The sequence below is a fragment of the Streptomyces sp. NPDC048171 genome (assembly GCF_043202655.1).
In the GTDB taxonomy this organism is placed as follows: Bacteria; Actinomycetota; Actinomycetes; order Streptomycetales; family Streptomycetaceae; genus Streptomyces.
Genome location: NZ_JBIDAU010000005.1, coordinates 56,400 through 169,480, shown reverse-complemented (window position 1 = coordinate 169,480; position 113,081 = coordinate 56,400). Strand labels below are relative to the sequence as shown.

Sequence of the window (113,081 nt, the reverse complement as noted above, 5' to 3'; positions counted from 1 at the left end):
CGGCCACGCCCGGGACCAGCTTGGAGAACTTCTCGGTGTACTTGTTCTCGATCTCCGGGGCGATGGACCCCTGGAGGTCGTCGCTGTCCTTGGCGATCGAGTCGACGGACGAGCGGGTGTCCACCTCGGGGCCCACACGCAGGCCCACGTGGGCGTCGGTGACGGCCTGCTTGCCGTTGTTGGTGACGGTGCCGGACACGGTCACCGTGTCCCCGTCCGTGGGCGCCGATGGGGTGAGCGAGTCGACGGCGACGGCCACCGGGCCCGAATCGGCGTCGGCCCGGGCGGGCGGCTTGCCGTCGGCGTGTGCCGTGCCGGCGGCGGGCAGCTGGACCAGGCCGGCCAGCAGCGGCGCCCCGGCGAGCAGTGCCGCGGTGCGCCGGATCCACCGGCGGGCAGGTGAGGGACTGGTCCCCTGGAAGTCTGCCGCCTCGGCCACGCGCTCGCCCGTCCCTCGTCGTGATCAGTGGTCGTCGGAATGTGCGTCCACGCATGGTAACGATGTGCGCTGAGTGGAAGTGCCGCGGCGTACGCCACAAGATCGCCCGCGGGGGCGGGCCGCCCCGTATGTGCGCCTATAGAGGGAGCAGGGGCGAACTGGGGGTTTCGGGCCGCGATCAATGAAGGCGCCTGGCTCCGCCCGGGCCACGTACCCTGTTCTGTTGTGCCGAACGTCAACGAAGTCAGCCCCAGCGCCCTGAGCCCGGAGCCGTCCCCCGCGGTGCGCGAACCGCTGCGGGTCGCCCCCGTCGCCGACGATCTTGCTCGCCGTTTCCAGGAGGCCGGGTTCTCTCTCGCCCTGGTCGGTGGCTCGGTGCGGGACGCGTTGCTCGGCCGGCTCGGCAACGATCTGGACTTCACTACGGACGCCCGACCGCAGGACGTACTGAAGATCGTGCGCCCGTGGGCGGACGCCGTCTGGGAGGTCGGGATCGCCTTCGGCACGGTCGGGGCACAGAAGGACGGCTACCAGATCGAGGTGACCACCTACCGCTCCGAGGCGTACGACCGCACCTCGCGCAAGCCCGAGGTGTCGTACGGCGACTCCATCGAGCAGGATCTGGTCCGGCGTGACTTCACGGTGAACGCGATGGCGGTAGCCCTCCCGGAGAAGACGTTCATCGATCCGCACGGTGGGCTCGACGACCTCGCGGCCCGGGTGCTCCGTACTCCTGGCACTCCGGAGGAGTCCTTCTCGGACGATCCCTTGCGGATGATGCGGGCCGCGCGCTTCGCGGCGCAGCTCGACTTCGAGGTGGCCCCCGAGGTGGTGGCCGCCATGAAGGACATGGCAGGCAGGATCGACATCGTCTCCGCCGAGCGGGTCCGGGACGAGCTGAACAAGCTCATCCTCTCCGCACATCCCCGCAAGGGGCTGACCCTTCTGGTGGAGAGCGGCCTCGCCGACCGGGTTCTGCCCGAGCTGCCGGCACTGCGTCTCGAGCGTGACGAGCACCACCGGCACAAGGACGTCTACGACCACACGCTCATCGTCCTGGAGCAGGCGATGGCCCTGGAGACGGAGGGCCCCGACCTGACGCTCCGCCTGGCCGCCCTGCTGCACGACATCGGCAAGCCCCGCACGCGCCGTTTCGAGGGCGACGGCCGGGTCTCGTTCCACCACCACGAGGTGGTCGGAGCGAAGATGACCAAGAAGCGCATGACGGCGCTCAAGTACTCCAACGACCTGGTGAAGGACGTCTCCCGCCTGGTCGAGCTGCACCTGCGCTTCCACGGCTACGGCACGGGCGAGTGGACGGATTCCGCGGTCCGCCGGTACGTCCGCGACGCCGGCCCGCTGCTCGACCGGCTCCACAAGCTGACCCGGTCCGACTGCACGACCCGCAACAAGCGCAAGGCTTCGGCTCTTGCACGCGCGTATGACGGCCTGGAGGACCGGATCGCCCAGCTCCAGGAGCAGGAGGAACTGGACGCGATCCGCCCCGACCTGGACGGCAACCAGATCATGGAGACCCTCGGAGTTCCCCCCGGCCCGGCCGTCGGCCAGGCCTACAAGCACCTGCTGGAACTCCGTCTGGAGAACGGCCCGATGGAACACGACGCGGCGGTGGCCGCGCTCAAGGACTGGTGGGCGCAGCGCGCGGAATCCGCATGAGGAGAGGGCGCTACGTTTCACGTGAAACGTAGCGCCCTCTCCGACGCACTGCCGCTGTGCCGCCGCCGTACTGCTTCGGGGTCATGTTTCACGTGAAACATGACCCCGAAGCAGTAGTCGGGCCTAGCCCTGGGTTTCTCAGGCCTCGCCGAGGCAGAGCAGGAACTCTTCTCCGTCGCCGGTCTCGGCGTAGAAGCCAGTGGCTCCCTCGACCTTCCGGCACTCGGTCTCGGCGCTGATCGAGGTGAAGTGCCCCTTGACCTTCTCGAGGACCTTGCCCTCGGCCTCCGAGGAGGAGCAGTCCACGACCTCCATGCGGTCGGAGGACGACGACGCGGACTTCAGGCAGTCGCCCACGCCTGCCTGGTCGGCGTCGTCACGGCTGGCGATGTACCCGCCCACCGCGACACCCACGACGACCACGGCGATGACAATGTTCTTGATCATCTTGAAGCTCGGCTTGCGCCGGGCCGGCTGCGGCGGGACCGGCGCGTACGGCGCACCCTGCGGGGGGACGCCGGGCTGACCGGGCTGCTGCGGGAAGCCCTGCTGCCCCTGCGCGTAGGGGTTCTGTCCCTGGGGCTGCTGCGGAGCCTGCGGCTGGCCCTGGGCGAACGGGTTGCCCTGCGGCGGCGGCTGAGTGGTCACTGGGGGTCCCCCTGGAAAATAGGCACGTGTCGCGGACATGCCGCGAGATAAGACGCACGTAAGTTATCGGGTCCCACTGACAAGTCCGTACTCCGGTAGGGCTCTGTGTCACTGATGTGACACTTACTGGCTCTCAAAGCGGGCCATAGCCACAGCAACCGCTCCGTAAATCACGGCCACCGTCAACACCAGCGGCACCGACCGGCCGTCCGGCGGCAGCATCAACGCGGCGACCCCGGCGGCTCCGACGAAGGCGACGTTGAACAGCACGTCGTAGACGGAGAAGATCCGGCCGCGGAAGGAGTCGTCGACCGAGAACTGCACGACCGTGTCGGTCGCGATCTTCGCCCCCTGCGTCGTCAGGCCCAGCACGAACGCCGCCGCGAGCAGCGGCACCGTGGCGAACGGCAGGCCGAGGACCGGCACCAGCACCGTGGCCGTGGCCGCGCACACGGCCATCCAGCGGCCCGGCCCCAGCCGCCCCGCCGCCCAGGGAGTGACGACCGCGGCCGCGAAGAAGCCCGCTCCGGAGACACCGAGAGCCAGCCCCAGCAGGGCGAGCCCCTCCTCCGTGTCCGAGGTCAGGGAGTACCGGCACAGCATCAGCAGCATGACCAGCAGGGCGCCGTAGCAGAACCGCATGAGTGTCATGCCCGTGAGCGCCCAGGCCGCCTCCCGGCGAGCGGGTGCGGCGAGGTGGCGCACCCCTGCCACCAGGTCGCGGGCGGTGCCGGCGAGCGCGGAGGCGACCCGCGGCGGGATGCGCCCGGGGTCGGGGCCCAGCAGATCGACGGCGATGCGCAGCGAGGCGAGCGCCCCGCACAGGTACAGGGCCGCGCCGAGCAGCACCACGGCTGCGTCGGAGTCCGCGATCACCAGGCGTACGACGAAGGCCAGGCCACCGCCCGCCGTCGCGGCCAGCGTGCCGGCCGTCGGGGAGAGTGAGTTGGCGATCACCAGGCGCTCGGCGTCGACCACCCGGGGCAGCGAGGCGGACAGCCCCGCGAGAACGAAGCGGTTGACGGCGGTGACGCAGAGCGCGGAGACGTAGAAGAGCCAGTCCGGGACGGAGGCGATCATCAGTAGCGCCGTCACCGAGGCCAGCACGGCGCGCAGCAGATTGCCGTACAGGAAGACCTGGCGGCGGCGCCAGCGGTCCAGCAGGGCGCCGGCGAAGGGGCCCACCAGGGAGTAGGGGAGCAGCAGGACCGCCATCGCGGAGGCGACCGCGGCGGGCGAAGTCTGCTTCTCGGGCGAGAAGACGACGTAGGTGGCGAGCGCGACCTGGTAGACGCCGTCGGCGCCCTGGGAGAGCAGGCGCACGGCGAGCAGGCGCCGAAAGCCCTTCAGGCGCAGCAGGACGCGCAGGTCACGGACGACGGCCATGGGGCACAGCCTCACATACGGGAACGGTCCCCGGGTCACGCGACCCGGGGACCGTCTGCGGAGCTGAGCCCTCGCGCGTCAGCGCTCGACCTCGCCCGCGATGAACTTCTCGACGTTGGCGCGGGCCTCGTCGTCGAAGTACTGGACCGGCGGGGACTTCATGAAGTAGCTCGACGCCGACAGGATCGGGCCGCCGATGCCGCGGTCCTTGGCGATCTTCGCGGCGCGCAGGGCGTCGATGATGACACCCGCGGAGTTCGGGGAGTCCCAGACCTCGAGCTTGTACTCAAGGTTCAGCGGGACGTCGCCGAACGCGCGGCCCTCCAGGCGGACGTAGGCCCACTTGCGGTCGTCCAGCCACGCGACGTAGTCGGACGGGCCGATGTGCACGTTCTTCTCGCCGAGGTCCCGGTCGGGGATCTGCGAGGTGACGGCCTGCGTCTTGGAGATCTTCTTCGACTCGAGGCGGTCGCGCTCGAGCATGTTCTTGAAGTCCATGTTGCCGCCGACGTTCAGCTGCATCGTGCGGTCCAGGACGACGCCCCGGTCCTCGAACAGCTTCGCCATGACGCGGTGCGTGATGGTGGCGCCGACCTGCGACTTGATGTCGTCACCGACGATCGGGACACCGGCCTCGGTGAACTTGTCCGCCCACTCCTTGGTGCCGGCGATGAAGACTGGGAGGGCGTTGACGAAGGCGACCTTGGCGTCGATCGCGCACTGGGCGTAGTACTTCGCCGCGTCCTCGGAACCGACGGGCAGGTAGCAGACCAGGACGTCGACCTGCTTGTCCTTGAGGACCTTGACGATGTCGGCCGGCTCCTCGGCGGACTCCTCGATGGTCTCGCGGTAGTACTTGCCGAGACCATCGAGCGTGTGGCCGCGCTGGACCTGGACGCCGCTGTTCGGCACGTCGCAGATCTTGATGGTGTTGTTCTCGGAGGCGCCGATGGCGTCCGCGAGGTCCAGGCCGACCTTCTTGGCGTCCACGTCGAAGGCGGCGACGAACTCGATGTCACGGACGTGGTAGTCGCCGAACTGGACGTGCATCAGGCCCGGGACCTTGGACTCCGCATCGGCGTCCTTGTAGTACTCGACGCCCTGAACCAGCGATGCGGCGCAGTTGCCCACACCGACGATGGCTACGCGAACCGAACCCATTCCGGTTGCTCCCTGTGTGTACGAGTGAGGCCCTGACTGGGCGCTCACGTGGCGGTGTCGCCGGGCGTGTCCGGCCGGGGGTCGTCCCCCGGCCGGGGCAGGCTGCCCGTCGCTCCAGATGTCGTGTCCTGATGTGCGGTCCCCTCGGCGACGGGACCTCGCAGATCCCGCCCCGCCCGCTCGCTCTCGATGAGCTCGTTCAGCCAGCGCACCTCGCGCTCCACGGACTCCATGCCGTGGCGCTGCAGCTCAAGCGTGTAGTCGTCGAGCCGCTCCCGGGTGCGGGCCAGGGAGGCCCGCATCTTCTCCAGGCGCTCCTCCAGCCGGCTGCGCCGGCCCTCGAGCACGCGCATGCGCACGTCACGCGACGTCTGCCCGAAGAACGCGAAGCGAGCGGCGAACGTCTCGTCGTCGTACGCGTCCGGGCCCGTCTGCGAAAGGAGCTGCTCGAAATGTTCCTTACCGTCGGCCGTCAACCGGTAGACGATCTTGGCGCGACGTCCCGTGAGGGAGGCCGCGGCCTCGCCGATGTTCCCGGGTTCCTCGATCAACCAGCCGTTGGCGACCAGCGTCTTGAGGCAGGGATAGAGCGTCCCGTAGCTGAACGCCCGGAACACACCCAGTGATGTATTGAGCCGTTTACGCAGCTCATAGCCGTGCATGGGGGACTCGCGGAGCAGGCCGAGTACGGCGAACTCGAGGATGCCGGATCGCCGGCTCATCGTCGCTCCTCTCGCCCTTATGCCGCTCTGATGTATCGACTCGATACATCAGCACGATAGAACGAGGTTGCGCGTGCGACAAGAGCGGGCGTGGTGAACGGGATCACATCAGGGTTTCATCGTGAGCAAGTTGCCTGATTTGAGGTGAACTTCGGGACTCGGGGGTTTTGACGGTGCGTAGTCTGTGCGCCATGCAAACCACCGGGAACCGCGTGACGCCCGGGGGCGTCCCTGTCCCTGGTGCAGTACGGGTGAATGCGGGAGGGGCCGCATCCGTACTTCGGGGGGACCGGAAACCAGCCGCCTTTTCCAGGTGCGCAAAGGTGCGCCTGCCCGAGGAGTAGTCGTTCGATGAGCGAGCACCGTCGCAAAGCGCCGCAGCCGCAGGGAGGCGGACGTGCCGCGGCCCGACGCGGTCAGTCCGGCTCGTCCTCCGGCCGCCGTGCGGCGCCGCGAGGCGCCACAGGGTCTCCGTCCGGCTCGTACGGTCCGGAGAGCGAGGAACGTCAGTACGGCAGTCGCGCCGAAGCCCGGCGCGCGGCACAGCGGGGCGGTGGCCGCCGCAGAGCGGCCGAGCCGGGCCGCGGTGGCCGGCGTGCCGCCGCCGTGGCCGGTAAGAAGCGGATGATCGACTATCCGCGCTACGACCGGGACGGGTGGCGCCGCTGGGTGCCCTCCTGGAAGCTCGTCTCCGGGCTGTGCATCGGCTTCTTCGGCACCATGGTGGCCGCCGCGGGCATCGCCTACGCCATGGTGGGCGTCCCTGTCGTCGATGACTCCGCCACGGCGCAGAACAACGTCTACTACTGGGCCGACGGCAGCCGGATGGTCGCCACGGGTGGTGAGCGCAACCGGCAGAGCGTCGACCTCTCCCAGATCCCCAAGGAGATGCGCAACGCGATCATCTCCCAGGAGAACAAGACGTTCTACTCCGACAGCGGCATCGACCCCAAGGGCATCGCCCGCGCCGTGTTCAACATGGCCAAGGGCGGTGACACGCAGGGTGGCTCCACCATCACCCAGCAGTACGTCAAGAACGCGATGCTGAACGACCAGTCGCAGACGATCTCCCGCAAGGTGAAGGAGATCTTCGTCTCGATCAAGGTCGGCACCGATGTGTCCAAGGACGACATCCTCGAGGGCTACCTCAACTCCGCGTACTACGGCCGCGGCGCCTATGGCATCCAGGCCGCCTCACGGGCGTACTTCAACGTGGACGCCGTCGACCTGAACCCCGGACAGTGTGCCTTCCTGTCGGCGGTTCTCAAGGGCGCCACGTACTACGACCCGGCGGGGTCGACCTCGATCGACCCGACGGGTGCAACCCCGAAGGCCAACCAGGATCGCGCCAGGAATCAGATGCAGGACACCCTCGACAAGATGGTGGAGTACGGGCATCTGAGCCAGGCGGACCGGGCGAAGTACACCGATCTCCCCAAGTGGAAGAACCCGGAGTCGAACGCGCAGCTGGGCGGCCAGATCGGCTACCTCGTCAGGCTCGCGAAGTCCTCCGTGATCAAGAACACCGACGTGTCGGAGCAGCAACTGGAGAAGGGTGGCTACTCGATCTACACGACCTTCGACAAGAAGAAGGTCGACGAGCTCGAGAAGGCCGTCCAGAAGGTCTACAAGAAGAACATCGACCCCAAGAAGCGCCCCGAGAAGGACACCCACGTCCAGTTCGGCGGGGCTTCGGTGAACCCCGAGACGGGTGCCATCGAGGCCATCTACGGCGGCGAGGACGCCACCAAGCACTTCACCAACAACGCCGACGTCACCGGCGCCCAGGTCGGTTCGACCTTCAAGCCGTACGTGCTCGCGGCGGCGATGAAGTGGGGCGTGCGTGATCCCGACCTCGGTGAGACGCAGGCCCAGGACGAGCGCACGGTCGTCTCCCCGAAGAGCCTGTACAGCGGCAAGAACAACCTCAAGATCAAGAACTACGACGGGTCGATCTGGCAGAACGAGAAGGGCGAGCAGTGGCGCCAGGAGAACGACGGCAAGGATTCCGTCGGTGAGGCGCCCGACTACAAGATCGACCTTCGTGAGGCCATGCGGGAGTCGGTCAACTCCGCGTTCGTCCAGCTCGGCATGGACGTCGGACTGGACAAGGTCAAGGAGTCCGCGGTCGACGCGGGACTCCTTGAGGACAGCCTGGCGGGAGCGGGTTACCCCTCGTTCTCCATCGGTGTCTCGGACCCGAGTGCCATCCGTATGGCGGGCTCGTACGCCACCTTCGCGGACAGCGGCAAGCAGCGTGATCCGTTCTCGGTCACCAAGGTGACGAACAAGGACGGCACGCTCTTCTCGCACAAGGTGGAGACCAAGCAGGCGTTCACCGCGAAGGTCGCGGACAACGTCACGGACGTCCTCAAGACCGTCGTCGAGGACGGCACGGGCACCAACGCCCAGCTCCAGGGCCGTGAGGTGGCGGGCAAGACCGGTACGACGGACGGCAACAAGTCGGCCTGGTTCGTCGGCTACACCCCGCAACTGTCGACCGCGATCAGCATGTTCCGGTACCCGGACGACGAGACCATCAAGAACCGTTCGTTCCTGGAGATGTACGGAACGGGTGGCGAGGAGAAGATCCACGGTGCGTCCTTCCCGTCCGTGATCTGGCAGGACTACATGGAAGACGCGATGAAGGGCGAGAAGGTCGAGAAGTTCCCGAAGCCCGAGCCCATCGGCGAGGTCATCAACGACGCCCCGTCGCCGACCCCGACTCCCTCGCCCTCCGTGACGGAGGAGAAGCCGAGTCCGTCCCCGACGCCGTCGCCCAGCAAGACGGAGGTCACCCCCTCCCCCACGCCGACCGAGTCCTGCGGTCCCTTCGACTTCAACTGCGACGACGGGAACAACGGCGGCAACGACAACGGCGGCAACGACGCAGGGGGGACAGGGAACAGTCCATCGCCCTCGACATCACCCAGTGAAACGGGCGGCGAAGAGGACGGCGGCGGATTCATCCGGGGCCCGAACGGCTAGCCGCCAAAACGTCCGGCTTGACTGTTTCACGTGAAACACGGGGAACAGTCGCAAGTTTCACGTGAAACAGGGGCCGCCGCATCCATCAGGGTGCGGCGGCCCCCGCGTGTTCCCAGGTGCGTACGGCAGGATGTGCCCCATGCCCAGTGCAGAATCGACGCCAGCCAGCGTGCACGAGCCGGACCCGGTGCGGCCGACCAGGGAGGACACGGTCGCCGCGGCCGGCAGTGAGCTGATCGGCGGTCCCATGGGCCGACGCGCCCTGCTCGGCAGATCCTGGTGGACCCCTGTGCGTGTGATCGCACTCGTGGCGATCGGCATGTTCGCCCTCGGTCTGGTCCAGAAGGCACCCTGCTACAACGGGGCCTGGTTCTTCGGCGCCAGTTCCCAGTACACGCACGCGTGCTACTCGGACATTCCGCACCTCTACCAGGGGCGTGGCTTCGTCGACGGACTCGTGCCGTACTTCGACAAGCTCCCCGGCGACATGGAGTACCTGGAGTACCCCGTGCTGACCGGTGTGTTCATGGAGGTGGCGACCTGGCTCACGCCGGGCAGCGGCACCATCCAGGACCAGGAGCAGTGGTACTGGATGGTCAACGCCGGGATGCTCATGGTGTGCGCGGCCGTCATCGCGGTCTGTGTCACCCGCACGCACACCCGGCGCCCCTGGGACGGGCTGCTGGTCGCCCTGGCGCCCGCCTTCGCGCTGACCGCCACCGTCAACTGGGACCTGCTGGCAGTCGCCCTGACGGCCGCCGCGATGCTGATGTGGTCACGGGAGCGCCCCGTGGCCTTCGGCGTGCTGCTGGGCCTCGCTACGGCCGCCAAGCTCTACCCCTTCCTGATTCTCGGCCCCCTGCTCGTCCTGTGCTGGCGCGCGGGTAGATGGCGGGAGTTCGGAAAGGCCCTGGGCGGCGCGGCCGGCGCCTGGCTCGTGGTCAACCTGCCGGTGATGCTGTTCGCCTTCGACGGCTGGTCGAAGTTCTACACGTTCAGCCAGGAACGCGGCGTGGACTTCGGTTCCTTCTGGCTGATCCTGGTCCAGAACACCGACAGCCCGCCCAGCACCGAGACCGTCAACACCCTCGCCACGCTGCTGATGCTGCTGTGCTGCGGCGCCGTCGCGGCGCTCACACTGACCGCACCCCGGCGTCCGCGCTTCGCCCAGCTCGCCTTCCTGATCGTGGCGGCCTTCATCCTCACCAACAAGGTCTACTCACCGCAGTACGTGCTCTGGCTGGTGCCGCTGGCCGCGCTCGCCCGGCCGAAGTGGCGGGACTTCCTGATCTGGCAGGCGTGCGAGGTGGTCTACTTCCTCGGCATCTGGATGTACCTCGCGTACACGACCAGCGGCGACGCCCACAAGGGTCTGCCCACGGACGGCTACCACTGGGCCATCGCCGTGCACCTGCTGGGAACGCTGTTCCTCTGCGTGATGGTGGTGCGCGACATCCTGATGCCGGACCGGGACCCGGTCCGGCGGACGGGCGACGACGACCCGTCGGGCGGCGTCCTCGACGGTGCGGAGGACGTCTTCGTCCTGGGCCCCGCCGCTCAGACCGATCAGCACACGGCCCGTTTCGAGGGCCCACGGGTGAAGTGGGGCACGCGACGGCCGACCGGCAGTTCGCTCTGAGCGAACGCGTGCGGGACCGTAGATGGAGAAGGGCCGTACACGGAAACCCCGTGTACGGCCCTTTCTCGGCCGACGTGCCGGCTAGCGGTCGAGGATGCGGTCGAACTGCGTGGTGGTGTGCCGCAGATGGGCCACCAGCTCGTCGCCCACCGTGGGCTCCGCCGCGTCCGAGGGCACGAACAGGATCGACACCTGCATGTGCGGCGGCTCCGCGAACCAGCGCTGCTTGCCGCTCCAGACGAACGGCGAGAGATTGCGGTTGACCGTGGCGAGGCCGGCCCGGGCGACGCCCTTGGCACGCGGCATGACGCCGTGCAGCGCCTTCGGAGCCTCCAGGCCCACACCGTGCGACGTACCGCCCGCCACGACCACCAGGAAGCCGTCCGAGGCGGCCTTCTGCTGCCGGTAGCCGAAGCGCTCGCCCTTGGCGACCCGCGTGACGTCCAGGACCGCACCGCGGTACTCGGTCGCCTCGTGATCGCCGAGCCACAGCCGCGTGCCGATCCGGGCGCGGAAGCGGGTCTGCGGGAACTGCTGCTGGAGCCGGGCCAGTTCGTCGGCCTTGAGGTGGCTGACGAACATGGTGTGCAGCGGCAGCCGGGCCGCGCGCAGCCGGTCCATCCAGCCGATGACCTCCTCGACGGCGTCCGAGCCGTCGGTACGGTCGAGCGGCAGGTGGATGGCGAAGCCCTCCAGCCGGACGTTCTCTATGGCGGCGTGCAGCTGGGGCAGGTCCTGCTCGCTGATGCCGTGCCGCTTCATCGAGGACATCACCTCGATGACCACACGGGCGCCGACGAGGCCGTACACGCCGTCGATGGACGACACCGAGCGCACGACGCGGTCGGGCAGCGGAACGGGCTCCTCGCCGCGCCGGTAGGGCGTCAGGACCAGCAGGTCACCACCGAAGAAGTCCTTGATCCGGGCGGCCTCGTAGGTGGTGCCCACGGCCAGTACGTCCGAGCCGAGCCGGGTCGCCTCCTCCGCCAGCCGCTCGTGCCCGAAGCCGTAGCCGTTGCCCTTGCAGACCGGGACCAGCCCGGGGAACTGCTCCTGCACGTGCTTGTGATGCGCCCGCCAGCGCGCGGTGTCGACGTAGAGCGTGAGCGCCATGGCCGGACCTGGAACCTTTCTGGTGGCTGTCAGAGGTGCGGGATGAGGGGTGGGTGCGGGGTCAGCGGCGCGACATGTACATGTCGAGCGCCTTGTGGAGCAGCTTGTTCAGCGGGAAGTCCCACTCGCCGAGGTACTCGGCCGCCTGACCGCCCGTACCCACCTTGAACTGGATCAGACCGAAGAGGTGGTCGCTCTCGTCCAGGGAGTCGGAGATGCCGCGCAGGTCGTAGACGGTCGCACCGAGGGCGTAGGCGTCGCGGAGCATCGCCCACTGCATGGCGTTCGACGGCCGGACCTCGCGGCCGATGTTGTCGGAGGCGCCGTAGGAGTACCAGACGTGCCCGCCGACCACCAGCATCGTCGCCGCCGACAGGTTCACCCCGTTGTGCCGGGCGAAGTACAGCCGCATGCGGTTGGGGTCCTCGTTGTTGAGCGCCGCCCACATGCGCTGGAAGTACGACAGTGGACGCGGCCGGAAGTGGTCGCGCACGGCCGTGATCTCGTACAGGCGCTGCCACTCCTCCAGGTCGTGGTAGCCGCCCTGGACGACCTCGACGCCGGCCTTCTCGGCCTTCTTGATGTTGCGGCGCCAGAGCTGGTTGAAGTTCTTGTGGACCTCTTCCAGGGACCGGTTGGCCAGCGGCACCTGGAAGACGTAGCGGGGCTGTACGTCGCCGAAGCCGGCGCCGCCGTCCTCGCCCTGCTGCCAGCCCATGCGGCGCAGCTTGTCGGCCACCTCGAAGGCGCGCGGCTCGATGTGGTCGGCCTCTATGTCCCGCAGGCGCTTGACGTCGGGGTCCTGGATGCCCTTCTTGATGGACGTGGCGTCCCAGCGCCGGATGATCACCGGCGGGCCCATCTTCACCGAGAAGGCGCCCTGCTGCTTGAGGTGCGCCAGCATCGGCTCCATCCACTCCTGGAGGTTGGGCGCGAACCAGTTGATGACCGGGCCCTCGGGGAGGTACGCGAGGTAGCGCTTGATCTTGGGCAGCTGCCGGTACAGCACCAGACCCGCGCCGACCAGCTCACCGGTCCGGTCGTCGAACCAGCCGAGGTTCTCCGAGCGCCATTCGGCCTTGACGTCTGCCCATGCGGGGACCTGCATGTGACTAGCCGCCGGCAGGCTCTGGATGTAGGCCAGATGCTGCTCGCGGCTGATGGTCCTCAGGGTCAGGCTCATTCGGGGCGCTCCTCGGGCTGGTGTGTCCCCATGGGTACAGGGGCTCCGGCTCTCGCGCGAAGCCTACTGCGCCCTGTGAGCGCCCCGTCCGGCGTACGGCTGGAAGCCGTGGTCCGGCGGTCGGGCGACGACCGGCTCAGCCGATGAGTCCGCCGTGGTAGATGCCGAAGAAGAGTCCGGCCGCGGAGGCTCCCAGGCCCAGGATCAGACCGAAGCGCTCCCGCGTCGTCTCGGAGACGTACTGGCCGTATCCGCCGGTCAGGACACCGAGCAGTCCCGCCCAGGAGGTCAGGACGTGCAGACCCCGGAAGCTCGCCGTGGCGAGGGCGAGCACGCCGAGCACCACGGTCGCGGCGAGCAGCGCGTGCTGGAGGGGGTGCGGTTTGCCGTCGGTGGCCAGCAGCCCGGTCCGGGGCCTTGCCGGTCGCATGATCTGTGCCATGGGGAACCTCCTGCCGAAGGCAGTGCGTCGTCGCCCTATCACATCCGCTGGGTATCGATTGTGTCCCCTCAGGGGCGGATTTCAACCGCAAGCGCGCGGCCGGGTACTCTGTACCTTCTGCACTGGTGTCTGCTGCCTCCCACGGCCGGGCCGCCTTCCTGGAGGAGGCCCGATTGTCAGTGGGTCCTGGTTTACTCGCTGATGCCGGTGCCAACGCATCGCAACCCTCCTGCCACGGAACGACCGTGGCCGCTGAGTCCAAAGGAGGTGGGTTCCACATGCGTCACTACGAGGTGATGGTCATCCTCGACCCCGATCTCGAGGAGCGTTCTGTCTCCCCGCTGATCGAGAACTTCCTCTCTGTCGTCCGTGACGGCGGCGGAAAGGTCGAGAAGGTCGACACCTGGGGCCGTCGTCGTCTCTCGTACGAGATCAAGAAGAAGCCCGAGGGCATCTACTCGGTCATCGACCTGCAGGCCGAGCCTGCGGTCGTCAAGGAGCTCGACCGCCAGATGAACCTGAACGAGTCGGTCCTCCGGACCAAGGTCCTCCGTCCCGAGATGCACTGAGCTTCCGCTCAGCTGATCCCGGGATCCGAGTAGCAGCAACCAAGCAGCCAGAGCAGCAAACCCGCCGAGAGGTACCCCCATGGCAGGCGAGACCGTCATCACGGTCGTCGGCAATCTTGTCGACGACCCCGAGCTGCGCTTCACCCCGTCCGGTGCGGCCGTCGCGAAGTTCCGTGTCGCGTCGACCCCCCGCACCTTCGACCGCCAGACCAACGAGTGGAAGGACGGCGAGAGCCTCTTCCTCACCTGCTCGGTCTGGCGTCAGGCGGCGGAGAACGTCGCCGAGTCGCTCCAGCGAGGCATGCGCGTCATCGTGCAGGGCCGGCTGAAGCAGCGGTCCTACGAGGACCGTGAGGGCGTCAAGCGCACGGTCTACGAGCTGGACGTCGACGAGGTCGGCGCCAGCCTGCGCAGTGCCACGGCCAAGGTCACCAAGACCTCGGGCCAGGGCCGCGGCGGCCAGGGCGGTTACGGCGGCGGTGGCGGCCAGGGTGGCGGCGGCTGGGGCGGCGGCCCCGGTGGTGGCCAGCAGGGCGGCGGCGCTCCGGCCGACGACCCCTGGGCGACCGGCGCTCCCGCCGGTGGCCAGCAGGGCGGCGGCGGTCAGGGCGGCGGCTGGGGCGGTGGCTCCAGCGGCTCCGGCGGCGGTGGCGGCTACTCGGACGAGCCCCCCTTCTAGGGCGGGCTCCACCCCACACTTCTTGATCACACAGGAGAAACATCATGGCTAAGCCGCCTGTGCGCAAGCCGAAGAAGAAGGTCTGCGCGTTCTGCAAGGACAAGGTCACGTACGTGGACTACAAGGACACGAACATGCTGCGGAAGTTCATTTCCGACCGCGGCAAGATCCGTGCCCGCCGCGTGACCGGCAACTGCACCCAGCACCAGCGTGACGTCGCCACGGCCGTGAAGAACAGCCGTGAGATGGCGCTGCTGCCCTACACCTCCACCGCGCGATAAGGGAAGGGTGACCGAACAATGAAGATCATCCTCACCCACGAGGTCTCCGGCCTCGGTGCCGCGGGCGACGTCGTCGACGTCAAGGACGGTTACGCTCGCAACTACCTGATCCCGCGGAAGTTCGCGATCCGCTGGACCAAGGGTGGCGAGAAGGACGTCGAGCAGATTCGTCGCGCTCGCAAGATCCACGAGATCCAGACCATCGAGCAGGCCAACCAGGTGAAGGCCCAGCTCGAGGGTGTGAAGGTCCGTCTGGCCGTCCGCTCCGGCGACGCCGGTCGTCTCTTCGGTTCCGTTACCCCGGCCGACGTCGCTTCGGCGATCAAGGCTGCCGGTGGCCCCGAGGTCGACAAGCGCCGCATCGAGCTGGGCTCGCCGATCAAGACCCTGGGCGCTCACGAGACGTCCGTGCGTCTGCACCCCGAGGTTGACGCCAAGGTCAGCGTCGAGGTCGTCGCTGCCTGAGCGCTCTGCTCTCGCTGAAGCGATGTGAGAGGGGGCCGTATCTCCCGGCCGGGAGATACGGCCCCCTCTTCATGGTGTTTCACGTGAAACGGTCACCGCGTCGCGCCGGTGACGATCCAGCGACCCGACCTGGTACGCAGCCACAGCGTTACCAGCCGCATCGCCATCATCAGCGTCATGGCCGCCCACAGCACGGTGAGCCCTCCGCCGACGGCAGGGACGAGCAGGGCCGCGGGAGTGAAGACCGCCAGGGTCAGCAGCATCGCCCAGGCCAGGTACGGGCCGTCACCCGCACCCATCAGGACACCGTCCAGGACGTAGACCACTCCGCAGATGGGCTGCGCGACGGCCACGATCACCAGCGCCGGTAGCGCGGCGTCCTTGACCGCGGAGTCACCGGTGAACAAGGGCAGGAACGCTGGGCGGGAGAGCACCACGAGCAGTCCGAGTACGACGCCGACCGCGACACCCCACTCCACCATCCTGCGGCAGGCTTCGCGGGCCCCCTTGGCGTCCCCGGCGCCCAGGTACCGTCCGATGATGGCCTGACCGGCGATGGCGATGGCATCGAGGGCGAAGGCCATCAGGCTCCACAGGGACAGGATGATCTGGTGGGCTGCTATGTCGGCGTCACCGAGGCGGGCCGCCACGGCCGTCGCGATCATGAGAATCGCCCGCAGCGAGAGTGTGCGCACGAGCAGCGGCATACCGGCCTGAGCGGATGCCCGGATGCCGGCGGCGTCCGGACGCAGGGACGCCCCGTGGCGTCGCGCCCCTCGCACCACGACCCACAGGTACACCGCGGCCATGCCGTACTGAGCGATGACGGTGCCCCAGGCGGATCCCGCGATGCCGAGGCCGGCGCCGTAGACGAGCAGGACATTGAGGACGGCGTTGGCGACGAAGCCGCCTATGGCCACGTAGAGCGGGGTCCGTGTGTTCTGCAGTCCGCGCAGGACACCGGTCGCGGCGAGCACGACGAGCATGGCGGGGATGCCGAGAGAGGAGATGCGCAGATAGGTGATGGCGTACGGGGCCGCCGTGTCGGAGGCTCCGAAGAGTTCCACAAGTGACGGGGCCAGGGGCAGTACGACGGCGATGACGGCGGCTCCCAGCAGCAGCGCCAGCCAGATGCCGTCCATGCCTTGGCGGATCGCGGCTTGGAGGTCGCCCGCGCCCACGCGTCGGGACACGCCCGCCGTGGTGGCGTAGGCGAGGAAGACGAACACGCTGACGGCTGTGGTGAGCAGGGCCGAGGCGATCCCGAGTCCGGCTAGTTGCGCGGTGCCGAGATGGCCGACGATCGCACTGTCGGCCATCACGAAAAGGGGCTCGGCGACGAGCGCGCCGAAGGCCGGAACGGCCAGCGCGACGATCTCTCGGTCGTGCCGGCGCCGGACGGTTCGGGGACGCGCGGGGGCCTGTGTCATGAGCACCAATCTAATCGTCCACAGGTAAGAGATGCAAAGCTTTTGAGACCCTTACGGGTCGTCTCACCCCGTGCACTTCTGGGCACCGTTCGAAGTGATCTTGAGCTGACCGGGCAAGTTTTTCTTCTGCACAGGCCGTGGACGGTGAAGTCGCAGGTCAGGGTGGCTTCTGTGATCGGGGTGCGGGCTTGTTCACAGGGCTGTCCACCGGGTCGTGCACAGGTTTGGCGGAGTTCTCCACAGCATCTGGCCCGTCGTCCACATGGCCTGTGGATAACCAGATTGGCTGACGGTGCCGACGGGCCTACGGTAGTCCGGCGCCCGCTCCGTCCGTCGCCCTGTGAACCATCACAAAACCGACGCGCCAGAACCGGAGTTGGGCGTCTTATTTGTCAGTGCCGTGCCGTAGAAATGAGGGGCACGGCGAGGTCCGCTCGGCGGACGGGAGGAGGTGGCTCGGTGAGCATTTCCGAGCCCTTGGACGACCCGTGGGCCGACAGCGGTCCCAGTGATCGTCTGCCTGCTTCCCGTCGGCGCGGTGACGGGGGCCGGAGCCGCGACGAGCAGCACGAGCGCGGCTCGGACAACGGCTCGTGGGACGGCGGCGGACCGTCGTTCGAGCGAGTCCCCCCGCAGGATCTGGACGCCGAGCAGTCCGTCCTCGGCGGCATGCTCCTGTCCAAGGACGCCATCGCCGACGTCGTCGAGATCCTCAAGGGCCAGGACTTCTACAAGCCCGCCCACGAGACGGTCTACCAGGCCATCCTCGACGTCTACGCCAAGGGCGAGCCGGCCGACCCCATCACGATCGCGGCCGAACTCACCAAGCGCGGTGAGATCAACAAGGTCGGCGGCGCCTCGTATCTGCACACCCTCGTCCAGACCGTGCCGACGGCCGCGAACGCCGCCTACTACGCGGAGATCGTGCACGAGCGGGCCGTCCTGCGCCGCCTGGTGGAGGCCGGCACCCGGATCACGCAGATGGGGTACGCGGCCGACGACGACGTCGACGAGATCGTCAACCGCGCCCAGGCCGAGATCTACGCCGTCACCGAGCAGCGCACCAGCGAGGACTACCTGCCGCTCGGCGACATCATGGAGGGCGCGCTCGACGAGATCGAGGCGATCGGTTCGCGCAGCGGCGAGATGACCGGTGTGCCCACGGGGTTCACGGACTTCGACTCGCTGACCAACGGCCTCCACCCCGGTCAGATGATCGTCATCGCCGCCCGCCCCGCCATGGGCAAGTCGACGCTCGCGCTGGACTTCGCCCGCGCGGCGTCGATCAAGAACAATCTCCCGAGCGTCATCTTCTCGCTCGAAATGGGGCGCAACGAGATCGCGATGCGTCTGCTGTCCGCCGAGGCCCGCGTGGCGCTGCACCACATGCGGTCCGGCACGATGACGGACGACGACTGGACCCGCCTGGCTCGCCGGATGCCGGACGTCTCGGCAGCCCCGCTCTACATCGACGACTCCCCGAACCTGTCGATGATGGAGATCCGAGCCAAGTGCCGCCGTCTCAAGCAGCGCAACGACATCAGGCTCGTGGTCATCGACTATCTCCAGCTGATGCAGTCCGGTGGCTCCAAGCGCGCCGAGAGCCGTCAGCAGGAGGTCTCGGACATGTCCCGCAACCTCAAGCTCCTGGCCAAGGAGCTGGAGGTCCCGGTCATCGCGCTCTCCCAGCTGAACCGTGGTCCCGAGCAGCGAACCGACAAGAAGCCGATGGTCTCCGACCTGCGTGAGTCCGGTTCGATCGAGCAGGACGCCGACATGGTCATCCTGCTGCACCGCGAGGACGCCTACGAGAAGGAGTCCCCGCGCGCGGGCGAGGCCGACCTGATCGTGGCCAAGCACCGTAACGGCCCGACGGCGACGATCACGGTCGCCTTCCAGGGCCACTACTCGCGGTTCGTGGACATGGCGCAGACCTGAGCGCGGATCTGCCGGCCAAGCTGGAAGAACGCGAGCATCTTCTGGATGGCGTCCAGGTCAGCAGTGCGTGGATGCCGGCGGTCGTCCGGGCGGCGGGCGCGTCCTCGAGCGAGATCCCGCTGGGGGCGAACCAGTCCTCGACGCCTTCCGGATGGGCTCGGACGTCCTGCTCGACGGCACCGAAGTGCGCATCTCGAGGTGGCGCGGGCGCCCGAGCAGGTCACGGGCCCGGGCCGCGACGTAATCGGCTCGACGTGGGCCGCCCGGGAGGGTGGACTGGGGGTATGACGACACCTCAGGATGAGCTGCTTCCCGCCACCCGTCGGCAGTTGCTGCACCGGATCGCCGTGGCACAGGCCGAGGGGCGCACGCCCTCGCTCGTGGCGGCGGTCGTCCGGGGCGGGCGGACCGTGTGGCACGGTGCGCGGACCTCGGTCGACGGGCACGGCCCCGACGAGAACGTGCAGTACCGCATCGGCTCGATCACCAAGACGTTCACCGCTGTTCTCGTCCTGCGGCTGCGTGACGAGGGTCTGCTCGACCTCGGTGACCCGCTGGAGAAGCATCTGCCGGGTACCGGTGCGGGCGAGGCCACGATCGCCGAACTGCTGGCCCATTCGGGCGGACTGGCCGCCGAGTCGCCCGCGCCGTGGTGGGAGCGGACGCCGGGATCGCTGCGGCCCGAGCTCGCCGACGTGCTGGGAAAGCGGCCACTGCTGCACCCGGTGGGCCGCCGGCACCACTATTCCAACCCCGGCTACACCCTGCTCGGTGCGCTGGTGGAGCAGCTCCGCGGTGCCTCGTGGGAGGACGTGCTGCGGCGGGAGGTGCTGGAACCGCTGGGCCTGGAGCGCACGGCCACGCGCCCGAGCGCTCCGCACGCGGGTGGCTGGGCGGTGCATCCCTGGGCCGACGTGATGCTGCCCGAGCCGGCCGAGGATCTCGGCAGGATGGCCCCCGCCGGTCAACTCTGGTCCACCACTGGGGATCTGGCGCGGTTCGCCGTCTTTCTGGCTTCGGGGGACGACCGGGTCCTGAGCGCGGACACCGTCCGGGAGATGCGGGCCCCCGCCGCAGCGGTGGAGGCCGCGGACGTCGCCGACGGCGCGGCGTACGGCCTGGGGCTGCAGATCCAGCACCGGGACGGGCGGCTGCTCGTGGGGCACTCCGGCTCCCTGCCGGGCTTCCTGGCCAACCTCACCATCGCTGTGGAGGACGACGTCGCCGCAGTGGTGCTGACCAACTGCACCTCCGGACCGCTGCTCGGCGGCGTGGGTGCCGACCTCGTGCGCCTCGTCGCCGAGGCGGAACCCCGGATCCCCGAACCGTGGCGTCCGCTGCCGCAGGCGGACACCTCCGTACTGGAGTTGGCCGGTCAGTGGTACTGGGGGACGCACGCCTTCGCCCTGCGGCTGACCTCCGACGGGGGAGTGTCGCTGGAACCCCTGTCGGGTCAGGGCCGACGGTCGCGCTTCCGGGCCAACGGTGACGGGACCTGGACGGGCCTGGAGGGCTACTACGCCGGGGAGCTGCTGCAGGCGGTACGGCGTCCGGACGGACGTGTGAGCCATCTGGACCTGGGATCGTTCGTTTTCACGCGTCAGCCGTACGACGCGGGTTCCCCCGTGCCGGGCGGGGTGGATCCGGAGGGCTGGCGAGGCATCGGCTAGGCGTTGTCCAACGGCAGTGGGGTCCTGTTTCACGTGAAACAGGACCCCACTGCCGTTGGCGCTCCGGAGGGGAGCGCCTGCTCACAGCTGGAGCTTGAATCCCGCGTGCGAGGACGAGAAGCCCAGACGCTCATAGAAACGGTGGGCGTCGGTGCGGGTCTTGTCGGACGTGAGCTGCACCAGTTGGCATCCCTGCCGCCGGGACTCGTCGATCGCCCACTCGATGAGCTGCGTGCCCAGGCCGCTGCCGCGCTCGTCGGCGTGGACGCGTACCCCCTCGATGATCGACCGGGTGGCGCCGCGCCGGGACAGGCCGGGGACGATCGTCAGCTGGAGGGTGCCGACGACACGGCTGTCCCGGACGGCGACGACCACATGCTGGTTCGGGTCGGCGTCGAGCCGTTCGAGCGCGGCCAGATACGGGTCCAGGTCGTCCGGTGACTCCCGCTGGGCGCCCAAGGGGTCGTCGGCGAGCATCGCGACGACCGCCGGGATGTCCGCTGCGGTGGTCCGGCGTATTTCAAGATCTGCCATGACCGCACCCTATGTCCGTGGGCCGCGCGCCGAGTCGGGCTAGGCGGGCACCGGCGCCTTGAGGGTTTCCACGGCACGGACCAGCGGGGCCAGGTCGGGGTTGGCGGCCGCCTCGTCGAGGGCCTCGCGCAGCGCGGCGTCGTTGGTGGGCCGGGCCTCGTCCAGCAGCTTGAGGCCCGCCGCGGTGACGTTGGTGTAGATGCCGCGCCGGTCCGTGGGGCACAGGTAGCGCTCGAGCAGCGCGCGGTCCTCGAGCCGGGTGACCAGGCGGGTCGTCGCGCTCTGGCTGAGCACCACGGCGTCGGCGACCTGCTTCATCTGCAGGTGCCCTCCGTCGCCGTCGTGCTGCCGGCTGAGCACGTCGAGCAGGGAGTACTCGCGCACGCTCAGGTCGTGTCCGTCCTGCAGTGCGCGCTCGATGTGGGCCTCGATCCTCCCGTGCAGCAGGGAGAGTGCGCACCAGCCCTGGGAGAGGGCGGTGAGCGCGGGGTCCGTCGCTGTCATGTGATTCCTCCGTCCCGGAGCGGCTGAGACCAGGGTAGACCAAGCGTGCAATAGTCTGCGTTTGCATATAGCCCGCGTCTGCAACTATTGTGAACGCACGCAAAGCGCTCCTGCAATCTTCTGGGAAGGTGTACCCCTCCATGCCTCTCGCGCTTCTGGCCCTCGCGATCGGGGCCTTCGGTATCGGAACCACCGAATTCGTGATCATGGGCTTGCTGCCCGAGGTCGCGAGCGACTACGGGGTCTCCATCCCCACCGCCGGCTTCCTGGTGACCGGATACGCGCTCGGCGTGATGTTTGGCGCCCCGCTGATGACCGTCCTCGGCACCAAGGTGCCGCGCAAGCGGATGCTGATGCTGCTGATGGGCCTGTTCATCATCGGCAACCTGCTCTCCGCCCTCGCCCCCGCCTTCTCCGTCATGCTGATCGGCCGCGTGGTCGCGTCCCTCGCCCACGGTGCCTTCTTCGGCATCGGCTCGGTCGTCGCGGCCGACCTGGTCGCCCCGCACAAGAAGGCCGGTGCCATCGCGATGATGTTCACCGGTCTGACCGTCGCCAACGTCGTCGGCGTCCCACTGGGCACGCTCATCGGGCAGTCCGCCGGCTGGCGTGTCACCTTCGCCGTCGTCGCCGCGCTCGGCGTCGTGGGTCTGGCCGGTGTCGCCAAGCTGGTCCCCGACGTGCCCAAGCCCGAGGGGGTGCGGCTGCGGCACGAACTGGCCGCGTTCAAGAACGTCCAGGTCCTGCTGGCGATGGCCATGACCGTCCTCGGTTTCGGCGGCGTCTTCGCGGCCATCACCTACATCGCGCCGATGATGACCCACGTCGCGGGGTTCGCGGACGGCTCCGTCACCTGGCTGCTGGTCCTCTTCGGCCTCGGCATGGTCGGCGGCAACCTCGTCGGCGGCAAGTTCGCCGACCGCGCCCTGATGCCGATGCTGTACATCTCCCTGGGCGCCCTGGCCGTCGTACTGGCCCTCTTCACCCTCACCGCACACGACAAGATCGCGTCGGCCGTGACCGTCTTCCTCATCGGCGCCCTGGGCTTCGCCACCGTGCCGCCGCTGCAGAAGCGCGTCCTGGACCACGCGCACGGCGCCCCGACGCTGGCCTCGGCCGTGAACATCGGCGCCTTCAACCTCGGCAACGCGCTCTCCGCCTGGCTCGGGGGCGTGGTCATCGGCGCCGGCTTCGGCTACACCGCCCCGAACTGGGTCGGTGCCGTACTGGCCGCCGCCGCCCTGCTCCTCGCCGTCCTCTCGGCCGCGCTCGAACGGCGCGAGGACGCGCCTGCTGCGGTCGTCGCGGGCTCCGCGCCCGCTGAGCAGCGCACCGCAGCCGTTCACCACTGACCGACCCGGGCCGCGGGGTGCGGGGCCAGGGCCGTCCCCGCACCCCGCGGCTCACTCCGCCCCGGCGCTCCCCGAAGCACCGGTCCCGGCGCCACACCGCACCACGCGCCGCACCGTCGGCGCACTTCCGAACCAGCACCGCGCCACCCACCACCGCCCCCACCGGGCACCGATCAAGGAGAAACCCCATGAGCACCACCGCTGTCGCCCCGCTGACGATCGAGGACGCCGAATCCCTCGTGACCGCCGCCCACCGTGCCGCCGAGGCCGCCGGTGTGACCGTCAGCGTCACCGTCCTCGACGCGGGCGGTCACCTGCTCGCCTTCCGGCGCGACGACCGTGCGGTCCTGATCTCCGGTGAGACCAGCACCCGCAAGGCCTACACCGCGCTCCAGCTGAACGCCCCCACCGCCGACCTCGTCGACGCCGTTCAGCCCGGAGGGCTCTTCCACACCCTGCCCACGGCACTCGACCGGCCCCTGCTGTTCATCGCGGGCGGCGTGCCCGTGCACCGCGAGGGCCGGCTGATCGGCGCGATCGGAGTGGGCGGTGGCGCACCCGACCAGGATCACGGCTTCGCCTCCGCCGCCGTGCAGGCCCTCGCCTGACGGCAGGCGGTCAGGTCGCCCCGGTCAGCCCGCCGCCACCGTCAGCGGCGCGAACCGCCGGTTCCAGTCGCCGGGCAGCTCGGTGATGCCGTACGTCATCACGGCGTTCGGGGCGACCACCGCAAGGCCGCGCTCCTGCACCCAGGCAAGCAGCTCCTCGTGGCGCGCATCGATGTCCGTGCGCAGCGGCCGGTCGGTGCGGGCGGCCAGGGAACCGATCAGCGCCTTCGCCGTCTCGGTGTCCCGGGCGATCAGCGGGCCCACGACGTGGGTGTCCATGTTCGGCCAGGCCGCGGCGTATCCGATGATCCGGCCGTCCTCCTCGGCGACCCGCAGCTGGTCCGCGAAGGCGGGCAGGCGCGTGATGACAGGGGTGCGGTCGGCGCCGAACACCTCCTCGTCGAGCCGGACGATCGTGGTGAGGTCCTCGGCGGTGGCCGCCCGAGTGGCGATCCCGGGCTCGGGCCCCACCGGGGTGAAGCGCCCGCGGACCATCTCGGCCCGGCCGGTGACCTTGAAACCGAGCTCCTCGTAGAGCGGCCGGCCGTTCGGGGTCGCGTGCAGGGTCAGCGGGGTGGTGCCCAGTTCGGAGAGGACATGGCGCATCAGCCTGCGGCCGACGCCCCGGCGGGCGTGGCGCTCGGCCACCAGCACCATGCCGATGGCGGCCAGGGAGGGCCGGCCGTGCGGGCCGTACTGCGTGACGGTGCAGGCGGCGACGAGGCCGCCGCCGGGATCGTCGATGCCGTACCCCGTCCCGGCGGTGAGGAGGAACCCCCACTTGTGCTCCTCGCGCGGCCACCCCCGGTCCTCGGACAGGTCGGCGCAGGCGGTGAGATCGCGGAGCGTCAGACGGCGGATCGGAGCGGAGGCGGGGGAAGGTGTCGGCACGCAGGTCAGGCTGTCTGACAGTGGCCGCCCGCGTCCACCCGTTTCCGGGGGAACGTGCAAGCTTTTGGCCATGTCGTGCCTGAGCGGCTCAGCCGAGATCCGGGGCGTGCAGAGCCCGCACCCCTTCGATGTTGCCGTCCAGGTAGTGCCGCAGCGACAGCGGCACCAGGTGGACCGAGGCGATCCCGACCCGGGTGAACGGCACCCGGACGATCTCGTACTCGCCGGCGGGCTCGTCGACCTCCGGGCCGTGCCGCAGGGCCGGGTCCATGGACCCCAGATGGCAGACGAAGAAGTGCTGCACCTTCACGCCGGTCGCGCCGCCGTCCTCGCCGATGTGCTCCACCGTGTCCACGAAGCAGGGGACGACATCGGTGATCTTGGCGCCGAGTTCCTCGTACACCTCGCGGTGCAGCGCGTCCACCACGGTGGCGTCCTCGGGCTCGACCCCGCCCCCGGGCGTGACCCAATAGGGATCGACGCCGGGCTTGGTGCGCTTGATCAGGATCAAGTGCTCGCGGTCCAGGAGAACGGCGCGAGCGGTGCGCTTGACCACGGGTCGGACGGTCATGGGAGAAATGTGGCCCGGTTGGTTCCACGTGAAACATTGCCGCGCACCCACAGCTCGCGAGCCCGACGGCTCAGCTCCAGTCGGCCGCCGCGCGCAGCAGCCACTCATGGGCCCGGGCGATGTGCGGCATCGCCAACGTGCCGGTCCGCACCACCAGGAAGTACGTCCGCAGCGGCGGCACCGCCGGGTCGTGCAGTGCGACCACGTCGCCGCGCTCCAGCGCCGGTGCGCACAGATAGCGGGGAAGTACGGCGAGACCCGCACCGGCGACCGTGCAGGCGAGAACTGCCCGCAGGTCGGGGGCGACGACCGTGCCGGGGGCTGCCGGGCGGGCGTCGAAGACGGACGCCCAGTAGCGGGCGACGAAGGGCAGCGACTCGTGCACCTCGACCACGGGTACGCGCTCCAGCGCGGGCGCGTCGGTGCTGTGGGGCTTGTCGACGCCCGCTCGCTCCGCCCAGCCAGGCGCGGCGACCAGGACGTGTTCCTCGTCGCAGAGCGGAGTCGCCGTGAGCAGCACGCCCCGGGGACGCGCCGTGCCGATGGCCAGATCATGATGTCCGGCGGACAGCCCCTCCAGGGTCTCCTCCGCGTTCCCGAACGAGGCGCGCAGCGCGAACCCCTGTCCGTCCTCACCGGTGAGCTCGGTGAGTGCGGGCAGCGCCCGCTCGGCGGTGAACTCGGGCGGCCCGGCGAGATGCAGGGTCCGCAGGGCGGAGTCGTCCTGGACGCCGGTCTCGGCGATCTCCACGAGGGCGTCGAGATGAGGTGCGGCCTTGTGCGCGAGTTCGTCGCCGATGGTCGTCGGGGTCACGCCGCGGGCCTGGCGGAGGAACAGTGGACGGCCGAGCTGGCGCTCCAGCGTGCGGATCTGCGAGGTCACGGCGGGCTGTGAGAGGCCGAGCAGGGCTGCCGCACGCGTGAAGGAACCGGCCCGGTGCACGGTGACGAAGGTGCGCAGCAAGGCCAGATCCACGGCATGCCCCCTCTTGCGAACGTCTCCGGCCCCCGGCGTGGCCAACTATAAATATGTCGATAGGTCGCTGTCGCTACTGTGATTGGACACTGACACAGAGTCAACTAGCCTTGGTCGCGCGGTTCTTCGCGCGCGGAACCGGAGGACGGTCCGAGCCACGAGGGGGGAGGCTCGGACCGTCCGTCGTACGGCCGTCGTACGGCGGTTCAGTCCGCCGTTTCGTCCAGCGCGCGCAGCAGATCGGCCACCAGGTCCTCGGGGTCCTCCGCGCCGACCGAGAGCCGCACGAAGCCCTCCGGCACCGCGTCGCCGCCCCAGCGTCCCCGCCGCTCGGCCGTGGACCGCACCCCGCCGAAGCTCGTCGCACCCTCCACCAGCCGCAGCGCGTCGAGAAAACGATCGGCACGCGCCCGCGTGGCCAGCGTGAAGGAGACGACGCACCCGTAGCGCAGCATCTGCTGCGAGGCGGTCTTGTGCGAGGGGTCGTCGGCCAGCCCCGGGTACCGCAGACCGGTGACCTCGGGCCGCGCCCGGAGCGCCTCGGCGACCCTGAGCGCGGTGGCGTTCTGCCGGTCGACCCGCAACTGGAGGGTGGCGATCGAACGGTGCGCCAGCCAGGCCTCCATGGGTCCGGGGATCGCGCCGACGATCTTGCGCCAGCGCCGTACGGCGGCCATCGCCTCGGCGTCGCGGCCCGCCACGTATCCGAGGAGGACGTCTCCGTGGCCGGTGAGCTGCTTGGTGCCGCTGGCGACGGAGAAGTCGGCGCCGAGCTCCAGCGGGCGCTGTCCGAGCGGTGTGGCGAGGGTGTTGTCGACGGCGACCAGGGCGCCGCGCGCGTGGGCCGCCTCGGCCAGCCGCCGTACGTCGCACACGTCGAGACCGGGGTTGGACGGCGTCTCGATCCACAGCAGCTTCGCCCCGTCCAGGACGTCGAGCTGGGCGTCCCCGCCGGTCGGCGCGGTACGCACCTCGATGCCGTACGCCTCCAGCTGGGCGCGGACCAGCGGCAGCACCTGGTAGCCGTCGCCGGGCAGGACGACCACGTCCCCGGCGCGCAGCTGCGAGAAGAGCACGGACGAGATCGCGGCCATGCCGGAGGCGAACACGAGCGTCTCGACGCCAGCCCGCCCGGGAGACTCCAGCTCGCCGATGGCCCGTTCCAGGTGCGTCCAGGTCGGGTTCTCGTCGCGGCCGTAGGTGTACGGGCCGGTCGGCTCGCCGGGCAGATGGAAGTGGGCCGCGAACACCGGCCCGGGCAGGGTCGGCTCGTGCTTGACGGGCTCGGGCAGCCCGGCCCGCACCGCGCGCGTGCCGTCGCCGGTACCGATGGGCGTTCCCGGCCGGTGCCCGCCGCGCTCGTCGTTCGTAGCGGAATCACTCATGCCGCCCGTCCCTCCACTTGCTCGCGTACCGCGGCGAGCAGTCCTCCGCTCGCCGCCTCCACCATCTCAAGGCACTCCTCGAAGCCGTCCGTGCCCCCGTAGTACGGATCCGGAACATCCAGGTCACCGTCGTCGGCGGCGGGATCGTAGGAGCGCAGCAGGCGCACCTTGGCCGCGTCCTCCTCCGTGGGCGCCAGCCGGCGCAGGGCCCGCAGATGACCGGCGTCGAGGGCGATCACGAGATCGAGGCGGGAGAACCAGGACTGCTGGAACTGCCGGGCGGTGTGGCCGAGGTCGTACCCGTGCTCCGCGAGGACGGCCACGGTGCGCGGGTCGGCCCCGTCACCCTCGTGCCAGCCGCCGGTGCCGGCGCTGTCGACCGTCACCAGGTCGTCGAGCCCGGCGTCCGCCACGCGCGCGTGGAAGACGGCCTCGGCCATCGGGGAACGGCAGATGTTGCCCGTGCACACGAAGCAGACGCGATAGGTCATCGCGACCGGTCCCCGTCGGGCAGGAACGCGTTGAGGGCCCACGAGACGATCGAGATGATCAGTCCGCCCAGGACGGCGGTCCAGAAGCCGTCGACGTGGAAACTCACGTCGAGCTTGTCGGCCACCCACGAGGTGAGCAGCAGCATGAGCGCGTTGACGACCAGCGTGAACAGACCGAGGGTCAGGATGAACAGGGGGAAGGTGAGCACCTGCACGATCGGCTTCACCAGCATGTTCACCAGGCCGAACACCAGCGCCACCACGATCAGCGTGACGGCCTTCTCACCCGTGCTGCCCCCAGTCAGGGTGATCTTGTCGAGCAGCCATACGGCGACCGCGAGGGCGCCGGCGTTGGCGATCGTCTTGACTAGGAAATTCTTCATGTGTCTGATCGTGGCAGACGCGATCGGAAACGAACGGTGAGGTAGGGGCGGACGAGGCGATGAAGGCATTCCGGCTGGACGAACTGGAGGCGGAGCGCGCCGCCAACGACGGTGCCTACCTGCAGTTCCTGCGTGAGCGGAACATGTCGGTCGGCTTGTACGCCCTCGACGCGGGCACGTCCGATCCACAGAACCCGCACGCGCAGGACGAGGTGTACTTCGTGGTGAGCGGGCGGGCGGCGATCACCGTGGGCATGGAGACCACCCAGGTCGCCCGCGGCAGTGTGGTCTACGTCCCGGCCGGGGTCGCCCACAAGTTCCACCACATCAGCGAGGATCTGCGGGTTCTCGTGGTGTTCTCTCCGCCGGAGAGCTGACGTCCCACCCCGGGGTTCCCTAGGGGAACGGTCAGGGGGAGACAAGGGATGCGTGCGCCCTGCGGGGACCTTCGCGGCCCTAGCATCGGGTGCAGGACATCAGAGCATTCCCAGCGGGAGACCGGGCCCACACAGGGCCCGGTCCTCGAAAGGGTGGAAGGTAAGGACGAGGGCCATGCGAGAGATCTTCACGGGACTGCCGTGGTGGGTGAAGTGGATCGCGGTGCCGGTCATCGCCCTGGTCGTGTTCGGCGGGCTCATCGCCAGCGTGGTCGGGTTCGTGATCGGACTGCTGTTCAAGCTGCTGGTCTTCGTCGCGCTCGTCGGTGGACTGATCTACGTCGTGCGCAAGTTCATGTCGAGTTCGTCCTCGCGCAGCGACTGGTGAGAGCCGTGGGACACGGGTGGCGGTAACGGGAACCACCGGTTCCCTCGGGCGAGGGAAGTTTCCCGGACGGGCCGTCGGTGGGCGGTGACCGGCGATTAGAGTCCGGAACTCCACGCGGGGGCGACCTCGCGAACGGCGCCCACCCCCACCCGTGTTCCCCGCACGGACGGCCTCCTCGCGTTCCCGGGAGTGAACCTTGGCCACGGCTGACACCGCATTCGCACCGCTGCATGCCCTGCCCGTGCAGCCCTACTCGACGCCCCCACCCCCACCCCCACCCCCGCCCCCGCCCGCCGACCCGCCCACGGCGACGCTCATCGGCTCCGTGCAGCGGGCGATGCGTCTCCTGGAATGCGTCGCGGAACACGAGTACGGAGCCCCCGCCAAGCAGCTGGCCCGGGAGACCCGGCTGGCGCTCCCCACCGCCTACCACCTGCTGCGCACCCTGGTGCACGAGGGCTACCTGCGCCGGGAGAAGGGGCTGTTCTTCCTCGGCGACGCCGCCGAGCGGCTGGGCAGCAGCGGGGCCGCGCAGAAACGTCGCAGCACCGTGGTCGACGCGCTCGCGCAGGTGCGCGACGCGATCGGCGCCCCCGTGTACTACGCCATGTACCGCGACGGCGAGATCGAGGTCATGTGCGTCTCCGACACCCCGGGCAACCCGGCCGTCGAGGAGTGGGCGGACTTCCGCGAGACCGGGCACGCGCACGCCCTCGGGCAGTGTCTGCTGTCGCAACTGGACGAGGACGCCCGTCGGGACCACCTGAACCGCTACTCGGTGCAGTCGCTCACGCCGTACACGGTCCGTGATGGCAATGCCCTGCTGAGACGCCTGGAACGCATCCGGCGGACGTCTCCGGTGACCGAACGCCAGGCGTACGCCCTGGGGACGGTGTGCGCCGCGATCCCCATCACCGTCGGCACCACGGTGGCCACGATGGCCGTCTCCCTGCCCCTTCACCAGGCCGACCGGCTGCTGTCGGCCGCCGAGCGGCTGCAGGACGAAGTGGGTCGGCTCCTGGGGTCACTCGCGATCTCTATCAGTATCTGAAAACTCACTCCTTGTGATCTGGTGTGTACGTTGAGCAAGATGCCATCAGTGTTAGAGGTTTGATTCCCGGACAGTCGACGGCGAATGACGGGTGTGCGATGGGCGAGTCCGTACAGGCAGAGGTCATGATGAGCTTTCTCGTGTCCGAGGAGCTCTCGTTCCGCATCCCGGTGGAGCTGCGCTACGCGACCTGTGATCCCTATGCCGTGCGGTTGACCTTCCACCTTCCCGGGGACGCCCCGGTGACCTGGGCCTTCGGCCGGGAGCTACTGGTCGACGGTGTGGGCCGGCCGTGCGGTGACGGGGACGTGCGCATCGCACCGGTCGAGCCGGAGCCGCTGGCCGAGGTGCTGATCCGCCTCCAGGTCGGCGCCGACCAGGCACTGTTCCGTTCCTCGGCGGCGCCCCTGGTGGCGTTCCTCGACCGCACCGACAAGCTGGTGCCCCTGGGTCAGGAGGGCGCGCTCGCGGACTTCGACACCCACCTCGACGAGGCGCTGGACCGCATCCTGGCGGAGGAGCAGAGCGCGGGCTGAACCGTTACGGCAGGCGCGGAGCGGGCGTAATGCTTCGCCCTCGGGCGCGTCAGCGCTTGCGGCGACGGCCGCGTCCGCCGCGTACGGGGGCCGTGTCCCCGCCCGGCGTCGCCCCGGCGGACCGCTCGGCCGTCCGGTCGGCCGAGACGACAAGCGCGGCGAGGGCCGTGGTGACCGGCACGGACGCCACCAGGCCGATCGAGCCGACCAACGTGCGCACGATCTCCTCGGCGACCAACTCACTGTTGGCGACCGTCCCCACCCCGCTCTGCGCGATCGAGAACAGCAGGAGCAGGGGCAGCGCGGCGCCCGCGTAGGCGAGCACGAGCGTGTTGACGACCGAGGCGATGTGGTCGCGGCCGATGCGGATGCCCGCGCGGTACAGCCCGCGCCAGCCCATCGTCGGGTTGGCCTCGTGCAGTTCCCAGACCGCTGACGTCTGGGTGACCGTCACGTCGTCGAGGACACCGAGCGAACCGATGATGACGCCGGCGAGCAGCAGACCGCTCATGTCGATCGACGGATACAGGCCGTGGATGAGGCCGGTGTTGTCGTCCGTGTTCCCGGTCAGCGCCGCCCAGCCGATGAACAGCGACCCGAGAACGCCGATCAGCAACAGGGAGATCAGCGTGCCGAGCACCGCCACGGACGTGCGTGCGGAGAGGCCATGACACAGATACAGCGCGATCAGCATGATGGCGCTGGACCCGATCACCGCGACGAGCAGCGGGTTCGAACCCTGGAGGATCGCGGGGAGGATGAAGAAGTTCAGCAGCAGGAAACTGATGGCCAGGGAGATCAGCGCCATCAGGCCCCGCAGCCTTCCGACGACCACCACGGCCAGCGCGAAGATGCCGGCGAGCAGGGTGAGGGGGAGCCGGCGGTTGATGTCGGTCACCGAGTACTGCAGGTCCCGCGGTGCGGAGGGCTCGTAGGCGACCACGACCTCCTGGCCCTCGTGCAACTGCCGCGACTGGTCCGGCTGCACGACCTCCTCGAACGTGCGGCCCTTGTCCTTGCCGCTGTCCACGCGGATCGTCGCCCGCTTGCACTCGCCGTTCGCCTGCTGCAACGCGGAGGAGCCCTCGGCGGTGGAGGTGTCGCCGGTGGGGGTGGAGCCCGAGGCGTTGACGGACTGGCAGCTCAGTTCCACCACCTTGGTCACGGTGGCCTGCTGCGTCTGGCGGTCGAAGCCGACGCCGGTGCGCTCGTGCGCCGGCGCGCCGCCCGGCCACAGGACGGCGAGCCCGACCAGGACTGCCGCGGCGAACGGGATCAGGATCGCGGCGATGACCTTCCGCAGATGCCGGGAGACGGGTGCCGCGGGACCATGACTGTGAGAGTGCCCGTGGCCTCCTCCCTCCCCGTGCCCGTGACCCCCGCCCGCTCCGTGCCCGTGGCCCCCGCCCGCTCCGTGCCCGTGGCCGCCGCCACCGGGACCGCGTCCGTGGTCGGCGGCTCCACGGTCGACGCCCTCATCGGCGTGCGGTCCGCGGCGGGGATCGTGCGGCGGAAAGGGGGGATGCTGCGGTGTGGTCACCGACCGATCATCGCAAGAACAAGGGGGGCCCTCTGTTCACCGCGCCCGAATGGGCGTTAGCGTGGAGCCACCTTTGTACACGCGGGAGCTCGGAGCACCGGGCTGAGAGGGCGCTGACCTCCGTCCCAGCGATGTTTCACGGGAAACATCACCGAAGTCGAGTGATGTATCCCACGAAGCATCGGCGGACGGAATCCGCTGCGTCGACCGCCGAACCTGTTACCGGGTAATGCCGGCGTAGGGAGTAGGTCTCATGACCATCAAGGACGCACGCACGCCTGCCTCCACGCAGAACTCCTCCCAGGAGGAGACCGCGGAGGCCGGGAAGTCCATCGGCTGGCACAAGGCGTACGTCGAGGGCTCGCGCCCCGATCTGCGGGTGCCGGTCCGTCAGGTGCACCTCACCAACGGACAGTCGGTCACGCTGTACGACACCTCCGGCCCGTACACCGATCCGCTCGTCGACACCGACGTCCGCAGGGGACTGGCGCCGCTTCGGGAGAACTGGATCATCGCCCGCGGTGACACCGAGGAGTACGCGGGCCGTCCCGTCCGTCCCGAGGACGACGGCATCAAGCACACCTCGCCGCGCGGCGGGCTGCGCAACCTCGACGCCGTCTTCCCCGGAAGGCCGCGCCAGCCCCGCCGGGGCCGGGGCGGCACCGCGGTGACACAGCTCGCGTATGCCCGCCGGGGCGAGATCACGCCCGAGATGGAGTACGTGGCCGTCCGGGAGAACGTCGCGCCGGAGGTCGTCCGCGAGGAGATCGCGGCAGGCCGTGCCGTACTGCCGGCCAACGTCAACCACCCCGAGATCGAGCCGATGATCATCGGTAAGCGGTTCCTGGTGAAGGTCAACGCCAACATCGGCAACTCGGCGGTGACATCCTCCATCGAGGAGGAGGTCGACAAGATGACCTGGGCGACCCGGTGGGGCGCCGACACGGTCATGGACCTCTCCACCGGCCGCAACATCCACACCACCCGCGAGTGGGTTCTGCGCAACTCCCCCGTCCCCATCGGGACCGTGCCGCTCTACCAAGCCCTGGAGAAGGTCGACGGCCGGGCCGAGGAGCTGACCTGGGAGGTCTACAAGGACACCGTGATCGAACAGGCCGAGCAGGGCGTGGACTACATGACGGTCCACGCGGGCGTTCGCCTGGCGTACGTGCCGCTGACCGCCAACCGCAAGACCGGCATCGTCTCGCGCGGCGGCTCGATCATGGCGGCGTGGTGCCTGGCGCACCACCGGGAGTCGTTCCTGTACGAGAACTTCGAGGAACTCTGCGAGATCCTCGCCGCGTACGACGTCACGTACTCCCTCGGCGACGGACTGCGGCCGGGCTCCATCGCGGACGCCAACGACGAGGCGCAGTTCGCCGAGTTGCGCACCCTCGGGGAACTCAACCGGACCGCCAAGCGTTTGAACGTTCAGACCATGATCGAGGGCCCGGGACACGTCCCGATGCACAAGATCAAGGACAACATCGACCTTCAGCAGGAGATCTGCGATGAAGCTCCGTTCTATACGCTCGGCCCGCTGACCACGGACGTCGCGCCGGCGTACGACCACATCACCTCCGGCATCGGTGCCGCGATGATCGCCTGGTGGGGCACGGCAATGCTCTGCTACGTCACGCCCAAGGAGCACCTGGGCCTGCCCAACCGTGACGACGTCAAGACCGGCGTCATCACCTACAAGATCGCCGCCCATGCCGCCGACCTCGCCAAGGGTCACCCAGGTGCGCAGGAGTGGGACGACGCGCTGTCCGACGCGCGTTTCGAGTTCCGGTGGGAGGACCAGTTCAACCTGGCCCTCGACCCGGACACGGCACGGGAGTTCCACGACGAGACCCTGCCGGCCGAGCCCGCCAAGACGGCCCACTTCTGCTCGATGTGCGGGCCGAAGTTCTGCTCCATGAAGATCTCGCACGACATCCGACGCGAGCACGGAGGGAGCCAGGCCGAGATCGAGGAGGGCATGGTCCAGAAGTCGAAGGAGTTCGCGGCCGCCGGCAATCGCGTGTATCTGCCGATCGCGGACTGACGTCCCCGCATGCCGCTCCGTGCCGCGTAGTGCGGTGGGGAGGGGGCAGACCGTGGGTCCGTCCTCTCCCCGCCGAGGGGTCCGTCTCGGCAGACTGGGGGCATGACAGCCACCTCCCTGAGCAAGGGCGCCAACCTCGCCGTCGACTCCCCCGCGGTGCGGATCGAACTCGCCTGGGCCGCAGGGCCCGGGGTTCCCGAGATCGACGCCTCCGCGCTGCTGCTCACCTCGGCCGGACGGGTGCGGGACGACGGTGACTTCGTCTTCTACAACCAGCCCCGGCACGCGTCCGGCGCGGTGGGGCACCTGGGCAAGCGGGGCGGATCCGGCGCGCCCGCGGGTGTCACCACCGACTCGGTCGAGGTGGACCTGGTCTCGGTGGAGCCGGCCGTCGAACGCATCGTGCTGTGCGCCTCGGCGGACGGCGGGACGTTCGGCCGGGTACCGGGGCTGTCGATGCGGTTGCTGGACGCCGCTTCCGGCACCGAGCTGGCCCGGTTCGACATGACCGCCGGGACGGAGACCGCCCTGGTCGGCGGCGAGCTGTACCGGCGGCAGGGGAAGTGGAAGTTCCGCGCGGTCGGGCAGGGATACGCCGCCGGACTCGCGGGGCTCGCCACCGACTTCGGCATCACCGTGGACGACGACACTCCCCCGACGCCGACGCCGACGCCGACGCCGACGCCGACGCCGACGCCGACGCCGACGCCGCCCCCTCAGCCCCTGTCCCCACCGGTGACCGCATCCGCGGGGCGGAGCCGCCTCACCAAGGGCGAGGAGCAGCTGCCCGTGGACATGCGCAAGCGGCTGTCCCTCCGCAAGGAGCAGGTCGCCGTCAGCCTGCGCAAGCACGGCGCGGACAACGTCACCGCGCGCGTCATCCTCGTACTGGACGCCTCCGGTTCCATGTCGTTCCTCTACTCCAAGGGCGTCGTGGCGGACGTCGTGGAGCGGATGGCCGCCGTCGCCGCGCAGTTGGACGACGACGGCGAGATGCAGGCATGGACCTTCGCCTCGAACCCGGCGCGCCTTCCCGACCTGCGCCTGGGCGAACTGCCCGAGTGGCTGCGGCTGCACGTACGCGTGGGGGAGATCAGCCTCTTCCGCCGCGGCCGGAAGAAGGGCCTGGACCCCCGGCAGGTCGACATGCGGGCGGTCGGGATCCAGAACGAGGAGCAGAAGGTGATCGCCCAGGTCCGTGCCTTCGTCCGGGAGAATCCGGCAACGGTTCCGACCCTGGTCCTGTTCTTCTCCGACGGCGGTGTCTACCGCGACGCCGAGATCGAGCGGGAGCTGCGAGAGGCGGTGGAGGAGCCGGTCTTCTGGCAGTTCGTGGGGCTCGGCCGGGCCAAGTACGGCGTGCTGGAGCGTTTCGACACCCTGACGGGCCGCTGCGTCGACAACGTCGGCTTCTTCGCCGTGGACGACATCGCCACCGTGCCGGACCCGGAGCTCTACGACCGCCTGCTGTCCGAGTTTCCGTCCTGGATCACAGCCGCCGGCCGGGCGGGCATCCTCTGACGCGCCGCCCGCCCGGACCGGTGGCTACTCGGGCCGGTGTTCCGGACCCCCGAAGTCGGGGCTGCTGTAGTCCGGGCTGGAGTAGCTCGGACGGTGACCGGTCTCGGGGCCGCCGTCGGGACTGGTGAACCCGGGCCGGCCGTATCCGAGGTGCGGCATGCGGCTGCTCGGGGCCTTGGGTCCCGTGCGGTGCAGTGCCGCCGTGCCCGGGTTGCCGAGCGCCTCCTGCAGGAAGGGCAGGATGCCGCGTTCCAGCAGGGCGTCGTGCCAGGCGTCCCTGGCCCGGGCCACTTCCTCGTCGAGTACGCCGTAGGAGCCGGACTCGGCGGACGGCCGGTTGCGCAGCGCGGTGATCAGCAGTCCCACCGCGGCGACGAGGATCGCCACCGCGGTCACGGCGCCGAACATCCAACCCGTGGTGAGCATGGTCTGCGCGAAGGCCTGCTCCGGATCCAGCATCTTCAGGATGTAGCCGACGAGCAGGAAGATCGCCGCGGCGGTGCCGGCCAGGACGGGTGCCAGGACGGCGACGACGGCGACGGCCCCCGCACCGGTCGCCTCGGCCACCTCCCCCATGGTGGCGGCGAGTCCCACCGCGTTGCTGCCCTGCTCCTCGGAGCCGGACTCGCGCGTGGCGGGCGCCGTGGCGGACGGCGCGGGGTGGCGCAGTTCCTCGCGGGCCTTCACGTAGTGCTGGTACTCGGTGGTGGCCGCCGCCGTGATGAGGGCGGTCGCGTTGAGTGCCATGGTGCGCAGTTGTTCGGAGTTGAGCCGCTGTCCGACAGCGGCCAGTTCCGGGCGGTGTGGTGCGGAGCGCAGCGCCTCGTCGAGGATCCGCTCGTACTCTTGGCGGTCCTCGTTGGACAGGTGCTGCGGAACGCTGTTCATGTGCATCCCCCGATGCTCCGTAGGGCTTGGGGCTCGCATGCCAACGAGCCGTCGGGCAGAAACGGAGGGGAGCCTGCTACGGATAAGCCGATGGTAGAGCGGTGACGGTGGAGGGTGACAGGGGGTTTCCAGAAATTGGGTGCCGTCCCGTACGGGTCCCGCCGTCGAAACGCTCGTCCGCTGAACGGTCAGACGTCCAGCGGAAGTTGCTGGACCAGCAGCTTTCCGGCCATGGTCACGCCGCCGTCCATCGCGATGGCCAGCCCGTCCGCGTAGACGTGGGGTCCCTCGACCGCCGTACGGGTGTCGTCCTCGCCGTCCTCGGAGCCGACCTCGCCCAGCAGGTAGGGGATGGGGCTGTGTCCGTGAACGATCCGGGTGCCGCCGTACGTATCCAGCAGTGAGCGCACGGCCTCGGCGCCGCCCTCGTCGCGGAAGGAGAAGCGCTTGGTGAACTTGCGGAACAGGTCCCAGACCTCTTCCGCGTCGTTACGGGTGAGGGTCTCGCGGACGGTGTCGTTGACCTCTTCGATGGAGCGGCCGTAGTCGAGGTAGGTGGTGGTGTCGGAGTGGACCAGGAGGTGGTCGTCGACCTCTTCGAGGGCGTCGAGGCGGGCCATCCACTGCAGGTGGTGGTCCTGGAGGCGGTCCATGTCGGTCTTCTGGCCACCGTTCAGCAGCCAGGCCGCCTGGAAGGTGGCGGTGCCGGCACCGGAGTTGACCGGCGTGTCGCCGAACCGCTTGGCGCCGAGCAGCAGCAGCTCGTGGTTGCCCATCAGCGCCTTGCAGTAGCCGCCGGCCGCGGCGGCCTCGGCGGACAGCCGCATCACCAGGTCGATGACGCCGATGCCGTCCGGGCCGCGGTCCGTGAAGTCGCCGAGGAACCACAGACGTGAGGTGCCCGCGCACCACTGGCCGTCGGCGTCGACGAGGCCCTTCTCGCGCAGCGCGGCGAGCAGCTCGTCGAGGTAGCCGTGCACGTCGCCCACGACGAACAGCGGCCCCTGACCGGTGACGGGCTGCCCCACCTGGATCGGCTCGGGGTCGACGGGCACCTGAACCGTGTCACCCCGGCGGATGACGGGCAGATCCCGCTGCGTGGGCGTGTACCCCTCCGGGTAGGGCTCCTCGGACCCCTCCTCGGAGGGCGGCGCGGACTCGCCCGCCTGTGTGCCGGGGCCGGCATACGGAGCGGTCTCGTGGACGTAAGCGGGCACCCGGAAGTCGCGCACCGTCGCGGTCCGCTCCACCTCGGGTCCCTGACCGGCCCCCTGAGTCATTGACCCCTCCACCATCGCGCCGCATCTGCACCGCTTCGGACTGCCTGGTCGCAGCGGCCCGCGGTGTGTGGGCCCATCATAGGAATGCGGATCGCGCTGTGTGATGACCCAGGGGTGGTGAATCAGAACAGGACTCCGGTTCACCGCGGCTTTCGCCCCGATTGGGCCGGTCTTCGCCCGTCCGTGAATGCCGTCCGGCCGTGGTGCGGGCGTGCCGGGTGTGGCGTTCGCCGCCTTTCGCGCGCCCCGTGCGCCGCCCCTTTGCGCCCCGTTTCGGACCGGGGCGCGCCGCCGCACGCGCCGAGCGCGTGGACCGGCGCGCTCCTAGTCGCTCTCCGGTGATCGCGGCGGGCTGACCGTCGTCCGGGGCGGGCGGCGCTGCGAGGACGTGCGCACGATCAGTTCGGTCGGTATGACCTGCTCGACCGGCTGGTCCGAGTGCAGCCCCTCGATCGCGTCGATCAGCACCTGGATCACGGCCGTACCGATGCGGCGGGGTTTGAGCGAGAGGGTGGTGATGGGCGGCTCGGTGCTGGCGTACACGGTGGACTCGCTGCAGCAGACCAGCAGCAGGTCCTCGGGGACGCGCAGTCCGTAGCGGCGGGCGGCGGCGAGGAGGTCGGTCCCGTTCGGGTCGAACAGGCCGTAGACCGCGTCGGGCCGGTCGGGGCGGGCCAGCAGCCGGTCGGCGGCGACCGCGCCGGCGCACGGGTCGTGGGCGGGGTAGGCCTCGTAGACCGGGTCCTGCCCGACGCGCTCGCACCAGCGCAGGTAGGCGGTGGTGGACAGATGGGTGTACGTGTCCGTCGTGGTGCCGGTGAGCAGGCCGATCCTGCGGGCGCCGGCGTCGGCGAGGTGGTCGAGGATGCCGAGGACGGCCGCCTCGTGGTCGTTGTCCACCCACGCCGTGACGGGGAGCGTGCCGGCCGGGCGGCCGTCGGAGACGACTGGTAAGCCCTGGCGGACCAGCTCGGTGACGACCGGGTCGTGGTCCGAGGGGTCGATGACGACCGTCCCGTCGAGTGCGACGTTGGACCACACGTCGTGGCGGGAGGTCGCGGGGAGGATCACGAGGGCGTAGCCGCGGGCGAGCGCGGCGGAGGTGGCGGCGCGCGCCATCTCCGCGAAGTACGCGAACTCGGTGAAGGTGAAAGGTTCATCCCCGTACGTCGTCACGGTCAGGCCGATGAGTCCGGACTTTCCGGTGCGGAGCGTGCGGGCGGCGGCCGAGGGCCGGTAGCCCAGACGGTCGGCGACCTCGCGCACATGGCGCCGGGTGGCATCCGGGAGTCTGCCCTTGCCGTTGAGTGCGTCGGAGACGGTAGTGATGGATACTCCGGCGGCGGCGGCCACGTCCCTGATGCCCGCCCGGCCCGGCCGGCTGCCTCGACGTGAGGTTTCCGCGCGGCTCACCTGGTGCTTCCCTGCTGCTGTCATGGCGAGCCGATAGTAGGGCTCATGGGGTGGGGTAGGGCGGACGCATATGCACGCGTTGACAGTCACGTTTCTGCATGATCATTAACGCGGAACAGCCTTGGAAAGCAAGCTAGTTGGACCCGGTCATGCCAGTACCTGGTGTGCCGACCACTGAGGGCCTGCCATGGGGCGGATGTTGCGAAGAGGTCTCAACTCACCTGCACGGGGGATGCGCGCCACGGCGCAAGCCACCGGCGCGTAGATATATGTGTGGCGCGCCCCCCGAAACGTGCGCCTTCGTGCCCTGATGCCCCTGTTGCCAGTGTGACGGAGGAGGTCTGGCCTCACCTATACGCAGCGGCGGCGAATCCTCATAAGGTGAGAAGTATTCGATGCCGGTGGTGGTCACGAGGAGGACTGCGGTGAGCGAGACGAGCCCCAAGCTGCGCGCCGAGCTGGAGGGAATTCCCACCTACAAGCCGGGCAAGCCCGCCGCGGCCGACGGCCCGGTGGCCTACAAGCTGTCCTCCAACGAGAACCCCTATCCGCCCCTGCCGGGTGTCATGGAGTCGGTGACGGCCGCCGCCGCGTCCTTCAACCGGTACCCGGACATGGCCTGTACGTCCCTGATGAGCGAGCTGTCGGACCGCTTCGGCGTGCCCCTCACCCACCTGGCCACCGGCACCGGGTCCGTCGGCGTGGCGCAGCAGCTGATCCAGGCGACCTCGGGCCCGGGCGACGAGGTGATCTACGCCTGGCGATCCTTCGAGGCGTACCCGATCATCACCCAGATCAGCGGCGCGACGTCCGTGAAGGTCCCGCTGACCCCGGGCGACGTGCACGACCTGGACGCGATGGCGGACGCGATCACCGACCGGACCCGGCTGATCTTCGTCTGCAACCCCAACAACCCGACCGGCACGGTGGTCCGGCGGGCCGAGCTGGAGCGCTTCCTCGACCGGGCGCCGAGCGATGTGCTGGTGGTCCTGGACGAGGCGTACCGCGAGTTCATCCGCGACCCCGAGGTGCCGGACGGCGTCGAGATCTACCGGAAGCGGCCCAACGTCTGCGTCCTGCGCACCTTCTCCAAGGCGTACGGCCTCGCGGGGCTGCGGGTCGGTTTCGCGATCGCGCACGAGCCGGTGGCGGCGGCGCTGCGCAAGACGGCGGTGCCCTTCGGGGTCAGCCAGATCGCGCAGGAGGCGGCGATCGCCTCGCTACGGGCCGAGGACGAGCTGATCGGACGGGTCGGGTCGCTGGTGTGCGAGCGCACGCGCGTGGTCGACGGGCTGCGCTCACAGGGCTGGACGGTGCCGGAGACCCAGGCCAACTTCGTGTGGCTGCGGCTGGGGGAGAGCACGGTCGCCTTCGCGAGCGCGTGCGAGCAGGCCGGCGCGGTCGTCCGACCGTTCCCGGGCGAGGGTGTGCGGGTCACGGTCGGAGAGAGCGAGGCGAACGACATCTTCCTGAAGGTGTCGGAAGCGTTCCGCAAGGAGCTGTAGGCCGGAGGGAGCCGCAGGTCAGGCGGCGGGCCGGGGCGCCCCTGTCAGGCGGCGGACCGGGACACGACCGTCAGGTGTCGACGCGCTCGACGCGTACCGGGTCGCCGTCGCGCACCGTCGCCAGCAGGCGCGGATCTCCGTCGAGACGGCCCATGACATTGCACGGACTCGCGAGGCGGCACTCGTCGCCTCGCGAGATCGGCGTCGGTCCGTAGGGGAGGGCCAGGGCGTCCCCGTCGGTCCAGAAGGCGACCGTGCCCGGCTCGACGACCTCCCGGGCGTCCGTTTCACGTGAAACCGACACACCTGTGTCGAAGTACACCTCCTCGCCCCAGGTGTGGGCGGAGGCGGTGAGCGGCAGGGCCTTGAGAAGCGCCTGCGTGGTGGGTGTGTCGTCGAGTGCCGCGGTGAGGTGTCCCGCCGGCCATGAGATCCGAATCTGCATGCGGCGGATTCAACAATATGTTGAAGCCCCTGCCAAGGGGTTGACGTCACAGGGGACCCCCCTTCCGATGCCGAAAAGCAGTAGGTCATAATTGCTTGTGAATGTGAACGCGTTCACAAGCGTGTCCCGGTAACGCCCGCGTTGGGTGTGGCAAACACGTTCAAAACGCCGCTGACCACGGCGATGTGGCGAGGTAAGGAGAGTGACGACGTGGACATGGCTCTGGCGCCGGAGACCCTGGCGCGGTGGCAGTTCGGCATCACGACCGTCTACCACTTCCTGTTCGTCCCGCTGACGATCTCACTGGCCGCCCTGACGGCCGGGCTGCAGACCGCATGGGTCCGCACGGAGAAGGAGAAGTACCTCAGGGCGACCAAGTTCTGGGGCAAGCTCTTCCTGATCAACATCGCCATGGGTGTCGTCACCGGCATCGTGCAGGAGTTCCAGTTCGGCATGAACTGGTCCGACTACTCGCGCTTCGTCGGTGACGTCTTCGGCGCCCCGCTCGCCTTCGAGGCGCTGATCGCCTTCTTCTTCGAGTCCACCTTCATCGGCCTGTGGATCTTCGGGTGGGACAAGCTGCCCAAGAAGATCCACCTGGCCTGCATCTGGATGGTCTCGATCGGCACCCTGCTGTCGGCGTACTTCATCCTCGCGGCCAACTCCTGGATGCAGCACCCCGTCGGCTACCGGATCAACGAGGAGAAGGGCCGCGCCGAACTCACCGACTTCTGGCAGGTCCTCACCCAGAACACCACCCTCAACCAGGTCTTCCACAGCTTCTCGGCGGCCTTCCTGACGGGCGGTGCCTTCATGGTCGGCATCGCCGCCTTCCACCTGATGCGCAAGAAGCACATCCCGGTGATGCGGACCTCGCTGCGGCTCGGCCTGGTCACCCTGGCGGTCGGCGGCGTGCTCACCGCGGTCAGCGGCGACACCCTCGGCAAGGTCATGTACGAGCAGCAGCCGATGAAGATGGCCGCCGCCGAGGCCCTGTGGGACGGCGAGAAGCCGGCGCCCTTCTCGGTGTTCGCCTACGGGGACGTCGACAAGGGGCACAACAAGGTCGCCCTGGAGATCCCCGGACTGCTGTCCTTCCTGGCGCACAGCGACTTCGAGTCCTACGTGCCCGGCATCAACGACACCAACAAGGCCCTCCAGGAGAAGTACGGCCCCGGTGACTACAAGCCCATCGTCCCCGTCGCCTACTGGGGCTTCCGGTGGATGATCGGCTTCGGCATGGCGTCCTTCTCCCTCGGCCTGCTGGGCCTGTGGCTGACCCGTAAGAGGTTCCTGCTGCCGGCCCCGCTGCGCACCGGCGAGGACGAAGTGCCGCATCTGGTCCTGCTGAGGAAGCCGCTCGGGGCGAGGCTCACCCGGTGGTACTGGCTGCTGGCGGTATGGACGATGGCCTTCCCGCTGATCGCCAACTCGTGGGGCTGGATCTTCACCGAGATGGGCCGCCAGCCCTGGGTGGTCTACGGCGTGATGCAGACCCGGGACGCGGTCTCCCCCGGTGTCTCGACGGCCGAGGTCATCACCTCGATGACCGTCTTCACCCTGCTCTACGCCGTCCTGGCCGTGATCGAGGTCAAGCTGCTGGTGAAGTACGTCAAGGCCGGCCCGCCCGAGCTGTCCGAGGCCGACCTCAACCCGCCCAAGAAGATCGGCGGCGACCTCCGTGACGCCGACAAGCCGATGGCCTTCTCGTACTAGGCCGAGGGAGCTGCACAGTCATGGAACTGCACGACGTCTGGTTCGTACTGATCGCCGTCCTGTGGACCGGCTACTTCTTCCTGGAGGGCTTCGACTTCGGGGTCGGCGTGCTCACCAAGCTGCTCGCCCGGAACCGGCCCGAGAAGCGGGTGCTGATCAACACCATCGGCCCCGTGTGGGACGGCAACGAGGTGTGGCTGCTGACGGCCGGCGGCGCCACCTTCGCCGCCTTTCCCGAGTGGTACGCCACGCTCTTCTCCGGCTTCTACCTGCCGCTGCTGGTCATCCTGGTCTGCCTGATCGTCCGGGGTGTCGCCTTCGAGTACCGGGTGAAGCGCCCCGAGGAGAGCTGGCAGCGCAACTGGGAGACCGCGATCTTCTGGACCTCGCTGATCCCGGCGTTCCTGTGGGGCGTGGCCTTCGGCAACATCGTCCACGGCGTGAAGATCGACCGGGACCTGGAGTACGTCGGCACCGTCTGGGAGCTGCTCAACCCGTACGCGCTGCTGGGCGGACTGGTCACGCTGACCCTGTTCACCTTCCACGGAACGGTGTTCACCGCCCTCAAGACCGTCGGTGAGATCCGAGAGCGCGCACGGGTCCTGGCGCTGCGGGTCGGGCTGGTCACGGCCGTGCTGGCCCTGGTCTTCCTGGTCTGGACGCAGACCCACAGCGGGAACGGCAAGAGCCTGGTCGCCCTCGTGGTGGCCGTCGCCGCTCTGGTCGCGGCCCTGGTGGCGAACCAGGCCGGGCGTGAGGGCTGGTCGTTCGCGCTCTCCGGCGGCACCATCGTCGCCGCCGTGGCGATGCTCTTCCTGACGCTCTTCCCGAATGTCATGCCGTCCACGCTCAACCCGGACTGGAGCCTCACCGTCACCAACGCGTCCTCGAGCGCCTACACGCTGAAGATCATGACCTGGCTGGCCGTGATCGCCACACCGGTCGTCCTGCTCTACCAGGGCTGGACGTACTGGGTGTTCCGCAAGCGCATCGGCACCCAGCACCTCGCCGACGCCAAGCACTGAGTGCCGGGGAGGTCTGTTTCACGTGAAACCCATCGATCCACGCCTTCTGCGGTACGCCCGCGCCACCCGGCTCTTCCTCACGGCCGTCGTCGTCCTCGGAGCCGTCGGGGCGGGACTGCTCGTCGCGCAGGCGATGCTCATCGCCGAGGTGGTGGTGGGCGCCTTCCAGCACTCCATGACCGCCGCCGAACTCCGCACCCCTCTGCTCCTGCTGGTCGCCGTGGCCTGTGGGCGCGCGCTGGTCGGCTGGCTCACCGAACTGGCCGCCCACCGGGCGAGCGCGGCGGTGAAGTCGGAGCTGCGGGGCCGGCTGCTGGAGCGGGCCACGGCGCTCGGCCGGCTGAGCGGACAGCGGACCGGCTCGCTGGTCGCCCTGGCCACCCGCGGCGTCGACGTCCTCGACGACTACTTCGCGCGCTATCTGCCGCAGTTGGGCCTCGCGGTGGTCGTACCCGTGGCGGTGCTGGCCCGCATCGTCACCGAGGACTGGGTCTCGGCGGCCATCATCGTCGGGACCCTGCCGCTCATCCCGGTCTTCATGGTGCTGATCGGCTGGGCCACCCAGTCCCGGATGGACCGTCAGTGGCGACTGCTGTCCCGGCTGTCCGGGCACTTCCTGGACGTGGTCGCGGGACTGCCGACGCTGAAGGTCTTCGGACGGGCCAAGGCCCAGGCCGAGTCGATCAAGCGCATCACTGGTGAGTACCGGCAGGCGACCATGCGCACGCTGCGGATCGCCTTCCTGTCGTCCTTCGCGCTGGAACTGCTCGCCACCCTGTCCGTGGCCCTGGTGGCGGTCACCATCGGCATGCGGCTCGTCCACGGGGACATGGCCCTGTACGACGGCCTGGTCGTCCTCGTCCTCGCGCCCGAGGCCTACCTGCCGCTGCGGCAGGTGGGGGCGCAGTACCACGCGGCCGCCGAGGGGCTCGCCGCCGCCGAGGAGATCTTCGAGGTCCTGGAACGCCCCGTACCGGCATCCGGGAACACCCCGGTTCCGGCCCACGGCGCCCTCGCCTTCGAGGACGTCACGGTCCGCTACCCCGGACGCTCCGTGGACGCCGTCACGGACGTGAGCCTCACCGTCGAGCCCGGAGAGACGGTCGCACTCGTCGGCCCGAGCGGAGCGGGCAAGTCGACGCTGGTCAACGCCCTCCTCGGTTTCGTGACCCCGAGCGCGGGGCGGATCCGGATCGGCGGGACCGACCTCTCCTCGCTCGACCCTGCGCAGTGGCACGCCCAGGTCGCCTGGGTGCCGCAGCACCCGCACCTGTACGCCGGGACCATCGCGGAGAACGTACGCCTGGCCCGGCCCGACGCCGACGACCTCGCCGTGTGCCGTGCGTTGCGGGACGCGGGCGCGCTGGAGTTCGTGGACGCGCTGCCCGACGGCACGGCGACCGTCCTCGGCGAGGACGGGACGGGGCTGTCCGCCGGGCAGCGGCAGCGGCTCGCGCTGGCCCGGGCGTTCCTCGCGGACCGGCCGGTGCTGCTGCTTGACGAGCCGACGGCGGCCCTGGACGGGGCCACCGAGGCCGAGGTCGTGGCCGCCGTGCGCAGGCTCGCGGAGGGGCGGACGGTGCTGCTGGTGGTGCACCGCCCGGCGCTGCTGGAGGTGGCCGACCGGGTGGTGCGGCTCGCGGAACCGGCGCCCGCCGACCTGTCCGACGGCACCCTTCCCGTACCGGGCGCACGTGGTGCCGAGGAGACCGCCGTATCCGCTGTCTCCGTCGCTCCGGACGTCCCAGCGCCCATGGTGGAGGCCCGGGGCGGCGTCCTTGCACGGGTCCGTGCCATGTCCGCCGCCCGGCGCGGACGCCTCGGCCTCGGGCTGCTGCTCGGCAGCCTGGCGCTGGGCAGTGCCGTGGGCCTGATGGCCACCTCCGGGTACCTCATCTCACGGGCCTCCGAGCAGCCGCCGGTGCTGTACCTGATGGTGGCCGTCACGGCGACGCGCGCCTTCGGGATCGGGCGGGCCGTGTTCCGCTACGCGGAGCGGCTCGTGACGCACGACGCCGTGCTGCGGATGCTGGCCGACACCCGGGTCGCGGTGTACCGGCGGCTGGAGCGCCTGGCGCCCGCGGGACTGCGCCGCACCCGCCGGGGCGACCTGCTGTCCCGGCTCGTCGCCGATGTCGACGCCCTGCAGGACTACTGGCTGCGGTGGCTGCTGCCCGCCGGTGGCGCGGTCGTGGTCTCCGCCGCTTCGATCGGGTTCACGGCCTGGCTGCTGCCGGAGGCCGGTGCGGTCCTCGCGGCCGGACTGCTGGCGGCCGGCGTCGGCGTCCCGCTGGTGACCGGGGCGGTGGCCCGGCGGGCCGAGCGCAGGCTCGCCCCCGCCCGGGGCGTGCTCGCCACCCGGGTGGCCGACCTGCTGACCGGCACCGCGGAGCTGACCGTCGCCGGAGCCCTGCCCGGCCGGGCCGCGGAGGCACGGCGCGCCGACGGCACGCTCACCCGGATCGCCTCCCGCGCCGCCACCGCCACCGCGCTGGGCGACGGACTCACCGCGCTCATCACCGGCCTGACCGTCGCGGGTGCCGCCCTCGTCGGCGCCCAGGCGGTGGCCGCCGACCGGCTCGCAGGCGTGGCCATGGCCGTCGTCGTCCTCACGCCACTGGCCGCCTTCGAGGCCGTACTCGGGCTGCCGCTGGCCGTGCAGTACCGGCAGCGGGTGAGCAGGAGCGCCGAGCGCGTGTACGAGGTCCTCGACGCCCCCGAGCCGGTACGGGAACCGGAGACACCCCGGCAGGCTCCCTCCTCGCCGTTCCCGGTGGTCCTGAGGGGACTGGCCGCACGGCACGCCGGGCAGGACCGGGACGCCCTGGCGGGCCTGGACCTCACGCTCGCCGAGGGACGCCGCGTCGCCGTGGTCGGGCCGTCCGGCTCCGGCAAGACCACGCTCGCCCAGACGCTGCTGCGCTTCCTCGACGCGGACGCCGGCTCCTACACGCTGGCCGGGGTGGACGCGTACGCCCTGGCCGGTGACGACGTGCGGCGCCTCGTCGGGCTGTGCGCCCAGGACGCTCACCTCTTCGACAGCTCGGTGCGCGAGAACCTGCTGCTGGCCAGGAAGGACGCCACCGAGAGCGAACTGCGGGACGCGCTGGCCCGGGCCCGGCTGCTGGAGTGGGCCGACAGCCTGCCCGACGGCCTGGACACCCTGGTCGGTGCGCACGGGGCCAGGCTGTCCGGCGGCCAGCGGCAGCGGCTGGCCCTGGCCCGGGCGCTGCTCGCCGACTTCCCGGTCCTGGTGCTCGACGAGCCCGCCGAACACCTCGACCTGCCGACCGCGGACGCGCTCACCGCCGATCTGCTGGCCGCCACCGAGGGCCGGACGACTCTGCTGATCACGCACCGGCTGGCGGGCTTGCGGGCCGTGGACGAGGTGCTCGTGCTGGACCGGGGCCGGGTCGTGCAGCGGGGGACGTACGCGGAACTGGCGGCCGTGCCGGGCCCGCTGCGGGAGATGGCCGGGAGGGAGGCGGCGGCGGAGCTGCTGGTGGCACAGACACGGCCGTAGGCGCGGTCACAGGCACGGGCACGGGCGGCGGGCACGAGCACGGGCGTGGGCGCGAGCACGAGCGCGGTTCAGAAAATCTTCGGTAATCCGACTTTCCTGAACAAAAGGGTCTCATTAGGCTCGGGTCATGCACCCAGCGCCGCCCCCCGGCCCCCCGCCGCCCCGCGAGGGTGCCTCCGCCGAGCTGCTGGCGCGGGTGCCGAAACTGCTGGAGGCGATGCGTTCCGTCGGCAGTGGACTGGAGCTGCACTCGACGCTGAAACGGATCTGCGAGACGGCCGCCGAGCTGGCGAACGCCCGGTACGCGGCCATCGGAGTCGTCGACGAGGACGGGGACGGACTCGCCGACTTCGTGCACCACGGCCTCGACGAGGCGACCGTCCGGCGCGTCGGCCACCTCCCCGGCGGCCGCAAAGGGCTGCTCGGTGCCCTCATGGTCGACCCCGAGCCGGTCCGGCTCGCCGACCTGACCGAGGATCCGCGCGCGTGCGGCCTCCCCGACAACCACCCTCCGATGCGGAGCTTCCTCGGGGTCCCCATCCGGGTGCAGGAGCAGGTCTTCGGCAATCTCTACCTGACCGACAAGCACACGGGCGAGCCGTTCAACGACCACGACCTCGCCATGGTCCGGGTCCTCGCCACCGAGGCCGGCATCGCCGTCGGCAACGCGCGACTGTACGAGGCCGCACAGCAGCGGGAGCGGTGGATCGACGGGTCGGTCGCCGTCACCACGGCGCTGCTGTCCGGCGGTGACACCGACGACGCCCTCCAGACCGTTGCCGAGCAGGCCCGTCGGCTCTCCGGAGCGGCCGCCGGCATCGTGCTGCTGCCTGCCGACGGGGGCGGCCTGGAGATCGTGGCGGTCGCCGCATCGCACCGCACCAACGCCCTCGGCAAGATCATCCCCCCGGAGAACGGCATCGTCTCCGAACTCCTCGCCGGCCGTCCCGTGTTCGTGGACGACGCCGCCACCGACCCGCGTCTGGACGCCGGACCGGTGCGCGCCTACGGGCCGATCATGCTGCTGCCGCTGTGCCGGGACGGGAGAATTCTTGGCGGCCTCGTCATGCCTCGCGCCCGGGGGGAGCGCCCGTTCTCGCGGACGGAGCGCGCGCTCGGCGACCGGTTCGCCGCGCAGGCCGCGCTGGCGCTGATGATGGCCGACGCCCAGCGCGACCGGGAACGGCTCGCCGTGTACGAGGACCGGGACCGCATCGCCCGGGACCTGCACGACCTCGTCATCCAGCGCCTGTTCGCGACGGGGATGATGCTGGAGAGCGCCCAGCGCAGGGCGACGGCGCCCGAGGTGCGCGACGGCGTCGGCGGCGCCGTCGACGAACTCGACGTCACCATCCAGGAGATCCGCTCGGCGATCTTCGCCCTGCAGCAGCCCGCCGAAGCACCGGCGGGCCTGCGCACCCGCATGCTGCGCGAGATCACCATGGCCGCCGTACCGCTGGGCTTCACGCCCGCGCACCGCTTCGTCGGCCCGGTCGACACCGCCGTCGGCGAGCTGACCGGCAAGAACCTCATCGCCGCGCTGCGCGAGACCCTGTCCAACGCCTTCCGGCACGCCCACGCCACGCGGATCGAGGTGGCCGTGGACGCGACGGCGACCCTGCCTGACGGGCGGCCCGGCGTGCGGCTGACCGTCGCGGACGACGGGGTCGGCATCCCCGAGGGCGGCCGGCGCAGCGGCCTGCACAATCTGGAGCGCCGCGCCGAGACGGTGGGCGGCACCAGCCGGCTCGGCCCGGGCATCGGGCCGGACGGCGGCGGTACGACGGTGTGGTGGGAGGCGCCGTACTGAACGTCGCCGGGGCGCCGTTGCCCCGGTTGCAGCAGTCGCGCTGAGCCGTGTGCAGCAACGGTTCCCCCACTCGTACGACGTGAAGGAGGCCCGGCGGCCCGGCACGGTCCACGATCGCTGACATGCGCTCATCCCGCCGACATCCGCTTCTCGTTCCGGTGTTGCTGTGCGCGCTCGCCGTGCTCGCAGCCCGCCCCGCCGACGGCACGGACGCCGGATCGGGTGCCGACCCGGGCCCGGAGGTGGCACGCCTGTACGAGGACGCGGCCAAGGCGACCCAGCGATACGAGGAGGGGCGGCGCGAGGCCGAGGCACAGCGGGCGAAGGCGCTGGCGTACGAGAAGCGGCTGGACGAACAGCGGCAGAGGATCGACGCCATGCATGCGGACCTGGGCCGGATCGCCCGCGCCCAGTACCGCGGCGGCGGTGGGCTCCCTCTCACGGCGCGGATGTTCCTCGCGGACGACCCGGACGAGCTGATGCGCGGTCAGCGGGCGTTCACGCGCGCGGACCTGGCGGTCAACAAGGCCATCGGCAAGAGTCTACGGGCCGAGGCCCGGCTCGCGGCCGACGAGGCTAAGGCGCAGGCGGCCTGGCAGGCGCTGGAGAAGCGCAACGCCGATCTGGCGGCGCTGAAGACCAGGATCGAGGGGAAGCTGGAGGCGGCGCGTGCGCGGCTGGAGGGACGGGCGGACGCCTCCGTCGCGGCCGGCTCGTGCCCCGGCGCGGTCCGCCTCGACCAGCGGGACCTGCCCCTCGGCCGCCCCTGGGTGGCGCCGGTGGAGGCGTACGAGCTGTCGGCATCCTTCGGCAGCGGCGGCTCGCGGTGGGCGCACCGGCACACCGGCCAGGACTTCGCGGTACCGGTCGGGACGCCGGTGGGGTCGGTCGGTACGGGGCGGGTGGTGCAGGTGACCTGCGGCGGCGCCTTCGGCATCCAGGTCGTCGTCCAGCACGCGGGCGGCTACTACACGCAGTACGCCCATCTCGCCTCGGTCTCCGTCGACCAGGGCGACCGGGTCAGTCCGGGACAGTGGGTCGGGCAGTCGGGCAGTACCGGCAACTCCACCGGACCGCACCTGCACTTCGAGGTACGGGTGACGCCGGAGACGGGCTCCGCTCTGGACCCGGTGCCGTGGCTGTCGCAGCGAGGAGTTTCCCTCTGATCTGACGCGGGCGCGGGGGTCAGTCCAGGCCGGCGAGCAGCCGCTCGATGACGACCGCCACGCCGTCCTCGTTGTTGGCGACCGTCCGCCCCGACGCGGCGGCGATCACGTCCGGGTGCGCGTTGCCCATCGCGTACGACCGTCCCGCCCAGGTCAGCATCTCCACGTCGTTCGGCATGTCTCCGAAGGCGACGACCTCTTCGTGCGAGATGCCGCGTTCGGCACAGCACAGGGCGAGCGTGCTGGCCTTGGACACCTCCGGCCCGCTGATCTCCAGCAGGGCGCTGGGGCTGGAGCGGGTGACGTTGGCACGGTCGCCGATGGCGAGGCGCGCCACGGTGAGGAAGCCGTCGGGGTCCAGATCGGGGTGGAAGGCCAGGATCTTGAGGACCGGCTCGTCGGCGGCGCGACCGCCGGGGGCCAGGATCTCCTCGGCGGGCAGGAGGTCGTCGGGCACCTCCATGTGCAGCTTCGGGTACGCGGGTTCCTGGTGGAAGCCGTACGTCTGCTCGACCGCGTACACCGTGCCGGGCGCGGCCTCGCGCAGCAGACGTACGGCGTCCAGCGCGTTCTCGCGGGCCAGCTCCCGCACCTTCACGAAGCGGTGGGCGCCCGGGCCGCCGTGCAGGTCGACCACGGCGGCGCCGTTGCCGCAGATGGCGAGCCCGTGACCGTGGACGTGGGCGCTGACGACGTCCATCCAGCGGGCGGGGCGGCCGGTGACGAAGAAGACCTCGATACCCGCCTTCTCCGCGGCGGCCAGTGCGGCGACCGTGCGCGGGGAGACCGACTTGTCGTCGCGCAGCAGGGTGCCGTCGAGGTCGGTGGCGATGAGCCGCGGGCGGGTGGTGGCGGCCGGGGGCTCGGGCTGTCGGGTCGCTGAGGTCACCGGGCCATTGTCACGCACATGCGTGCACGCCCGTGCGGCGGTCCGCACATCTGTGAGCTACGGCTCTCAGACCTTCAGCTGCGCCGGGGCCTCCATGGCGATCCGCTCGAAGATCTTCTCGTCGGCGGTGAAGTCCGAGTCGGCGATCGGCCAGTGGACGACCAGCTCGGTGAAGCCCAGATCGCGGTGGCGGCCGGCGAAGTCCACGAAGGCGTCGACGGACTCCAGCGGGCGGCTGCGGTCCGGGGTGAAACCGGTCAGCAGGACCCGGTCCAGTTCGCCCACGTCGCGGCCGATCGCGGCACAGGCGTCGGCGAGCTTGTCGCTCTGCTGCCGCAACGCCCGGTCGGACTGCTCGGGGGTGCCGTTCTCATAGAGCTTCGGGTCGCCGGTGGTCACCCACGCCTGTCCGTACTGTGCCGCGAGCCGCAGCCCGCGCGGACCGGTCGCCGCCACCGCGAACGGCAGCCGGGGCCGCTGCACACAGCCGGGGATGTTGCGCGCCTCATGGGCGGAGTAGAAGTCGCCCTCGTACGAGACGGCGTCCTCCGTCAGCAGCCGGTCGAGCAGGGGAAGGAACTCGCCGAACCGGTCGGCCCGCTCACGCGGCGTCCACGGCTCCTGACCGAGCGCGGTGGCGTCGAAGCCGGTGCCGCCCGCTCCTATGCCCAGGGTGATACGGCCACCGGAGATGTCATCGAGGGAGATCAGTTCCTTGGCGAGCGTCACCGGATGCCGGAAGTTCGGGGAGGTGACCAGGGTCCCCAGCCGCAGCCGCTCGGTGACCGCCGCGGCGGCGGTGAGTGTCGGCACGGCACCGAACCACGGGCCGTCCCGGAAGCTCCGCCAGGACAGGTGGTCGTAGGTGTACGCGGTGTGGAAACCGAGCTGCTCGGCACCCGTCCAGGACGAACGTCCGCCTTCGTGCCAGCGGCGGTACGGAAGGATCACGGTGCTCAGGCGCAGACTCATGCCCCCGAGCCTAAGCGGCCGACCCCGTTTCACGTGAAACATCACCCGCTGTCACCGCATGCGACGCGGGGTCAGTGTCCGGAGGGGAAGCGCAGGTACTGCGGGGGAACGGCCCGCGTCAGCCAGACGCCGTTCGCGCTGACGTGGAAGACGTGGCCGTCGCGGTGCATGGCCACGGTGTCCACCGAGAGTACGACCGGCCGGCCGCGGCGGGAGCCGACCCGGGTGGCGGTCTCGCGGTCCGGCGAGAGGTGCACGTCGTGCCGGTTCATCGGCCGCAGTCCCTCGGCCCGGATCGCGTCCAGGTGGCGGGCCACGGTCCCGTGGTAGAGGTACGGGGGCGGGGTCGCCGCGGGCAGTCCGAGATCCACGTCGACGCTGTGCCCCTGGCTGGCACGGATCCGGGTGCCCTCGACGGCGAACCGCCGCTTGTCGTTCGTGGCCACCACGTGGTCGAGCTCTTCGCGGGTGAAGTGGAAGCCGTGCGCGGACGCCGCGGCGATCAGCGTCTCGATCTCGGTCCAGCCGGCCGCGTCGAGGGTGAGGCCGATGCGCTCCGGCTGGTGGCGCAGATGTTTCGACAGGTACTTGGACACCTTCACGGTGCGTCTGTCGTCGATCTGCTCACTTCTGCGTTCGGGTCTGTGTTCGTGTTGCATGGAACCAGCCTGCCGAGAGAGACACGCTTCACGCGATCGATTTTGCCCCCGAGGTTTGATCCACAGTCAAGTCAAGTTATCCACAGACCGGTTGGGCTTTCCTGTGGAAACTAGAGCGGTGGCTTCACCCGTGCGAGGCGCCTCAACACCCGCGGGGCGAAGCGGGACATGAGGTGTGCTCCGCGCGCCTCCGGCGTCACGGGGACGACGGCACTGTTGTGCACGACGGCTTCCAGCACCGCGTCGGCCACCTTCTCCGGCGGGTAGTTGCGCATCCCGTACAACCGCGCACTGCGCTGCTGACGCCGCCTCTCCTCGTCGGCGTCCACCCCCGCGAAGCGCGCCGTCGAGGTGATGTTGGTGTTGACGAGGCCGGGGCAGATCGCCGTGACCCCGATGCCCTGCCCGGCCAGTTCGGCCCGCAGGCACTCGCTCAGCATCAGCACGGCCGCCTTGGACGTGCTGTACGCGGGCAGGGCCCGCGAGGGCTGGAAGGCCGCCGCCGACGCGGTGTTGACGATGTGGCCGCCCTGCCCGCGCTCGGCCATCTGCCGGCCGAACAGACGGCAGCCGTGGATCACGCCCCACAGGTTGACGTCGAGGACCTTCCGCCAGTCCTCCGCGGTGGTGTCGAAGAAGGAGCCCGACAGCCCGATCCCGGCGTTGTTCACGAGCACGTCCAGCACGCCGTACTCGGCGGCGACCTTGGCCGCCAGCTTCTCCATCGCCTGTTCGTCGGAGACGTCGACGGTCTCGGCCCAGGCGTCCGGCGCGCCGATCAGCCTGGACAGCTCCGCGGTGCGGGCGGCGGACTCGGCGTCCCGGTCGACGGCCACCACGCGCGCTCCGGCCTCGGCGAACGCGAACGCCGTGGCCCGCCCGATGCCGTTGCCCGCCCCGGTGACCAGCACCAGCTGTCCGCCGAAGCGGTCGGCGTGCCTGCCCTTCGGGGCCGTCTCGGACCGTCCGTCCTCGGTGGAGGTGACGAACTCCGTGATCCAGTCCGCCAGCCGGTCCGGCCGGGTGCGCGGCACCCAGTGTCTGGCGGGCAGCGTGCGGCGGGTCAGCCGGGGCGCCCACTCCTCCAGCCCGTCGTAGAGCCGCTCCGACAGGAACGCGTCGCCGAGGGGCGTGATGAGCTGCACGGGCGCGTGCGCGTAGGCGTCGTCGCGCGGTCGCCGCAGCCGGGGCCGGACGTTGTCCCGGTAGAGCCATGCCCCGTGCGCCGCGTCCGTCGGCAGGGACGCGGTCGGGTAGTCGCCACCGGGCACCTGCTCGACGCGCTCCAGGATGCGCGGCCAGCGCTTGCCGAGGGGGCCGCGCCAGGCCAGTTCGGGCAGCACGGGCGTGTGCAGCAGGTAGACGTACCAGGATTTGGCGCCCTGGCCCAGGAGCTGCCCGACCCGGCGCGGGGTGGGGCGCCTGAGGCGCTTGTTGATCCAGTGCCCGAAGTGGTCGAGGGACGGCCCGGACATCGAGGTGAAGGAGGCGATGCGCCCCTCGGTGCGGCCGGCCGTGACGAACTCCCAGGACTGCACCGAGCCCCAGTCGTGGCCCACCAGGTGCACGGGCCGGTCCGGGCTGACCGCGTCCGCCACCGCGAGGAAGTCGTCCGTCAGCTTCTCCAGGGTGAACCCGCCGCGCAGCGGGCTAGGCGCCGAGGACCGGCCGTGGCCCCGCACGTCGTAGAGCACCACGTGGAAGCGGTCGGCGAGGCGGCCGGCGACCTCGGACCAGACCTCCTTGCTGTCCGGGTAGCCGTGCACCAGCACGATCGTGGGCTGCCGCTCGTCGCCCAGCTCGGCCACGCACAGCTCGACCCCGCCCGTGCGCACCCAGCGCTCCCGCGCTCCGTCCAGCACCGTCATGTCGCCTCCGCCCAGCGCCGCACATGCGGCAGATCGTCGTCCAGCCAGAAGGCGCTCTCCTCGGGATCCGCGGAGTCGGTGACGACCAGGATCTCCTCGAACTTCGCGCCGGTACCCCGGAAACCGAGGTGGGGTTCGACCGCCCACAGCCCCGGGCGGGGCGGGTGGTCGGAGAAGCGGTACGGCGACCACAGCGGGGACCAGCCCTCGCGGTGGCCGTGCAGCGCGTCGCCCGCCAGGCCCTTGAGCGACTGCGTGCCGAAACCGAACAGGCGTGGCGACAGCCGTCGCTCCCGCACCCGGTCCACCTTGTGGGCGATGACGCCGAAGGGATAGGCGCGGTGCCGGTTGGCATAGCCCTGACGGACCATGAGCCGGTCCACGTCCTCGTAGATCTCCCGCAGCGAACGGCGCTCGCGCACCTCACGCAGGATCAGCTCGCGGTGTGCCGCCAGGTCGGCCGCCAGCCGGTGCTGGACCGGATTGGGGCCGAGTGATCCGGAGTAGCCGATGTCGGCGGTGAAGCCCCGGTACACCGGGGCCATGTCCAGGATGAAGGGCATCCCCGGCTCCAGTCGGCGGCCGGTGGGGAAGAACTGGAGCGGAACGCGGAAGTCCGTGAACGCCGTGCGGTCGCCGAACCAGGCGAAGGGCAGGTGGAACCAGTCCCGCACGCCCCGCTCCCGCAGCCACTCGCGCTGCATCCGGGCCGCCTCGCGCTCGGTCACCCCCGGCGTCAGCCGGGCCGCCACCGCCTCGGCGCACTCGTAGGCGAGACGCTGCACTTCCCGGAATCCCCGCAGCTCCGCACGGAGTTCCGCCGCCACTGCCGTCGCCATGCCACCCCGTTCCAGCCGTCCGGACGCGGTCCGCGCCGACGGTGCTACTCGCTCGTAACGTGACGCCGCCGAATCTCCCAGTTGTTAGACCCAACGTCAATAGGGCGGGGGGGGGGGCGGGCCCTCCGAGCCCCGCTCCGTGGCTCTCAAGTACGGCATCCCCTACGGGCCCGTAATACTCGAGTCTGACTCCAAGACGGCTCTGCGGTCTGACGACCTCAGTGGCGCGCGTCACTACTGTCGTGGATGTGACTGTGATCGCGACCGAAAGCCTGAGCAAGCGGTTCCCCCGGGTGACCGCGCTCGACCGGCTGTCCGTGGATGTCGGACCCGGTGTGACCGGACTCGTCGGTGCCAACGGCGCCGGCAAGTCCACTCTGATCAAGATCCTTCTGGGTCTGTCTCCCGCCACCGAGGGCCGGGCCGAAGTGCTCGGACTCGATGTCGCCACCAAGGGCGCCGCCATCCGCGAGCGGGTGGGCTACATGCCGGAACACGACTGCCTGCCACCCGACGTCTCGGCCACCGAGTTCGTCGTCCACATGGCGCGCATGTCCGGCCTGCCGCCCACCGCCGCGCGCGAGCGTACGGCCGACACCCTGCGCCACGTCGGCCTCTACGAGGAGCGCTACCGGCCCATAGGCGGCTACTCGACCGGCATGAAGCAGCGCGTGAAGCTCGCCCAGGCCCTGGTGCACGACCCCCAGCTGGTCTTCCTCGACGAGCCGACCAACGGCCTCGACCCGGTCGGCCGTGACGAGATGCTCGGCCTCATCCGCCGCATCCACACCGACTTCGGCATCTCCGTCCTGGTCACCTCACACCTGCTGGGCGAGCTGGAACGCACCTGCGACCACGTGGTCGTCGTGGACGGCGGCAAGCTGTTGCGCTCCAGCTCCACCACGGACTTCACGCAGAACACGACGACCCTCGCCATCGAGGTCACCGACACCGACGAGCACCCCGACGGCACCCGCGCGGTGCGCGAGGCGCTCGACGCCCGCGGAGTGACCGTCCAGGACGGCAGCGGCCTGCCCGGCGCCGGCCACGTGCTGCTGCTCACCGCTACCGGCGAGGAGACCTACGACCTGGTCCGGGACGTCATCGCCGACCTCGGCCTCGGCCTGGTCCGGATGGAGCAGCGCCGGCACCACATCTCGGAGGTCTTCAAGGACAGCGACGAAGCACGGAAGGAGGCGGTCGGCCATGGCAGCTGAACAGCCCACAGCCACGGTCCCGGGTGACCAGACCCGCATCCACAACATCGGCTACCGCAACTACGACGGCCCCCGCCTCGGCCGCGCCTACGCCCGCCGTTCGCTGTACTCGCAGTCCCTGCGCGGAGCCTACGGCCTCGGCCGCTCGGCCAAGTCCAAGGTGCTGCCGATGCTGCTGTTCGTGGTGATGTGCCTGCCCGCGGCCATCATGGTCGCCGTCGCCGTCGCGACCAAGGCGAACGACCTGCCCGTGGACTACACGCGCTACGCGATCGTCCTCCAGGCCGTCATCAGCCTGTACGTCGCCTCGCAGGCCCCCCAGTCCGTCTCGCGCGACCTGCGCTTCAAGACCGTGCCGCTGTACTTCTCCCGGCCGATCGAGACCTCCGACTACGTTCGCGCGAAGTACGCGGCGCTGTCCTCGGCCCTGTTCATCCTCACCGCCGCACCCCTGCTGGTGCTCTACGTGGGCGCGCTGCTCGCCAAACTCGACTTCGCGGACCAGACCAAGGGGTTCGCACAGGGACTCGTCTCCGTGGCACTGCTCTCGCTGCTCTTCGCCGGTCTCGGCCTGGTCGTCGCCTCGGTCACCCCGCGCCGCGGCTTCGGCATCGCGGCCGTCATCGCCGTCCTGACCATCACCTACGGCGCGGTCTCCACGCTCCAGGCGATCGCCGACGTCCAGGGCAGTTCCGGAGCCGTCTCCTGGATCGGCCTGTTCTCGCCCATCACCCTCATCGACGGGGTGCAGTCCGCCTTCCTCGGCGCCACTTCGGCCTTCCCCGGCGGGGTCGGCCCGAGCAACGGCGAGGGCCTGGTCTTCGTCCTCGTCACCCTGGGCCTGATCGTCGGCACCTACGGCCTGCTGATGCGCCGCTACAAGAAGGTGGGACTGTGAGCACCCTCAGCATCGACCACGTCTCCCGCTGGTTCGGCAACGTGGTCGCCGTCAACGACATCACCATGACGATCGGCCCCGGCGTCACCGGCCTCCTCGGCCCCAACGGCGCGGGAAAGTCCACCCTCATCAACATGATGGGCGGCTTCCTCGCCCCCTCCACCGGCAGCGTCACCCTCGACGGCCGGCCGGTCTGGCGCAACGAGGCCATCTACAAGCACATCGGCATCGTCCCCGAGCGGGAGGCGATGTACGACTTCCTCACCGGCCGCGAGTTCGTCCTTGCCAACGCCGAACTGCACGGACTGGGCGCCAAGGCCGCCCAGGAGGCGCTCTCCACCGTGGAGATGGAGTACGCGCAGGACCGCAAGATCGCCACGTACTCCAAGGGCATGCGGCAGCGCGTGAAGATGGCCTCCGCCCTCGTCCACCAGCCGTCGCTGCTGCTGCTCGACGAGCCGTTCAACGGCATGGATCCGCGCCAGCGCATGCAGCTGATGGACCTGCTGCGGCGCATGGGCGACGAGGGCCGCACCGTGCTGTTCTCCTCGCACATCCTCGAAGAGGTCGAACAGCTCGCCTGGCACATCGAGGTGATCGTCGCCGGACGCCACGCGGCCAGCGGCGACTTCCGCAAGATCCGCCGCCTGATGACCGACCGGCCGCACCGATACCTGGTGCGCTCCAGCGACGACCGCGCTCTCGCGGCCGCGCTGATCGCCGACCCGTCGACGTCCGGCATCGAGGTCGACCTCGCCGAGGGAGCGCTGCGCGTCCAGGCCGTCGACTTCGGACGGTTCACGGCCCTGCTGCCCAAGGTCGCCCGCGACCACGGCATCAGGCTGCTCACGGTCTCGCCGTCCGACGAGTCCCTCGAGTCCGTCTTCTCGTACCTCGTCGCGGCGTAGGAGGCCGAAGAATGTACGACCCCACAGTCGCCCGGCTCACCTACCGAGCCCTGCTCGGCCGCCGCCGGGCCCTCATCCTCGGCGTGCTGCCCCTGCTGCTGCTCGTCATCGCCGTCGCGGTGCGCGCCCTCGCCGGAGTCGACGACCAGACCGCGGCGGACGTGCTGGGCGGGTTCGCCCTGGCCACCATGGTGCCGATCATCGGCGTCATCGCCGGCACCGGTGCGATCGGTCCGGAGATCGACGACGGCTCGGTGGTGTACCTGCTGTCCAAGCCGATCAAACGGCCGACGATCATCTTCACCAAGCTGATCGTCGCCATAGCGGTGACGATGGTCTTCTCCGCCGTACCCACGTTCCTCGCCGGCCTGATCCTGAACGGCAACGGCCAGCAGATTGCCGTCGCCTACACGATCGCCGCGCTGGTCGCCTCCATCGCCTACGCCGCGCTCTTCCTGCTGCTGGGCACGGTGTCCCGGCACGCGGTGGTCTTCGGGCTCGTCTACGCCCTCGTGTGGGAGGCCCTGTTCGGCTCCCTGGTGCCGGGCGCCCGCACGCTGAGCGTCCAGCAGTGGTCCCTGGCGGTGGCCCAGAAGGTCGCCGACGGAAACCTGGTGACCTCCGACGTCGGCCTGCCGACCGCGACCGCGCTGCTGGTGGGCGTGACCGCCCTCGCCACCTGGTACGCGGGCCAGAAGCTGAGGTCGCTGACGCTCGCCGGGGAGGAGTGAGCCGGCCCCGGGCCGACGGGGCCTCGACCTGACGGCCTCGACCTGACGGGGCCTTCACCCCGGCCCGGGCACACTGGGCCGGGATGGGAACGGGGAACACACGGGGGACGGCGGGGCTGGGAGGACCGGGATGGCGGGCCAGACACCTCAGCAGGACGGCAACGGACGGCCGCGGGACGGCGGCGAGGAAGCCACCAGGGGCGGAGCGGGGCACAGCGCCGGTGACGACGGCTGGGACGGCCTCGTCCTGGACGAGGAGTTCGTGCGCGAGGCCGGCACCTCCGAGCCCTCGGCCCGTGCCCGGATGCTCGCCGCGCGCTGGCGCCGCGAGAAGCCGGAGCCGCAGCCGTGGCGCTCCGACGAGCCGCCCGCCGGCTGGTTCTTCAGCAAGGGCAGACGCCGCAGGTGGCGCCGGAGCTGACGCGGCGTATGTCCGCCTTTATTCGGTGGCGCCCGGCTTTCCGCGGCGGCATTGTGGTGGATGCACGAGGCCGGACGGCGCCGGCGCATCGGGCGGCCGCTTCGAGCACGCGGGATGCCCCGCGTGGGCCGGCCGACGGGGACGTCGGCGCCGTCCGGCTCGTGGGCTCCGGGGCTGGGAGGGTCAGCCCGACAGACGCTCCAGGACCACCGCGATGCCGTCCTCGTCGTTCGAGGACGTCACCTCGTCGGCCACCGCCTTCAGCTCCTCGTGGGCGTTGGCCATCGCCACGCCGTGAGCGGCCCAGCCGAACATCGGGACGTCGTTGGGCATGTCACCGAAGGCGATCGTGTCCGCCGCCTTCAGACCCAGCCGACGGGCCGCCAGCGACAGCCCGGTCGCCTTGGACAGACCGAGGGGGAGCAGTTCGACGATGCCCGCGCCCGCCATGGTCACCGTGACGAAGCCGCCCGCGGTGCGCCGGGCCGCCTCGGCCAGCTCGTCGTCCGACAGGGTCGGGTGCTGGATGTAGATCTTGTTCAGCGGCGCCGACCACAGGTCCGAGGCGTCGGTGAAGGGCACCGCGGGGAGATCGCCGCCGACCTCGTACCCCGGGCCGACCAGGACGTCGCCGTCCAGGCCGTCGCGGCTCGCCGCCAGGTACAGCGGACCGGTCTCCGCCTCGATCTTGGCCAGCGCCACCCCGGCCAGCTGGCGGTCCAGCGTGACCGAGGTCAGCAGCCGGTGCTCCCCGGCGTGGTAGACCTGTGCGCCCTGGCCGCAGACGGCGAGGCCGTCGTAGCCGAGGTCGTCGAGGATGTGCCGGGTCCACGGGACCGCGCGGCCGGTCACCACGATGTGGGCGGCGCCCGCCGAGGTGGCGGCGGCGAGCGCGTCCCGGGTGCGCCCCGAGATCGTGTCGTCGCCGCGCAGCAGCGTGCCGTCGAGATCGGTCGCGATCAACCGGTAGGGGAAGGACCCGGCGGCACCGGTGGCGGAAGCGGTGTCGCTCACTTCTTCACCGGCTCCAGGACCTCCCGGCCACCGAGGTACGGACGCAGCACCTCGGGCACGCGCACCGAGCCGTCGGCCTGCTGGTGGTTCTCCAGGATCGCCACGATCGTGCGCGGGACGGCGCACAGCGTGCCGTTGAGCGTGGCGAGCGGGCGCACCTTCCTGTCCTCGCGGACCCGGATCGACAGCCGGCGGGACTGGAACTCGGTGCAGTCCGAGGTCGAGGTCAGCTCGCGGTACTTGCCCTGGGTCGGGATCCACGCCTCGCAGTCGTACTTGCGCGCCGCCGAGGAGCCCAGGTCGGCCGAGGCGACGTCGATGACGCGGAACGGCAGCTCCAGCGACGTCAGCCACTGCTTCTCCCACTCCAGCAGGCGCTGGTGCTCGGCCTGCGAGTCCTCGGGGAGGACGTAGGAGAACATCTCGACCTTGTCGAACTGGTGCACGCGGAAGATGCCCCGGGTGTCCTTGCCGTGCGAGCCCGCCTCGCGGCGGAAGCAGGGCGAGAAGCCGGCGTAGCGCAGCGGCAGGCGCTCGGCGTCGAGGATCTCGTCCATGTGGTACGCGGCGAGGGGGACCTCGGAGGTGCCGACCAGGTACAGGTCGTCCTTGTCGAGGTGGTAGACGTCCTGGGCGGCCTGGCCGAGGAAGCCGGTGCCGGCCATCGACTGGGGGCGGACCAGCGCAGGGGTCAGCATCGGGGTGAAGCCCGCGGCCGTGGCCTGGGCGATCGCCGCGTTGACCAGGGCGAGCTCCAGGAGCGCGCCGACGCCGGTCAGGAAGTAGAAGCGCGAGCCGGAGACCTTGGCGCCGCGTTCGACGTCGATGGCGCCGAGCAGCTGGCCCAGCTCCAGGTGGTCGCGGGGCTCGAAGCCCTCGGCGGCGAAGTCGCGGTGCGTGCCGTGGGTCTCCAGCGTGACGAAGTCCTCCTCGCCGCCGACGGGGACGTCGGGGTGGACGAGGTTGCCGAGCCGCTGGAGCAGCTGCTGAGTCTCGGCGTCGGCCGCGTCGCGCTCGGCGTCGGCGGTCTTGACGTCGGTCTTCAGCTGTTCGGCGCGCTTCAGCAGCTCCGCCTTCTCGTCTCCGGAGGCCTTGCCGATGAGCTTGCCGAGGCCCTTCTGCTCGGCGCGCAGCTCGTCGAAGCGCACGCCGGACGACCTGCGTCGCTCGTCGGCGGACAGGAGGGAGTCGACGAGCGCGACGTCCTCTCCACGGGCGCGCTGAGAGGCGCGCACACGGTCGGGGTCCTCACGGAGCAGGCGAAGGTCAATCACGCGGTCAAGGCTACCGGTGTGCGGTGACGGGTCTCGACCCACTATTGCCGAACGCGCGTCTCACGTTCCGTGCGGCCGGTCAATGAAATGCTGCGGCGTCCCCGGAACGAGGCACCTCGGCGACGATGGGTTGACCGGATTTCCTTGTGGGGAACGGGACTTGAGGCGTGATTGTCCACAGGAATCCACAGCCCGGAAAAGTTATCCACAGGCTGTGCGAAAGATCTGTGGACTCACGGAAGTGATCATTCCCAATTCCTGGGGGTGGCCCGTCCAAACCCTCCATGCCCGCACTTTCGAGTGGAAACGGGACACCCGGTGTCACTCCGGAGGATGGGGTGCAAGAAACAGGTGGACGAAGGGTGGCTTGGGCCTCTGTGGACGGAGTAGGGCGCTGTAGGGGGATATGTCGACTGAATGCCCTTACGTTGTCGACTTGTCCCCAGGTCGAGAAGCGGACCTGTGGATAACTCCTGTGGACAACGAAAATCAGCAGGTAGGACCGGTCGGACGGGACCGTCAGAACCGGCCGTCCTGGCAGCGCGCCACCCAGTCCGCGGCCGCGACGAACGCCTCGTCCGAGGTGCCCGGCAGCAACGCGTCCACGTCCGCGACCCCGACCTCCGCGCGCGGGTACGAGCCCAGGTAGCGCACCTGGAGGCAGCTCCGCTTCAGACCCATCAGCGCGTCGGCGACCCGGCGGTCGGAGATGTGTCCCTCCGCGTCGATGCAGAAGCAGTAGTTGCCGATGCCCGCGCCGGTGGGCCGGGACTGGAGCAGCATCAGGTTGACGCCCCGGGTGGCGAACTCGCCCAGCAGATCACGCAGGCCACCGGGGTGGTCGTCCCGCTGCCAGAGCACCACGGACGTCTTGTCCGCGCCGGTCGGGGCCGCGGGCCGGGCCGGACGGCCCACCAGCACGAAGCGCGTCTGCGCGTTCTCCGCGTCGTGGATGTCGGCCTCCAGCACCTCGAGGCCGTAGCGGGCCGCGGCGAACTCGCCGGCGAAGGCGGCGTCGTACCGCCCCTCCTGGACCAGGCGGGCGCCGTCCGCGTTCGACGCGGCGGACTCCCAGGCGACGTCCGGGAGGTGTGCCTTGAGCCAGTTGCGGACCTGGGGCTGGGCGGCCGGGTGTGCGGTGACCGTCTTGACGTCCGACAGCTTGGTGCCGGGCCGGACCAGCAGCGCGAAGGTGATGGACAGCAGCACCTCGCGGTAGATCATCAGCGGCTGGCCGGCGACCAGCTCGTCGAGGGTGGTGGTGATGCCGCCCTCGACGGAGTTCTCGATCGGCACGAACGCGGCCTCGGCCTCGCCCGTGCGGACCGCGTCCAGCGCGGACTGGACCGAGACGTACGGGACCAGCTCCCGGGTCGCGGTCTCCGGAAGTGTGCGCAGGGCGACTTCGGTGAAGGTGCCTTCAGGGCCGAGATACGCGTAACTGGCTGGCATGACCTCACCCTAATGGGCCCGGGGAGACACGGCTCACGCGTCTCATGGCGGCCCCTCGCGCGGGTGAGACCCGGTTGCCCCCGGTCCCGTCGGGGGTCACCCCTCCAGCAGCCGCTGGCCCACGTACTCGCCCTCCGCGGCCCCGCCCGGCACCGCGAACAGGCCGCTCGCCTCGTGCCGGACGAACTGCGACAGGGCGTCGCCCCGGTCCAGCTTGCGCTGCACGGGCACGAAGCCGCGCAGTGGGTCGGCCTGCCAGCAGATGAAGAGCAGGCCCGCGTCCGGGACACCGTCGGCGTCGAAGCCGTCGTGGTACGAGAAGGGGCGGCGGACCATGGCCGCGCCGCCGTTCTGGTCGGGTCGGGTGATGCGGGCGTGGGCGTTGATCGGGACGACGAGGTTCCCCGCCTCGTCCGTCTTCTCCAGGTCCATCTCGGTCGTCTCACCGCCCCCGGACAGCGGCGCCCCGTCCGACTTGCGGCGGCCGATGACGTCCTCCTGGCCCTTGAGCGAGAGCTTCTCCCAGTCGTCCAGGAGCATGCGGATCCGGCGTACGACGGCGTAGGAGCCGTTCGCCATCCAGGCCCGCTCGTTCTTCCCCGGCTGTTCGGGGACGAAGATCCGCCGGTCGAAGTCGGGCTCGGACGGCTTCGGATTGCGGGTGCCGTCGACCTGTCCCATGAGATTGCGGGCCGTCATGGGGCGGGCAGTGGCGCCCGGTGACCGGTTGAAGCCGTTCATCTGCCAGCGGACGCGGGCGGCGGCTCCGGCGTCCCGCTGGATGGCGCGCAGGGCGTGGAAGGCGACCAGGGAGTCGTCCGCCCCGATCTGCACCCACAGGTCGCCGTTGCTGCGGTTCTTGTCGAGATGGTCGGAGGAGAAGTCGGGGAGCGGGTCGAGGGCGACCGGGCGTTGTCCGTCCAGGCCGGTCCGGCCGAAGAAGCTGTACCCGAACCCGAAGGTGACGGTCAGCGAGGAGGGCCCCGAGTCCCGGGCGACGTCCGTGTCACGGGTTCCGGCCGGTTCGCCCGCCATCAGTCGGCGCGCCGTGTCGGACCAGCGGCGCAGCAGCGCGGCGGCCTCCTTGCGTCCGGCGCCGGCCGCCAGATCGAAGGCGACGAGATGGCCGCAGGCCTGCATGGGGTCGGTGATGCCGGGCTGATGTTTCCCGTGAAACATCGCCCGCCCGCTGCCCAGCGAGGTGAGCGGGGCGGCCGCCGTGGAGGGGGCGGCGGCGTAGCCGGTGGCACCGCCGGCCGCACCGAGTACGAGCCCCGTGGCGCCGGCGGTGCCGAGCAGCCGCCGACGCGAGACGCCCTCGCGGGCGGCGGTCCCGGCGTTCGGGGCTTCCGGAGTGGACTGGTCAGACATGGTGCGGTTCAGCCGATCTGCGCGTTCTTGGAGACGGTCACCTGGTCGATGTCGGAGGTTCGCACGGTCACCGAGACTTCCCAGTCGCCGCCGATCGGGATCTGCACTCCGCTCGCCGACCAGTGGCCGGTGGTGATGTGGTCCGGGGCGACGGGCAGCGGCCCGATGTCCTTGGCCTCCTGGGTCAGAGCGACCTTCACCTCGGGTATGTCGAAGGCGGTCCCGTCCTGGCGCTCGACGTAGAGGTGCAGGTCGTTGGCGCCGACCCGGGCGGGGTCGAGCTCGACCCGTACGACGCCCTTGCCGTTCTGGGAGCCGGTGTCGAAGGGCATGTCCAGGGTCACCGCGCCGGTGGACGGTGCGGGAGTGGTGGCGGAGGAGGCGCCGGTGGCCTTGGCCTCCTGCTCCGTCCTGCCCGGCTCGGTCTGGGTCAGCACGGTGGTGACGGCCAGCAGGACCACGGCGACGCCCGCCTCGGCGAGCACGGAGCGGCGCAGTCCGAAACGGTTCGGGTCGGCGTCCCGCTGCCGCTTCTGCTTGGCGGCGTCCACGGCGGCGCGCTGCCGGGCGAGCTGGGCTGCACGCTGGGAGCCGGAGCCGTTCGCGGCCCCGGAACCCTTCCCGGCTCCGGACCCCTTGGCGCCCGCCTTGGCACCCGTACCGGCTCCCTTGGCACCCCCGGAGGCCTTCGAGCCACCGGCCGTCTTGCCCGAGGCCGCCGCCTTGCCGGAGGCTGTCGCCTTGCCGGAGGCTGCCGCCTTGCCGGAGGCCGCCGCTTTCCCAGAAGCCTTCGCCTCCTCGTTCCCCCGGCCGGACGACGCGCCCACCCGCTCCTTTTCCGCCTTCTCGCCCTTCTGGCCCTTCTCGTGCTTCTCCCCCTGCTCCCGCGGCCGGACCACGCCCGGGGCCGCGGCCCCCGCCAGCTGCGCGGTCCACCGGCGCGAGAGGTAGGCGATGCCGACCAGCACCGCGACGAGTCCGATCTTGACGAGGAGCAGCTGTCCGTACCGCGTGTCGGTGAAGGCCGACCAGGACCCCAGCTGGCGCCAGGACTGGTACGTACCGGTCACCACCAGCGCGACCACGCTGCCGAAGGCGACGCGCGAGAACCGGCGTACGGCGACGGCCGGGACCGGTGTGTCCGCGGGGCCGCGGTACAGCGCGACAAGCAGTGCCGTGAGTCCGCCGAACCAGGTGGCCACGGCGATCAGGTGGACGATGTCGGCCGGCATGGCGAGGCCCGCCTGGAGGCCCACGGAGGCGTGCTCGGACATCGCCCAGGTCGCCGCGAGGCCCGCCGCGACGACGGCCCCGCCGACCGCGAGCCCGAAGGTGAGGTCCCTCTTCTCCTCGTCCTCCCGCTTGTCGTAGGCGCCGAAGAGCACGGCGACGAACAGCGCGGCGGCCGCGAGCAGCAGCAGCCGGGAGACCAGCGCGGCGCCGGTCTTGGTCTGCAGCACCTCGCCGAGCAGGTTCAGGTCGACGATGTCGCCGGCCTTCCCGGAACCGGTGTAGGAGCCGCGCAGCAGCAGGAGCATGAGGGTGGCGGCGGTCAACGCGAGCCACCCGGAGACGACGACCCGCTGCACGACGCGGACCCCGGAGCCGCGAGGCCAGCAGGCCAGCACGAAGGCGGCGCCGCCCACCAGCACGGCGAACCCGGCGTACGACACGTACCGGCCGAAGCCGTAGAGGGCGCCGACGAACCCGCCGCCCGCCTCCTGGGCGGAGACGGAGACCGAGGTGTCGGACGGGGCTCCGACGGAGAAGGTGTAGGCGCCGGCGACGGGGTGGCTGTCGGCGGAGACCACCTGGTAGGTCACCGTGTAGGTGCCGTCGGGCAGCCCGGTGTGCAGCTTCACGGAGTACGTCGTGCCGCCCGTGCCGGACGGGCTGCCGTCGTCGACGCGCTTGCCCTTGGGGTCCAGGACGCGCAGCGAGTCGTCGTCGACGGAGACCGACTCGGAGAAGGTGAGCGACACCTGGGCCGGAGCCCGGTCGACCACCGCCCCCTGCTGGGGGTCGCTGCCGGTCAGGGCGGCGTGCGCGGAGGCCGGTCCGGCGCCGGCGAGCAGCGCGCAGGCCGCGCCCAGGAGCAGCAGCACCAGGGTCCGGAAGCGTGGGGCGATGGTCTGCGTCAAGGTGGTCCCTCCCTCGGTGTCCGGTCAGTTTCCGGTGTGTGCGGAGTGTCCGTCGGTGGGCTGGTAAGTGGCCGCCTTCACGGGCACCTTGACCGTGACGGGGTCGGACTGGGCGAAGTGCAGTTCGACGGTGACCGACTGGCCCTGCTTCGGCTGCTGCTTCAGCTTCTCGAACATCAGGTGGTTTCCGCCGCTCTTGAACACGAGTTGACCGTGTGCGGGGATCTTGAGGCGGTCCACCTCCTTCATGGTCCCGTCGACGGTCTCGTGCACGGTGACGTCGCCGGCCCCGCTGGTGACCGAGGTCAGTTCGTCGTCCGAGTCGCCCTCGTTGGTGATGGTGAGGAATCCGGCGGCCATCGAGGCGGAGACCGGCTGCGGTATGTAGGCGGCGCCGACCGAGAGTTCGGCCCCTGAGGCACCGGAGGCGCCGGAGTCCGCGGTGCCGGAGTCCGCGCCGCCGCAGCCCGCGAGGGCCAGCGTGCCGATCGCGGCGAGGGCGGCGAGGGCGGGCCGGGTGCCGCGGCCGCTCACGGGTTCTCTCCCTTGACGAGCTTGGGGAGGTCCTTGGTGTAGTCGTCGACCGTGGCGTCCTCGCCGTAGAGGACGTAGCCCGCGTCGGACTTCGGGGAGAAGGCGACGACCTGGGTGCCGTGGGTCGAGACGATCTTGCCGTTCTTGTCCTTGGCCGGCGGGTCGATCGAGATGCCGAGGGTGCGGGCGCCGGCCTGGATGGTGTCGAAGTCGCCGGTCAGGCCGACGATCTGCGGGTCGATGCCCTTGAGCCACTTGCCCAGCGCGGCCGGGGTGTCCCGTTCCGGGTCGGTGCTGACGAACACGACCCGGAGCTTGTCCTGCTCGGCCTGCGACAGCTGCTTCTTGGCCACGGCGATGTTGTTCATGGTCAGCGGGCAGACGTCGGGGCAGTGCGTGTAGCCGAAGTAGACCAGCGTGGGCCGTCCGGCGGTCTGCTCGCGGAGGTCGTACTTCTTGCCCTGGGTGTCGGTGAGGACGAGGTCGGGCTTCTCGAAGGGCTTGTCGAGGACGGTGGCGGCCTGCTGGGCGGTGTCCTCGGAGACCACGGTGACCGGCTTGTCACTGTCGGCGCCGCTGCCGCAGGCGGACAGGGTCAGGGAGGCGGCGGCGAGCAGGGCCGCCGCGGCGAACGTCTTCTTGCGCATAGAAAAATGTCCCAGATGTGAGGTGCACCGGTGCGCGCCGGGGGCCGTCGGACCGACGGCTCGGCGCGCACCGGACGTGAGGATGCGCCGACGGGGTGGCGTCGGCGCACCGGCGCGGGCGTCGTTACGCCGACGCGCCGGAGTCGCGCCGACGGCCCGCCAGCACGCCGTAGCCGACGCCCGCCGCGCCGACGACGATGCCGACGATGCCGAGCACCCGGGCGGTGGTGTCGCTGCCGTTGCCGGAGCCGTCGTCGGCGGAGGCCTCGGTGGCGGTGTCCTTGGCGGCCGCCTCGGCGTCGTCCCCGGCCTTGTCGTCCGACGAGTCCGCCGCGCCGTGTCCGTCGCCCTCGGCGGCGGCCAGCTCCAGCACGGGCGCCGGGTTCTCGGGCTCCTCCTGGCCCTCCTGCGGCACCTCGATCCAGCGCACGACCTCCTTGTTGGAGTACGTCTGGATGGCCTTGAACACCATCTGGTCGGCGTCCTCGGGCAGCGCGCCGATGGAGAGCGGGAACTTCTGGAAGTAGCCGGGCTCAACGCCCTTGCCCTCGGCGGTCCAGGTCACCTTGGAGACGGCCTCGGTGAGCTGCTTGCCGTGCGACTCGATCGGCTTGTCCAGCTTGGACTTGGTGACCTCGGCCTTCCAGCCGGGGACCGGCTGCGGCATGACGGACGCCAGCGGCTGGTCAGTGGGGAGGTTGATCTCCAGCTTGGTGGTGGAGGCGTTGTCGCGCTCGTTGGGGACCTTGAAGTTGACGGTCGCGTAGCCGCCCTTGGCGGCCGTGCCCTCCGGCTGCACGCTGACGTGCGCGAAGGCGGGGGCGGACAGGGCGAGGACGGCGATGCCGGAGACGGCGCAGGCGGCGGCGAGACGGGAAGCCTTCATAGCCTTCATGGACGGAGCACTCCGCTTCGAGTGGGCACCGGTACGGCACCGGTGCGGGTGAGGAGAGGGATGCGCGCACGCGCGCGTGCCGCACGACGACGGCCCCTCCGTACTCCCTGGGGGGAAGCGGGGTGGTGGACGTGTCGTGTCAGGCGGCGAGGGCGAACACGTCGCTGGGCGGGCCGCGCCTGATCACCGTGTGCTGGAGTGCGGTGGTGCGGGGCCGCGGCGGCACCAGCAGGGCGGGACGCGGCGGACGCGGGCCGGCACCGGGGGCGCCGGCGAGCCCGGCGTGCAGGGCGCGCACCAGGGAGAGCGCCGCGCGCAGGGCGCGTACGAACGCTCCCTCGGCCATTGAGTGCGCCGAGTGCGCCGACAGTTCGACGAGCCGGGCCAGTGCCAGGTCCCCGCGGCGCAGCAACCAGCCGGCGGCCAGGGCCGCGAGGACGTGGCCGAGCAGCATCGGCAGGGACGGCAGCAGCGCGGCGGGGTCGCCGGCGCCGGCCAGCACGTCGGCGGGATGGTGCGTGGCGCCGGTGGAGGCGTCCGGGGAGACCCGGGCGTCGTCGAGGATCCGCTGGGCCTGGGCCGGGCTGATCGCCGCGGCCGTGGTCCCGCAGACCAGCCGTGCCGCCTGCTGGACCAGAGAGGCGTCGGACGGCCCGCCCGCCGCGGCGGCCGTACCGGATGCCGTGACCGCGGTGGTGCCGTGCTGGCCCAGTCCGAACAGGACGTGCAGCGCGGTCTGTCCGACGGTGAGCAGCGCCACGATGCCGGGCAGCGAACGCAACCGGCCGGCGAGGGGCGCGGTGACCACGACCGCCCCGAGGAATCCGGCCCCCAGCGACCACAGCGGAACGGTGGCGCAGGAGGCGAGGGTGTGCCCCGCCGCGGCCAGCACGACGCAGACCGCGGCGAACACCGCGGCCCGCAGGATCCGGAGATCGTTCCCGGAGCGCGCCGTTGGCGGGTGGGGGGCAGTCATGGCGGGCTCATCATCGCACTGACGCCCCTCGCGCCGTACGGCAGGTCCACAAGATGACGTACGCCCCGAAGTGAACGGGAAGATCACTCTCTGGGGTGAGCCGTGCCGCATACACCGGCGCACGACGGGGACACATCCGCCAGATGAGCGGTGTCACGGCCCGAGCGTGCTTACGCCGGGGTGAGAGGGGCAATACGTAACGGTATGTCGAGCCGCGGCCGGGAGGCTGGAGCATGAGCATCTGGTGGTCACTCCATTTGCGGCGCGAGGCTGCGAGCGTGCCCCTGGCCCGCCGCCTGCTGATCGGCACCATGGAGAGCGCGGGCGTCGACCCCGACATCTCCTTCGATCTCTCCGTCGCCCTGAGCGAGGCCTGCGCCAACGCCGTCGAGCACGGCGGGGACGACGGCGCGGGCGGTCCCACGGAGGCCTACCGCGTCACGGCCTACCTGGACGGCGAGCGCTGCCACATCGAGGTCTCCGACACCGGCCCCGGGTTCCCCGCCGCCGCGCCGGGCCGGCCGGGGAGTGCGGGCCGCCCGGTCTCCGCGGACGCCGAGAGCGGGCGCGGCCTGTGTCTCATCCGGGAGCTGGCGGACCACGTCCAGATCGGCAACGAGCCGGGGAGCAAGGGAGCCGTGGTGAGCTTCGACAAGATCCTCAAGTGGCGGGAGGATGCGCCGCTGGTGGCCGTCTGACCCGACGGCACGACCCAACGAGGCGACGGCACGACCAGGCGGTACGACGACGGCCGGGCACCGTGAAGGTGCCCGGCCGCCGTTCGTGTGTCAGCCCTTCAGCGCCGCCATCCACTCCTCGACCTCGTCCGACCGGCGCGGCAGGCCGGCGGACAGGTTCCGGTTGCCGTCCGCGGTGACGAGGATGTCGTCCTCGATGCGGACGCCGATGCCCCGGTACTCCTCGGGCACGGTCAGGTCGTCGGCCTGGAAGTACAGTCCCGGCTCGACGGTGAGCACCATGCCGGGCTCCAGGGTGCCATCGACGTAGGTCTCCACCCGCGCGGCGGCGCAGTCGTGGACGTCCATGCCGAGCATGTGGCCGGTCCCGTGCAGCGTCCAGCGGCGCTGGAGGCCCAGCTCCAGCACCCGCTCGACCGGGCCCTCGACCAGGCCCCACTCGACCAGCCGCTCGGCCAGCACGCGCTGGGACGCGTCGTGGAAGTCGCGGTACTTGGCGCCCGGCTTCACGGCCGCGATCCCGGCCTCCTGGGCGTCGTACACCGCGTCGTAGATCTTCTTCTGCAGCTCGCTGTAGCGGCCGTTGATCGGCAGCGTGCGCGTGACGTCCGCCGTGTAGTACGTGTGCGTCTCCACGCCCGCGTCGAGCAGCAGCAGGTCGCCGGAGCGGACCGGGCCGTCGTTGCGGACCCAGTGCAGGGTGCAGGCGTGCGGTCCTGCGGCGCAGATGGAGCCGTAGCCGACGTCGTTGCCCTCGACACGCGCGCGGAGGAAGAAGGTGCCCTCGATGTAGCGCTCGCTGGTCGCCTCCGCCTTGTCGAGGACCTTCACGACGTCCTCGAAGCCGCGCACGGTGGAGTCGACGGCCTTCTGCAGCTCGCCGACCTCGAACTCGTCCTTGACGAGGCGGGCCTCGGAGAGGAAGACGCGCAGTTCCTCGTCGCGCTCGGCGGTGACCTTGTCGGTGAGGGCGGCCTCGATGCCGGCGTCGTGGCCGCGGACGACGCGCACCGGGCCGGTGGCCTCGCGCAGGCTCTCCGGCAGCTCGCGGACGTCGGAGGCGGGGATCCCGTACAGCTTCCCGGCCTCGGTGAGGGAGTGGCGGCGGCCGACCCACAGCTCGCCCTGGCCGCTGAGCCAGAACTCGCCGTTCTCGCGGTCGGAGCGGGGCAGGAGGTAGATCGTGGCGGTGTGGCCGTCGCCCCTGGGCTCCAGGACCAGGACGCCGTCCTCCGTCTGGTTCCCGGTCAGGTACGCGTACTCGACCGAGGCGCGGAAGGCGTACTCCGTGTCGTTCGACCGGGTCCTCAGGTTGCCCGCGGGGATCACCAGGCGCTCACCCGGGAAGCGGGCGGACAGCGCGGCGCGGCGGGTGGCGGTCTCGGCGGCCTGGGCGATGGGCTCCAGGTCGTACAGCTCCGTGTCGGCCCACCCGGACTTCATGTTCTCGGCCAGCTCGTCGGACACGCCCGGGTACAGGCCGTTCTTGCGCTGCTTGACCGGCTCGTCGCCGTCCGCGTCAGCGGCGTCCTCAAGCACGGCCTCCGGGGTCTCCGGGATCTCCGGGTTCTCCTGGGTGAGCTCCTCCGCCACGGTCATCCTCCTCGATACGGCACTGGACCACCCCCATCGTACGGTCGTACGGAAGAGGGCCCAGGGGCGAAGGGCCTGTTACCGGGGGGTCGCTACCGTCCGTTATTAGTGGCCTCCGAGGCGTCAGTGTCCGCTATTCGAACCTGACGGCCAGCAGGACGACGTCCTCCTCGGAGTCCGCGTCGGCCTTCCCGTCCGGCAGCACGGTGCGCAGGACGTGGTCGGCGACCGCGGCCGGATCGTGGCGCGCGGCCCTCGGTACACCGGCGGCGGCCGCGTGCAGCCGGGCGAAGGCGCGATCGGCCCGGTCCCCCGTGCGGTGCAGCAGCCCGTCCGTGTACAGCAGAACCGTCTCTCCCGCTTCGGCCTGCAGCTCCACGCTGGGCGCCTCCCAGCAGGCGAGCATGCCGAGCGGCGCCGAGACGGAGGTCTCGACGAACTCCGTGCGCCGCTCCCCGATCAGCAGCGGCGGGCTGTGCCCGGCACCGGCCAGGGTGATCCGGCGCAGCGCGGGCTCGCAGTAGCCGAACAGCGCGGTGGCCGATCGGGCGGGCTCGGTCAGCCGCAGCAGCAGCTCCAGGTCGGACAGGACGGCGACCGGGTCCTCGCCCTCCATCACGGCGTACGCCCGCAGCGAGGCGCGCATCCGTCCCATCGCGGCGACCGCGCTGGGACCGGCCCCGGTGACGGAGCCGACGGAGAGACCGAGCGCGGCGTCCGGCAGCGGCAGCGCGTCGTACCAGTCGCCGCCGCCGAGCGGGCCGGTGCGGTGCCGGGCGGCGAGCTGGACGCCGGGTACCCGCGGGAGGCGGGAGGGCAGCAGCTCCTCGGCCATCGTCGCCATGCACGTGCGCGTGCGCTCGACCTCCAGGAGGCGGGTCAGGTGGTGCGCGGCGTACCGGACGTAGAGACCGGCGAGGTGGCGCTGGTGCTCGTCCGGTTCGGCGGGTTCGTCGTAGAGCCACGCGGCGGCGCCGAGACGGCCGGTGCCCTCGGCGGAGAGCGGGAGGGCGTAGCTCGCGGCGTAGCCGAGGCGGGCGGCGACCTCGCGGTGGCGCGGGTCGAGGCCCTTCTCGGCCAGCAGGTCGGGCTCGGCGACCCCGTCCTCGTCGACCGGCAGCCCGTCCAGGATCCGCCCGTAGGACAGGGATGTCCGGGGCACGGTCTCGATGTGGCCGAGGTCGGCGCGGGCCAGCCCGAGTCCGATGGTGGTGTCCGGGCCGAGTCCGTCGGCGGGCTCCAGGATGACGAGACCGCGCCGGGCGCCCACCAGGGCGGCACCGGCGCGCAGCAGCTCCTGGAGGCCGTCGGAGAGGGTGTCCGTACGGACCAGGCGTTCGGTCAGTTCGTGCAGGGTCGTAAGGTCCGAGACCCAGCCGGCCAGCCGGTCCTGGAGGAGGAGGCCGGGGGCCGAGCCTTTGCCCGGGGCGTCGCCGGCGGCGGCAGCGGCGTCCTCGGTGTTCGGCGGGGCGGCCGGGGCGGCGCCGGGGGCGGCGGACGCGACAGTGTGTGCGGGGGACGGGACCGCTGAATCGATTCCGGCCACTTTCGGAGGGTGCGGGGCGTTCATGGTGTCCGGCTTTCCGACCGGCGCTTACTGCTCAAAAGCATCGCAAACCCCCATGTCATTCTGCGCCGCTAGCAGTGTCTCCACATGTACACGCACTCGTAAGGGGATGTCCAGCATTGTCCTGCCGGGATTCCTGGTGTCCGTGGGGTGCGAGCGGTCTCCTTCCGGAACTCTTGCGGAAAAGCTAGATTGGCTTGAAACTGCCCCAGAGGACGGCTTGTTGCGGTCGACTGGGGGTGCTTCACGGAGCGTCACAGCGGTCGTGATGGGTACGTACTCGGAGAAGGCCGGGGGTGGTTGGGGGCCACCCGGAACCTGGCGACGGACCCGGGCGTCCTATCCACCGACGACCGTGCCCCATCCTCCCGTGGCGGAGGCGGAGAGAAATACGCGGAACGGCAAACGCCAGACTTCGCCACCCCCGCGCCACGCCCATGCTTTTGCCAGACGCAGTGTGGACGGAACCGTCACGGACGCAGTCAGTGCTCGACCCACAGGGGTTTCCCCTGCCTTTGGCAGTGGTGTTCCCCGGCAGGGTGCCGGTCGGGGGAGCGCGCCCTGGTGTGGGGGTCGTCCCGCGGCACGGATGTGATGCGCCACCAAGCTACGCACAGCGAATGCTCGACACATGGTGTGAGTGACCACGGTGTTGCCAGGCGTGCAACGGAAAGGAACGAGCGCTCATGCGCGAGATCCTCGGAAGGCGACGCAGGCTCCTGTCCCGGCACGACGACGGGCGGCCTGAGCTGATCGGCGCGGCCCTGACCTACGCGACGCAATGGCAGTGGCCCGTCCTCCCGGGCGTGGCGGCGGACCCGCAGGCGCGGACCCGCTGCGGCTGCCCCGATCCCGAGTGCACGGTGCCGGGCGCGCATCCCTTCGACCCCGGGCTCCTCGCCGCCACCACCGACGCCCGCATGGTCCGCTGGTGGTGGTCCAACCGGCCCACCGCGCCGATCGTCCTGGCCACCGGCGGCGGCGCCCCGTGCGCGGTCTCGCTGCCCGCCCTGCCGGCCGCCCACGCCCTCGCCGCGCTCGACCGCGCCGGCCTGCGGGTCGGCCCGGTCGTCGCCTCACCCACCCGGTGGTCGCTGCTGGTGCGGCCCTACTCCATGGAGCAACTGGGCGAGCTGCTCTACGCCAAGGACTTCGTCCCCGGATCCCTGCGTTTCCACGGCGAGGGCGGCTACCTCGCCCTGCCGCCGTCCGAGACCGGCGGCGGCGCCGTCCGCTGGGAGCGGGCGCCGCTGCCCGGCTCCGCCTCGCCCTGGGTGCCCGACGTGGAGGCCGTGGTGGACGCGGCCGTCGACGCCCTCACTCGTACGGGTGTGAGCGCGCCCGAGTTGTAGGGGTCTCCGGCGCGCGCGGAGGGTCTGCCCGGCCTTCGTCGTTATCGTCCGGACCATGCCGCTTCATGCAGGGGAGCACCGTGCCGCCGCGCCGCGCCGCGCCGGCCCGCACCGCGCCGGGCCGCGCCGTGGGGGGCGGCCGGACAGTCGGCGCGTCCGTCTGTACGGCCTCGCCGGCGTCGTGGTCTGCGCGGTGGTGCTGCCGTTCGCCGTGGCGTCGGCGGGGCCCTCGCCAGGCCCCGGGCCGGACACCCCCGCGGCCGTCCGGCTCCTCTCGCAGGGCGGTGACTCCAAGGCGTCCGACGGCGCCGGTGGCGCCTCCGCGCCGAGTGAGGCCGCCTCTCCCCGTTCGCCGCTGCCGCCCGGTCCGGCCACGGCCGTGCGCTGCGGGCCCGAACTCACCTCGCCCGAAGGCGTCGAGGCCCAGACCTGCGTCCTGGCCCAGGGGCCGGAGACCTGGGCGCGGACCTACTACCGCAACGCCACCGGTGACCGGCTCGAAGCCGTGCTGAGCCTCATGGGGCCCGACGGGCGCAGCCTGCGGATGCGGTGCGCCGTGAGCGCCGAGGACGCGCCGGGCACCTGCGAGACACCCCGGGAACGCGCTCGGGGCGGATTGGCCGGATACACCGCGGTCGCGGAGTTCGCGAGCCGGGCCGGGTACGGGCCGCTGCTGCTGCGCACCGGCAGCAACAGGGACTCCGGACGCGACGCGGAGAGCCAGGACGACGCCGGCGCCGGGAGTAGCGGAAGCAACGGCTTCGTCGGGAACCCCGACCGCGGTCGAAGCAACTCACCTGCGGGAACGGGGAGTTGACCGCCGGTCGCGGTGCGTGCTCGACCCGGGACATGGAAAGACCCGGTTGCTGGCGACGGGGGATGCACCAGCAACCGGGCTACTCGAACGGTAACAAGAGATCGGCTGTTAGCAAATTCGATCTCCTGTTTTCCGGTCACCGACTGGCTTGTCCACGCGATGAGTTGTGACCGGAGTCACCCACTCCACGGCGGGCGCTCCGGCTGACCGGTCGGTCAGCCGGGCCGGCCCGTGCCGCCGCGTGTCAGCTGAGGGTCACCTGCCGGTTGGTCAGGCCGCCGCGCGCCCGGCGCTCGTCGTGCGTGAGCGGAGCGTCCGCGGCCAGGGCCTCGGCGAGCCGCTCACCGAACTCGGCGGCGGGCTTCTCGACGTCCTGCGCGGTGACCTCGCTCGGCAGGTCCCACACCGGCACGGTGAGCCCGTGGGCGCGGAAAGAGCCGACGAGGCGGGTGCCCTCGCCGAGCGACGACCGGCCGGCCGCGTGCAGCCGCGCGAGAGCGTCCAGCAGCCGCTCCTCCTCGTGCGGCATGACCCAGCGCAGGTGGTTCTTGTCCGGCGTCTCGCACCAGTACGCGGCGTCCACGCTCTGCAGCCGGACGGTCGGGATGGCCGCGGCGTTGGCCCGCTCCAGGGAGGCGGACACCTCCGGCGTGGCGTTCTCCGGGTCCGGCACCCAGAACTCGAAGCCCGTGTGGACCTCCGGCTCGAACGTCCCCTCGGGAGCGAGCAGGTCCTGCAGCCGGGGACCCTCGGCCGGGGCGCGGCGGCCCTGCACCGGGGTGCCCGGCGCGGCCTCCAGTGCCTGCTGGAGGGTGTCGGCGAGGTCGCGGCTGATGTCGCCCGAAGCCGTGTCGTTCTGCAGGCCGAGCAGGACCGAGCCGTCGTCGCGTCGCAGGGCCGGCCAGGCCATCGGGAGCACCGTGGCCAGTGTGACCGAGGGGACGCCATCGGGCAGGCCGTCCCGCAGGGTCAGCTCCACCGTGGCCGCCGGGACCAGCTCCCGCAGGGCCACCCAGTCGCACTCGCCGGGCAGCCCTTCGAAGGGGCGGTGCACCAGCGCGGTCGTGGCGTGCGCGGCCGCTCGTCCGTGGCACGCCTTGTAGCGGCGGCCGCTGCCGCAGGGGCAGGGTTCGCGGGCACCGACGACCGGGATCTCTCCGGGGGTGGCCTGCGGGCGCTTGGCCTTCGTCTGGGGTCGCTTCTTGGCCATCGTGGGTGTCTCCCGGTGGGCGGCTCATCTCGTACGGCGCGAGCCTAGCCGTTCGTGCGGGGACCGACGGGAACCTGTGGACAACGGGGCGTCTGTGGACAGGGGGTGGGCCTGGTTGGGCCTGTGGGGCGGTGGGCTGGATCGGCGTGTGGGCCGTGGGCCTGGATGGGAAGGGGCGACGGGTGGCTGGCGGCTGGCGGCTGTGCGAAGCCCGGGACCTCTCCGAGGCCCGACGACGGGAGTCGGCCCGGCCCGTCGTCCAGGACGGCCACCTCTGCGCTCACCGACCGCTGCGCCCACCACGTCCGCGCCACCGCGCCACCGCGCCACCGCGCCACCGTGCCACCGTGCCACCGCGACTCCGTGCCACCGCGACTCCGCGCTTCCACGTCTCGCAGGGCCGAGCGGCGCCGCGCCGCAGTCCGCGGGGTCAGCCGGCCTCTTCGACGGCGTCCGCGAAGTCCAGGCCGGGGATCTCCGACACCGCCGGTGCCGCGATCCGGGTGGCGAAGTCGTCGCGCCGATGTCCGGCGTCCGGGTCGTGCACGTCGTCGTGGACGACGACCCAGACCGTGACCTCGCCGCGCGCGTCGTCCCGTACGCCCCAGTCGTCGGCGAGCGCGGTGATGATGTTCAGCCCGCGGCCGCCGTGCGCGGTGACCGAGGGGGTCGCCGGCGTCGGACGGGTCGGACCGCCGCCGTCCGTGACCTCCACGACCAGCCGGCCGCGCGGGTCCACCTGCCACGCGGCGCGCACGTCGCCGTCGCCGGCGAGGGCGTCGCCCAGCGGGCGGCCGTGCTTGCACGCATTGCTCAAGAGTTCGGAAAGGACCAGTACGGCGTCGTCGATGACCGGTTCCGCGACACCGCCGCTGCGCAACTGCTCGCGCATCCGGTGCCTTGCTCTCCCCACGCCCGCAGGGCCATGGGGAACGGCCATGCTCGACGACGTGGGCACTTCCTGTGCCACCACCAACGCCACCCCCGAGACCTCCTTCGCCCCACGCCACGGTGTGGATGCCCCTCTGGCCTGAACCGGAAACCGGCCCGTACTCGCCCAGTGACGCATTCGACACGGTCGAACACGCACCGAACGCGCCGGAGCACTCCCTGTAATCACGTGGCTGGATTTCGTCGGTGTGGCCGAGACCGGAGAATGCGGCAGACGGGCCACCGGGTCAAGGCCTGTGGACGAATCGGCCCCCGATACAGCGCCCGGTCAACGTCCGAGGTGGTCCAGTACCGCGCGCGGCCGGTTGGTGATGATGGCGTCGACGCCCAGGTCGGCGCAGAGATCCACGTCGTCGGTGTCATTGACGGTCCAGACGTGCACCTGGTGGCCGGCGCGCTTCAGGCGCTCGATGTAGGCGGGGTGGTTGCGCACGATCCGGATCGAGGGGCCTGCGATCCGGACACCCGCGGGCAGCCGTCCGTCGCGCAGCCTCGGTGAGACGAACTGCATCAGGTAGACCGTCGGGAGCGTCGGCGAGGCGGCCCGCACCCGATGCAGCGAACGGGCCGAGAAGCTCATCACACGCACCGGGGAATCCGCGGCCGAGGCCGGGGCGTCGAGTCCGAACCGCTTCAGGAGCAGCAGCAGCCGCTCCTCCACCTGACCCGCCCACCGCGTGGGGTGCTTGGTCTCGATCGCCAGCTCCACCCGCCGTCCGGCGTCGGCCACCAGTTGGAGCAGCCGCTCCAGGGTCAGGACGGAGGTCTCCTCCCGGTCCTCGGGCCGGTGCTCCCATTCCGGCTGCTCGTCGCGCGTGCGCCAGAACTCGCGGGTCCGGCGGGCCCCGAAGTCCAGCTCGGCCAGATCGGCGAGCTCCAGCGCGGACACCGCGCCCCGGCCGTTCGACGTACGGTTGACGCGCCAGTCGTGAACGCAGACGAGATGACCGTCCGCCGTCAGGCGCACATCGCACTCGAGGGCGTCCGCCCCGTGCTCGATCGCCTTCCGGTAGGCGGCCAGGGTGTGCTCGGGGGCCTCCTCGGAGGCTCCACGGTGGGCGACGACCTGAATCCGGTGCTGTCGTGCGTGGGTCACCGCGTCATGGTGCCACCGCGGGCGGGTAGACGGGCCATCGGGTCGAATCGACAACGCGTCCGTTTAGTCTTACAAATCCCATATAAGGGACGGCCCAGGACCCACAGCAACCGCTTATGGTGCTCTGACGGCCCGTGGGAAAAGCTGATGGCATACAAAAAGGCCAGCACATCCGCATCGCGCCGGACCGTGGACCACCGCGTTTGAGCGTGGCCGAGCGCGACCAGGGTGACCGACACACTGCCGTGGAACTAGGAGAGAAGCTGTGAGCACCGAGAACGAGGGCACCGCGGTACCCCCGGCCCCGTCCGCACCCCCCGTGCCGGTGGACGCTCCCGCTGCCTCCGCCCAGCCCCCCGCCCCGCAGCAGGCTTCGGCCCAGCCTCCGCAGGACCCTGCCGCCACCCCCCAGGCACCGGCCCCCGCTCCGCCTGCCCAGGCACCGGCCGCGGCGGCGCCCCAGGGCCACACGCCGCCCGACGCCTCCTGGCCCCCGCCCCCGCCGCCCGGCACCCCGTCGTACGCCGCAGGAGGCGGCGACGCCGGCCACGCCGGGCACGGCGGCCATGGCGATCACGGCTTCGGCCAAGGCTCGGGCGACGGTACGGGAGGCGGCGGCTGGGGAGCCTCGTACCAGCAGCCCCCCGCGCCCAAGCCGGGCCGCGGACGAGGTGGCGTGCTCGCCGGAATCCTGGTCGCGGCGCTGGTCGCGGGCGGTCTGGGCGGCGGCCTCGGCTACACCCTGGCCAAGAACAACGACGGCAGCGGCTCCACGACCGTCTCCGCGTCCGACACCGGCGGCTCCGTCAAGCGCGAGGCGGGCACGGTGGCCGGTGTGTCCAACAAGGCGCTGCCCAGCACGGTCACCATCCAGGCCGAGGGAAGCAACGGCGAGGGCGGCACCGGCACCGGCTTCGTCTTCGACAAGCAGGGCCACATCGTCACCAACAACCACGTGGTCGCGGAGGCGGTCGACGGCGGCAAGCTCAGCGCGACCTTCCCCGACGGCAAGAAGTACGACGCCGAGGTGGTCGGCAACGCGCAGGGCTACGACGTCGCGGTCATCAAGCTGGAGAACGCCCCGTCCGACCTGAACCCGCTCCCCCTCGGTGACTCCGACAAGGTGGCCGTGGGCGACTCGACGATCGCCATCGGCGCCCCCTTCGGCCTGTCCAACACGGTCACCACCGGCATCATCAGCGCCAAGAACCGCCCCGTGGCCTCCAGCGACGGCGGCGCGGACAGCAAGGCGTCCTACATGAGCGCCCTCCAGACCGACGCGTCGATCAACCCGGGCAACTCCGGCGGCCCGCTGCTGGACGCCCAGGGCAACGTCATCGGGATCAACTCCGCGATCCAGTCCACGAGCAACGGCGGCTTCGGCACCGGCCAGGCCGGCTCCATCGGCCTGGGCTTCGCGATCCCGGTCAACCAGGCGAAGTTCGTCGCCCAGCAGCTGATCAAGACCGGCAAGCCGGTATACGCGAAGATCGGCGCCTCGGTCTCTCTGGAGGAGACGACGAACGGCGCGAAGCTCACCGAGCAGGGCGTGGGCGGCTCCGCCCCCGTCGAGTCGGGCGGCCCCGCGGCCGACGCGGGCCTCAAGCCCGGCGACGTCATCACCAAGCTCGACGACCGGGTGATCGACAGCGGCCCGACCCTGATCGGCGAGATCTGGACCCACAAGCCCGGCGACGAGGTCACGGTCACCTACGAGCGCGGCGGCAAGCAGCACACCACCGAACTCACCCTCGGCTCCAAGCTGGGCGACGACTGACCCACACCCCCGGACCGACCCGCTACCCTGGTCCCGCGCCACGATCACGACCGGCGCGGGGTGGGTTGCCCGAGCGGCCTAAGGGAACGGTCTTGAAAACCGTCGTGGCAGCGATGTCACCGTGGGTTCAAATCCCACACCCACCGCAGTGAGTTACGGCCCCTGACCAGGTATGACGGTCGGGGGCCGTTGTCATGGGCGGGCCGCCTCACGTCTGTACCTCGTCGTCCCGGGCCAGGCTGAGCCAGTCCAGGTCCCGTAGCGCCTCGGTCGTGTCGTGGGGGTCGGGGAGGTGCGGGGTGGGCTGGAACCAGAGGACGGTGAGGGTGGAGTGGTAGCGGAGGGGGTCGTTGGAGGGGTTCAGGGGTGGGGAGGAGAAGCGGGCCACGCAGGCGACTCGGGGGAGGAACTCGACGGGGCCGTGGGGGCCCGCGTAGTGGTCGGGGTATTCGCGGGGTGGGGGGATCAGGTGGACCGGTGTGGTGGGGGACATGCGCTCGGCGGTGTGGAGGAGGGTCTTGATGCGCAGGTCGTTGACGGGGCGGCACGGGTAGGCGTCCAGCAGGGTGCCGTAGGTCGGGGTGAGGTGCAGTTCGGCCAGGTCGACGGTGCGGCCGGAGGACAGGACGACCCGGGTCAGTGACGTGGTCGGCACTCTGGGGCGGTTGTGCATGGGGGTCTTTCGGTTCTTGTGCCGAGTGGGTCAGGGGCGGTGGCCGGTCATGCGGGCCGCCGAGGCGATGGTCGTGCGGGCCTCGCGTTCCGTCAGGCCGGTGGCCTGTGCGGCTTCCAGGAGGGGGCCCAGGAGGGCCGGGCCGATGCCGTTCTCGTAGGCGCGGCAGGCCGCCCAGAAGAGGCGGGTGTTGCGCTGGCCCTCGTGCGCGGCGAGGACGAAGTGGATGAGGCCCCGGCCGTCGGGTGTGTTGGGTGCGTCGGGAGTGCCGGGAGTGGGGCGGCGTGGGGGGAGCAGGAGGCGGAGCAGGGCGGGTGGGCAGGGGGCGGGGGCCAGGTGGGACGTGCCGGGGGCGGTGGTGTAGACGCCGTGGCGGGTGCGGGAGCCGGGGCCGACGAGGTAGCCGCCGGCGCCTCGGATGTCGATGCCCGGAGCGAGGCGGCCGGCGGAGTTGGGGACCACGGAGTCGGACGGGCCGGTGAGCCAGAGGTGGCGGCCGCCGCTGGGGGTCAGGACGACGACCGTGGGCGGGATCGTGAACAGGTGGCGCAGGGCCAGTTCGCGCAGGGCGGCCGAGGAGTCCGTCTCCGACTTCGTGTCCAGGTCGACGCCGACGAGGTGGTGCGGGGGCAGGCCGCAGGCGATGCCGTAGCCCGTGGCCCAGGGGGCGGCGGCGAAGAGCTCGCGGATGCGGGCCGGGTCGGTGGAGGCGTCGTGGACACCGTGGCCGAAGCGGCCGCACTCGCCGTGGCAGGAGAGCGGTTCCGCCGGTGGGCCGGCGCGGTGCGGGGAGCGCAGGGCCGGGAGCTTGGTCCGGGACAGGGGGATGACCGCCAGTCCGCGTTCCGCGGCGGACAGGGCGTGGGCGAGGGCCAGCGTCGTGGCCCGCCGGTCGATGGTGGCCATGGATCCATGTTCGTACGTATGTTCGAGAAAGGGAAGGGTGGGGGAGGGTGACGCGCCGGGGAGGGGGGTGCGCTTCGCGGATGTGGCGGAACGCTTCAGCTGTTGTCGGGCATGGGGCGGAAGGGTCCGTGCTGCCCCGAGGTGGGCGCTGAAGACGGTCAAAGGGGTTTATCGACTTGTCCTCACGCTTGAGGGCGAATCAGGGCTTCCGGGGTGGTTCGCCGGGGATTCGGTGGGCAACTCTGATCACGCGACGTCGTGCACAACGTCGGGGCGGTCGGCCAACTGCCTTGGCAACAGCCGAAGTTCAGAGTGGATCACGCAGCTTCACGCAGGCTCACGCAGCTTCAGTCCTGGAGGAACAAACATGGCAAGCATCCGTACCGCCCGTGTCGTCGCCGCCGTCGCCGCCCTTCCGCTCGCAGCCGCGCTCCTCGGTGGTGTGGCGGCGGCGGACAACGGTGCCTTCGCGGACGACGGATCGAGCGCGACCGCCGCCAGCGCCAACGCCGGAATCCTCGGCAGCGGCGTCGGCGGCAACAACAACGGCAACTCGTCCACCACGCAGCAGCAGGCCGTCGGCTCGGGGGCGTCGAACCAGAGCAACACCGCGCAGGTCGACGGCTCCGCGTTCACGGCGATCCAGCAGGGCAACGAGAACGTGGCCGTCACCTTCTCCCCGCTGTGGTGGTGAGCTGAGGGGCCGGCGCGGGAGCGCTGCCGCGCCGCCCCTCGATCGCTCACGGGTGTGCTTCATGGGGTCGCAGTGCGTCTGGGCGGTGGTGCTTCGGTGCCGCCGCCCAGGTGTTTCCCGTCGTCACCGGCCCCGGGGTGGGGGCGGCCGGCCGCGGGGCCCGGGGCCGCCCGCGGGGAAGCCCTCAAAGGGGGAACCCGCAGGGTCCCTCCTCCCCTCGTCCACCTACAGGAGGTGCACCTGGCACCACCCCTACAACCTGAGGCGGACTCTGCTTCGGGACCTGCGGCCGATCCGCCGGACACCCCCTCGCTCATAGCGTGGAGCCATGACCACACCCGTCTGCACCAGCGCTTCCGAAGCCGCCACAGCCACGGCGCCAGCAAGGGCGCAGACCTTTCCGTACCCGTCGTTCTCGTCGTACGTGAAGGCACGCCAGCCGGTGCTGCTGCGTACCGCCCGGTCGCTCACCGCGAACCCGAGCGACGCGGAGGACCTGCTGCAGACCGCGCTCACCAAGACGTACGTCGCCTGGGAGCGCATCGAGGACCACCGCGCCCTGGACGGCTACGTGCGCCGGGCCCTGCTGAACACCCGGACGTCGCAGTGGCGCAAGCGCAAGGTCGACGAGTTCGCCTGCGACGAGCTGCCCGAGCCGGAGCCCGTGCCGGCCGGTGACGATCCGGCGGAGCGGCAGGCGCTGCACGACGCGATGTGGCGGGCGATCATGAAGCTGCCCGCCCGGCAGCGTGCGATGGTCGTCCTCAGGTACTACGAGGACCTCAGCGAGGCCCAGACGGCCGAAGTGCTCGGCGTTTCCGTGGGCACCGTGAAGTCGGCGGTCTCCCGAGCGCTCGGCAAGCTCCGCGAGGACCCTGAGCTGGTAATTGTCCGGAAGTGAGAGCCAACGGGGCTTTTGGGGACGACCCCTCCGGGTGCCCCTCTGGACGTTCCTCGGGGAACCCGTACTGATCGATCACCCGGGAGTAGTGACATACCGCGCGGTATGTGCGCAGAATCAGCGCAACCCTTACCGCCGCGTAGGCAATGTCGCCCCGGGAGGACACCGTGCTGAGCACGATGCAGGACGTACCGCTGCTGATCTCGAGGATCCTGACCCACGGGTCGACGATCCACGGCAGCTCGCAGGTGACCACCTGGACCGGTGAGGACGAGCCGCACCGCCGCTCCTTCGCCGAGATCGGCGCCCGCGCCGCCCAGCTCGCGCACGCCCTGCGTGAGGACCTCGCGGTCGGCGCCGACGAGCGTGTGGCGACCCTGGCCTGGAACAACGCCGAGCATGTCGAGGCCTACTTCGCGATCCCCTCCATGGGCGCGGTCCTCCACACCCTCAATCTCCGCCTCCCGCCCGAGCAGCTGGCCTGGATCGTGAACCACGCCGCCGACCGCGTCGTGATCGCCAACGGTTCACTGCTGCCGCTGCTCGCGCCGCTGCTGCCGCACCTGAAGACGGTCGAACACGTCGTCGTCACCGGCCCCGGCGACCGCTCCCTGCTGGAGGGGGCGTCGGCCCAGGTGCACGAGTACGAGGACCTGATCGCGGGGAAGCCGGCCACGTACGACTGGCCCGAGCTGGACGAGCGGGCCGCCGCCGCCATGTGCTACACCTCCGGCACCACCGGCGACCCCAAGGGCGTGGTCTACAGCCACCGTTCCATCTACCTGCACTCCATGCAGGTCAACATGGCCCAGTCGATGGGCCTGACCGACCAGGACACCTCGCTGGTCGTGGTCCCGCAGTTCCACGTCAACGCCTGGGGGCTGCCGCACGCCACCTTCATGACCGGCGTGAACATGCTGATGCCGGACCGCTTCCTCCAGCCCGCCCCGCTCGCCGCGATGATCGAGGGCGAGCGGCCGACGCACGCCGCCGCCGTCCCCACCATCTGGCAGGGGCTCCTCGCGGAACTGACCGCCAAGCCCCGCGACGTCTCCTCCCTCACCCAGGTCACCATCGGTGGCTCCGCCTGTCCCCCGTCCCTGATGGAGGCGTTCGACGCGCTCGGCATGCGGGTCTGCCACGCCTGGGGCATGACGGAGACCTCCCCGCTCGGCACCATCGCCCGTCCCCCGGCCCAGGCGATCGGCACGCCGGAGGAGTTCGCGTACCGGCTCACCCAGGGCCGTTTCCCGGCCGGCGTCGAGGCGCGTCTCACCGGTCCCGGCGGCGAGCGGCTGCCCTGGGACGGCGAGTCCGCCGGTGAGCTGGAGGTGCGCGGCAACTGGATCGCCGGCGCCTACTACAACGGGCCGGGTACCGAGCCGCTGCGTCCCGACGACAAGTTCAGTGCGGACGGCTGGCTGAAGACGGGTGACGTCGGCACCATCTCCCCCGACGGCTTCCTGACCCTGACCGACCGGGCCAAGGACGTCATCAAGTCCGGCGGCGAGTGGATCTCGTCGGTCGAGCTGGAGAACGCCCTGATGTCCCACCCGGACGTCGCCGAGGCCGCCGTGGTCGCCGTCCCGGACGACAAGTGGGGCGAGCGTCCGCTGGCCACCGTGGTCCTCAAGGACGGCGCGAGCGTCGGCTTCGAGGACCTGCGCGCCTTCCTCGCCGAGGACGGCAAGATCGCCAAGTGGCAGCTGCCGGAGCGGTGGACGGTCATCGAGACGGTGCCGAAGACGAGCGTGGGCAAGTTCGACAAGAAGGTGCTGCGCAGGCAGTACGCGGAGGGCGGGCTGGACGTCACGCGGCTCTGACCGGCGGCCGGGGCGGGGCCGGGGTCATTCCCTCCCGGACTTGGTCCCCGGCCCCCGGACTTGGTCCCCGGCCCCGGACCTGGGTCCCGGACCTGGTCCCCGGCTCCGGTCCCCGGCCGTCCGTTGGCGGACGGTTCTGGGGACCGACGCTCACCTGCCGGGCGGTGCTCACCGCTCGGCGTCGGCCTCGCCACCCCGCCTTGCCAGGCGGTCATCGGGCCACCAGCTGATCGCCGGACGGGATGGTGGTTCGGGTCCGCGGGCTGATCGCCGGACCGGAGGGTGGTTCGGGTCCGCGGGCCGGTCGCCGGACGGGGGGTGGTGCGGGTCCGCCGGCCGGCGCCAGGCGGTCGCCGAGGAAGGCACCCGAGCCGGACGCAGGGCCGCCGCCCTCCCGCCCTCGGATCCGGGCCGCGCCCAGCCCCACCCTCACCTCCCCCGCACAACCGTCCCCATCCACCCCACCACCAGCCCCGCCCCCGCCACCACGCAGACGCCGCCCCAGCCCCACTGGCCGAAGGCCGGGCCCGCCAGGGCCGAGGACAGGGCGCCCCCCGCGAAGCCGGAGACGACGTACGCCGTGTTGGCGGTGGCCGGCGCGGAGGTGGTGGTCAGGGCGATGGTCTGGTTGGCGACGTGGGAGGCGACCAGCGCGGCGTGCACCAGGACCGCCGCCGCGCACAGGGCCGCCATCACCTGCCCGCCCAGCCAGAACAGTGGCACGGACACGGCGGCGAGCAGATACGCGGACCGTACGACCTTCGCGGCGCCGAACCGGTCGACCAGACCGCCCGCGAGCGGCGCGACCACGCTCGCCGCCAGCCCGAACAGGCCGAACAGCCCCGCCGCGGCGGTCGTCATGCCGTAGCCGTCGTCGGCCGCCAGGAGCAGCGCCAGCGAGGTCCACAGGGCGCTCCACGCGCCGTACATCCCCGCCTGGCGCACGCACGCGCGCCACAGGTCGGGCGAGTGGCGCAGTACGCCGGGCAGCGCGGCCAGGCCCGCGAACAGCGAGCCCTGTCGGCGCCGCCGCTCGGCCGGGAGTATGTACGCGGTCGCCAGGCTCAGGACCGCGGTCAGGACGGCGGCGCCCACGAACACCGCACGCCAGCCGAAGGCCTGTCCCGCCAGTCCGCCGAGCACGCGGGCCGCCACCACGCCGGTGAACAGGCCCGCGATGACGGCCGCGACATGACGGGCCCGGCGGTCGGCGGGGGCGCGTTCGGCGACCAGCGGTACCAGGAGCTGCGGGACGACGGTCGCGGCCGAGGCGACCAGGACGGCGGCCGCCAGCGCGCCGGTCCCGGCCGAGGCGGCGCCGGCCAGCAGGGCGGCGGTGGCGACCAGCGCGAGGACGGCGACCAGACGGCGCCGGTTCACGCTGTCCCCGAGCGGAGCGAAGAAGAGCAGGCCGGCCGCGTAACCGAGCTGGGCGACGGAGGCCAGCCACGCCACCCCCGAGGGCGTCGAGCCCATGTCGTGGGCGATGAGGGGGAGCAGTGGCGCCGCCAGGTAGATGTTGGCGGCCGTCACGGCGGTGCAGAGGGCGATCAGGGGGAGGAAGAGCCGGGACGCGGCACCGGCGGGCCCGGTCGGCGGCTTGGTCTCGGCGGACGCGGACGCGGACGCGGACGAGGACGCGGGCACGGGCTCGGGCTCGGGCACGGGCTCGGGCACGGGGGTGGCCGCGGCTTCCGCGGGTGCTGCGGCCCGGGACGACGATGACGGCATGAGCGGAGCGACTCCTTCGAGCGCACACTAATAACCAACTGGTTGGTTGGACTGACGCGGCCGAGTCTGCGCCCGCCCCCGCCCCCCTGTCAACCAAATAGTTGGTTACCTGCTTCCGTCCGCATACCCTGTTCCTCATGGGAGCAAGGGACCCCGAGGCCACCAAGGCCCGGATCTTCGCGGCGGCGGTCGGCGAGTTCGCCCGGCACGGCATCGCCGGGGCGCGCATCGACCGCATCGCGGCCGAGGCCAAGGCGAACAAGCAGCTGATCTACGCCTACTACGGCAACAAGAACGAGCTGTTCGCGTCCGTCCTCGAGAAGAAGATGCTCGACCTGGCGATCTCGGTCCCCGTCGACCCCGACGACATCGAGGGCTGGATCGACCGCCTGCTCGACTACCACGCCGCCCACCCCGAGCTGCTGCGTCTGCTCTTCTGGGAGGGCATGGAGTACGGCACGGCCGAACTGCCCCACGAGGCCGAGCGACAGGCCCACTACGCCCGCAAGATCGCCGCCGTACGGGACGGCCAGGAACGCGGCGTGGTCACCGACGCCATCCCGGCGCCCGACCTCCTCTTCCTGCTGGTCGCGATGGCCAACTGGGCGATCGTCGTGCCGCAGATGAAGCGCATCATGGTCGGCGGCGCGGACACCGACGCCGACCGCCTGCGCACGTCGATCAAGGAGGCGGCGCGCCGGATCGTCGGCCGGTAGCGCCCGGGCAGCGCGGCGTCAGTTGGTCCCGATCCGCGAGAGCAGCTCGACGATCCGGCCCTGCACATCGCCGCTGGTGGAACGCTCCGCCAGGAACAGCACCGTCTCGCCCGACGCCAGCCGCGGCAGGTCGGCCTGGTCGACGGCGGCGGTGTAGACGACGAGCGGGGTGCGGTTGAGCTGCCCGTTCGCGCGCAGCCAGCCGACGATCCCGGCGGAGCCGTCCTGGCGCCGCTGCACCTGCATCAGATCCATCACGACCAGGTTGGGCCGGAACTGTCCCGCCAGCGTCACCGCGTCGGCGTCGCTCGCCGCCCGCGCCACCTGCATCCCGCGCCGCTCCAGCGTCGAGGTCAGCGCCAGCGCGATCTCCGCGTGCTCCTCGATCAGCAGCACGCGCGGCGGGTGCTGCTCGGTGTCCCGGGGGGCGAGCGCCTTCAGCAGTACGGCCGGATCGGCGCCGTAGGCGGCGTCCCGCGAGGCCTGTCCGAGGCCGGCGGTGACCAGTACGGGCACCTCGGCGGCCACCGCCGCCTGCCGCAGCGACTGGAGTGCGGTGCGGGTGATCGGCCCGGTCAGCGGGTCCACGAACAGCGCGGCCGGGAACGCCGCGATCTGGGCGTCCACCTCCTCGCGCGAGTGCACGATCACCGGCCGGTAGCCGCGGTCGCTGAGCGCCTGCTGCGTGGAGACGTCCGGCGCGGGCCACACCAGCAGCCGACGCGGGTTGTCCAGCGGCTCCGGCGGCAGCTCGTCGTCCATGGGCTGCGGACGCGGCGGGTCCGCCACCTCGACGGCCCCTCCGGGTCCGTCCAGCGGCTCGGGCCCCTCGGCGGCGTCCTTGTCCGGTGCTCCTATGGCGTACGACCGTCCGGCGCCCTCGGTGACCGGCGCGAGCCGCTGCTGGCCGCCGCCCAGCGAGGTCTGTTCCTGCCCCGACGCCGGCGGCTGCGGCTGGGGCTGCTGCTTCGGCTGCGTGGTGGCGGCCGGCTGCTCGGTCGCCGGGTGCGGGCGCGCCGCCTGGTCCGCGCGGGGGTCGGGCGGCGTACCCAGCTTGCGGCGCCGGCCCGGCTGCTGCGGCGCGGGGGCGGCCGTCGGCTGCTGCACCTGGACCGCCTGCCGGTTGAACGGCACGCCCTGGCCCAGCGTCCGGACGCTGATCGACCGTCCCTGGGTGGAGTTCGGGTCGACGGGCGCGGACGTCTCGGCGGGCAGGGGCTGCGCCGCGCGGGGTGCGGGCGCGTTCTCGGGCGGCAGCGGCGTGCCCTGGCTCGGCGTGGAGCCGGGGACGCCCTGCGGGGGCGTCGGGGTGGTGCCGTCGGCCGGTACCGGGGCGCTCTCGGGCAGGGGCGCGGCGGTCGCGGGCCAGGGCTGCGGGGCGTCGGGTGCGGAGGGGGCGTCGGGTGCGCCCTGCCCCGCGGTGTGCTGCGGCGGCACCGGGGATTCCGGCACGGGCGGCGGGGCCTGCGCCGGGCCACCCTGCGCCGGGCCACCCTGCGCCGGCACCGGCGCCGCTTCGTCGGCGGGACGGGCGGCCCCGGCCCGGCGGCGCCGCCCGGTGGGTGCGTCGGCCGGGTGCGGCTGGGGCGGTGTGTGGTCCTCGGCCTGGTCGTGCGGTACGGCGTCGTGGCGGCCCTCGTCGAGCGGGGCGTCACCGGGTGCGGCCGGGCCGGGCACCTGAGGCTGTGGCTGCGTCTGCGTCTGCGTCTGCGTCTGCGTCTGTGGCGTGGCGTGTGCCTGTGCTGCCTGTGCTGCCTGCGCCTGAGGAGCCTGGGCGTGCTCCGCGACCCGGCCCTGTGCGTGGACCTGGCCGGTGTGACCGGCCGCCGGAGCGCCCTGCGCCGGGCCTTGCGCGGGTCCCTGTCCCGTCGCGGCGTCGCCGTCGGCCGGCCGGTCCGCGTCGGCGGGTGGCAGAGCGAACACCTGACGCGGCGCCGCCTCCTGCGCGGCGGCCCGCTCGTTCGCGGAGGCCAGGGCACGCCGTCGGCGGCCGGTCGGCCGGTCGGCGTCCGCCGGGTCCGACTCGCCGGCCTGCGCGGGCAGCGCCGGGGGCAGCGCCTGCTGCTCACCGCCGTCCTGCCGGGTGCGTCCTCCCGCGGGCGCGGGCACGCCCTGCGGCGGTACGGTCCCGCCCAGTCCGGTGTTGGAGGCCGCGGCCCCGCCCCGGTCCCCGGCCATGACGACGGCGCCCTCGGACACCCCGGCCTGCGCTCCCGGCGGCAACTCGGCGACGTCGGTGCCCGCGGCCTCGGCGGGCCGCCCGCGCCGGCGCCCGGTACCGCCGGACCCGGCCCCGTCACCCGGTGCCGCCTGCGCGGGCACCGGAAGGGGGGCCGAGGACTGGGCGCCCGGCGCCTGGGCGACGTAACCCTGTGCGCCCTGCTCCCCCGGGGCCTGTTCCGGCCCGGTCTGCTCTTGCGTCCGGGCCGCGCGCCGCCTGCGTCGCCCGGTCGGTGCGGTGCCCTCGCTCTCGGGTCCGCCCGGCTCCTCGCCGCCCGCGACCTCGCTCTCCAGGAACGCGTCCACGGAGGACGCCGCCCGACGGGCGCGCCGCCGCCCGCCCCCGGCAGCCGGCTCGCGAACGGCGAGCGCGTTGTCCGCACCCGCGCCGCCCTCGCCGCCGCCCTGCGCCGGAATCCGGGCCGCCGCAGGGTCCGCGGCCGGCGCCTGGGCCGCCACGGCCCCGGCCCCGCCTCCGATCGGCACCTCCAGCACGTACGCGCTGCCGCTCATGCCCGGCATCTCGTGCGTCTGGAGCACGCCGCCGTGCGCCCGCACGATCCCGCGCACGATCGGCTCGTGCACCGGGTCTCCCCCGGCGTACGGCCCGCGCACCTCGATGCGGACGACCGCGCCGCGCTGCGCCGCCGCGACCACGACGGTGTTGTCCAGGTAGCCGCCCGTCGCCGACACGGGCGAGTTGCCGGTGGCGTCGACACCCGCGACGTCCGCGACGAGGTGCGCCAGCGCGGTGGCCAGCAGCCGGACGTCGACCTCGGCCTCGATGGGCGGCGCGTGCACGGCGAACTGCACCCGACCCGGACCGATCAGCTCCACGGCCCCGTCGACACCGGCGGCGACGACCGCGTCGAGCATCACCTTCGCACGGGCGACCTGCTCGCTGCCGACATCGAGGCGCTGGAAGCCGAGGACGTTGTCGATGAGCGTGGTGATGCGGGAGTAGCCGGCCGACAGGTGGTGCAGCACCTGGTTGGCCTCGGGCCACAGCTGCCCGGCGTCGTCCGAGGCCAGCGCGGCCAGTTCCCGGCGCAGTTCGTCCAGCGGCCCGCGCAGGGAGCCGCCGAGAAGGGTGAGCAACTGCTCGTGCCGGGCGGCGATCGCCTCGTACCGGTCCTTCTCCCGCTCGCCGAGCGCGGCGTAGCGGTCGGCGTCCGCAGCGATCTCCTCCGCGTGCTTCTCGCGCAGCTCCGCCAGCTCGGTCTCGTGCTGCCGGCGCAGCGCGGTCAGCTCGGAGGCGTGCTCCTCGGCCAGCCGCTCCATTTCCTCGGCGTGCCGCTGCTCCGCCTCCTCGTGCTCCTTGAGCATCGTCTCGTGGGGGCGGCGGTCGGTGAAGGTCATCACGGCGCCGACGAGCTGGTCGCCGTCCCGCACGGGCGCCGTCGTCAGGTCGACGGACACCTGGTCGCCGTTCTTGGAGAACAGCACCTGCCCGCGCACCCGGTGCTTGCGCCCGGAGCGCAGGGTGTCGGCGAGCGGGGACTCGTCGTACGGGAAGGGCGAGCCGTCGGCCCGCGAGTGCAGGACGAGGGTGTGCAGCTCACGGCCGCCGAGTTCGCCGGCCCGGTAGCCCAGTATCTGGGCGGCGGCCGGGTTGACGAGGACGATCCGCCCGTCGGTGTCGGTGCCGACGACGCCCTCGGAGGCGGCCCGCAGGATCATCTCGGTCTGGCGCTGCGAACGGGCCAGCTCGGCCTCGGTGTCGACGGTGCCGGAGAGGTCGCGGACGACGAGCATCAGCAGTTCGTCGCCGGTGTAGCCGTAGGTGTCGTAGGCCTGCTGGCCGGTCTCCAGGTTGGCGCTGGTGACCTCGACGGGGAACTCGGAGCCGTCGGTGCGCCGGGCGACCATCCGGGTCGGCTTGGTCCGCGCCCGCGGGTCGACGTGGTCGGGCCGCCGCATGGAGCCGGGGATCAGCCGCGAGTCGAACTGCGGGAGCAGGTCCAGCAGTCCGCGGCCCACCAGCGCGGTGCCCGGAGTCTCGAACGCCTCCAGCGCGATGGTGTTCGCGTTGACCACGGTGCCGTTGGCGTTGACCAGTACCAACGCGTCGGGCAGCGCGTCCAGTATGGCTGCGAGGCGAGCAGTGCCTCGGGATGGCCTGCTGCTCACGAGACGCTTCCCTCCTGTTACCGCACTTGCCGACCGCCTGGGCCATCTTGCCAACCGGCCCCCAGGGTGTCACGCGAGGGAGTCTAAGGGTTGGGCCCCGGCGGGCGGCGTGGGATGCGACGGAGGTCGCACGAGGAAGTGACGTAGAACGTGTGAGCGGCGACCGCGGGCCGGGCGCCCGCGGCGGAGGTCCACGCCCCCTACGACCGTCCGGGCGCCCCCACCTCGGGCAGCAGCGGCACCATGCGGTTCCAGCGGGAGATCTCGCAGCCGTCGCGCCGGTCGTACGTCACGTCGACGGGGCGTCCGGCCCAGACGCCGGTGACGTGCGCGGTGGCCGGGCCGCCGTACTGCATGGTGCAGAGGCTGCCCTCCGGGACCGGGGCGAAGGTGTCCTGGCCCCAGCGGGTGTCGCGCTCGGCCACGGCACAGGCGCCGGCCGGGTCGGGGTGGCTGCCGCCGGCCGGGTGGCAGTACAGCGCGAACGTCCCGTCGGCGGCCGGACCGGCGTTCCGCACGGTGACGGTCAGGTGATCACCGTGCGGAACGCCGGCGATGGCACCGGCACCGGCATCCGTGCCGACGGCCGCGGCCGGGTGGGCGGCGGAGAGGGAGGCGAGGGACGCGAAGGACAGGGCGGCGGCGCCGAGGAGGCGGGCGGCGGGGATGCGGGAGACCTGGAACATGCCCTGCCCAACGCGCGGGCGCGCCGGACGTTGCGCGGCGGCCCGCCGACTGCGCCACAAGGGCTTTGCCCTGCGGCCCGCGCGCCTAGTACCGTGGGGGTCGATTGGTGACAGCACGCTCAACTGTGTCATCATCGGCACGCACCGCTCGCGCTCGCCCGCGAGATGGTGATGTTGTCTGGAGGCGTCGCCTAGTCCGGTCTATGGCGCCGCACTGCTAATGCGGTTTGGGTTTTAAAGCCCATCGAGGGTTCAAATCCCTCCGCCTCCGCACCGATCACCGAAGCCCCGGCCATCCGGCCGGGGCTTCGCTGTCGTCTGCGGTCGCACACCCCGCCCTGAAGGGTCGTTTTCGCAGCTCACAACGGGTGCGGCCAATGGATTTCACATGGCGGCGGCAGTCATGTAATGTTCTTCCTGTCGCCGCGAGCGGGCCGGAAGGGCCGGGAGCGGCGGTAAAACTGAAGAAGACAAGCACTCGTAGCTTAACGGATAGAGCATCTGACTACGGATCAGAAGGTTGCAGGTTCGAATCCTGCCGAGTGCACATCTGTCGAAGGCCCGTCGAATCGCCGACGGGCCTTCGGTGTTTTCCGGTCGGCGTGATCGTCTTTCGCAAGTGTGTCTAGGGTGTGCCCATGTTGCGAGGACGCATCTTCTTCATATCCGACCGGCCGAGCCTCGACGGAGGCACCCGGTGAACAAGCCGCTGAGGGCCGTGGCGATCTTCTGCGGGCTGCTGGTGCTCGGTCTGCTGATCCGGGCGAACTGGCTGCAGTACGTCCGGGCCCCGGAACTCGCCTCCGACGACAAGAACCGGCGGGTCCAGATCGAGCAGTTCGCCACCCCGCGCGGCGACATCGTCGTCGGCGGCCGGGCCATCACCGGCTCCGCCGAGGTGAAGGGCACCGACCTCAAGTTCAAGCGCACCTACACCAACGGGCCGATGTACGCCCCGGTGACGGGATACGCGTCGCAGGCCCAGGGCATGACGCTGCTGGAGAAGACCTACGACGGCATCCTCACCGGCAAGGACGACCGGCTGGCCTTCCAGCGGTTCGCCGACGTCGTCAGCGGTGAGGGACGCCGGGCCGGCTCGGTGGTCACCACCATCGACCCGAAGGCGCAGAAGGCCGCCTGGGACGGGCTGACCGACCTGAAGGGCGCCCGGGGAGCCGTGGTCGCGCTGGACCCGCAGACGGGGAAGGTGCTGGCGCTGGTCTCGGCGCCCTCCTACGATCCGTCGAAGTTCGCGGGCAGCACCTTCAAGGAGTCCGACCGCTTCGTGGCGATGGACAAGCAGAAGAACAAGCCGCTGGCCAACCGCGCGCTGCGCGAGACCTATCCGCCCGGCTCGACCTTCAAGATCCTCACCGCGGCCGCCGCCCTGGAGCACGGGATCGTCTCGGACGTCGACGCCCGCACGGACGCCGCCTCCCCCTACCAGCTGCCGCAGGCCAGCAACAAGATCGGCAGCGAGGCCGGCGACGCGGTCTGCAACAAGGCCTCGATGAAGACCGCCATGCAGTACTCCTGCAACAACGTCTTCCTGGACGCCGCCTCCAAGCTGGGGCAGGACAAGATGCGCGAGACGGCGCAGAAGTTCGGGTTCAACGAGAACGTCTACTCCGAGGAGTTCGGCGACCTGCTCGCCTCCAAGAGCCTCTACCCGGAGGACCTCGACGCGCCGGGCACCGCGCTCACCGGCATGGGGCAGGGCAGCCTGACCAGTACGCCGATGCAGATGGCCATGGTCACCGCAGGGCTGGCCAACGACGGCAAGGTGATGCAGCCGTACATCGTCGACGAGGTCAAGGGACCGGATCTCGGCACGCTGGAGAAGACCGAGCCCAAGGTGATGAGCGAGGCCGTCTCCGCCGAGACCGCGCAGAAGGTCCAGGAGATGATGGAGTTCACCGCCAAGGAGGGCAGCGCCCGCCGCGCCCAGATCGACGGGATCACGGTCGGCGGCAAGACCGGTACCGCGCAGCGCGGTGTCGACGTCAACGACGAGGTGCCCTACGGCTGGTTCGTCTCCTACGGCAAGAAGGACGACGGGTCCTCCGTCGCCGTGGCCGTCTTCATCGACCCGACCGACATGGACATCTCCCGTGAGGACATCTCCGGTGGCGGTCTCGGCGCGCCGATCGCCAAGAGCGTCATGGAGGCGGTCCTGAAGCAGTGACGCCGGAGGCGGTGGTGGCGGAGTCGGTGGTGGTTCAGGCCCCCGCGGCGTCGTACGCCTCGCGGGCCCGCTCGACCGCCGCCATCCGCCGCTCCGTCCACAGCGCCAGGTCCCTGACCTGCTCGGCGGCCTCGCGGCCGAGGCCGGTCAGGGAGTAGTCGACGCGGGGCGGGATCACCGGCTTGGCGTCCCGGTGGACCAGGCCGTCGCGCTCCAGGGTGCGCAGGGTCTGCGCCAGCATCTTCTCGCTGACGCTGCCGATCTCGCGGCGCAGCTCGCTGAAGCGGTAGGTGCGCTCCAGCAGCGCGATCAGGGCCAGCGTGCCCCAGCGGCTGGTGACGTGCTCCATGACCAGGCGCTCGGGGCACAGCGGGTCGATGTCTGCCATGTCCATACGGTACTTCCGCCGTTGTCAGTGGTGGCCTCTAGTCTCGACGGTGATGGCACAGGCATGGAAGTGCGCGGGGCTGCGCTGGACGGGCGGGGGTCCGGTGCTGACGTGGGTCGGGGGGCGCAGCAGTGCCCTGGCCCGGGGGAGACGGGTGGCGTTCGCGGTCGCCGAGGGGGGTGTCCGGACATGCGTGGGAGCGCGGGGGAACGTGTGCCCGGTGCGCGCCGGTGTGCCGGGGCGGAGCACGGGGGCGCGGTGCGAGGAGTGCGCGCGGCTGGACCGGGCGCACTCCGTGGCCGCCGACACCATCGCCGACGACCCGCGGCCGTACCGCGTCTACCTGGCCTGGTTCGGGCCCGGCCTGGTCAAGGTGGGGATCACCGCGCAGGCGCGGGGCCCGGCCCGGCTGCTTGAGCAGGGCGCCGTCTGCTTCAGCTGGCTCGGCCGCGGGCCCCTGATGGCCGCGCGGCGGACCGAGGAGCTGCTGCGGGCCGCGCTGGGCGTCCCGGACCGGATTCCGTACGCCCACAAGCGGGCGGTGCGCACCGCGCTGCCCGGGACGGGGGCGGAGCGGTCGGCCGAGATCGCCGAGCTGCACGCGCGGGCGGTGGCGCTCGGCGGCTGGCCGGAGTCGCTGACGCCGGAGCCGTTCCGGGGCGTGGACCACGCGGGCGTCTTCGGGATCGAGGGTCCGGACCGGTGTCCGGCCGCCGTGGGCGAGGTGGCCGAGCTGGTGGCGGGCGGGGCGATCGGGGGCGCGCTGGTGGCGGCCGCCGGGCCGGACCTGCATCTGGCGACGGAGCGCGGGGTCGTCGTCCTCGACACCCGGCTGATGACGGGGTGGGAGCTGGTGTCCGCCGGCGGGGAGCCCTGTGCCGTGCCGGTGCGTGAGTACCGGGAGGCGGCGGCCGGGGTCCAGGACGAGCTGTTCTGAGACCCTTCCACCCCTCTTCCCACCTCTCTCCCCACTCCCCTTCCCGCCCCTCTTCCCGCCCCTCTTGTCCGGGGGCGGGCCGGGCGCGATCGTGGCCCCATGAGTGATCACGAGGCCGGGCAGGTCCGGCGGTTCTGGGAGGGGCTCGGGCTGCCCGGGCTGGTCGACGTGCACACCCACTTCATGCCCGAGCGGGTGCTGGCCAAGGTCTGGGCCTACTTCGACGGCCTCGGCCCGCTGACCGGCGGATTCGAATGGCCGATCACCTACCGGCAGGAGGAAGACGAACGCGCGGCGCTGCTGCGGGAGTTCGGCGTGCGGGCCTTCACGGCCATGCTGTACCCGCACAAGGCCGGGATGGCCGAGTGGCTGAACGGCTGGGCGGTGGACTTCGCCCGCCGCACACCCGACTGCCTGCACACCTCCACCCTCTTCCCCGAGCCGGGCGCCGAGGCGTACGTCCGCCGGGCCGTCGAGTCGGGGGCACGGGTCTTCAAGGCCCATGTGCAGGTGGGGGCGTACGACCCGGCCGACGCACTCCTCGACGGGGCCTGGGGCGTGCTCGCGGAGGCGGGGGTCCCGGTCGTCGTCCACTGCGGGTCGGGGCCCGCGCCCGGCAAGCACACCGGGCCCGAGCCGATCGCCCGGGTGCTGGCCCGGCACCCCCGGCTGCGGCTGATCGTCGCGCATCTCGGGATGCCCGAGTACGAGGACTTCCTGGACCTCGCCGAGCGGTACGGCGAGGTGCGGCTGGACACGACCATGGCCTTCACCGACTTCAGCGAACGCCTCGCGCCCTTTCCCCGCCGGGCGCTGCCCAGGCTGGCGGACCTCGGCGACCGGGTCCTGCTCGGCTCGGACTTTCCCAACATCCCGTACCCCTACCTGCACCAGCTGCACGCCCTGGAGCGGCTGGGCCTGGGCGACGCGTGGCTGCGGGGGGTGTGCCACGACAACGCGGCCCGGCTGTTCGGCCTGGCGGAGGCCTGAGACGCCGGGGTTTCTCAGAGAAATCACAGCTTGGGGAAAGGACGTTCTCAGAGCGCCCCGCCATCGTCTCCGGTATGACCACGACCTCGCCCCAGGGGCGCACCGAACTGCTGAGGCCGGACGGGAGCCCCGTCCGGGTGCTCGTGGTGGACGACGAGCAGTCCATCACCGAGCTGCTCTCCATGGCCCTGCGCTACGAGGGCTGGCAGATCCGCAGCGCAGGTGACGGCCACGGCGCCGTCCAGACCGCGCGGGACTTCCGGCCCGACGCCGTCGTGCTGGACATGATGCTGCCCGACATGGACGGCCTGAGCGTGCTGGGGCGGCTGCGCCGCGACCTGCCGGACGTGCCGGTGCTGTTCCTGACCGCCAAGGACGCGGTCGAGGACCGTATCGCCGGACTGACCGCCGGCGGGGACGACTACGTCACCAAGCCGTTCAGCCTGGAGGAGGTCGTCGCCCGGCTGCGCGGCCTGATCCGGCGCTCGGGCGCCGCCGACCGGCGTTCCGAGTCCGTCCTCGTCGTCGGCGACCTCACGCTCGACGAGGACAGCCACGAGGTCACCCGCGGCGGCGACGGCATCCACCTCACCGCCACCGAGTTCGAGCTGCTGCGGTTCCTGATGCGCAACCCGCGGCGCGTGCTGAGCAAGGCGCAGATCCTGGACCGCGTGTGGTCCTACGACTTCGGGGGCCAGGCCAACGTCGTCGAGCTGTACATCTCGTACCTGCGGCGGAAGATCGACGCCGGACGCGAGCCGATGATCCACACCCGGCGCGGAGCCGGATACCTGATCAAGCCCGCCTCCTCGTGACCCGACGGCGACGACCGCGGCCGCGGACGCTGCGGACCCGGCTCGTTGTCGCGTCGGTGGCGCTGATCGCCGTGGTCTGCGCGGTGATCGGGACCGTGACGACGGTGGCGCTGCGCTCCCATCTGTACGAGCAGCTGGACAAGCAGGTGGACGAGGTCGCGATGCGGGTGTCCGGGTTCGGGCCGCCCGGGGACCGCCGGCCGGACGGCGGGGGCCCGGAGCGGATGGACCTCGACGAGTTCGTCACCCGCGGACCGCAGCCTCGCGACACGATCGTCGCCGAGGTCCGGGACGGTGCCGTCGTCGACGCCAAGTACGGCGAGAAGGACGAGGACAGCACCAACTTCAGCGGCACCAGCCCGGTCGCCCTCACCGACGCGGAGCGCGCAGCGCTGGCGTCCGCCCCCCGGGACGGCGGCCGGCACACCGTCGAGATCGGCGACCTCGGCGACTACCGCGTGGAGTACAAGGACGGCTACTACGCCGCCGTTCCGACCTCCGAGGTCACCAGCACCGTCAACACCCTGATCCTCGTGGAGGCCAGCGTCACCGCCGCCGGTCTCATCGCCGCCTCCCTCGCCGGGACCGTCATCGTCGGCGTCGCCACCCGCCCCCTGCGCCGGGTCGCCGCCACCGCCGGCCGGGTCTCCGAACTCCCCCTGCACGCGGGCGAGGTGAACCTCGACGAACGCGTCCCGGAGTCCGAGTGCGACCCGCACACCGAGGTCGGCCGGGTCGGGTCCGCCCTCAACCGGATGCTCGACCACGTCCACGGGGCGCTGCACGCACGGCAGGAGAGCGAGACGCGGGTACGGCAGTTCGTCGCGGACGCCAGCCACGAGCTGCGCACCCCGCTGTCCTCCATCCGCGGGTACGCCGAACTCACCCGCAGGGGACGCGAACAGGTCGGCCCCGACACCCGGCACGCGCTCGGCCGCATCGAGTCCGAGGCCGGGCGGATGACCCTCCTGGTCGAGGATCTGCTGCTGCTCGCCCGCCTGGACGCGGGGCGGCCGTTGCGGTTCGAGCGGACCGACCTCGTACCGCTGGTCGTGGACTCGGTCAGCGACGCCCGCGCGGCCGGGCTCGACCACAACTGGCGGCTCGACCTGCCGGAGCAGCCGGCACCGGTCTCGGCGGACGCCGCCCGCCTCCAGCAGGTGCTGGTCAACCTGCTGGGCAACGCCCGCAACCACACCCCGCCCGGCACCACCGTCACCGCGCGGGTGCGGGCGAGCGGCGGGTGGCTGTGCGTGGACGTCGAGGACAACGGGCCCGGGATTCCCGCGGAGTTGCTGCCGCACGTCTTCGAACGGTTCGCGCGGGGCGACTCCGCGCGCTCCCGGGCCACCGGCTCGACGGGGCTCGGTCTCGCCATCGTGCACGCCGTGACGACCGCGCACGGCGGTGGTGTGACCGTCACGAGCGTGCCGGGGCGGACGGTCTTCACCGTGCGTCTGCCCGCGCCGCCGGACCCGGCCGGCGACCGGGCGCACTCACAGGCCCGGCACAGCCTCACCACACGGGTGCGACAGGGGAGTTGAGAAGAGTCGGTCCCATGCGAACCGACTCTTCTCCCGGCTCCCTGCCGGCGCGGGAGCATCTCCCGGCCACAGGAGCCGGTACGCCTGTCCTGGACGTAGTGGTCCCCGTCTACAACGAGGAGAAGGACCTCGGGCCGTGCGTGCGACGGCTGCACGAGCACCTCACCCGGACGTTCCCCTACGCCTTCCGCATCACCGTCGCGGACAACGCCTCCACCGACGCCACCGAGCACGTCGCGGCCCTGCTGGCGGCGGACCTCGTGGAGGTCAGGTCCGTCCGGCTCGAGCAGAAGGGCCGGGGCCGGGCCCTGCGGACCGTCTGGTCCGCCTCGGACGCCCCGGTCCTCGCCTACATGGACGTGGACCTCTCCACCGACCTCAACGCGCTGCTGCCCCTGGTGGCGCCGCTGATCTCCGGGCACTCCGACCTCGCGATCGGCTCGCGGCTCGCCCGCAGCTCGCGGGTGGTGCGCGGCGCCAAGCGGGAGTTCGTCTCCCGCACCTACAACCTCATCCTGCGCGGCTCCCTCCAGGCCCGCTTCTCCGACGCCCAGTGCGGCTTCAAGGCGATCCGCCGGGACGTCGCCCAGGTGCTGCTGCCGCTGGTGGAGGACACCGGCTGGTTCTTCGACACCGAGATGCTGGTGCTCGCCGAGCGTGCCGGGTGCCGGATCCACGAGGTCCCGGTCGACTGGGTCGACGACCCCGACTCCACCGTGCACATCGTCCGGACCGCGACCGACGACCTCAAGGGCGTGTGGCGGGTCGGCAGGGCGCTGGCCACGGGATCGCTGCCGCTGGACCGGCTGGCCCGGCCCTTCGGCGACGACCCGCGCGACCGTGAGCTGACGGGCGTACCGCAGGGGCTGGCCCGGCAGCTCGTCGGGTTCTGCGTCGTGGGCGTCCTGTCCACCCTCTGCTACCTGCTCCTCTACAGCGGCTTCCGCCTCTTCGCCGGCTCCCAGGCCGCCAACGCGCTCGCCCTGCTGGTCTCGGCGGTCGCCAACACCGCCGCCAACCGGCGGCTCACCTTCGGGGTGCGGGGCCGGGGCGGTGCCGTGCGGCACCAGGCGCAGGGGCTGGTCGTCTTCGGCATCGGCCTCGCGCTGACCAGCGGCTCGCTCCTCGCCCTGAGCGCGGCGACGACCGACCCGGACCACTCCACCGAGCTGGCGGTGCTGATCGCGGCCAACCTCGCGGCCACCGTCCTGCGCTTCCTGCTCTTCCGCGCCTGGGTGTTCCCGGAGACGCCGGCCACCGACGCCGGCCGGATACCGGAGCCCGCAGTTCCTGATCAGTACCTCGTCTGGAGCGACGCGACCGCGCGCCTCCAGCCGGTCCACCCCGCCGCCGACACCGACCCGAGGGACGGACGATGACGACGCACTACGAACGGCCCGCACCCGCGGCGGACACCCGGACCCCAGGCGTCGAGGACGGGGAGCCGCCGTCCCGCGCACCGTCCGCGCACCGCGGCACCCGCCGGTCCCGGCTGCACGGACTGTGGCGGGGCCGCCCCGAGGACCCCCGCTGGGTCCGCCCGGCCTTCCTCGGCCTGCTGCTGGCCACCGCGCTGCTCTACCTCTACAACCTGAGCGCCTCCGGCTACGCCAACTCCTTCTACTCGGCGGCCGTGCAGGCGGGCAGCGAGTCCTGGAAGGCGTTCTTCTTCGGCTCGCTCGACGCGGGCAACGCCATCACCGTCGACAAGCCCCCGGCCGCCCTGTGGCCGATGGCGCTGGCGGTGCGGATCTTCGGGCTCTCCTCCTGGTCGATCCTCGTCCCCGAGGTGCTGATGGGCGTCGGGACGGTCGCCGTCGTGTACGCGGCCGTGCGCCGCCGGTTCAGCCCCGCGGCCGGCCTGATCGCCGGTGCGGTGCTGGCGCTCACGCCGGTCGCCGCCCTGATGTTCCGCTTCAACAACCCGGACGCCCTGCTGGCGCTGCTGATGTCCGTCGCCTGCTACCTCGTCGTGCGGGCGCTGGAGGACGGCCGGAGCAAGTGGCTGGTGTGGGCGGGGGTCGCGATCGGCTTCGCGTTCCTGGCGAAGACCCTCCAGGCCTTCCTGATCCTGCCCGCGCTCGCCCTCGTCTACGGCGTCTGCGCGCCGGTGCGACTGCGCAGGCGGCTCGGGCAGCTCGCGCTGGCGACCCTCGCCATCGTCGTCTCCGGCGGCTGGTGGGTCGCGGTCGTGGAGCTGTGGCCCGCGTCGTCCCGCCCGTATGTCGGCGGCTCGCAGAACAACAGCTTCCTGGAGCTGACCTTCGGCTACAACGGCCTGGGCCGGCTCAACGGCGAGGAGACCGGCAGCGTCGGCGGCGGCGGGGGCCCCGGTGGCGCGGGCGGCGGGATGTGGGGCGAGACCGGCTGGGACCGGATGTTCAACTCCGAGATCGGCGGCCAGATCTCCTGGCTGCTGCCGGCCGCCCTGATCCTGCTCGTCGCGGGTCTGGTCGCCACGCGCCGCGCGGGCCGCACGGACACCGCACGCGGGTCCTTCCTGGTCTGGGGCGGTTCGCTGCTGATGACCACGGCCGTCTTCAGCTACATGGCCGGCATCTTCCACCAGTACTACACGGTGGCCCTCGCGCCCTACCTGGCGGCCGTGGTCGGCATGGGCGCCGCGGCACTGTGGGAACGGCGGGAGCGGATCTGGGCCTCGCTCGCCCTCGCGGCGGCCGTCACGGCGACCGCGGCGTGGGGATACGTGCTGCTCAACCGCACGCCGGACTACCTGCCGTGGCTGAAGTGGCTGGTCCTGGCCGGCGGCCTGGTCGCCGCGCTCGGGCTGGTCTTCGCCGGGCGGCTGGGCCGCCGGATCGTCCTCGCGGTCGCCGGGCTGGGCCTCGTGGCGTCGCTGGCGGCGCCGACGGCGTACACGCTGAGCACGGTGCGGGAGGGGCACAGCGGCTCCATCGTCACGGCCGGTCCGTCCGGCGCGAGCATGATGGGCGGCCCCGGCGGTGGCGGCGGCGGCCGGGGCGGCGGATTCCCCGGCGGCGGGGGCGGCACCGCTCCCGGCCGGAACCAGCAGGGCAACGGCACCACCCCCGGCACCGGCACGCCCCCCAACGGGCAGGCGGGCGAAGGCGGCCGCACGGGCGCCGGCGGGGCGGGCGGCGGCGCGGGCGGGCTGCTCAACGGCGCCCAGGTCGACTCCGAGGCCAAGGAGCTCCTGGAGACGGACGCCGGGGACTACACCTGGGCGGCCGCCGCGATCGGCTCCCAGAACGCCGCGAGCTACCAGCTCAGCACCGGCGACCCGGTGATGGCGATCGGCGGCTTCAACGGCACGGACCCGTCACCGACCCTGGCCCAGTTCAAGAAGTACGTGGCCGACGGCAGGATCCACTACTTCATCGGCGGCGGTGGCATGGGCGGCGGCATGGGAGGCGACTCCGGCACCGCGTCGCAGATCACCTCCTGGGTCGAGGCCAACTTCAAGGAGGTCACGGCCGGCTCGGCCACGTTCTACGACCTCACCCGGCCGACGGGCTGAGACCACCGTGTTGTACAGCGTATGGGAGACCTATACGCTGTACAACATGACGACGTCCTCCCAGGAACAGAAGACCGCTCCCACGGTCCAGGGCCACCCGCAGCGCTGGCTGATCCTCGGTGTCATCAGCCTCGCCCAGCTCACGGTGGTCCTGGACAACACCGTGCTCAACGTGGCCATCCCCTCGCTCACCGGCGAACTGGGCGCGGCCACCTCCGACATCCAGTGGATGATCAACGCCTACTCACTGGTCCAGTCGGGTCTGCTGCTCACCGCGGGCAGCGCCGCCGACCGGTACGGCCGCAAGAAGATGCTCGCCACCGGCCTCGCCCTGTTCGGCCTGGGCTCGCTGGCCGCGGGGCTCGCGGAGACCACCGGCCAGCTGATCGCGGCCCGGGCCGGCATGGGCGTCGGCGGCGCCCTGCTGCTGACCACCACGCTCGCCGTGGTCATGCAGATCTTCGCACCCGCCGAGCACGCGAAGGCCATCGGCATCTGGAGCGCGGTCAGCGCGCTCGGCTTCGCCTGCGGTCCGCTGATCGGCGGGTTCGTCCTCGACCACTTCTGGTGGGGCGCGATCTTCCTGATCAACCTGCCGGTCGTGGCCCTCGGTCTGGTCGCGGTCGTTACCCTGGTGCCCGAGTCGAAGGACCGGCGGGGCGACCGCCCCGATCTGCTCGGCGCCGTCCTCTCCACGATCGGGATGGCCGCGCTCGTCTACGCGATCATCTCCGGCCCCGAGCACGGCTGGGCGTCGGGCAGGGTCCTGGCCACGGCCGCCGTCGCGGTGGGCGTGCTCGGTCTTTTCGCGTACTGGGAGAGCCGGGTCCCGTATCCGATGCTCGACCTTCACTTCTTCCGGGACCTGCGGTTCACGGGCGCGGTGGCCGGTCTCGTGCTGATCACCTTCGGGATGGGTGGCGCGCTGTTCCTGCTGACCCAGCACCTCCAGTTCGTGCTCGGATACGGCCCGTTGGAGGCGGGGCTGCGGACGGCGCCACTCGCCCTGACGGTGGTGCTGCTCAACTTCTCCGGGGTGGCGGCGAAATGGCTGGCCCGGCTGGGCACGCCGGTGGCGGTGCTGCTGAGCATGGTGCTGATGTCGGCGGGCCTGGTCGCCATCGCCACCTTGGCCGGGCAGGGCTACGCCGGCACGCTGCTGGGGCTGCTGCTGATCGGCGTGGGGTGCGCGCTCGGCAACCCGGCGATGGCACACGCCCTGATGAGCGCGATTCCGCCGGCCAAGGCGGGGGTCGGCGCGGGGGTGAACGGTACGTTGGCGGAGTTCGGCAACGGGCTGGGGGTGGCCGTGCTGGGGGCGGTGCTGAACTCGCGGTTCGCGGCGCTGGTGCCCGTCGCGGCGACGTCGTTGCCGGGCGCTCTGGCCGCGGCGGAGTCGGAGGCGGAGCGGGAGCGGGTGATCGGCGCGTTCTCCTCCGGCCTCGAGAGCAGTCAGTTGGTGGGGGCGGTGGCCGTGCTGCTCGGTGGGGTGGTGGCGGCGGTGCTGCTGCGGAGGGCGGAGAAGCTGGCCGCCTGAGGGGCGGGGTGGCAGGGTAGTCGTGCGGCTGCCGGCTCGTCGTGGCTGGTCGCGCCGTTCCCGGCGCCTCTCACGGGGCGTGCGGCTGACCGGCGTTCGAAGAGTCGAGGAGAAGACGCGCATGGCGAAGGCAGGGCGGCAGGGGACCCGGGCCAGTGTCTGGATGGCGGACGCGGAGCGCCGCGGCGGGCGGCGGGGCGGGCAGCCGTCGGGGCTGGACCGGGAGCGGATCACCGCGGCCACCGTCCGGCTGCTGGACGCCGAGGGGCTGGCAGGCTTCTCCATGCGCCGCCTGGCCACCGAGCTGAACGTCACCGCGATGTCCGTCTACTGGTACGTCGACACCAAGGACGAGCTGCTCGAACTCGCCCTGGACGCGGTCTTCGGCGAGCTGCGCCACCCCGGCCCGGAGGCCGGCCGGGACTGGCGCGCGCAACTGCGCACGCTGGCCAGGGAGAACCGCGCCCTGCTGGTGCGCCACCCGTGGCTGGCCCCGCTGCTCGGCACGTACCTCAACATCGGGCCGCACTCGCTGGCGTTCTCCCGGGCCGTGCAGGACGTCATGCGCGGCAGCGGCCTGCCCGAGCACCGGCTGACGGGGGCCATCTCCGCCGTCTTCCAGTTCGTCAACGGCTACGGCACCGTCGAGGGCCGCTTCCTCGCCCGGGCGGCGGACCACGGACGGAGCCCGGACGAGTACTTCCAGGACTCGATGGACGCGGCGACCGAGGTGCCGGACACCGCGGACGTCATCGGGGAGGCCCAGGAGATCATGGCGGCCCGCGGCGGCGGCACCGTCGCGGAGATGCTCGACCGGGACTTCGAGTTCGCGCTCGACCTGCTGGTCGCGGGCATCGAGGCGATGGTCGAACGCGGCTGACCCCACGTCAGCCGTCGCTCCCCGGGGCGCTCTCAGTCGTCCGCGGCCAGCCGCGCCGGGAAGCCGCCGGTCGCCACCGGGCCCCACCGCTCCGGCGTCACCCGGACGATCGACTTGCCCTGCCGGACCATGGCCTCCCGGTACTCGTCCCAGTCGGGGTGCTCGCCGGAGATGTTGCGAAAGTACTCCACCAGCGGCTCCACCGAGTCGGGCGAGTCGATGACCTCCGCCGTGCCGTCGATCTGGACCCACGGGCCGTTCCACTCGTCGCTGAGCACGAGGAGGCTGACCCGCGGGTCGCGGCGCGCGTTACGCGTCTTGGCACGCTCCGGGTAGGTGGAGACGACGATCCGGCCGGAGTCGTCGACCCCGCAGGTCAGCGGCGACGCCTGGGGGCCGCCGTCGCCCCGCCGGGTAAGCAGGATCGCCCGGTGCCGGGGACGGACGAAGTCCAGCAACTCGGCCAGGGAGACACGGGTGTTCGTCGCGATGTTCGGTGCCATGCCACCAGCCTAGGCCGCCACGCCCCGGCGAGGGGCCCGCCGTCCCGCCGGGTGGCGTGCCGTCGTGCGACCCTAAGCCCCCGCGCGCAACGCCTCCGCGAGGTTGTCGTGCACCGGGACGTCGCGGCGCAGGCCGGAGAGCTCCAGGACGCGGCTCGGTACGGTCTTCGGGGCGGCCACCACGCGTAGGCGGACCTCGGCGGGGAGGCGATCGCGTACCGCGGTGAGGAGGCGGACGCCCTGGGAGTCCATGAAGCGGGTCGCGGACAGGTCCAGGACGAGGAGCCGGACGTCGGCGGACCGCTGGTCCACGGCGGCCATGATCATCGGCAGCAGCCCCGAGGCGTTGCAGAAGTCGATCTCGCCGGGCATGTCGAGCACCGCGCAGCCGGGTGGATCACACGGCTCACGCGGCCCGCAGGGCTGGGGGAGGAAGGTCACAGCACTCACCTGACAGATGTCCGTCCGGTTTCGGCCGGGCCGCTTCCTGACCCGCTCCCCATTCCATCACGCGGCCGGGCGGCACGGAAGGCGGCCGCCCGCTCCTTCGGCCGGGCGTCACCGGCACGCAACCAAGCAGCTAAAGTGCTGTTCGTCCTGTGCTCGCAGTCGGGAATGTGCTGCGGAGCTCTCCTGCGCACGGCCGTTTGGCCGGGCATGCCGAAGAGGTTCGTGGTGGCTGCGTCCGAATTTCCTGATTTGCCGCGTTTTCCGGTTGGCTTCGAGCTGGCCGAGTCTCTGACGGCGGCCGCACGCCACCTGCACGGGACGGGCACCCCCGACGACACCATGAACGCCGCCGTCGAACTGGCGGTGCGCCTGCTCCCCGACGCCGAGCACGCGGGCATCGCGGAGATCCAGCGCAGCGGCCGGCTGCGCACCCTCGCCTGGACCGACGAGACCGTACGGTTCGCCGCCGAACCCCGCCACGGCGGCGGCCACACCCCGCACCCGGACTGGGAGCACCTGTGGACCACGCCCGTGGTGCGGACGGCCGACAGCGAGGCCGACGGCGGCGGCAACGCCCTGTCCGGCCTCGGCCTGCGCTCGGCGCTCTCGCTGCGGCTGCGCGCCGACCGGCGCCGCCTGACCGTGCTGACGGCGTACGCGCGTAAACCCCAGGCCTTCGACGAGGACGCCACCCGCATCGGACGGCTGTTCACCGCGCACGTCTCGCTCGCCCTGGACTCGGCGACCGTGCGCGAGCAGCTCACCGAGGCGATGCGCACCCGGGACCTGATCGGCCAGGCCACCGGCATCCTCATGGAGCGCCTGGACATCGACGCGGCGGGCGCCTTCGAGTCCCTGGTCAAGGCGTCCCAGCGGGAGAACGTGAAGCTCCGGGACCTGGCCCGGCGCATCGTCGACGCGAACACGGGTCCGGGCGGAAGAGGCGTCAATGACCGGTGACGGGACAGACGTAGGGGCATGACCTCGCAGACTCCCGACACCCTCGACCGGGCGCTGGCGCGCAGCCAGGGGCTCGACACCCTGCTGCGCGACGTGACCGACCGCGCGGTCGCGGAGGTGACCGGCGCCGCCGCCTGCTCCGTCACGGTGCGCCGGTCCGACCGGCTGATGACCCTGGCGGGCAGCACGGGTCTGCCCAGCGGCCTGGACCTGCGCCAGTACGAGAACGGCTCGGGCCCCTGTGTGGACGCCGCCGACACGCAGACCCCGCAGTACGCGGCCGACCTGGCGACCGAGACGCGCTGGCCCGCGTACACCGAGTACGCGCTGGGCACCGGCGTGCGCTGCGTGCTGGCGCTGCCGCTGCCGGTCGACGGCGAGCCGGACGCCGCGCTCAACCTCTACGGCCTCGAACCCGACTCCCTCGCCGACGGACGGGACGCCGCCCGCGCCTTCGTGGAGCGGACGGCGGCGGCCGTGAACGAGGCCCTGCGCATCGAACGGGAGCAGGCCTCGGCAGCCGACGTGCGTACCGCCCTGCTCTCCCGGAGCGTCATCGACCAGGCGGTCGGCATGGTCATGGCCCGGGAGCGGGTGGACGCCCGGCAGGCCATGGAGCGGCTGCGCCGGGCCTCGCAGAACCGGAACGTCAAGCTCCGGGATCTCTGCGCCGAACTGGTGGCCCGGGCGCCCCGCGACGGCTCAGACGGCCGGCAGTGACTCCCCCTGGACCGCCTGGATGTCCAGCTCGACCCTGAGGGTCGTCCCGATGGCGGCGATGCCGGCCTGGACGACCTGGTTGTAGTTCATGGCGAAGTCCTCGCGGCGCAGCTCGGTCGTCGCGCGGAACGCCGCCCGGGTGCCGCCCCACGGATCGGCGCCGGTGCCGAGGTAGGCCAGGTCCAGGTCGACCGGGCGCACGACGCCGTGCAGCCCCAGCTCGCCGTGGACGGTCCAGCGGTCGGGGCCCGCCTCGGACACCCCGGTGGATCGGTAGGTGATCTCCGGGAAGCGCTCGACGTCCAGGAAGTCCGGCGAGCGCAGGTGGGTGTCGCGCATGCCGTTGCCGGTGTCGATGGAGGCGGCCCGGATCACCGCCTCGACCCGGGACTTGGCGACGTCGTCCGGCGCGATCTCCACGAGGGCGGCGAAGTCGGTGAAGCGGCCCCGCACGCTGGAGATGCCGAGGTGCTGGGCGACGGCGGAGACGGCGGAGTGCGCCGGGTCGACCGTCCACGGTCCGGGCGGCGGCAGTTCGGTGCCGCCGTGCCGGGCCAGCGTCACCGTGCCGACCTCGGCCCGGCCGCTCGCGGTGACGATCGCGCTGGACGCGGCGGGCGCGTAGCCGACCGCGGTGACGATGACGGTGTACGCCCCCGGCGCGAGCGGGGTGGCGTTCCGTACGGTGCCCTCGGTGTCCGCCTCGGCACGCAGCACCTGGGTGCCGGTCATGTCGGTCACCGTGACGACCGCGTGCGACACGGCCCATCCGTCCCGCGTTCGGATCCTCGCGGTCAGTCCCATCCCGTTTTCTCCCTGCAAAGGCTCAGAAAGTGGTCGTAAAGAAGCCGGCCCGTGGTGGGCGGGCGCACCTCCGCTCAGAGCGCGCACGCCACCACGGGCCGGGGACTCGCTACTCGCCGGGGTGGGCGAGCTCGATGTCGTGGCCGTCGGCACCCGGGCCGGCGACCGTCAGGGCCGTCGCCACCGGCGGGTAGCCGGTCGCGATGACGGTGTACTCCCCGGCGTCCAGGTCGGTGAAGGCGTACGCCCCGTCCGCGCCGGTGGTGGCCGTGCCGACCACGTTGCCCGCCGCGTCGACCAGGGTGACGCGGGCGTCGGCCAGCGGGCCGTGCGGCGCCCGGACGACGCCCTGGACCCGGGCTCCGGCCTGGAGGTCGACCTCGACCCGGGTGACCCCGGTGCCGCCGACCTCGACCGGCAGGGCGCGCGGCCGGTAGCCGACGGCGTTGACCGCGACGGTCACCGTGCCCGGCACCAGCTCGGCGAAGGAGAACTCGCCCTGCTCACCGGTGGCGGCGCTGGCCAGCAGATCGCCGCGCACGTCGGTCACGATCACCATGGCGTCCTTGACCGGCAGCCCGTTCTCCAGCGCCCGGACCAGGCCGGTCAGGCCGCTGGTGCCGCTGAGCAGGATGTCGAAGGCGACCGGCTCGTCGTTGACGACGATGGTGGAGGCCTGCGGCTGGAAGCCGTCGGCGGAGGCGATCAGCACGTACGAACCCGCGCTCGGCGCGTCCAGCACGTAGGAGCCGTCGGCCTGGGCGACCGACCGGCCCAGCTGCCGGCCCGCCAGCGAGATCAGCGTGACGGCGGCCTGCGGGACCGGGGCGGACTCGGCGCCGCGGACGAAGCCGCGGACCGCGATGCCACCGGCGACGGAGGCCGTCGGCTCACCCGAGCCGGTCGCCGTGGCGACGGCACCGAGCCGCTGGGTGGCCGCGCTCGCGGCGACCTGGGTGTCCGAGACGGCCGACGGAGCGGCAGGCGCCGCCACGGCCGCCATCGCACCGGCCGGAACCGGCTCGGCGGCGATCCGGGTGGCCTCGGCCGGGGAGCCCGCGGTGGGCGGGGTGGCCTCGGCGGCGGCCTCCGCGGCCTGGGCGAGGGCGCCCGAGGTGCGCAGCGGGACCTCCTTGATGAACAGGGTCACCAGGAAGCCGATCAGGGCGATCGGGGCGACGTACAGGAAGATGTCGGCGATGCCGTGCCCGTAGGCGCTCTCCAGCCACTCGCGGATGCCGTGGGGCAGCATGTCCATGTCGGGGATGGCGCCGCTGCCGGAGGCCTTGGCGGCCGCCGCCTGCTCCTGCGGGCTGAGCTGCCCGATGGTGTCGGAGGCGTAGTGGCTGATCCGGCTGGACATGATGGAGCCGAGCACCGAGACGCCCACCGCGCCGCCCAGGGACCGGAAGAAGGTCACCGTGGAGGAGGCCGCGCCCAGGTCGCTCGGGGCCACCTGGTTCTGCGTGCAGAGCACCAGGTTCTGCATCATCATGCCGACGCCGAGACCCATCAGCGCCATGAAGATCGCGATGTGCCAGTACGGGGTGTCGTAGCGCATGGTGCTGAGCAGGCCCAGGCCCGCCGTGAGCAGCACGCCGCCGGCCAGCAGCCAGCGCTTCCACTTGCCGGTCTTGGTGATGACGATGCCGGAGACCGTGGACGAGACGAACAGGCCGCCGATCATCGGGATCGTCATGAGCCCGGACATCGTCGGGGACTTGTCCCGGGCCAGCTGGAAGTACTGGCTGAAGTAGACGGTGCCCGCGAACATCGCGATGCCGACGAACAGCGAGGCCAGCGAGGCCAGCGTGATGGTGCGGTTCTTGAACAGGCGCAGCGGGATGATCGGCTCGCTGGCCTTGGACTCGACGAAGAGGAAGATCAGGGTCAGCAGGACGGCGCCGCCGACCATGACACCCGTCTGCCAGGAGGCCCAGGAGTACTTGTCGTCGGCGAAGGTGACCCAGACGAGCAGCAGGCAGACGGCCGCGGTGATGAAGAAGGCGCCGGTCCAGTCGACCTTGACCTTCCGCTTGTTCACCGGCAGGTGCAGCGTCTTCTGCAGCACGATCAGCGCGATGATCGCGAAGGGCACGCCGACGTAGAGGCACCAGCGCCAGCCGAGCCAGCTGGTGTCGGTGATGACGCCGCCGAGCAGCGGTCCGCCGACGGTGGCGACGGCGAAGGTGGCGCCGAGGTAGCCGGAGTAGCGACCGCGCTCACGCGGGGCGATCATCGCGGCCATGATGATCTGCGCCAGGGCGGAGAGACCACCGCCGCCGAGGCCCTGGATGGCGCGGGCGGTGATCAGCATCGCCGGGTTCTGCGCCAGACCGGCGATGACGGAGCCTATGACGAAGACGACGAGGGCCGTCTGGACCAGCGCCTTCTTGCTGATCTGGTCGGCGAGCTTGCCCCACAGGGGCGTCGAGGCCGTCATCGTCAGCAGCGAGGCGGTGACGACCCAGGTGTAGGCGCTCTGGCCGCCGCCGAGGTCGCCGATGATCTCGGGCAGCGCGTTGGTGACGATGGTCGAGGACAGAATGGCGCAGAACATGCCGAGCAGCAGCCCGGACAGCGCTTCCATGATCTGCCGGTGCGTCATCGGAGCGTCTCCGGTGGAGCCTCCCCCGTGCTTGGCATGAGCCCGCACACCGGCTGGTGTGGTCGTTGCCATGGACTTCCTTTGCTTACGTGGTGATCGCGGGTGTACGGGTGGACTGTTCGTCCCCGGACAGTGCGGGAGGCCGGACCGCGGGGGTCCGGCAGTCGTCGAAGCTGGCCCTGAGGCGGGCCATGAGCCGGGAGAGCTGACCGACCTCGTCGTCGGACCAGTCGCTCAGCCGGTGGGCGAGCAGCTGGGTGGTCCGCTCGGCGATGTCGTCGAGCTGGGCCTGCCCCTCGGGCGTCAGGCGCAGGATGCGCGAGCGCTTGTCGGCGGGGTCGGGGGAGCGTTCGATCCAGCCCCGGTCCGCGACATGGGCGACATGGCGGCTGGTCACCGACATGTCCACGGCGAGCAGCTCGGCGAGCTTGCTCATGCGCATGTCCCCGTGCCGGCCGAGCAGTGTCATCACGGCGGCGGAGCCGCCGGGGCAGTCGGCCGGCAGCAGCCGGCCCATCTCCCGCTTGACGGCGCCGAAGGCGCTGAACTGACGGATCAGCTCCTCGTACTGCGCCTTCCCGGCCATGCGCGCACCTCCCGATTCGTTGCTTAGGGCAACGATAAGTTCCGTTGGTTGCTACAGGCAAACAAAAAAGGT

99 protein-coding genes, 3 tRNA genes and 1 riboswitch (1 of these 103 only partly in view) are annotated in these 113,081 nt (G+C 71.4%); of the genes, 50 read left to right on the top strand and 52 right to left on the bottom strand.

The features are described from left to right. On the bottom strand, window positions 1–439 hold the 5' portion of the coding sequence (locus ACGF3J_RS15360) for a DUF6049 family protein (protein WP_161330536.1). 1,958 nt of this gene lie to the left of the window's left edge; only the first 439 of its 2,397 coding nucleotides appear in the window; the start codon lies at window positions 437–439; the stop codon falls past the left edge of the window. A 225-nt stretch (window positions 440–664) separates the two neighbouring features. Here ACGF3J_RS15360 and ACGF3J_RS15355 point away from each other — a divergent pair, with 225 nt between their 5' ends. Further along, window positions 665–2,116, top strand: coding sequence for a CCA tRNA nucleotidyltransferase (locus tag ACGF3J_RS15355; protein WP_161330535.1), 1,452 nt, complete (start codon window positions 665–667; stop codon window positions 2,114–2,116). A gap of 138 nt (window positions 2,117–2,254) precedes the next feature. On the opposite strand, the gene ACGF3J_RS15350 is transcribed toward ACGF3J_RS15355, so the two are convergent. The 4 genes from ACGF3J_RS15350 to ACGF3J_RS15335 all read right to left on the bottom strand — a co-directional run bounded on the left by ACGF3J_RS15350 (window position 2,255) and on the right by ACGF3J_RS15335 (window position 6,033). After that, window positions 2,255–2,764 carry a hypothetical protein gene (locus ACGF3J_RS15350; protein ID WP_346346142.1) on the bottom strand — a complete coding sequence of 170 codons (510 nt, stop codon included), beginning with the start codon at window positions 2,762–2,764 and terminating at the stop codon, window positions 2,255–2,257. Between the two features lie 123 nt (window positions 2,765–2,887). Beyond that, on the bottom strand, window positions 2,888–4,150 hold the full coding sequence (locus ACGF3J_RS15345; protein WP_161329446.1) for an MFS transporter: 1,263 nt from the start codon (window positions 4,148–4,150) through the stop codon (window positions 2,888–2,890). Window positions 4,151–4,228: 78 nt separating this feature from the next. Continuing rightward, window positions 4,229–5,311 carry an inositol-3-phosphate synthase gene (locus ACGF3J_RS15340; RefSeq protein WP_125491303.1) on the bottom strand — a complete coding sequence of 361 codons (1,083 nt, stop codon included), beginning with the start codon at window positions 5,309–5,311 and terminating at the stop codon, window positions 4,229–4,231. A 44-nt stretch (window positions 5,312–5,355) separates the two neighbouring features. Then, a complete protein-coding gene (locus ACGF3J_RS15335) occupies window positions 5,356–6,033 on the bottom strand; it encodes a PadR family transcriptional regulator (protein WP_161329447.1) in 678 nt (225 codons plus the stop codon). 624 nt (window positions 6,034–6,657) lie between these two features. On the opposite strand from ACGF3J_RS15335, the gene ACGF3J_RS15330 reads away from it, so the two are divergent. Together ACGF3J_RS15330 and ACGF3J_RS15325 are read left to right on the top strand one after the other, a co-directional pair. Then, a complete protein-coding gene (locus tag ACGF3J_RS15330) occupies window positions 6,658–9,021 on the top strand; it encodes a transglycosylase domain-containing protein (RefSeq protein ID WP_393854202.1) in 2,364 nt (787 codons plus the stop codon). A 130-nt stretch (window positions 9,022–9,151) separates the two neighbouring features. Then, complete coding sequence (locus ACGF3J_RS15325; RefSeq protein ID WP_161329449.1) at window positions 9,152–10,660, top strand: glycosyltransferase family 87 protein; 1,509 nt, start codon at window positions 9,152–9,154, stop codon at window positions 10,658–10,660. A gap of 81 nt (window positions 10,661–10,741) precedes the next feature. Here the strand turns inward: ACGF3J_RS15325 and ACGF3J_RS15320 are convergent, their stop codons facing one another. The 3 genes from ACGF3J_RS15320 to ACGF3J_RS15310 all read right to left on the bottom strand — a co-directional run bounded on the left by ACGF3J_RS15320 (window position 10,742) and on the right by ACGF3J_RS15310 (window position 13,398). Further along, a complete protein-coding gene (locus ACGF3J_RS15320; RefSeq protein WP_064728797.1) occupies window positions 10,742–11,773 on the bottom strand; it encodes an alanine racemase in 1,032 nt (343 codons plus the stop codon). A 61-nt stretch (window positions 11,774–11,834) separates the two neighbouring features. Next, window positions 11,835–12,956: a peptidoglycan bridge formation glycyltransferase FemX gene (gene femX / locus ACGF3J_RS15315; protein WP_393854201.1), complete on the bottom strand. Its 1,122-nt coding sequence runs from the start codon at window positions 12,954–12,956 to the stop codon at window positions 11,835–11,837. Window positions 12,957–13,092: 136 nt separating this feature from the next. Continuing rightward, a complete protein-coding gene (locus ACGF3J_RS15310) occupies window positions 13,093–13,398 on the bottom strand; it encodes a hypothetical protein (RefSeq protein ID WP_125491306.1) in 306 nt (101 codons plus the stop codon). 278 nt (window positions 13,399–13,676) lie between these two features. On the opposite strand from ACGF3J_RS15310, the gene rpsF reads away from it, so the two are divergent. From rpsF to rplI, 4 genes are all read left to right on the top strand, one after another. Beyond that, window positions 13,677–13,967, top strand: coding sequence for a 30S ribosomal protein S6 (gene rpsF, locus ACGF3J_RS15305; protein WP_003975025.1), 291 nt, complete (start codon window positions 13,677–13,679; stop codon window positions 13,965–13,967). A 79-nt stretch (window positions 13,968–14,046) separates the two neighbouring features. Further along, window positions 14,047–14,646: a single-stranded DNA-binding protein gene (locus ACGF3J_RS15300; protein WP_122616540.1), complete on the top strand. Its 600-nt coding sequence runs from the start codon at window positions 14,047–14,049 to the stop codon at window positions 14,644–14,646. 44 nt (window positions 14,647–14,690) lie between these two features. After that, window positions 14,691–14,927 (top strand): 30S ribosomal protein S18, encoded by a 237-nt coding sequence (gene rpsR / locus ACGF3J_RS15295; RefSeq protein WP_003949403.1) that lies wholly within the window; start codon window positions 14,691–14,693, stop codon window positions 14,925–14,927. A gap of 18 nt (window positions 14,928–14,945) precedes the next feature. Beyond that, entirely contained in the window at window positions 14,946–15,392 is a 447-nt protein-coding gene (gene rplI / locus ACGF3J_RS15290) for a 50S ribosomal protein L9 (protein WP_007388913.1), read from the top strand. Between the two features lie 92 nt (window positions 15,393–15,484). Here the strand turns inward: rplI and ACGF3J_RS15285 are convergent, their stop codons facing one another. Continuing rightward, window positions 15,485–16,822 (bottom strand): MATE family efflux transporter, encoded by a 1,338-nt coding sequence (locus ACGF3J_RS15285; protein ID WP_161329451.1) that lies wholly within the window; start codon window positions 16,820–16,822, stop codon window positions 15,485–15,487. Between the two features lie 459 nt (window positions 16,823–17,281). Here ACGF3J_RS15285 and dnaB point away from each other — a divergent pair, with 459 nt between their 5' ends. Both dnaB and ACGF3J_RS15275 read left to right on the top strand, forming a co-directional pair. After that, a complete protein-coding gene (gene dnaB / locus ACGF3J_RS15280; RefSeq protein WP_161329452.1) occupies window positions 17,282–18,760 on the top strand; it encodes a replicative DNA helicase in 1,479 nt (492 codons plus the stop codon). A gap of 284 nt (window positions 18,761–19,044) precedes the next feature. Further along, window positions 19,045–20,430 (top strand): serine hydrolase domain-containing protein, encoded by a 1,386-nt coding sequence (locus ACGF3J_RS15275; protein WP_393854200.1) that lies wholly within the window; start codon window positions 19,045–19,047, stop codon window positions 20,428–20,430. 81 nt (window positions 20,431–20,511) lie between these two features. On the opposite strand, the gene ACGF3J_RS15270 is transcribed toward ACGF3J_RS15275, so the two are convergent. Together ACGF3J_RS15270 and ACGF3J_RS15265 are read right to left on the bottom strand one after the other, a co-directional pair. Then, entirely contained in the window at window positions 20,512–20,964 is a 453-nt protein-coding gene (locus ACGF3J_RS15270) for a GNAT family N-acetyltransferase (RefSeq protein ID WP_386931756.1), read from the bottom strand. Window positions 20,965–21,003: 39 nt separating this feature from the next. Beyond that, on the bottom strand, window positions 21,004–21,468 hold the full coding sequence (locus ACGF3J_RS15265; RefSeq protein WP_161329455.1) for a MarR family winged helix-turn-helix transcriptional regulator: 465 nt from the start codon (window positions 21,466–21,468) through the stop codon (window positions 21,004–21,006). Window positions 21,469–21,608: 140 nt separating this feature from the next. Here ACGF3J_RS15265 and ACGF3J_RS15260 point away from each other — a divergent pair, with 140 nt between their 5' ends. Further along, on the top strand, window positions 21,609–22,820 hold the full coding sequence (locus ACGF3J_RS15260) for an MFS transporter (RefSeq protein ID WP_161329456.1): 1,212 nt from the start codon (window positions 21,609–21,611) through the stop codon (window positions 22,818–22,820). Window positions 22,821–23,008: 188 nt separating this feature from the next. After that, window positions 23,009–23,428, top strand: a complete 420-nt coding sequence (locus ACGF3J_RS15255) for a heme-binding protein (RefSeq protein ID WP_122616532.1) — start codon at window positions 23,009–23,011, stop codon at window positions 23,426–23,428. Window positions 23,429–23,452: 24 nt separating this feature from the next. Here ACGF3J_RS15255 and ACGF3J_RS15250 read toward each other — a convergent pair whose 3' ends face one another. The 6 genes from ACGF3J_RS15250 to ACGF3J_RS15225 form a co-directional block, all read right to left on the bottom strand. Beyond that, entirely contained in the window at window positions 23,453–24,319 is an 867-nt protein-coding gene (locus tag ACGF3J_RS15250) for a GNAT family N-acetyltransferase (RefSeq protein WP_161329457.1), read from the bottom strand. A gap of 88 nt (window positions 24,320–24,407) precedes the next feature. After that, window positions 24,408–24,890 carry an NUDIX domain-containing protein gene (locus ACGF3J_RS15245; protein ID WP_122616530.1) on the bottom strand — a complete coding sequence of 161 codons (483 nt, stop codon included), beginning with the start codon at window positions 24,888–24,890 and terminating at the stop codon, window positions 24,408–24,410. 70 nt (window positions 24,891–24,960) lie between these two features. Then, window positions 24,961–25,866, bottom strand: a complete 906-nt coding sequence (locus tag ACGF3J_RS15240) for a LysR family transcriptional regulator (RefSeq protein ID WP_161329458.1) — start codon at window positions 25,864–25,866, stop codon at window positions 24,961–24,963. A 206-nt stretch (window positions 25,867–26,072) separates the two neighbouring features. Then, window positions 26,073–27,251: a cystathionine gamma-lyase gene (locus ACGF3J_RS15235; protein ID WP_161329459.1), complete on the bottom strand. Its 1,179-nt coding sequence runs from the start codon at window positions 27,249–27,251 to the stop codon at window positions 26,073–26,075. Then, complete coding sequence (locus tag ACGF3J_RS15230; RefSeq protein ID WP_161329460.1) at window positions 27,248–27,742, bottom strand: low molecular weight protein-tyrosine-phosphatase; 495 nt, start codon at window positions 27,740–27,742, stop codon at window positions 27,248–27,250. The genes ACGF3J_RS15235 and ACGF3J_RS15230 overlap by 4 nt, the downstream gene beginning before the upstream one ends. Further along, window positions 27,739–28,125, bottom strand: a complete 387-nt coding sequence (locus ACGF3J_RS15225; protein ID WP_161329461.1) for a phage holin family protein — start codon at window positions 28,123–28,125, stop codon at window positions 27,739–27,741. Before ACGF3J_RS15225 ends, ACGF3J_RS15230 begins: the two co-directional genes overlap by 4 nt. Before the next feature lie 59 nt (window positions 28,126–28,184). Here ACGF3J_RS15225 and ACGF3J_RS15220 point away from each other — a divergent pair, with 59 nt between their 5' ends. The 4 genes from ACGF3J_RS15220 to ACGF3J_RS15205 all read left to right on the top strand — a co-directional run bounded on the left by ACGF3J_RS15220 (window position 28,185) and on the right by ACGF3J_RS15205 (window position 30,477). Next, the gene (locus tag ACGF3J_RS15220; protein ID WP_114528306.1) at window positions 28,185–28,502 is read left to right on the top strand and encodes a cupin domain-containing protein; all 318 of its coding nucleotides are present in this window, start codon (window positions 28,185–28,187) and stop codon (window positions 28,500–28,502) included. Window positions 28,503–28,677: 175 nt separating this feature from the next. Next, a complete protein-coding gene (locus tag ACGF3J_RS15215; RefSeq protein WP_007388908.1) occupies window positions 28,678–28,890 on the top strand; it encodes a DUF5326 family protein in 213 nt (70 codons plus the stop codon). A 325-nt stretch (window positions 28,891–29,215) separates the two neighbouring features. Then, entirely contained in the window at window positions 29,216–29,941 is a 726-nt protein-coding gene (locus ACGF3J_RS15210) for an IclR family transcriptional regulator C-terminal domain-containing protein (RefSeq protein ID WP_161327508.1), read from the top strand. 98 nt (window positions 29,942–30,039) lie between these two features. Next, a complete protein-coding gene (locus ACGF3J_RS15205; RefSeq protein ID WP_161327498.1) occupies window positions 30,040–30,477 on the top strand; it encodes an SsgA family sporulation/cell division regulator in 438 nt (145 codons plus the stop codon). Window positions 30,478–30,526: 49 nt separating this feature from the next. Here ACGF3J_RS15205 and ACGF3J_RS15200 read toward each other — a convergent pair whose 3' ends face one another. Then, window positions 30,527–32,017, bottom strand: coding sequence for a YibE/F family protein (locus ACGF3J_RS15200; protein WP_161327499.1), 1,491 nt, complete (start codon window positions 32,015–32,017; stop codon window positions 30,527–30,529). A 71-nt stretch (window positions 32,018–32,088) separates the two neighbouring features. Beyond that, window positions 32,089–32,278, top strand: a riboswitch (TPP riboswitch). Here ACGF3J_RS15200 and thiC point away from each other — a divergent pair. Both thiC and ACGF3J_RS15190 read left to right on the top strand, forming a co-directional pair. Beyond that, window positions 32,271–34,064, top strand: a complete 1,794-nt coding sequence (gene thiC, locus ACGF3J_RS15195) for a phosphomethylpyrimidine synthase ThiC (RefSeq protein WP_161327500.1) — start codon at window positions 32,271–32,273, stop codon at window positions 34,062–34,064. Its footprint overlaps the riboswitch before it by 8 nt. 102 nt (window positions 34,065–34,166) lie before the next feature. Then, window positions 34,167–35,585, top strand: a complete 1,419-nt coding sequence (locus ACGF3J_RS15190) for a VWA domain-containing protein (RefSeq protein WP_393854199.1) — start codon at window positions 34,167–34,169, stop codon at window positions 35,583–35,585. Window positions 35,586–35,609: 24 nt separating this feature from the next. Here ACGF3J_RS15190 and ACGF3J_RS15185 read toward each other — a convergent pair whose 3' ends face one another. The 3 genes from ACGF3J_RS15185 to ACGF3J_RS15175 form a co-directional block, all read right to left on the bottom strand. Beyond that, window positions 35,610–36,479, bottom strand: a complete 870-nt coding sequence (locus ACGF3J_RS15185; protein WP_161327502.1) for a hypothetical protein — start codon at window positions 36,477–36,479, stop codon at window positions 35,610–35,612. A gap of 182 nt (window positions 36,480–36,661) precedes the next feature. After that, complete coding sequence (gene sppA / locus ACGF3J_RS15180) at window positions 36,662–37,768, bottom strand: Ser/Thr/Tyr protein phosphatase SppA (protein WP_272924104.1); 1,107 nt, start codon at window positions 37,766–37,768, stop codon at window positions 36,662–36,664. A gap of 309 nt (window positions 37,769–38,077) precedes the next feature. Then, entirely contained in the window at window positions 38,078–39,190 is a 1,113-nt protein-coding gene (locus ACGF3J_RS15175) for a LacI family DNA-binding transcriptional regulator (RefSeq protein WP_122616520.1), read from the bottom strand. Between the two features lie 401 nt (window positions 39,191–39,591). Here ACGF3J_RS15175 and hisC point away from each other — a divergent pair, with 401 nt between their 5' ends. Continuing rightward, a complete protein-coding gene (hisC, locus tag ACGF3J_RS15170; protein ID WP_161327504.1) occupies window positions 39,592–40,671 on the top strand; it encodes a histidinol-phosphate transaminase in 1,080 nt (359 codons plus the stop codon). A gap of 70 nt (window positions 40,672–40,741) precedes the next feature. Here hisC and ACGF3J_RS15165 read toward each other — a convergent pair whose 3' ends face one another. Beyond that, window positions 40,742–41,116 (bottom strand): cyclophilin-like fold protein, encoded by a 375-nt coding sequence (locus ACGF3J_RS15165; protein WP_161327505.1) that lies wholly within the window; start codon window positions 41,114–41,116, stop codon window positions 40,742–40,744. A gap of 210 nt (window positions 41,117–41,326) precedes the next feature. On the opposite strand from ACGF3J_RS15165, the gene ACGF3J_RS15160 reads away from it, so the two are divergent. From ACGF3J_RS15160 to ACGF3J_RS15140, 5 genes are all read left to right on the top strand, one after another. Beyond that, the gene (locus ACGF3J_RS15160; RefSeq protein WP_122616517.1) at window positions 41,327–42,832 is read left to right on the top strand and encodes a cytochrome ubiquinol oxidase subunit I; all 1,506 of its coding nucleotides are present in this window, start codon (window positions 41,327–41,329) and stop codon (window positions 42,830–42,832) included. Window positions 42,833–42,852: 20 nt separating this feature from the next. Beyond that, window positions 42,853–43,857 carry a cytochrome d ubiquinol oxidase subunit II gene (gene cydB, locus ACGF3J_RS15155; RefSeq protein ID WP_161327506.1) on the top strand — a complete coding sequence of 335 codons (1,005 nt, stop codon included), beginning with the start codon at window positions 42,853–42,855 and terminating at the stop codon, window positions 43,855–43,857. 22 nt (window positions 43,858–43,879) lie between these two features. Further along, the gene (gene cydD, locus ACGF3J_RS15150; RefSeq protein ID WP_393854198.1) at window positions 43,880–47,380 is read left to right on the top strand and encodes a thiol reductant ABC exporter subunit CydD; all 3,501 of its coding nucleotides are present in this window, start codon (window positions 43,880–43,882) and stop codon (window positions 47,378–47,380) included. Window positions 47,381–47,507: 127 nt separating this feature from the next. Further along, window positions 47,508–49,190, top strand: a complete 1,683-nt coding sequence (locus ACGF3J_RS15145) for a GAF domain-containing sensor histidine kinase (protein ID WP_161332094.1) — start codon at window positions 47,508–47,510, stop codon at window positions 49,188–49,190. A gap of 122 nt (window positions 49,191–49,312) precedes the next feature. Continuing rightward, on the top strand, window positions 49,313–50,356 hold the full coding sequence (locus ACGF3J_RS15140; protein ID WP_161332095.1) for a M23 family metallopeptidase: 1,044 nt from the start codon (window positions 49,313–49,315) through the stop codon (window positions 50,354–50,356). Window positions 50,357–50,375: 19 nt separating this feature from the next. Here ACGF3J_RS15140 and ACGF3J_RS15135 read toward each other — a convergent pair whose 3' ends face one another. The 5 genes from ACGF3J_RS15135 to ACGF3J_RS15115 form a co-directional block, all read right to left on the bottom strand. Beyond that, window positions 50,376–51,263 carry a Cof-type HAD-IIB family hydrolase gene (locus ACGF3J_RS15135; protein ID WP_161332096.1) on the bottom strand — a complete coding sequence of 296 codons (888 nt, stop codon included), beginning with the start codon at window positions 51,261–51,263 and terminating at the stop codon, window positions 50,376–50,378. A gap of 48 nt (window positions 51,264–51,311) precedes the next feature. Next, window positions 51,312–52,217, bottom strand: a complete 906-nt coding sequence (locus tag ACGF3J_RS15130; protein WP_161332097.1) for an LLM class flavin-dependent oxidoreductase — start codon at window positions 52,215–52,217, stop codon at window positions 51,312–51,314. Between the two features lie 71 nt (window positions 52,218–52,288). Next, window positions 52,289–52,876 (bottom strand): RNA 2'-phosphotransferase, encoded by a 588-nt coding sequence (locus tag ACGF3J_RS15125; protein WP_161332098.1) that lies wholly within the window; start codon window positions 52,874–52,876, stop codon window positions 52,289–52,291. Window positions 52,877–52,986: 110 nt separating this feature from the next. Then, entirely contained in the window at window positions 52,987–54,744 is a 1,758-nt protein-coding gene (locus tag ACGF3J_RS15120) for an SDR family oxidoreductase (protein WP_161332099.1), read from the bottom strand. Continuing rightward, entirely contained in the window at window positions 54,741–55,583 is an 843-nt protein-coding gene (locus ACGF3J_RS15115; protein WP_161332100.1) for a M24 family metallopeptidase, read from the bottom strand. Before ACGF3J_RS15115 ends, ACGF3J_RS15120 begins: the two co-directional genes overlap by 4 nt. Before the next feature lie 254 nt (window positions 55,584–55,837). Here ACGF3J_RS15115 and ACGF3J_RS15110 point away from each other — a divergent pair, with 254 nt between their 5' ends. The 5 genes from ACGF3J_RS15110 (at window position 55,838) to ACGF3J_RS15090 (ending at window position 59,758) form a co-directional block, all read left to right on the top strand. Further along, entirely contained in the window at window positions 55,838–56,800 is a 963-nt protein-coding gene (locus ACGF3J_RS15110; protein ID WP_161332101.1) for an ABC transporter ATP-binding protein, read from the top strand. Continuing rightward, window positions 56,790–57,698 carry an ABC transporter permease gene (locus ACGF3J_RS15105; protein ID WP_161332102.1) on the top strand — a complete coding sequence of 303 codons (909 nt, stop codon included), beginning with the start codon at window positions 56,790–56,792 and terminating at the stop codon, window positions 57,696–57,698. Before ACGF3J_RS15110 ends, ACGF3J_RS15105 begins: the two co-directional genes overlap by 11 nt. Next, on the top strand, window positions 57,695–58,606 hold the full coding sequence (locus ACGF3J_RS15100; RefSeq protein ID WP_122616505.1) for an ABC transporter ATP-binding protein: 912 nt from the start codon (window positions 57,695–57,697) through the stop codon (window positions 58,604–58,606). The genes ACGF3J_RS15105 and ACGF3J_RS15100 overlap by 4 nt, the downstream gene beginning before the upstream one ends. Window positions 58,607–58,617: 11 nt before the next feature. Continuing rightward, window positions 58,618–59,337: an ABC transporter permease subunit gene (locus ACGF3J_RS15095; protein WP_161332103.1), complete on the top strand. Its 720-nt coding sequence runs from the start codon at window positions 58,618–58,620 to the stop codon at window positions 59,335–59,337. 130 nt (window positions 59,338–59,467) lie between these two features. Further along, window positions 59,468–59,758 (top strand): hypothetical protein, encoded by a 291-nt coding sequence (locus ACGF3J_RS15090; protein ID WP_161332104.1) that lies wholly within the window; start codon window positions 59,468–59,470, stop codon window positions 59,756–59,758. 183 nt (window positions 59,759–59,941) lie between these two features. On the opposite strand, the gene ACGF3J_RS15085 is transcribed toward ACGF3J_RS15090, so the two are convergent. The 9 genes from ACGF3J_RS15085 to ACGF3J_RS15045 all read right to left on the bottom strand — a co-directional run bounded on the left by ACGF3J_RS15085 (window position 59,942) and on the right by ACGF3J_RS15045 (window position 70,062). Continuing rightward, window positions 59,942–60,772: an HAD family hydrolase gene (locus tag ACGF3J_RS15085; RefSeq protein ID WP_161332105.1), complete on the bottom strand. Its 831-nt coding sequence runs from the start codon at window positions 60,770–60,772 to the stop codon at window positions 59,942–59,944. Next, window positions 60,769–62,046 (bottom strand): serine--tRNA ligase, encoded by a 1,278-nt coding sequence (gene serS, locus ACGF3J_RS15080; RefSeq protein ID WP_393854197.1) that lies wholly within the window; start codon window positions 62,044–62,046, stop codon window positions 60,769–60,771. Before serS ends, ACGF3J_RS15085 begins: the two co-directional genes overlap by 4 nt. Before the next feature lie 519 nt (window positions 62,047–62,565). Beyond that, window positions 62,566–63,498, bottom strand: coding sequence for a prephenate dehydratase (gene pheA / locus ACGF3J_RS15075; RefSeq protein WP_161332107.1), 933 nt, complete (start codon window positions 63,496–63,498; stop codon window positions 62,566–62,568). 96 nt (window positions 63,499–63,594) lie between these two features. Then, complete coding sequence (gene efeB / locus ACGF3J_RS15070; RefSeq protein ID WP_161332108.1) at window positions 63,595–64,869, bottom strand: iron uptake transporter deferrochelatase/peroxidase subunit; 1,275 nt, start codon at window positions 64,867–64,869, stop codon at window positions 63,595–63,597. 8 nt (window positions 64,870–64,877) lie between these two features. After that, a complete protein-coding gene (locus ACGF3J_RS15065) occupies window positions 64,878–67,010 on the bottom strand; it encodes a copper resistance CopC/CopD family protein (protein WP_161332109.1) in 2,133 nt (710 codons plus the stop codon). Between the two features lie 24 nt (window positions 67,011–67,034). After that, window positions 67,035–67,544: a copper chaperone PCu(A)C gene (locus tag ACGF3J_RS15060; RefSeq protein ID WP_161332110.1), complete on the bottom strand. Its 510-nt coding sequence runs from the start codon at window positions 67,542–67,544 to the stop codon at window positions 67,035–67,037. Further along, a complete protein-coding gene (locus ACGF3J_RS15055; RefSeq protein WP_161332111.1) occupies window positions 67,541–68,191 on the bottom strand; it encodes an SCO family protein in 651 nt (216 codons plus the stop codon). Before ACGF3J_RS15055 ends, ACGF3J_RS15060 begins: the two co-directional genes overlap by 4 nt. A 124-nt stretch (window positions 68,192–68,315) precedes the next feature. After that, window positions 68,316–69,077, bottom strand: coding sequence for a YcnI family protein (locus ACGF3J_RS15050; RefSeq protein ID WP_161332112.1), 762 nt, complete (start codon window positions 69,075–69,077; stop codon window positions 68,316–68,318). Window positions 69,078–69,225: 148 nt separating this feature from the next. Continuing rightward, the gene (locus ACGF3J_RS15045) at window positions 69,226–70,062 is read right to left on the bottom strand and encodes a hypothetical protein (protein WP_161332113.1); all 837 of its coding nucleotides are present in this window, start codon (window positions 70,060–70,062) and stop codon (window positions 69,226–69,228) included. Between the two features lie 233 nt (window positions 70,063–70,295). On the opposite strand from ACGF3J_RS15045, the gene ACGF3J_RS15040 reads away from it, so the two are divergent. Continuing rightward, window positions 70,296–70,760 (top strand): ATP-binding protein, encoded by a 465-nt coding sequence (locus ACGF3J_RS15040; RefSeq protein WP_161332114.1) that lies wholly within the window; start codon window positions 70,296–70,298, stop codon window positions 70,758–70,760. A gap of 90 nt (window positions 70,761–70,850) precedes the next feature. Here the strand turns inward: ACGF3J_RS15040 and ACGF3J_RS15035 are convergent, their stop codons facing one another. Beyond that, complete coding sequence (locus ACGF3J_RS15035; protein WP_161332115.1) at window positions 70,851–72,353, bottom strand: aminopeptidase P family protein; 1,503 nt, start codon at window positions 72,351–72,353, stop codon at window positions 70,851–70,853. A 133-nt stretch (window positions 72,354–72,486) separates the two neighbouring features. After that, entirely contained in the window at window positions 72,487–73,923 is a 1,437-nt protein-coding gene (locus ACGF3J_RS15030; RefSeq protein ID WP_161332116.1) for a PP2C family protein-serine/threonine phosphatase, read from the bottom strand. A gap of 683 nt (window positions 73,924–74,606) precedes the next feature. Here ACGF3J_RS15030 and ACGF3J_RS15025 point away from each other — a divergent pair. After that, window positions 74,607–75,272, top strand: a complete 666-nt coding sequence (locus ACGF3J_RS15025; protein WP_161332117.1) for a bifunctional DNA primase/polymerase — start codon at window positions 74,607–74,609, stop codon at window positions 75,270–75,272. 55 nt (window positions 75,273–75,327) lie between these two features. Next, window positions 75,328–76,089 carry a hypothetical protein gene (locus ACGF3J_RS15020; RefSeq protein WP_393854196.1) on the top strand — a complete coding sequence of 254 codons (762 nt, stop codon included), beginning with the start codon at window positions 75,328–75,330 and terminating at the stop codon, window positions 76,087–76,089. Between the two features lie 244 nt (window positions 76,090–76,333). Here the strand turns inward: ACGF3J_RS15020 and ACGF3J_RS15015 are convergent, their stop codons facing one another. The 3 genes from ACGF3J_RS15015 to ACGF3J_RS15005 form a co-directional block, all read right to left on the bottom strand. Continuing rightward, on the bottom strand, window positions 76,334–77,299 hold the full coding sequence (locus ACGF3J_RS15015; RefSeq protein WP_161328418.1) for a DUF5926 family protein: 966 nt from the start codon (window positions 77,297–77,299) through the stop codon (window positions 76,334–76,336). A 430-nt stretch (window positions 77,300–77,729) separates the two neighbouring features. After that, complete coding sequence (locus ACGF3J_RS15010) at window positions 77,730–78,368, bottom strand: ATP-binding protein (protein ID WP_161328417.1); 639 nt, start codon at window positions 78,366–78,368, stop codon at window positions 77,730–77,732. A gap of 150 nt (window positions 78,369–78,518) precedes the next feature. Next, complete coding sequence (locus ACGF3J_RS15005; RefSeq protein WP_161328416.1) at window positions 78,519–79,346, bottom strand: glycerophosphodiester phosphodiesterase; 828 nt, start codon at window positions 79,344–79,346, stop codon at window positions 78,519–78,521. 265 nt (window positions 79,347–79,611) lie between these two features. On the opposite strand from ACGF3J_RS15005, the gene ACGF3J_RS15000 reads away from it, so the two are divergent. Both ACGF3J_RS15000 and ACGF3J_RS14995 read left to right on the top strand, forming a co-directional pair. Further along, entirely contained in the window at window positions 79,612–81,123 is a 1,512-nt protein-coding gene (locus tag ACGF3J_RS15000; RefSeq protein WP_393854195.1) for a S1C family serine protease, read from the top strand. A gap of 59 nt (window positions 81,124–81,182) precedes the next feature. Further along, window positions 81,183–81,269: transfer RNA gene (locus tag ACGF3J_RS14995), tRNA-Ser, on the top strand. Between the two features lie 62 nt (window positions 81,270–81,331). Here ACGF3J_RS14995 and ACGF3J_RS14990 read toward each other — a convergent pair. Together ACGF3J_RS14990 and ACGF3J_RS14985 are read right to left on the bottom strand one after the other, a co-directional pair. Beyond that, window positions 81,332–81,796, bottom strand: coding sequence for a hypothetical protein (locus ACGF3J_RS14990; protein ID WP_393854194.1), 465 nt, complete (start codon window positions 81,794–81,796; stop codon window positions 81,332–81,334). Window positions 81,797–81,826: 30 nt separating this feature from the next. Then, window positions 81,827–82,702, bottom strand: a complete 876-nt coding sequence (locus ACGF3J_RS14985; RefSeq protein WP_393854193.1) for a bifunctional DNA primase/polymerase — start codon at window positions 82,700–82,702, stop codon at window positions 81,827–81,829. 367 nt (window positions 82,703–83,069) lie between these two features. Between ACGF3J_RS14985 and ACGF3J_RS14980 the strand changes: the two genes are divergently transcribed. From ACGF3J_RS14980 to ACGF3J_RS14970, 3 genes are all read left to right on the top strand, one after another. Continuing rightward, the gene (locus ACGF3J_RS14980; RefSeq protein WP_125495747.1) at window positions 83,070–83,396 is read left to right on the top strand and encodes a hypothetical protein; all 327 of its coding nucleotides are present in this window, start codon (window positions 83,070–83,072) and stop codon (window positions 83,394–83,396) included. 328 nt (window positions 83,397–83,724) lie between these two features. Next, window positions 83,725–84,297: a SigE family RNA polymerase sigma factor gene (locus tag ACGF3J_RS14975; RefSeq protein ID WP_161332729.1), complete on the top strand. Its 573-nt coding sequence runs from the start codon at window positions 83,725–83,727 to the stop codon at window positions 84,295–84,297. A 146-nt stretch (window positions 84,298–84,443) separates the two neighbouring features. Further along, window positions 84,444–86,120, top strand: coding sequence for a long-chain fatty acid--CoA ligase (locus ACGF3J_RS14970; RefSeq protein WP_161332728.1), 1,677 nt, complete (start codon window positions 84,444–84,446; stop codon window positions 86,118–86,120). A 429-nt stretch (window positions 86,121–86,549) separates the two neighbouring features. Here the strand turns inward: ACGF3J_RS14970 and ACGF3J_RS14965 are convergent, their stop codons facing one another. Continuing rightward, window positions 86,550–87,851: an MFS transporter gene (locus ACGF3J_RS14965; protein WP_161332727.1), complete on the bottom strand. Its 1,302-nt coding sequence runs from the start codon at window positions 87,849–87,851 to the stop codon at window positions 86,550–86,552. 137 nt (window positions 87,852–87,988) lie between these two features. Here ACGF3J_RS14965 and ACGF3J_RS14960 point away from each other — a divergent pair, with 137 nt between their 5' ends. Beyond that, entirely contained in the window at window positions 87,989–88,567 is a 579-nt protein-coding gene (locus tag ACGF3J_RS14960; RefSeq protein WP_161332726.1) for a TetR family transcriptional regulator, read from the top strand. A gap of 18 nt (window positions 88,568–88,585) precedes the next feature. Here ACGF3J_RS14960 and ACGF3J_RS14955 read toward each other — a convergent pair whose 3' ends face one another. Further along, complete coding sequence (locus ACGF3J_RS14955) at window positions 88,586–92,917, bottom strand: PAS domain-containing protein (RefSeq protein ID WP_393854192.1); 4,332 nt, start codon at window positions 92,915–92,917, stop codon at window positions 88,586–88,588. A 200-nt stretch (window positions 92,918–93,117) separates the two neighbouring features. Further along, window positions 93,118–93,603 carry an SSI family serine proteinase inhibitor gene (locus ACGF3J_RS14950; protein ID WP_393854191.1) on the bottom strand — a complete coding sequence of 162 codons (486 nt, stop codon included), beginning with the start codon at window positions 93,601–93,603 and terminating at the stop codon, window positions 93,118–93,120. A gap of 180 nt (window positions 93,604–93,783) precedes the next feature. Here ACGF3J_RS14950 and ACGF3J_RS14945 point away from each other — a divergent pair. The 3 genes from ACGF3J_RS14945 (at window position 93,784) to ACGF3J_RS14935 (ending at window position 95,788) form a co-directional block, all read left to right on the top strand. Further along, window positions 93,784–93,874, top strand: a tRNA-Ser gene (locus tag ACGF3J_RS14945). Window positions 93,875–94,077: 203 nt separating this feature from the next. After that, window positions 94,078–94,150 (top strand) — tRNA-Arg (locus ACGF3J_RS14940). A gap of 150 nt (window positions 94,151–94,300) precedes the next feature. Beyond that, complete coding sequence (locus tag ACGF3J_RS14935; protein WP_161332735.1) at window positions 94,301–95,788, top strand: penicillin-binding protein 2; 1,488 nt, start codon at window positions 94,301–94,303, stop codon at window positions 95,786–95,788. Window positions 95,789–95,822: 34 nt separating this feature from the next. Here ACGF3J_RS14935 and ACGF3J_RS14930 read toward each other — a convergent pair whose 3' ends face one another. Beyond that, window positions 95,823–96,182 carry a helix-turn-helix domain-containing protein gene (locus tag ACGF3J_RS14930; RefSeq protein ID WP_161332736.1) on the bottom strand — a complete coding sequence of 120 codons (360 nt, stop codon included), beginning with the start codon at window positions 96,180–96,182 and terminating at the stop codon, window positions 95,823–95,825. Window positions 96,183–96,228: 46 nt separating this feature from the next. On the opposite strand from ACGF3J_RS14930, the gene ACGF3J_RS14925 reads away from it, so the two are divergent. From ACGF3J_RS14925 to ACGF3J_RS14890, 8 genes are all read left to right on the top strand, one after another. Beyond that, entirely contained in the window at window positions 96,229–97,113 is an 885-nt protein-coding gene (locus ACGF3J_RS14925; protein ID WP_161332737.1) for a DUF2797 domain-containing protein, read from the top strand. Window positions 97,114–97,212: 99 nt separating this feature from the next. Beyond that, a complete protein-coding gene (locus ACGF3J_RS14920; protein WP_161332738.1) occupies window positions 97,213–98,103 on the top strand; it encodes an amidohydrolase family protein in 891 nt (296 codons plus the stop codon). A 74-nt stretch (window positions 98,104–98,177) separates the two neighbouring features. Next, a complete protein-coding gene (locus ACGF3J_RS14915; RefSeq protein WP_161332739.1) occupies window positions 98,178–98,918 on the top strand; it encodes a response regulator transcription factor in 741 nt (246 codons plus the stop codon). After that, window positions 98,915–100,462 carry a HAMP domain-containing sensor histidine kinase gene (locus ACGF3J_RS14910; protein WP_161332740.1) on the top strand — a complete coding sequence of 516 codons (1,548 nt, stop codon included), beginning with the start codon at window positions 98,915–98,917 and terminating at the stop codon, window positions 100,460–100,462. The genes ACGF3J_RS14915 and ACGF3J_RS14910 overlap by 4 nt, the downstream gene beginning before the upstream one ends. Window positions 100,463–100,476: 14 nt before the next feature. Beyond that, window positions 100,477–101,841, top strand: coding sequence for a bifunctional glycosyltransferase family 2/GtrA family protein (locus ACGF3J_RS14905; RefSeq protein WP_161332741.1), 1,365 nt, complete (start codon window positions 100,477–100,479; stop codon window positions 101,839–101,841). Next, window positions 101,838–103,961: an ArnT family glycosyltransferase gene (locus ACGF3J_RS14900; protein ID WP_393854190.1), complete on the top strand. Its 2,124-nt coding sequence runs from the start codon at window positions 101,838–101,840 to the stop codon at window positions 103,959–103,961. Before ACGF3J_RS14905 ends, ACGF3J_RS14900 begins: the two co-directional genes overlap by 4 nt. A 46-nt stretch (window positions 103,962–104,007) precedes the next feature. Next, entirely contained in the window at window positions 104,008–105,498 is a 1,491-nt protein-coding gene (locus ACGF3J_RS14895; RefSeq protein WP_161327515.1) for an MFS transporter, read from the top strand. Window positions 105,499–105,619: 121 nt separating this feature from the next. Beyond that, window positions 105,620–106,378, top strand: coding sequence for a TetR/AcrR family transcriptional regulator (locus ACGF3J_RS14890; protein ID WP_161327516.1), 759 nt, complete (start codon window positions 105,620–105,622; stop codon window positions 106,376–106,378). Window positions 106,379–106,410: 32 nt separating this feature from the next. Here ACGF3J_RS14890 and ACGF3J_RS14885 read toward each other — a convergent pair whose 3' ends face one another. Then, the gene (locus ACGF3J_RS14885; RefSeq protein WP_122616469.1) at window positions 106,411–106,881 is read right to left on the bottom strand and encodes a PPOX class F420-dependent oxidoreductase; all 471 of its coding nucleotides are present in this window, start codon (window positions 106,879–106,881) and stop codon (window positions 106,411–106,413) included. A gap of 72 nt (window positions 106,882–106,953) precedes the next feature. Further along, window positions 106,954–107,322: an STAS domain-containing protein gene (locus tag ACGF3J_RS14880; protein WP_161327517.1), complete on the bottom strand. Its 369-nt coding sequence runs from the start codon at window positions 107,320–107,322 to the stop codon at window positions 106,954–106,956. A gap of 216 nt (window positions 107,323–107,538) precedes the next feature. On the opposite strand from ACGF3J_RS14880, the gene ACGF3J_RS14875 reads away from it, so the two are divergent. After that, the gene (locus tag ACGF3J_RS14875; protein ID WP_161327518.1) at window positions 107,539–108,291 is read left to right on the top strand and encodes an ANTAR domain-containing protein; all 753 of its coding nucleotides are present in this window, start codon (window positions 107,539–107,541) and stop codon (window positions 108,289–108,291) included. Between the two features lie 18 nt (window positions 108,292–108,309). Continuing rightward, a complete protein-coding gene (locus tag ACGF3J_RS14870; RefSeq protein WP_161327519.1) occupies window positions 108,310–109,011 on the top strand; it encodes a GAF and ANTAR domain-containing protein in 702 nt (233 codons plus the stop codon). Here the strand turns inward: ACGF3J_RS14870 and ACGF3J_RS14865 are convergent. From ACGF3J_RS14865 to ACGF3J_RS14855, 3 genes are all read right to left on the bottom strand, one after another. Continuing rightward, complete coding sequence (locus ACGF3J_RS14865; RefSeq protein WP_125493766.1) at window positions 108,994–109,815, bottom strand: YceI family protein; 822 nt, start codon at window positions 109,813–109,815, stop codon at window positions 108,994–108,996. The genes ACGF3J_RS14870 and ACGF3J_RS14865 overlap by 18 nt on opposite strands. Window positions 109,816–109,924: 109 nt before the next feature. Then, on the bottom strand, window positions 109,925–112,495 hold the full coding sequence (locus ACGF3J_RS14860; protein WP_393854189.1) for an MFS transporter: 2,571 nt from the start codon (window positions 112,493–112,495) through the stop codon (window positions 109,925–109,927). 13 nt (window positions 112,496–112,508) lie between these two features. Further along, window positions 112,509–113,009, bottom strand: a complete 501-nt coding sequence (locus ACGF3J_RS14855; protein ID WP_122616464.1) for a MarR family winged helix-turn-helix transcriptional regulator — start codon at window positions 113,007–113,009, stop codon at window positions 112,509–112,511. Window positions 113,010–113,081 lie beyond the last annotated feature (72 nt).

Bases quoted from the DNA above. Each gene is read 5' to 3' on its own strand.
- ACGF3J_RS15105 (WP_161332102.1), top strand. From the start codon at position 56,790: ATGGCAGCTGAACAGCCCACAGCCACGGTCCCGGGTGACCAGACCCGC.
- ACGF3J_RS15235 (WP_161329459.1), bottom strand. From the start codon at position 27,251: ATGAGTGATTCCGCTACGAACGACGAGCGCGGCGGGCACCGGCCGGGA.
- ACGF3J_RS15255 (WP_122616532.1), top strand. From the start codon at position 23,009: ATGAGCACCACCGCTGTCGCCCCGCTGACGATCGAGGACGCCGAATCC.
- ACGF3J_RS15265 (WP_161329455.1), bottom strand. From the start codon at position 21,468: ATGACAGCGACGGACCCCGCGCTCACCGCCCTCTCCCAGGGCTGGTGC.
- ACGF3J_RS15320 (WP_064728797.1), bottom strand. From the start codon at position 11,773: ATGGCGCTCACGCTCTACGTCGACACCGCGCGCTGGCGGGCGCATCAC.
- ACGF3J_RS15245 (WP_122616530.1), bottom strand. From the start codon at position 24,890: ATGACCGTCCGACCCGTGGTCAAGCGCACCGCTCGCGCCGTTCTCCTG.
- ACGF3J_RS14965 (WP_161332727.1), bottom strand. From the start codon at position 87,851: ATGCCGTCATCGTCGTCCCGGGCCGCAGCACCCGCGGAAGCCGCGGCC.
- ACGF3J_RS15185 (WP_161327502.1), bottom strand. From the start codon at position 36,479: ATGCACATGAACAGCGTTCCGCAGCACCTGTCCAACGAGGACCGCCAA.
- ACGF3J_RS14980 (WP_125495747.1), top strand. From the start codon at position 83,070: ATGGCAAGCATCCGTACCGCCCGTGTCGTCGCCGCCGTCGCCGCCCTT.
- ACGF3J_RS15310 (WP_125491306.1), bottom strand. From the start codon at position 13,398: ATGGCACAGATCATGCGACCGGCAAGGCCCCGGACCGGGCTGCTGGCC.
- ACGF3J_RS15025 (WP_161332117.1), top strand. From the start codon at position 74,607: ATGCGCGAGATCCTCGGAAGGCGACGCAGGCTCCTGTCCCGGCACGAC.
- cydB (WP_161327506.1), top strand. From the start codon at position 42,853: ATGGAACTGCACGACGTCTGGTTCGTACTGATCGCCGTCCTGTGGACC.
- ACGF3J_RS15145 (WP_161332094.1), top strand. From the start codon at position 47,508: ATGCACCCAGCGCCGCCCCCCGGCCCCCCGCCGCCCCGCGAGGGTGCC.
- ACGF3J_RS14960 (WP_161332726.1), top strand. From the start codon at position 87,989: ATGGGAGCAAGGGACCCCGAGGCCACCAAGGCCCGGATCTTCGCGGCG.
- ACGF3J_RS15030 (WP_161332116.1), bottom strand. From the start codon at position 73,923: ATGAACGCCCCGCACCCTCCGAAAGTGGCCGGAATCGATTCAGCGGTC.
- ACGF3J_RS15190 (WP_393854199.1), top strand. From the start codon at position 34,167: ATGACAGCCACCTCCCTGAGCAAGGGCGCCAACCTCGCCGTCGACTCC.
- ACGF3J_RS14920 (WP_161332738.1), top strand. From the start codon at position 97,213: ATGAGTGATCACGAGGCCGGGCAGGTCCGGCGGTTCTGGGAGGGGCTC.
- thiC (WP_161327500.1), top strand. From the start codon at position 32,271: ATGACCATCAAGGACGCACGCACGCCTGCCTCCACGCAGAACTCCTCC.
- ACGF3J_RS14915 (WP_161332739.1), top strand. From the start codon at position 98,178: ATGACCACGACCTCGCCCCAGGGGCGCACCGAACTGCTGAGGCCGGAC.
- ACGF3J_RS14875 (WP_161327518.1), top strand. From the start codon at position 107,539: ATGCCGAAGAGGTTCGTGGTGGCTGCGTCCGAATTTCCTGATTTGCCG.
- ACGF3J_RS15040 (WP_161332114.1), top strand. From the start codon at position 70,296: ATGAGCATCTGGTGGTCACTCCATTTGCGGCGCGAGGCTGCGAGCGTG.
- ACGF3J_RS15225 (WP_161329461.1), bottom strand. From the start codon at position 28,125: ATGAAGAATTTCCTAGTCAAGACGATCGCCAACGCCGGCGCCCTCGCG.
- ACGF3J_RS15140 (WP_161332095.1), top strand. From the start codon at position 49,313: ATGCGCTCATCCCGCCGACATCCGCTTCTCGTTCCGGTGTTGCTGTGC.
- ACGF3J_RS14900 (WP_393854190.1), top strand. From the start codon at position 101,838: ATGACGACGCACTACGAACGGCCCGCACCCGCGGCGGACACCCGGACC.
- ACGF3J_RS15260 (WP_161329456.1), top strand. From the start codon at position 21,609: ATGCCTCTCGCGCTTCTGGCCCTCGCGATCGGGGCCTTCGGTATCGGA.
- ACGF3J_RS14990 (WP_393854194.1), bottom strand. From the start codon at position 81,796: ATGCACAACCGCCCCAGAGTGCCGACCACGTCACTGACCCGGGTCGTC.
- ACGF3J_RS14855 (WP_122616464.1), bottom strand. From the start codon at position 113,009: ATGGCCGGGAAGGCGCAGTACGAGGAGCTGATCCGTCAGTTCAGCGCC.
- ACGF3J_RS15045 (WP_161332113.1), bottom strand. From the start codon at position 70,062: ATGACTGCCCCCCACCCGCCAACGGCGCGCTCCGGGAACGATCTCCGG.
- ACGF3J_RS15120 (WP_161332099.1), bottom strand. From the start codon at position 54,744: ATGACGGTGCTGGACGGAGCGCGGGAGCGCTGGGTGCGCACGGGCGGG.
- pheA (WP_161332107.1), bottom strand. From the start codon at position 63,498: ATGCCAGCCAGTTACGCGTATCTCGGCCCTGAAGGCACCTTCACCGAA.
- ACGF3J_RS14905 (WP_161332741.1), top strand. From the start codon at position 100,477: ATGCGAACCGACTCTTCTCCCGGCTCCCTGCCGGCGCGGGAGCATCTC.
- ACGF3J_RS15055 (WP_161332111.1), bottom strand. From the start codon at position 68,191: ATGCGCAAGAAGACGTTCGCCGCGGCGGCCCTGCTCGCCGCCGCCTCC.
- ACGF3J_RS15300 (WP_122616540.1), top strand. From the start codon at position 14,047: ATGGCAGGCGAGACCGTCATCACGGTCGTCGGCAATCTTGTCGACGAC.
- ACGF3J_RS15285 (WP_161329451.1), bottom strand. From the start codon at position 16,822: ATGACACAGGCCCCCGCGCGTCCCCGAACCGTCCGGCGCCGGCACGAC.
- ACGF3J_RS14925 (WP_161332737.1), top strand. From the start codon at position 96,229: ATGGCACAGGCATGGAAGTGCGCGGGGCTGCGCTGGACGGGCGGGGGT.
- ACGF3J_RS15215 (WP_007388908.1), top strand. From the start codon at position 28,678: ATGCGAGAGATCTTCACGGGACTGCCGTGGTGGGTGAAGTGGATCGCG.
- ACGF3J_RS14970 (WP_161332728.1), top strand. From the start codon at position 84,444: ATGTCGCCCCGGGAGGACACCGTGCTGAGCACGATGCAGGACGTACCG.
- ACGF3J_RS15220 (WP_114528306.1), top strand. From the start codon at position 28,185: ATGAAGGCATTCCGGCTGGACGAACTGGAGGCGGAGCGCGCCGCCAAC.
- ACGF3J_RS15090 (WP_161332104.1), top strand. From the start codon at position 59,468: ATGGCGGGCCAGACACCTCAGCAGGACGGCAACGGACGGCCGCGGGAC.
- ACGF3J_RS15205 (WP_161327498.1), top strand. From the start codon at position 30,040: ATGGGCGAGTCCGTACAGGCAGAGGTCATGATGAGCTTTCTCGTGTCC.
- ACGF3J_RS14950 (WP_393854191.1), bottom strand. From the start codon at position 93,603: ATGTTCCAGGTCTCCCGCATCCCCGCCGCCCGCCTCCTCGGCGCCGCC.
- ACGF3J_RS14860 (WP_393854189.1), bottom strand. From the start codon at position 112,495: ATGGCAACGACCACACCAGCCGGTGTGCGGGCTCATGCCAAGCACGGG.
- ACGF3J_RS14890 (WP_161327516.1), top strand. From the start codon at position 105,620: ATGGCGAAGGCAGGGCGGCAGGGGACCCGGGCCAGTGTCTGGATGGCG.
- ACGF3J_RS15270 (WP_386931756.1), bottom strand. From the start codon at position 20,964: ATGGCAGATCTTGAAATACGCCGGACCACCGCAGCGGACATCCCGGCG.
- ACGF3J_RS15115 (WP_161332100.1), bottom strand. From the start codon at position 55,583: ATGGCGACGGCAGTGGCGGCGGAACTCCGTGCGGAGCTGCGGGGATTC.
- femX (WP_393854201.1), bottom strand. From the start codon at position 12,956: ATGAGCCTGACCCTGAGGACCATCAGCCGCGAGCAGCATCTGGCCTAC.
- ACGF3J_RS15050 (WP_161332112.1), bottom strand. From the start codon at position 69,077: ATGAAGGCTTCCCGTCTCGCCGCCGCCTGCGCCGTCTCCGGCATCGCC.
- ACGF3J_RS15230 (WP_161329460.1), bottom strand. From the start codon at position 27,742: ATGACCTATCGCGTCTGCTTCGTGTGCACGGGCAACATCTGCCGTTCC.
- ACGF3J_RS14870 (WP_161327519.1), top strand. From the start codon at position 108,310: ATGACCTCGCAGACTCCCGACACCCTCGACCGGGCGCTGGCGCGCAGC.
- ACGF3J_RS15095 (WP_161332103.1), top strand. From the start codon at position 58,618: ATGTACGACCCCACAGTCGCCCGGCTCACCTACCGAGCCCTGCTCGGC.
- ACGF3J_RS15175 (WP_122616520.1), bottom strand. From the start codon at position 39,190: ATGACAGCAGCAGGGAAGCACCAGGTGAGCCGCGCGGAAACCTCACGT.
- efeB (WP_161332108.1), bottom strand. From the start codon at position 64,869: ATGTCTGACCAGTCCACTCCGGAAGCCCCGAACGCCGGGACCGCCGCC.
- ACGF3J_RS14885 (WP_122616469.1), bottom strand. From the start codon at position 106,881: ATGGCACCGAACATCGCGACGAACACCCGTGTCTCCCTGGCCGAGTTG.
- ACGF3J_RS15340 (WP_125491303.1), bottom strand. From the start codon at position 5,311: ATGGGTTCGGTTCGCGTAGCCATCGTCGGTGTGGGCAACTGCGCCGCA.
- ACGF3J_RS15325 (WP_161329449.1), top strand. From the start codon at position 9,152: ATGTGCCCCATGCCCAGTGCAGAATCGACGCCAGCCAGCGTGCACGAG.
- rpsR (WP_003949403.1), top strand. From the start codon at position 14,691: ATGGCTAAGCCGCCTGTGCGCAAGCCGAAGAAGAAGGTCTGCGCGTTC.
- ACGF3J_RS15010 (WP_161328417.1), bottom strand. From the start codon at position 78,368: ATGCGTCACTGGGCGAGTACGGGCCGGTTTCCGGTTCAGGCCAGAGGG.
- ACGF3J_RS14975 (WP_161332729.1), top strand. From the start codon at position 83,725: ATGACCACACCCGTCTGCACCAGCGCTTCCGAAGCCGCCACAGCCACG.
- ACGF3J_RS15130 (WP_161332097.1), bottom strand. From the start codon at position 52,217: ATGAGTCTGCGCCTGAGCACCGTGATCCTTCCGTACCGCCGCTGGCAC.
- ACGF3J_RS15275 (WP_393854200.1), top strand. From the start codon at position 19,045: ATGACGACACCTCAGGATGAGCTGCTTCCCGCCACCCGTCGGCAGTTG.
- ACGF3J_RS15335 (WP_161329447.1), bottom strand. From the start codon at position 6,033: ATGAGCCGGCGATCCGGCATCCTCGAGTTCGCCGTACTCGGCCTGCTC.
- rpsF (WP_003975025.1), top strand. From the start codon at position 13,677: ATGCGTCACTACGAGGTGATGGTCATCCTCGACCCCGATCTCGAGGAG.
- ACGF3J_RS15165 (WP_161327505.1), bottom strand. From the start codon at position 41,116: ATGCAGATTCGGATCTCATGGCCGGCGGGACACCTCACCGCGGCACTC.
- ACGF3J_RS14865 (WP_125493766.1), bottom strand. From the start codon at position 109,815: ATGGGACTGACCGCGAGGATCCGAACGCGGGACGGATGGGCCGTGTCG.
- sppA (WP_272924104.1), bottom strand. From the start codon at position 37,768: ATGGTGGAGGGGTCAATGACTCAGGGGGCCGGTCAGGGACCCGAGGTG.
- ACGF3J_RS15345 (WP_161329446.1), bottom strand. From the start codon at position 4,150: ATGGCCGTCGTCCGTGACCTGCGCGTCCTGCTGCGCCTGAAGGGCTTT.
- ACGF3J_RS14895 (WP_161327515.1), top strand. From the start codon at position 104,008: ATGACGACGTCCTCCCAGGAACAGAAGACCGCTCCCACGGTCCAGGGC.
- ACGF3J_RS15020 (WP_393854196.1), top strand. From the start codon at position 75,328: ATGCCGCTTCATGCAGGGGAGCACCGTGCCGCCGCGCCGCGCCGCGCC.
- ACGF3J_RS14985 (WP_393854193.1), bottom strand. From the start codon at position 82,702: ATGGCCACCATCGACCGGCGGGCCACGACGCTGGCCCTCGCCCACGCC.
- ACGF3J_RS15015 (WP_161328418.1), bottom strand. From the start codon at position 77,299: ATGGCCAAGAAGCGACCCCAGACGAAGGCCAAGCGCCCGCAGGCCACC.
- rplI (WP_007388913.1), top strand. From the start codon at position 14,946: ATGAAGATCATCCTCACCCACGAGGTCTCCGGCCTCGGTGCCGCGGGC.
- ACGF3J_RS15330 (WP_393854202.1), top strand. From the start codon at position 6,658: ATGATCGACTATCCGCGCTACGACCGGGACGGGTGGCGCCGCTGGGTG.
- ACGF3J_RS14930 (WP_161332736.1), bottom strand. From the start codon at position 96,182: ATGGACATGGCAGACATCGACCCGCTGTGCCCCGAGCGCCTGGTCATG.
- ACGF3J_RS15125 (WP_161332098.1), bottom strand. From the start codon at position 52,876: ATGCAACACGAACACAGACCCGAACGCAGAAGTGAGCAGATCGACGAC.